The 107603-nt window shown below is 63.0% G+C and carries 119 protein-coding genes and 2 tRNA genes; 57 read left to right on the plus strand and 64 right to left on the minus strand.

The annotated features are described in order from the left end of the window. Positions 1–125: 125 nt before the first annotated feature. From AC0L2M_RS18080 to AC0L2M_RS18100, 5 genes are all read right to left on the minus strand, one after another. A complete protein-coding gene (locus AC0L2M_RS18080) occupies positions 126–509 on the minus strand; it encodes a YkgJ family cysteine cluster protein (RefSeq protein WP_473535503.1) in 384 nt (127 codons plus the stop codon). 5 nt (positions 510–514) lie between these two features. Next, complete coding sequence (locus AC0L2M_RS18085; protein WP_287120983.1) at positions 515–682, minus strand: hypothetical protein; 168 nt, start codon at positions 680–682, stop codon at positions 515–517. A gap of 1 nt (position 683) precedes the next feature. Next, positions 684–1091 (minus strand): hypothetical protein, encoded by a 408-nt coding sequence (locus AC0L2M_RS18090; RefSeq protein WP_027155370.1) that lies wholly within the window; start codon positions 1089–1091, stop codon positions 684–686. Then, positions 1091–1318 (minus strand): hypothetical protein, encoded by a 228-nt coding sequence (locus AC0L2M_RS18095; protein WP_287074331.1) that lies wholly within the window; start codon positions 1316–1318, stop codon positions 1091–1093. Before AC0L2M_RS18095 ends, AC0L2M_RS18090 begins: the two co-directional genes overlap by 1 nt. Before the next feature lie 342 nt (positions 1319–1660). Further along, on the minus strand, positions 1661–1870 hold the full coding sequence (locus AC0L2M_RS18100) for a cold-shock protein (RefSeq protein ID WP_010915421.1): 210 nt from the start codon (positions 1868–1870) through the stop codon (positions 1661–1663). Between the two features lie 570 nt (positions 1871–2440). Here AC0L2M_RS18100 and AC0L2M_RS18105 point away from each other — a divergent pair. Beyond that, positions 2441–2620, plus strand: a complete 180-nt coding sequence (locus tag AC0L2M_RS18105) for a CsbD family protein (protein ID WP_473535546.1) — start codon at positions 2441–2443, stop codon at positions 2618–2620. Positions 2621–2688: 68 nt separating this feature from the next. Here AC0L2M_RS18105 and AC0L2M_RS18110 read toward each other — a convergent pair whose 3' ends face one another. Beyond that, positions 2689–3819: a metallophosphoesterase gene (locus AC0L2M_RS18110; RefSeq protein ID WP_473535504.1), complete on the minus strand. Its 1131-nt coding sequence runs from the start codon at positions 3817–3819 to the stop codon at positions 2689–2691. A 120-nt stretch (positions 3820–3939) separates the two neighbouring features. Between AC0L2M_RS18110 and AC0L2M_RS18115 the strand changes: the two genes are divergently transcribed. Then, on the plus strand, positions 3940–4527 hold the full coding sequence (locus AC0L2M_RS18115; protein ID WP_473535505.1) for a hypothetical protein: 588 nt from the start codon (positions 3940–3942) through the stop codon (positions 4525–4527). A 37-nt stretch (positions 4528–4564) separates the two neighbouring features. Here the strand turns inward: AC0L2M_RS18115 and AC0L2M_RS18120 are convergent, their stop codons facing one another. Beyond that, positions 4565–5230: a TetR/AcrR family transcriptional regulator gene (locus AC0L2M_RS18120; protein ID WP_473535506.1), complete on the minus strand. Its 666-nt coding sequence runs from the start codon at positions 5228–5230 to the stop codon at positions 4565–4567. 95 nt (positions 5231–5325) lie between these two features. Here AC0L2M_RS18120 and AC0L2M_RS18125 point away from each other — a divergent pair, with 95 nt between their 5' ends. The 4 genes from AC0L2M_RS18125 (at position 5326) to AC0L2M_RS18140 (ending at position 8739) form a co-directional block, all read left to right on the plus strand. Next, positions 5326–6108 carry an NIPSNAP family protein gene (locus AC0L2M_RS18125; protein WP_473535507.1) on the plus strand — a complete coding sequence of 261 codons (783 nt, stop codon included), beginning with the start codon at positions 5326–5328 and terminating at the stop codon, positions 6106–6108. A gap of 107 nt (positions 6109–6215) precedes the next feature. Beyond that, the gene (fumC, locus tag AC0L2M_RS18130) at positions 6216–7613 is read left to right on the plus strand and encodes a class II fumarate hydratase (RefSeq protein ID WP_128169203.1); all 1398 of its coding nucleotides are present in this window, start codon (positions 6216–6218) and stop codon (positions 7611–7613) included. Positions 7614–7730: 117 nt separating this feature from the next. Then, the gene (locus AC0L2M_RS18135) at positions 7731–8165 is read left to right on the plus strand and encodes a DoxX family protein (RefSeq protein WP_287395108.1); all 435 of its coding nucleotides are present in this window, start codon (positions 7731–7733) and stop codon (positions 8163–8165) included. A 151-nt stretch (positions 8166–8316) separates the two neighbouring features. After that, a complete protein-coding gene (locus AC0L2M_RS18140) occupies positions 8317–8739 on the plus strand; it encodes a DoxX family protein (protein ID WP_128169204.1) in 423 nt (140 codons plus the stop codon). A gap of 45 nt (positions 8740–8784) precedes the next feature. Here AC0L2M_RS18140 and ppx read toward each other — a convergent pair whose 3' ends face one another. Beyond that, positions 8785–10320, minus strand: coding sequence for an exopolyphosphatase (gene ppx / locus AC0L2M_RS18145; protein WP_473535508.1), 1536 nt, complete (start codon positions 10318–10320; stop codon positions 8785–8787). After that, positions 10320–12521 (minus strand): RNA degradosome polyphosphate kinase, encoded by a 2202-nt coding sequence (locus AC0L2M_RS18150; RefSeq protein ID WP_287341764.1) that lies wholly within the window; start codon positions 12519–12521, stop codon positions 10320–10322. The genes ppx and AC0L2M_RS18150 overlap by 1 nt, the downstream gene beginning before the upstream one ends. 319 nt (positions 12522–12840) lie before the next feature. Here AC0L2M_RS18150 and AC0L2M_RS18155 point away from each other — a divergent pair, with 319 nt between their 5' ends. After that, positions 12841–13086 carry a zinc-finger domain-containing protein gene (locus AC0L2M_RS18155; RefSeq protein ID WP_091590655.1) on the plus strand — a complete coding sequence of 82 codons (246 nt, stop codon included), beginning with the start codon at positions 12841–12843 and terminating at the stop codon, positions 13084–13086. Between the two features lie 15 nt (positions 13087–13101). Then, positions 13102–14328, plus strand: coding sequence for an FAD-dependent monooxygenase (locus AC0L2M_RS18160; RefSeq protein WP_473535509.1), 1227 nt, complete (start codon positions 13102–13104; stop codon positions 14326–14328). A 222-nt stretch (positions 14329–14550) separates the two neighbouring features. Here AC0L2M_RS18160 and AC0L2M_RS18165 read toward each other — a convergent pair whose 3' ends face one another. The 5 genes from AC0L2M_RS18165 to AC0L2M_RS18185 form a co-directional block, all read right to left on the minus strand. Then, the gene (locus tag AC0L2M_RS18165; protein WP_473535510.1) at positions 14551–15237 is read right to left on the minus strand and encodes a TIGR02117 family protein; all 687 of its coding nucleotides are present in this window, start codon (positions 15235–15237) and stop codon (positions 14551–14553) included. A 102-nt stretch (positions 15238–15339) separates the two neighbouring features. Beyond that, a complete protein-coding gene (locus AC0L2M_RS18170) occupies positions 15340–16143 on the minus strand; it encodes an amino acid ABC transporter ATP-binding protein (protein ID WP_023800620.1) in 804 nt (267 codons plus the stop codon). Between the two features lie 21 nt (positions 16144–16164). Continuing rightward, positions 16165–17322 (minus strand): amino acid ABC transporter permease, encoded by a 1158-nt coding sequence (locus tag AC0L2M_RS18175; RefSeq protein WP_027155356.1) that lies wholly within the window; start codon positions 17320–17322, stop codon positions 16165–16167. A gap of 4 nt (positions 17323–17326) precedes the next feature. Then, positions 17327–18514: an amino acid ABC transporter permease gene (locus AC0L2M_RS18180; protein ID WP_473535511.1), complete on the minus strand. Its 1188-nt coding sequence runs from the start codon at positions 18512–18514 to the stop codon at positions 17327–17329. A gap of 63 nt (positions 18515–18577) precedes the next feature. Continuing rightward, positions 18578–19606: an amino acid ABC transporter substrate-binding protein gene (locus AC0L2M_RS18185; RefSeq protein ID WP_023800623.1), complete on the minus strand. Its 1029-nt coding sequence runs from the start codon at positions 19604–19606 to the stop codon at positions 18578–18580. Between the two features lie 429 nt (positions 19607–20035). Between AC0L2M_RS18185 and AC0L2M_RS18190 the strand changes: the two genes are divergently transcribed. After that, positions 20036–21202: a cystathionine beta-lyase gene (locus tag AC0L2M_RS18190; RefSeq protein ID WP_473535512.1), complete on the plus strand. Its 1167-nt coding sequence runs from the start codon at positions 20036–20038 to the stop codon at positions 21200–21202. A gap of 111 nt (positions 21203–21313) precedes the next feature. Further along, a complete protein-coding gene (locus AC0L2M_RS18195) occupies positions 21314–21703 on the plus strand; it encodes a YkvA family protein (protein ID WP_128247585.1) in 390 nt (129 codons plus the stop codon). A 38-nt stretch (positions 21704–21741) separates the two neighbouring features. Here AC0L2M_RS18195 and AC0L2M_RS18200 read toward each other — a convergent pair whose 3' ends face one another. Next, positions 21742–22962, minus strand: coding sequence for an anion transporter (locus tag AC0L2M_RS18200; protein WP_473535513.1), 1221 nt, complete (start codon positions 22960–22962; stop codon positions 21742–21744). Positions 22963–23425: 463 nt separating this feature from the next. Between AC0L2M_RS18200 and AC0L2M_RS18205 the strand changes: the two genes are divergently transcribed. Then, entirely contained in the window at positions 23426–24718 is a 1293-nt protein-coding gene (locus AC0L2M_RS18205; protein WP_473535514.1) for an Nramp family divalent metal transporter, read from the plus strand. Positions 24719–24812: 94 nt separating this feature from the next. Here AC0L2M_RS18205 and AC0L2M_RS18210 read toward each other — a convergent pair whose 3' ends face one another. The 4 genes from AC0L2M_RS18210 to AC0L2M_RS18225 all read right to left on the minus strand — a co-directional run bounded on the left by AC0L2M_RS18210 (position 24813) and on the right by AC0L2M_RS18225 (position 26385). Then, positions 24813–25022 carry a hypothetical protein gene (locus AC0L2M_RS18210; RefSeq protein ID WP_023800632.1) on the minus strand — a complete coding sequence of 70 codons (210 nt, stop codon included), beginning with the start codon at positions 25020–25022 and terminating at the stop codon, positions 24813–24815. Between the two features lie 14 nt (positions 25023–25036). Then, positions 25037–25237: a hypothetical protein gene (locus AC0L2M_RS18215; RefSeq protein WP_023800633.1), complete on the minus strand. Its 201-nt coding sequence runs from the start codon at positions 25235–25237 to the stop codon at positions 25037–25039. Between the two features lie 68 nt (positions 25238–25305). Next, complete coding sequence (locus AC0L2M_RS18220; protein ID WP_023800634.1) at positions 25306–25605, minus strand: DUF1236 domain-containing protein; 300 nt, start codon at positions 25603–25605, stop codon at positions 25306–25308. Between the two features lie 495 nt (positions 25606–26100). Beyond that, a complete protein-coding gene (locus AC0L2M_RS18225; RefSeq protein ID WP_036262054.1) occupies positions 26101–26385 on the minus strand; it encodes a DUF982 domain-containing protein in 285 nt (94 codons plus the stop codon). A 277-nt stretch (positions 26386–26662) separates the two neighbouring features. Here AC0L2M_RS18225 and AC0L2M_RS18230 point away from each other — a divergent pair, with 277 nt between their 5' ends. Then, positions 26663–27085, plus strand: a complete 423-nt coding sequence (locus tag AC0L2M_RS18230; protein ID WP_027152614.1) for a YidB family protein — start codon at positions 26663–26665, stop codon at positions 27083–27085. A 98-nt stretch (positions 27086–27183) separates the two neighbouring features. Here AC0L2M_RS18230 and AC0L2M_RS18235 read toward each other — a convergent pair. Both AC0L2M_RS18235 and AC0L2M_RS18240 read right to left on the minus strand, forming a co-directional pair. Beyond that, positions 27184–27260 (minus strand) — tRNA-Arg (locus AC0L2M_RS18235). Positions 27261–27321: 61 nt separating this feature from the next. Continuing rightward, positions 27322–27627 (minus strand): ETC complex I subunit, encoded by a 306-nt coding sequence (locus AC0L2M_RS18240; RefSeq protein WP_027152615.1) that lies wholly within the window; start codon positions 27625–27627, stop codon positions 27322–27324. 375 nt (positions 27628–28002) lie between these two features. Between AC0L2M_RS18240 and AC0L2M_RS18245 the strand changes: the two genes are divergently transcribed. Beyond that, positions 28003–28079 (plus strand) — tRNA-Pro (locus AC0L2M_RS18245). Between the two features lie 132 nt (positions 28080–28211). Here AC0L2M_RS18245 and AC0L2M_RS18250 read toward each other — a convergent pair. Further along, a complete protein-coding gene (locus AC0L2M_RS18250) occupies positions 28212–29039 on the minus strand; it encodes an alpha/beta fold hydrolase (protein ID WP_473535515.1) in 828 nt (275 codons plus the stop codon). 126 nt (positions 29040–29165) lie between these two features. Here AC0L2M_RS18250 and AC0L2M_RS18255 point away from each other — a divergent pair, with 126 nt between their 5' ends. Beyond that, positions 29166–30167 carry a GlxA family transcriptional regulator gene (locus AC0L2M_RS18255; protein ID WP_287260736.1) on the plus strand — a complete coding sequence of 334 codons (1002 nt, stop codon included), beginning with the start codon at positions 29166–29168 and terminating at the stop codon, positions 30165–30167. A 173-nt stretch (positions 30168–30340) separates the two neighbouring features. Here the strand turns inward: AC0L2M_RS18255 and AC0L2M_RS18260 are convergent, their stop codons facing one another. From AC0L2M_RS18260 to AC0L2M_RS18275, 4 genes are all read right to left on the minus strand, one after another. After that, positions 30341–30622, minus strand: coding sequence for a type II toxin-antitoxin system Phd/YefM family antitoxin (locus AC0L2M_RS18260; protein ID WP_128169216.1), 282 nt, complete (start codon positions 30620–30622; stop codon positions 30341–30343). Between the two features lie 505 nt (positions 30623–31127). Further along, on the minus strand, positions 31128–31832 hold the full coding sequence (gene hdaA, locus AC0L2M_RS18265) for a DnaA regulatory inactivator HdaA (protein ID WP_023800641.1): 705 nt from the start codon (positions 31830–31832) through the stop codon (positions 31128–31130). Positions 31833–31837: 5 nt separating this feature from the next. After that, positions 31838–33037: an AI-2E family transporter gene (locus tag AC0L2M_RS18270; RefSeq protein ID WP_128169217.1), complete on the minus strand. Its 1200-nt coding sequence runs from the start codon at positions 33035–33037 to the stop codon at positions 31838–31840. Beyond that, a complete protein-coding gene (locus AC0L2M_RS18275; protein ID WP_473535547.1) occupies positions 33009–33566 on the minus strand; it encodes a CDP-alcohol phosphatidyltransferase family protein in 558 nt (185 codons plus the stop codon). The genes AC0L2M_RS18270 and AC0L2M_RS18275 overlap by 29 nt, the downstream gene beginning before the upstream one ends. A gap of 258 nt (positions 33567–33824) precedes the next feature. On the opposite strand from AC0L2M_RS18275, the gene purM reads away from it, so the two are divergent. From purM to AC0L2M_RS18305, 6 genes are read left to right on the plus strand one after another with little or no spacing between them, the layout of a single operon-like run. Beyond that, entirely contained in the window at positions 33825–34889 is a 1065-nt protein-coding gene (purM, locus tag AC0L2M_RS18280) for a phosphoribosylformylglycinamidine cyclo-ligase (RefSeq protein ID WP_023800644.1), read from the plus strand. Next, a complete protein-coding gene (purN, locus tag AC0L2M_RS18285; RefSeq protein WP_128169218.1) occupies positions 34886–35596 on the plus strand; it encodes a phosphoribosylglycinamide formyltransferase in 711 nt (236 codons plus the stop codon). The genes purM and purN overlap by 4 nt, the downstream gene beginning before the upstream one ends. Positions 35597–35656: 60 nt before the next feature. Next, positions 35657–35944: a type II toxin-antitoxin system ParD family antitoxin gene (locus tag AC0L2M_RS18290; RefSeq protein ID WP_023800646.1), complete on the plus strand. Its 288-nt coding sequence runs from the start codon at positions 35657–35659 to the stop codon at positions 35942–35944. 8 nt (positions 35945–35952) lie between these two features. Further along, positions 35953–36117 (plus strand): type II toxin-antitoxin system RelE/ParE family toxin, encoded by a 165-nt coding sequence (locus AC0L2M_RS18295; protein WP_236371509.1) that lies wholly within the window; start codon positions 35953–35955, stop codon positions 36115–36117. 17 nt (positions 36118–36134) lie between these two features. Then, entirely contained in the window at positions 36135–36479 is a 345-nt protein-coding gene (locus AC0L2M_RS18300; RefSeq protein WP_287229917.1) for a hypothetical protein, read from the plus strand. Next, positions 36476–36991: a SixA phosphatase family protein gene (locus AC0L2M_RS18305; protein WP_128169219.1), complete on the plus strand. Its 516-nt coding sequence runs from the start codon at positions 36476–36478 to the stop codon at positions 36989–36991. The genes AC0L2M_RS18300 and AC0L2M_RS18305 overlap by 4 nt, the downstream gene beginning before the upstream one ends. 73 nt (positions 36992–37064) lie before the next feature. Here AC0L2M_RS18305 and AC0L2M_RS18310 read toward each other — a convergent pair whose 3' ends face one another. The 5 genes from AC0L2M_RS18310 to AC0L2M_RS18330 all read right to left on the minus strand — a co-directional run bounded on the left by AC0L2M_RS18310 (position 37065) and on the right by AC0L2M_RS18330 (position 43233). Further along, complete coding sequence (locus AC0L2M_RS18310) at positions 37065–37334, minus strand: DUF680 domain-containing protein (RefSeq protein ID WP_023800650.1); 270 nt, start codon at positions 37332–37334, stop codon at positions 37065–37067. Between the two features lie 358 nt (positions 37335–37692). Further along, positions 37693–38391 carry a DUF2270 domain-containing protein gene (locus AC0L2M_RS18315; RefSeq protein WP_023800651.1) on the minus strand — a complete coding sequence of 233 codons (699 nt, stop codon included), beginning with the start codon at positions 38389–38391 and terminating at the stop codon, positions 37693–37695. Between the two features lie 56 nt (positions 38392–38447). Beyond that, complete coding sequence (locus tag AC0L2M_RS18320) at positions 38448–40556, minus strand: molybdopterin-containing oxidoreductase family protein (RefSeq protein ID WP_473535516.1); 2109 nt, start codon at positions 40554–40556, stop codon at positions 38448–38450. 209 nt (positions 40557–40765) lie between these two features. Beyond that, the gene (locus AC0L2M_RS18325; protein WP_473535517.1) at positions 40766–42643 is read right to left on the minus strand and encodes an ABC-F family ATP-binding cassette domain-containing protein; all 1878 of its coding nucleotides are present in this window, start codon (positions 42641–42643) and stop codon (positions 40766–40768) included. 404 nt (positions 42644–43047) lie between these two features. Beyond that, on the minus strand, positions 43048–43233 hold the full coding sequence (locus AC0L2M_RS18330) for a hypothetical protein (protein WP_473535518.1): 186 nt from the start codon (positions 43231–43233) through the stop codon (positions 43048–43050). A gap of 150 nt (positions 43234–43383) precedes the next feature. On the opposite strand from AC0L2M_RS18330, the gene AC0L2M_RS18335 reads away from it, so the two are divergent. From AC0L2M_RS18335 to AC0L2M_RS18345, 3 genes are all read left to right on the plus strand, one after another. After that, a complete protein-coding gene (locus tag AC0L2M_RS18335; protein WP_473535519.1) occupies positions 43384–43554 on the plus strand; it encodes a hypothetical protein in 171 nt (56 codons plus the stop codon). 93 nt (positions 43555–43647) lie between these two features. Further along, on the plus strand, positions 43648–45729 hold the full coding sequence (locus tag AC0L2M_RS18340; protein ID WP_473535520.1) for an ATP-dependent helicase: 2082 nt from the start codon (positions 43648–43650) through the stop codon (positions 45727–45729). A 159-nt stretch (positions 45730–45888) separates the two neighbouring features. Continuing rightward, a complete protein-coding gene (locus AC0L2M_RS18345) occupies positions 45889–46191 on the plus strand; it encodes a DUF982 domain-containing protein (protein ID WP_023800658.1) in 303 nt (100 codons plus the stop codon). An 83-nt stretch (positions 46192–46274) separates the two neighbouring features. On the opposite strand, the gene AC0L2M_RS18350 is transcribed toward AC0L2M_RS18345, so the two are convergent. After that, positions 46275–46787, minus strand: coding sequence for a DinB family protein (locus AC0L2M_RS18350; RefSeq protein ID WP_473535521.1), 513 nt, complete (start codon positions 46785–46787; stop codon positions 46275–46277). A 91-nt stretch (positions 46788–46878) separates the two neighbouring features. Here AC0L2M_RS18350 and AC0L2M_RS18355 point away from each other — a divergent pair, with 91 nt between their 5' ends. From AC0L2M_RS18355 to ndk, 4 genes are all read left to right on the plus strand, one after another. Beyond that, entirely contained in the window at positions 46879–47580 is a 702-nt protein-coding gene (locus tag AC0L2M_RS18355) for a glutathione S-transferase family protein (protein WP_473524200.1), read from the plus strand. 149 nt (positions 47581–47729) lie between these two features. After that, positions 47730–48365, plus strand: coding sequence for a 5,6-dimethylbenzimidazole synthase (gene bluB / locus AC0L2M_RS18360; protein ID WP_023800661.1), 636 nt, complete (start codon positions 47730–47732; stop codon positions 48363–48365). A 133-nt stretch (positions 48366–48498) separates the two neighbouring features. Further along, positions 48499–48795 carry a DUF1905 domain-containing protein gene (locus tag AC0L2M_RS18365; protein ID WP_023800662.1) on the plus strand — a complete coding sequence of 99 codons (297 nt, stop codon included), beginning with the start codon at positions 48499–48501 and terminating at the stop codon, positions 48793–48795. 212 nt (positions 48796–49007) lie between these two features. Further along, entirely contained in the window at positions 49008–49430 is a 423-nt protein-coding gene (gene ndk / locus AC0L2M_RS18370) for a nucleoside-diphosphate kinase (RefSeq protein WP_023800663.1), read from the plus strand. Positions 49431–49563: 133 nt separating this feature from the next. Here ndk and AC0L2M_RS18375 read toward each other — a convergent pair whose 3' ends face one another. Next, positions 49564–50328, minus strand: coding sequence for a YbaY family lipoprotein (locus AC0L2M_RS18375; protein ID WP_473535522.1), 765 nt, complete (start codon positions 50326–50328; stop codon positions 49564–49566). Positions 50329–50610: 282 nt separating this feature from the next. Between AC0L2M_RS18375 and AC0L2M_RS18380 the strand changes: the two genes are divergently transcribed. From AC0L2M_RS18380 to AC0L2M_RS18395, 4 genes are read left to right on the plus strand one after another with little or no spacing between them, the layout of a single operon-like run. Beyond that, positions 50611–50934: a BufA1 family periplasmic bufferin-type metallophore gene (locus tag AC0L2M_RS18380; RefSeq protein WP_128172761.1), complete on the plus strand. Its 324-nt coding sequence runs from the start codon at positions 50611–50613 to the stop codon at positions 50932–50934. A gap of 27 nt (positions 50935–50961) precedes the next feature. Continuing rightward, the gene (bufB, locus tag AC0L2M_RS18385) at positions 50962–51891 is read left to right on the plus strand and encodes an MNIO family bufferin maturase (protein ID WP_023800666.1); all 930 of its coding nucleotides are present in this window, start codon (positions 50962–50964) and stop codon (positions 51889–51891) included. Then, entirely contained in the window at positions 51878–52678 is an 801-nt protein-coding gene (locus tag AC0L2M_RS18390) for an HvfC/BufC N-terminal domain-containing protein (protein ID WP_473535523.1), read from the plus strand. The genes bufB and AC0L2M_RS18390 overlap by 14 nt, the downstream gene beginning before the upstream one ends. A gap of 2 nt (positions 52679–52680) precedes the next feature. Next, positions 52681–53205 carry a DoxX family protein gene (locus tag AC0L2M_RS18395; RefSeq protein WP_128247623.1) on the plus strand — a complete coding sequence of 175 codons (525 nt, stop codon included), beginning with the start codon at positions 52681–52683 and terminating at the stop codon, positions 53203–53205. 34 nt (positions 53206–53239) lie between these two features. Here the strand turns inward: AC0L2M_RS18395 and AC0L2M_RS18400 are convergent, their stop codons facing one another. The 5 genes from AC0L2M_RS18400 to AC0L2M_RS18420 all read right to left on the minus strand — a co-directional run bounded on the left by AC0L2M_RS18400 (position 53240) and on the right by AC0L2M_RS18420 (position 57543). Continuing rightward, entirely contained in the window at positions 53240–53728 is a 489-nt protein-coding gene (locus AC0L2M_RS18400; protein ID WP_023800669.1) for a molybdenum cofactor biosynthesis protein MoaE, read from the minus strand. A 1-nt stretch (position 53729) separates the two neighbouring features. Further along, positions 53730–53987, minus strand: a complete 258-nt coding sequence (gene moaD, locus AC0L2M_RS18405; protein ID WP_023800670.1) for a molybdopterin converting factor subunit 1 — start codon at positions 53985–53987, stop codon at positions 53730–53732. A gap of 1 nt (position 53988) precedes the next feature. Continuing rightward, entirely contained in the window at positions 53989–54585 is a 597-nt protein-coding gene (gene pgsA, locus AC0L2M_RS18410; RefSeq protein WP_027152639.1) for a CDP-diacylglycerol--glycerol-3-phosphate 3-phosphatidyltransferase, read from the minus strand. Positions 54586–54682: 97 nt separating this feature from the next. After that, positions 54683–56770 carry an excinuclease ABC subunit UvrC gene (gene uvrC, locus AC0L2M_RS18415; protein WP_287229939.1) on the minus strand — a complete coding sequence of 696 codons (2088 nt, stop codon included), beginning with the start codon at positions 56768–56770 and terminating at the stop codon, positions 54683–54685. After that, a complete protein-coding gene (locus AC0L2M_RS18420) occupies positions 56767–57543 on the minus strand; it encodes an SDR family oxidoreductase (RefSeq protein WP_128169238.1) in 777 nt (258 codons plus the stop codon). The genes uvrC and AC0L2M_RS18420 overlap by 4 nt, the downstream gene beginning before the upstream one ends. A 408-nt stretch (positions 57544–57951) precedes the next feature. On the opposite strand from AC0L2M_RS18420, the gene AC0L2M_RS18425 reads away from it, so the two are divergent. Continuing rightward, entirely contained in the window at positions 57952–58602 is a 651-nt protein-coding gene (locus tag AC0L2M_RS18425) for an outer membrane protein (protein ID WP_027152642.1), read from the plus strand. A 74-nt stretch (positions 58603–58676) separates the two neighbouring features. On the opposite strand, the gene AC0L2M_RS18430 is transcribed toward AC0L2M_RS18425, so the two are convergent. The 3 genes from AC0L2M_RS18430 to AC0L2M_RS18440 form a co-directional block, all read right to left on the minus strand. Then, a complete protein-coding gene (locus AC0L2M_RS18430) occupies positions 58677–59273 on the minus strand; it encodes a glutathione S-transferase family protein (RefSeq protein ID WP_023800675.1) in 597 nt (198 codons plus the stop codon). Between the two features lie 452 nt (positions 59274–59725). Then, entirely contained in the window at positions 59726–60391 is a 666-nt protein-coding gene (locus tag AC0L2M_RS18435) for a hypothetical protein (RefSeq protein WP_473535524.1), read from the minus strand. Between the two features lie 45 nt (positions 60392–60436). Next, positions 60437–60568: a hypothetical protein gene (locus AC0L2M_RS18440; protein WP_287260721.1), complete on the minus strand. Its 132-nt coding sequence runs from the start codon at positions 60566–60568 to the stop codon at positions 60437–60439. Positions 60569–60709: 141 nt separating this feature from the next. On the opposite strand from AC0L2M_RS18440, the gene AC0L2M_RS18445 reads away from it, so the two are divergent. After that, positions 60710–61048 carry a transcriptional regulator gene (locus tag AC0L2M_RS18445; protein ID WP_128169240.1) on the plus strand — a complete coding sequence of 113 codons (339 nt, stop codon included), beginning with the start codon at positions 60710–60712 and terminating at the stop codon, positions 61046–61048. On the opposite strand, the gene AC0L2M_RS18450 is transcribed toward AC0L2M_RS18445, so the two are convergent. The 10 genes from AC0L2M_RS18450 to AC0L2M_RS18495 form a co-directional block, all read right to left on the minus strand. Further along, positions 61018–61473, minus strand: a complete 456-nt coding sequence (locus AC0L2M_RS18450; protein WP_023800678.1) for a hypothetical protein — start codon at positions 61471–61473, stop codon at positions 61018–61020. The genes AC0L2M_RS18445 and AC0L2M_RS18450 overlap by 31 nt on opposite strands. Before the next feature lie 130 nt (positions 61474–61603). Continuing rightward, complete coding sequence (locus tag AC0L2M_RS18455) at positions 61604–62449, minus strand: 23S rRNA (adenine(2030)-N(6))-methyltransferase RlmJ (RefSeq protein ID WP_473535525.1); 846 nt, start codon at positions 62447–62449, stop codon at positions 61604–61606. Between the two features lie 3 nt (positions 62450–62452). Continuing rightward, on the minus strand, positions 62453–63067 hold the full coding sequence (locus AC0L2M_RS18460; protein ID WP_128172798.1) for a hypothetical protein: 615 nt from the start codon (positions 63065–63067) through the stop codon (positions 62453–62455). 184 nt (positions 63068–63251) lie between these two features. Then, entirely contained in the window at positions 63252–64352 is a 1101-nt protein-coding gene (locus AC0L2M_RS18465; protein WP_128169242.1) for an ABC transporter ATP-binding protein, read from the minus strand. Positions 64353–64362: 10 nt separating this feature from the next. Next, positions 64363–65196: a carbohydrate ABC transporter permease gene (locus AC0L2M_RS18470; RefSeq protein WP_023800682.1), complete on the minus strand. Its 834-nt coding sequence runs from the start codon at positions 65194–65196 to the stop codon at positions 64363–64365. A gap of 14 nt (positions 65197–65210) precedes the next feature. Next, on the minus strand, positions 65211–66146 hold the full coding sequence (locus AC0L2M_RS18475; RefSeq protein ID WP_027152651.1) for a carbohydrate ABC transporter permease: 936 nt from the start codon (positions 66144–66146) through the stop codon (positions 65211–65213). 135 nt (positions 66147–66281) lie between these two features. Further along, positions 66282–67541 carry an ABC transporter substrate-binding protein gene (locus tag AC0L2M_RS18480; protein ID WP_023800684.1) on the minus strand — a complete coding sequence of 420 codons (1260 nt, stop codon included), beginning with the start codon at positions 67539–67541 and terminating at the stop codon, positions 66282–66284. Between the two features lie 27 nt (positions 67542–67568). Continuing rightward, positions 67569–68744 carry a PLP-dependent transferase gene (locus AC0L2M_RS18485; protein WP_287341789.1) on the minus strand — a complete coding sequence of 392 codons (1176 nt, stop codon included), beginning with the start codon at positions 68742–68744 and terminating at the stop codon, positions 67569–67571. Beyond that, positions 68741–69475, minus strand: coding sequence for a FadR/GntR family transcriptional regulator (locus AC0L2M_RS18490; RefSeq protein WP_091590567.1), 735 nt, complete (start codon positions 69473–69475; stop codon positions 68741–68743). Before AC0L2M_RS18490 ends, AC0L2M_RS18485 begins: the two co-directional genes overlap by 4 nt. A 230-nt stretch (positions 69476–69705) precedes the next feature. Then, positions 69706–70386, minus strand: coding sequence for a TetR/AcrR family transcriptional regulator (locus AC0L2M_RS18495; RefSeq protein ID WP_473535526.1), 681 nt, complete (start codon positions 70384–70386; stop codon positions 69706–69708). 188 nt (positions 70387–70574) lie between these two features. Between AC0L2M_RS18495 and AC0L2M_RS18500 the strand changes: the two genes are divergently transcribed. Together AC0L2M_RS18500 and AC0L2M_RS18505 are read left to right on the plus strand one after the other, a co-directional pair. Next, complete coding sequence (locus tag AC0L2M_RS18500; RefSeq protein ID WP_254023828.1) at positions 70575–71063, plus strand: RidA family protein; 489 nt, start codon at positions 70575–70577, stop codon at positions 71061–71063. An 874-nt stretch (positions 71064–71937) separates the two neighbouring features. Continuing rightward, positions 71938–72660, plus strand: a complete 723-nt coding sequence (locus AC0L2M_RS18505; protein WP_287341965.1) for a haloacid dehalogenase type II — start codon at positions 71938–71940, stop codon at positions 72658–72660. 38 nt (positions 72661–72698) lie between these two features. On the opposite strand, the gene AC0L2M_RS18510 is transcribed toward AC0L2M_RS18505, so the two are convergent. Together AC0L2M_RS18510 and AC0L2M_RS18515 are read right to left on the minus strand one after the other, a co-directional pair. Next, positions 72699–73148, minus strand: a complete 450-nt coding sequence (locus tag AC0L2M_RS18510) for a DNA polymerase III subunit chi (RefSeq protein ID WP_091590560.1) — start codon at positions 73146–73148, stop codon at positions 72699–72701. Between the two features lie 19 nt (positions 73149–73167). After that, positions 73168–74679 carry a leucyl aminopeptidase gene (locus AC0L2M_RS18515; protein ID WP_287260713.1) on the minus strand — a complete coding sequence of 504 codons (1512 nt, stop codon included), beginning with the start codon at positions 74677–74679 and terminating at the stop codon, positions 73168–73170. Between the two features lie 245 nt (positions 74680–74924). On the opposite strand from AC0L2M_RS18515, the gene AC0L2M_RS18520 reads away from it, so the two are divergent. The 7 genes from AC0L2M_RS18520 (at position 74925) to rsmA (ending at position 82979) form a co-directional block, all read left to right on the plus strand. Beyond that, positions 74925–75239 carry a hypothetical protein gene (locus AC0L2M_RS18520; protein WP_287073990.1) on the plus strand — a complete coding sequence of 105 codons (315 nt, stop codon included), beginning with the start codon at positions 74925–74927 and terminating at the stop codon, positions 75237–75239. Continuing rightward, positions 75236–76438 (plus strand): LPS export ABC transporter permease LptF, encoded by a 1203-nt coding sequence (gene lptF / locus AC0L2M_RS18525; protein ID WP_023800696.1) that lies wholly within the window; start codon positions 75236–75238, stop codon positions 76436–76438. Before AC0L2M_RS18520 ends, lptF begins: the two co-directional genes overlap by 4 nt. A gap of 16 nt (positions 76439–76454) precedes the next feature. Beyond that, positions 76455–77537: an LPS export ABC transporter permease LptG gene (gene lptG, locus AC0L2M_RS18530; protein ID WP_023800697.1), complete on the plus strand. Its 1083-nt coding sequence runs from the start codon at positions 76455–76457 to the stop codon at positions 77535–77537. Between the two features lie 128 nt (positions 77538–77665). Next, the gene (locus AC0L2M_RS18535; RefSeq protein ID WP_473535527.1) at positions 77666–79954 is read left to right on the plus strand and encodes an LPS-assembly protein LptD; all 2289 of its coding nucleotides are present in this window, start codon (positions 77666–77668) and stop codon (positions 79952–79954) included. A gap of 205 nt (positions 79955–80159) precedes the next feature. Continuing rightward, positions 80160–81092: a peptidylprolyl isomerase gene (locus AC0L2M_RS18540; RefSeq protein ID WP_023800699.1), complete on the plus strand. Its 933-nt coding sequence runs from the start codon at positions 80160–80162 to the stop codon at positions 81090–81092. Continuing rightward, complete coding sequence (gene pdxA / locus AC0L2M_RS18545; RefSeq protein WP_473535548.1) at positions 81089–82117, plus strand: 4-hydroxythreonine-4-phosphate dehydrogenase PdxA; 1029 nt, start codon at positions 81089–81091, stop codon at positions 82115–82117. The genes AC0L2M_RS18540 and pdxA overlap by 4 nt, the downstream gene beginning before the upstream one ends. A gap of 22 nt (positions 82118–82139) precedes the next feature. After that, positions 82140–82979, plus strand: a complete 840-nt coding sequence (gene rsmA, locus AC0L2M_RS18550; protein WP_128169254.1) for a 16S rRNA (adenine(1518)-N(6)/adenine(1519)-N(6))-dimethyltransferase RsmA — start codon at positions 82140–82142, stop codon at positions 82977–82979. A 12-nt stretch (positions 82980–82991) separates the two neighbouring features. Here the strand turns inward: rsmA and gmk are convergent, their stop codons facing one another. The 9 genes from gmk to fabD all read right to left on the minus strand — a co-directional run bounded on the left by gmk (position 82992) and on the right by fabD (position 90079). Further along, a complete protein-coding gene (gmk, locus tag AC0L2M_RS18555) occupies positions 82992–83666 on the minus strand; it encodes a guanylate kinase (RefSeq protein ID WP_027152668.1) in 675 nt (224 codons plus the stop codon). Positions 83667–83671: 5 nt separating this feature from the next. Further along, positions 83672–84562, minus strand: a complete 891-nt coding sequence (locus AC0L2M_RS18560) for a YicC/YloC family endoribonuclease (RefSeq protein ID WP_473535528.1) — start codon at positions 84560–84562, stop codon at positions 83672–83674. Positions 84563–84740: 178 nt separating this feature from the next. After that, positions 84741–85979, minus strand: coding sequence for an endolytic transglycosylase MltG (mltG, locus tag AC0L2M_RS18565; protein WP_473535529.1), 1239 nt, complete (start codon positions 85977–85979; stop codon positions 84741–84743). A 102-nt stretch (positions 85980–86081) separates the two neighbouring features. Beyond that, the gene (gene fabF / locus AC0L2M_RS18570) at positions 86082–87344 is read right to left on the minus strand and encodes a beta-ketoacyl-ACP synthase II (RefSeq protein WP_287216706.1); all 1263 of its coding nucleotides are present in this window, start codon (positions 87342–87344) and stop codon (positions 86082–86084) included. Between the two features lie 34 nt (positions 87345–87378). Further along, positions 87379–87615, minus strand: coding sequence for an acyl carrier protein (locus AC0L2M_RS18575; protein WP_006203723.1), 237 nt, complete (start codon positions 87613–87615; stop codon positions 87379–87381). Positions 87616–87802: 187 nt separating this feature from the next. Continuing rightward, entirely contained in the window at positions 87803–88540 is a 738-nt protein-coding gene (gene fabG / locus AC0L2M_RS18580; protein ID WP_023800706.1) for a 3-oxoacyl-[acyl-carrier-protein] reductase, read from the minus strand. A 42-nt stretch (positions 88541–88582) separates the two neighbouring features. Then, positions 88583–88849, minus strand: a complete 267-nt coding sequence (locus AC0L2M_RS18585; protein WP_128247644.1) for a type II toxin-antitoxin system RelE family toxin — start codon at positions 88847–88849, stop codon at positions 88583–88585. Further along, a complete protein-coding gene (relB, locus tag AC0L2M_RS18590) occupies positions 88833–89054 on the minus strand; it encodes a type II toxin-antitoxin system RelB family antitoxin (protein WP_473535530.1) in 222 nt (73 codons plus the stop codon). The genes AC0L2M_RS18585 and relB overlap by 17 nt, the downstream gene beginning before the upstream one ends. An 83-nt stretch (positions 89055–89137) precedes the next feature. Then, positions 89138–90079, minus strand: a complete 942-nt coding sequence (gene fabD, locus AC0L2M_RS18595) for an ACP S-malonyltransferase (RefSeq protein WP_128247646.1) — start codon at positions 90077–90079, stop codon at positions 89138–89140. Positions 90080–90346: 267 nt separating this feature from the next. Here fabD and AC0L2M_RS18600 point away from each other — a divergent pair, with 267 nt between their 5' ends. From AC0L2M_RS18600 to AC0L2M_RS18665, 14 genes are all read left to right on the plus strand, one after another. Further along, the gene (locus AC0L2M_RS18600; protein ID WP_473535531.1) at positions 90347–92272 is read left to right on the plus strand and encodes an LTA synthase family protein; all 1926 of its coding nucleotides are present in this window, start codon (positions 90347–90349) and stop codon (positions 92270–92272) included. Between the two features lie 299 nt (positions 92273–92571). Beyond that, complete coding sequence (gene rpsF, locus AC0L2M_RS18605) at positions 92572–93063, plus strand: 30S ribosomal protein S6 (protein WP_473535532.1); 492 nt, start codon at positions 92572–92574, stop codon at positions 93061–93063. Beyond that, entirely contained in the window at positions 93063–93311 is a 249-nt protein-coding gene (gene rpsR, locus AC0L2M_RS18610) for a 30S ribosomal protein S18 (RefSeq protein WP_006203718.1), read from the plus strand. The genes rpsF and rpsR overlap by 1 nt, the downstream gene beginning before the upstream one ends. A gap of 268 nt (positions 93312–93579) precedes the next feature. Then, positions 93580–94164 carry a 50S ribosomal protein L9 gene (gene rplI, locus AC0L2M_RS18615; RefSeq protein ID WP_027152677.1) on the plus strand — a complete coding sequence of 195 codons (585 nt, stop codon included), beginning with the start codon at positions 93580–93582 and terminating at the stop codon, positions 94162–94164. A gap of 277 nt (positions 94165–94441) precedes the next feature. Further along, positions 94442–95731 (plus strand): SAM-dependent methyltransferase, encoded by a 1290-nt coding sequence (locus tag AC0L2M_RS18620; RefSeq protein WP_023800711.1) that lies wholly within the window; start codon positions 94442–94444, stop codon positions 95729–95731. A gap of 84 nt (positions 95732–95815) precedes the next feature. After that, positions 95816–96139, plus strand: a complete 324-nt coding sequence (locus AC0L2M_RS18625) for a YnfA family protein (RefSeq protein ID WP_091590534.1) — start codon at positions 95816–95818, stop codon at positions 96137–96139. Positions 96140–96142: 3 nt separating this feature from the next. Beyond that, positions 96143–97111 (plus strand): small ribosomal subunit Rsm22 family protein, encoded by a 969-nt coding sequence (locus AC0L2M_RS18630; protein ID WP_473535533.1) that lies wholly within the window; start codon positions 96143–96145, stop codon positions 97109–97111. A gap of 206 nt (positions 97112–97317) precedes the next feature. Next, positions 97318–98808, plus strand: a complete 1491-nt coding sequence (locus AC0L2M_RS18635) for a replicative DNA helicase (protein ID WP_023800713.1) — start codon at positions 97318–97320, stop codon at positions 98806–98808. 265 nt (positions 98809–99073) lie between these two features. Then, positions 99074–100477 (plus strand): DNA repair protein RadA, encoded by a 1404-nt coding sequence (gene radA, locus AC0L2M_RS18640; protein ID WP_023800715.1) that lies wholly within the window; start codon positions 99074–99076, stop codon positions 100475–100477. Positions 100478–100504: 27 nt separating this feature from the next. Beyond that, complete coding sequence (locus AC0L2M_RS18645; RefSeq protein ID WP_473535534.1) at positions 100505–101173, plus strand: CvpA family protein; 669 nt, start codon at positions 100505–100507, stop codon at positions 101171–101173. 77 nt (positions 101174–101250) lie between these two features. Continuing rightward, a complete protein-coding gene (purF, locus tag AC0L2M_RS18650) occupies positions 101251–102720 on the plus strand; it encodes an amidophosphoribosyltransferase (protein ID WP_473535535.1) in 1470 nt (489 codons plus the stop codon). A gap of 108 nt (positions 102721–102828) precedes the next feature. Then, a complete protein-coding gene (locus AC0L2M_RS18655; protein ID WP_473535536.1) occupies positions 102829–103581 on the plus strand; it encodes an SDR family NAD(P)-dependent oxidoreductase in 753 nt (250 codons plus the stop codon). An 81-nt stretch (positions 103582–103662) separates the two neighbouring features. Further along, entirely contained in the window at positions 103663–104292 is a 630-nt protein-coding gene (locus AC0L2M_RS18660) for a hypothetical protein (protein ID WP_473535537.1), read from the plus strand. A 119-nt stretch (positions 104293–104411) separates the two neighbouring features. Beyond that, on the plus strand, positions 104412–104615 hold the full coding sequence (locus AC0L2M_RS18665; RefSeq protein WP_027152685.1) for a hypothetical protein: 204 nt from the start codon (positions 104412–104414) through the stop codon (positions 104613–104615). Between the two features lie 14 nt (positions 104616–104629). Here the strand turns inward: AC0L2M_RS18665 and AC0L2M_RS18670 are convergent, their stop codons facing one another. Together AC0L2M_RS18670 and AC0L2M_RS18675 are read right to left on the minus strand one after the other, a co-directional pair. Next, positions 104630–105136: an OsmC family protein gene (locus AC0L2M_RS18670; protein WP_473535538.1), complete on the minus strand. Its 507-nt coding sequence runs from the start codon at positions 105134–105136 to the stop codon at positions 104630–104632. Between the two features lie 142 nt (positions 105137–105278). After that, complete coding sequence (locus AC0L2M_RS18675; RefSeq protein WP_473535539.1) at positions 105279–106313, minus strand: MerR family transcriptional regulator; 1035 nt, start codon at positions 106311–106313, stop codon at positions 105279–105281. A gap of 255 nt (positions 106314–106568) precedes the next feature. On the opposite strand from AC0L2M_RS18675, the gene AC0L2M_RS18680 reads away from it, so the two are divergent. Beyond that, positions 106569–107444: a DMT family transporter gene (locus AC0L2M_RS18680; protein ID WP_167366307.1), complete on the plus strand. Its 876-nt coding sequence runs from the start codon at positions 106569–106571 to the stop codon at positions 107442–107444. Positions 107445–107603 lie beyond the last annotated feature (159 nt).

Raw genomic sequence — 107603 nt, forward strand, 5'->3', positions numbered from 1 at the left:
CTCTACTCGACGCATCCGATGGCCTGCTGGCCGCAGAGCGCTGGCATTCCACAGCCGAGCGACAAGGAATGGCCGCTTCCAACCCCGAGGTGGAAATTCAAACTGAGACCTATCGGGGCCCGTTATCACAGCGCCGGCAGGCCATGTGCCTTGCGCGCCATCAGGCAGTCATCGCCACCGGGCATGCAGGCGCGGCAGACGTCCGGTCTGACCTCGTAGATGCCGCAAATGGTCGACTTGCCGACCTCGCCGGAAAGTGCCGAGCAGCGCACGCCGTCACAGCGCATGCCGGCTTCGTCGGCAGCCACATATTTCTGCGGGATCCGGTCGAGCTGCGCGTCATCTTCGGTCGAGAAGCGCGGCCATTCGGGTGAATAGGAACAGCAGGCGCCACAGCTCTGGCAGTCGAAGAGAGGCGCGGCGCGCTCCTCCAGTGATGAAAAGTCCCCGGCGCTCGCCAGGGCGAGCAGCCCTGAGGCAACGGGATTCTGGTCGGCGCTTCGCGGCAAGGGCGCTATTTTTTCTTCCTGGTCTTGCGCGACGCCACGTCCGCCGGCGACTTGAACAGGTCGGTCGCTGCCTCGGCGGCAACATCGGCTTTCGGCGCGGCGGCCGGCTTGGCCAGCTTTGCGGTGGCAGCGGCTGCTGCCGGCTGATCCTTGGCGGAAAATTTTATGGCCATATCAATCCTCGTCGGAGAAACGCGATGATGGTGCATTCGGGTTGCGAAGCCGGCCGATCAGCGCCGAGACCGCCGTGATGTTCATTTCCTCGGGCGACCAGTTCCTGGCCTCCTCGATGTGCCGGGGCGCCAGTTCGCGATGCGTGCTGCCGCTGTAGGCGGCATCCTGATGGGTGACGCGCTCATGGGTCTTGGCATTTTCACGGACATACTCGATCAGATAGTTCGGGCATTCGGAGCGGCCACGCACGCCGAGCCTGACCTGGGCATCGCCATGGGCGCGCTTGCAGCGCTCGAGCTTTTCGAGCACGCGCCGGACATACTCGACCGGCTTGTCGAGGGCTCCCACGACATCGGCGATGGTCGAATCGGCGGCGATCGCCTCTTGCGGGACGCGTTTGGTGGCCATCAGCGTTTGCCTGCGCGCTTCGGCGAGGCAGCGAGCGAGGCGGCTGCAGCCAGCTCGTCAGCTTCCTTTTCCAGGCGCAGTTCGCGCAGCCGCGCGGTCTTGGCTTCCCGGGCCTGGCTGGCAGCATCCTGCTCGGAAATAATGCGGTTGAGCGACATGGACTGGGTCTGGGTCTTGCTGAAGATGGATTCGGCGTGGTCGCGGGATTTCTTTGAAGTGGCGGTCAAGGTCTTTCTCCCGGTTCGGAGCGTAATGCCGAGCGAGACCGGTCTTTCGACCAGGACCACGCACAAAGCAATACGGCAGTCGGATTCAAATTGCTGGAGCACCCTTAACACGTTCAAGCGAACGCGCGGTGCTCTTTTCGAACTTTTGAAGCGCTCCAAAAGCAAAAGGCCAGGCATTGCCTGACCTCCTGCTGAAGCGTCGCGCGTCCAGCTGAACGCACTGATACTTTCTCATCTGCGCATGATCCTTTTTGGAAACTGATGTTTCCGGGGTCATCCGCTGGAATTAGCCGTTCACCGGTGCCAGTACATCCGTGGTCACCGGCGAGGCTGAATTCCGTTTTAGGCCGCCTTCAACTGATCGGCGGACATCTTGCCCGACTTGTTGTCGCGGACCATCTCGTAGCCAAGCTTCTGGCCCTCGACGATGTCGCGCATTCCGGCGCGCTCTACGGCCGAGATGTGGACAAAAACGTCGGCCGAGCCGTCGTCAGGCTGAATAAAACCGAAACCCTTGGTGGCATTGAACCATTTAACTGTGCCTGTGCTCATAACGAACCCTTTCCGTGGCAAATATTCGTTCGCCGTCATGCGAATGCACAACAGCGTTTGTTTCGATTTTGATGGGGGAAGTTCGTCAAAGGCGCGCCTGGACACGCGGATAACAAAAGTCGGTCAAACAAATATCGACGAATTGCTTTTACACTTCTTTTGGCGCCGTGTCAATTTTTTGCTTTCGCCGTCTGCTTCGTCGTCGGCGGGACGATGGCGGCACGCTGGCTGCGCAGGCAATTCGATGGCGGATCTGACGCCGAAAACGGGCCCAGCGCCAGCTGTTAAAAATGTAAAAAAAATCGCGCCATGCCGGGAACCATCTTGGCATCCATGCATTTTAAATATCGCCAGCAGTTCATGAGAGCAATCTCAGGAAAGGCTGACACAAAGGACGCCTCCCGTGCAATAAAACGCGCGAGGGGCGTTCTTTTATGCCGAGTAGCGATCGCCATGGCGGTCAGGGCCAAAGGCCGCGGCCTGTTGATTGACCGGCGAGGCAGGGTTCCAGAACCGAAAACCCAGCCGCCCGTTTTCCCAAACGACAGATTGATTCCGGGAGATGCGGCCATGGTGAATAAGAATCAGATTGCGGGCCTAGCCAAGCAGCTCAAGGGCTCGCTGAAGAAAGCCGCCGGCAAGGCCACCGGCAACAGGCACGTCCAGGCTGAAGGCGTGGCCGACAAGATCGCCGGCAAAATGCAGAAGGCCTATGGCGACATCAAGCACAAGCTCAGGAAGGTGATCTGAACCCTGCGCTGCTGTTTCAATTGCGATGAGGAAGCGGTTACGCGATCTGCTGCCTGCTCCCGTTGGCGTTAGAAGTTCAGGCGCTTTGAGAAAGCGTTGGTGAAGGCGACCTCGCCATGGTCGCCAACGGCTTCACCAAGCGCCACGTCCATGCTGTCGCCGCTCACCCGCGCCAGCGCGAAGCCGCCCATATAAGCGGCCTTCGGCTTGAACAGGTCGAGCCCATCGCCGCGATAGATCATCGCTGTCTCGTGCTGGTGGCCATGAAAGATGCCAATGACGTTGTAGCCCCTCACCGCCGCCAGCAGCGCCTGCCGGTCCGCTTCGCTCCACCAGTGCGGCGCACCAGTGCCTTCATCGTCGAAGGTTCCTTTGGCGGCATCCCACCGTTCGATCGAGAAAACATCCCAACCATAGTGCTGGAACAGGATGACGGGGCGGCCGTCCGCTGCATAGGTCGCCAGATCCTGCTTCAGCCATGGCAGGCCGGAGACCGCGCCATGGCCGGTGTCGCCGGCGAAACGGTGCGTCTGGACGAGATGCAGGCCGCCCCAGTCCCACGAGTAGCAGTCGGTGTCGATATCGTAACTGGTCACCGGCACCGGCGGCTTGAAGAACACGCCGGCGCGATGGTTGACCTCGACATAGTCGCGCATTTCACGGCGGTACCAGTCGACGTGATTTGGCGGGCCGTTCTGGTCGAGATCGTGGTTGCCGAGGCCGACATGGACCGGCACATGCACGCGATCGGGGCCGACGCCCTGCTGGAAACGCTGGCTGAACTGGAGCAGCTGCGTGCCTTCGCTGGGCTGGATGACCTGGCCGCCGCCGTCATCGGTCATGTCGCCGCCGACGACGAGGCCGAGCGGTGTGCCGATGCGGCTGCCGGCTGAGCGCAGGCTGGTGGCGATGCCGTTGATTTCGGCCGGCCAGTGCTTCTCGCCAATGGCGTTCAACGCGGCGACGCTGCGCAGCAAGGCGGCATCGGTCTTGCCTTCCTGCTGGCAATTGGGGCTCAGCCCGCTGGCCATACGGCAGGCATGGACATCGGCGACGAACAGGAAGGTGGCGTCGACAGGCGCAATGCGCTGTCCGGTCTGTCCGAGCGCCGGTCGCGCAAGGACGCCGGCCGCGGCCAACCCTGCTCCCTGCGTCAGGAAGCGGCGCCGGGAGAGTGACCCTGCCGAGATGCGATTCATGGCGTGAAATTCAGCACAGCCGGCGCCTCTTCGTCCAGTTGCCGCGAACGGTATGTCGACACGCTGCCGCAGGTCTGGCATTGCTTTCAGGTCAGGACTCAACTTGCGCGGGCAAACGCTATGAAGACTATATCCATCGCGACGGCACTTACCATCCTGGCGAGCGGCGCTCATGGTGCCGAGTGCATCGACGCCAAAGCCGCCAAGGCCGGATTCATTCTCGAAAGGCCCGGTATCCACAGCGAGTTTCGACCGGCGGCGGGTGGAATGGTGTCGGTCACCAACGAATACCAATCCCAATCGCCGCAGACGCAGTTTCTGTTCGGCGGTCTGATCGAGGTGTTTCGCGACAGTGAGACCGGTCAGCTTGCGATGATCCCGTTTTCGGATGTCAGAAAGCTGTTTCCGCTCAAGGCCGGGGCGAAAAGCACGACCGTTTTCGTCCGCCTCGCTGCAAACAAACAGCCGAAGGACACCGAGACGCTCGAGATCAACGTAAAAGGCAAGGAGACGTTCAGCCTGGGCGACTGCAAATACAACGTGCTGGCGGTCAGGCAGACGATCAAGAACGAGGCCGGCAAGACCCAGGATGAATTCACCGCGCTCTACGCTCCCGACCTGCAGGCGGTTCTGGCTAGGCGCTATGACGAGGGCACCAACGCCGAAAGCGTGGTTGGCTATGAGACCATCAAACCGCTGCCGAATTAAGTCCCGGCAGGGCAGAGAGCCGACTGGCGCTCCGGCATCAAAAGGCTTTGTACTGCCGCAGCACCCTGCGACGTCGCTTCGCTCTTGCTGAGGAAACTCCCTGCTCCAGCGCGTTCAGGCAATCGCGCAGCACAGCAGAATCCTGCATTGTCTTGGCCATCGACATGGCGCCGGAATAGGAGGCGACCGCGAGTGCCGCGAAGCGCTGCGGATCGGTGTCCTGCTCCCTGCCCGCTTGCTGGTCGGCCCTGACCTTGTCGGCGATCGCCTGGCGCCACGCCGAAAAAATGCCGGCAAGGGCGGTGCGGAAATCCGGATCGGCAAGCGACAATTCATGCGCCAGGTTGTTGAGCGGGCAGCCGCGCACGAAACCCTGTTCCTCCAGTTCCGCGGCCACTGCCTCGAACACGTTGCGCACGCCCTCGCGCGTCGAGCCTGCCGCCTGCACCGGCGCGATCCATGTTGCTTCGACGGCCGCGGCGACCCGCTCCTCGATCACCGCCAGCGCCAGCGCCTTCTTGGTCGGAAAGTGATGATGCAGCGCGCCGCCGGTGACGCCTGCCGCGGCCATCAGGTCGCCGAGGCTGGAGGCATGGTAGCCACGCGCCTGAAACGAGGCTTCGGCGACATCGAGCACGCGTTTGCGCAGGCCTTCCGGGTCGTTGGTGCGTTTGCCGGGCTGCGCCTTTGGGCGAGCGGTCATCTCTGCTGACATTTTTCAACGATAGCAGATTGACAAAACAGGACAACCGGTCTGTTTATAAAACAGGATGAACGCCCTGTTTTGGAGATTGCGCGATGAGCCTGCCCCTGAATGCCCGGTCCAAATCCGGCCTCAACGCCTCGCCGGTCGTCGAGCTCAGGCAATACACGCTGAAACCTGGCCGGCGCGACACGCTGATCGGCATCTTCGACGGTCACCTCATCGAGGGTCAGGAAGCGGCTGACATGACCATCATCGGTCAGTTTCGCGATCTCGACCGGCCTGACATGTTCATCTGGCTGCGCGGCTTCGAGGGTATGGAAGCGCGGAAAAATGCACTGACCGCGTTCTATGAGGGCCCCGTCTGGGCCGCCTGGCGCGACGCCGCCAACGCCACGATGATCTCCTCCGACGACGTGCTGTTGCTGAAACCGGCATCGCCCGGCGCCGGCTTCGATCTGTCGGGATCGCAACGAGCAGCCTTGGCTGGTTACGAAAAACCAAGCGGAGACAATCGCTTGTCGGATATTGTTGTCATCAAGATTCATCATCTGCGGCACGGCGCCGAAGCCGACTTCGCCAGCCGCTTCAAAACCGACGCGATTGCCGTGTTGGCGGCACATGGCGCGCGGCCACTTCCTGCGTTTGTCTCCGAACATGCCGAAAACTGCTTTCCCCGCCTGCCGGTACGATCAGGCGAAAATGTCTTCATCAGCGTCGCCGCCTTCGACAGCGCGGACGCCCATGCCCGCCACGAGGCAGTCCTTGCCAGTTCCCCGGAGTGGCAGGCATTCGAGCGGGATGCCCAGTCATGTCTGGCTAGATCGACCGAGACCTTGCGCCTATCTCCAACCTCACAGTCGCTGCTTGGGCGGTGAGAGGCGCTCCTTCAACCGATTTGCATCCTTGTCGCCCGCAATCTCCGCTTGAAGCCATTTGTGCAACGCGATACGCCGGTGCCGGGTTCGACAGACCGGAGAGACATGTGAGCGCGCCAGAGACCAGAACCGAAACCGACACGTTCGGCCCCATCGAGGTCGCCGCCGATCGTTACTGGGGCGCGCAGGCGCAGCGTTCGCTGGGCAATTTCAAAATCGGCTGGGAAAAGCAGCCGGCGTCGATCGTTCGCGCGCTCGGCATCGTCAAGCAGGCGGCGGCCGAAACAAATATGGAGCTGAAGCGGCTCGACCCGGCCATCGGCAACGCGATCATCGAAGCCTCTCAGGAAGTCATCGACGGCAAGCTGAACGATCATTTCCCGCTGGTCGTCTGGCAGACCGGCTCGGGCACGCAATCCAACATGAACGCCAACGAGGTGATCTCCAACCGGGCGATCGAACTGCTGGGCGGTGTCATGGGGTCGAAGAAACCGGTGCATCCCAACGACCACGTCAATATGAGCCAGTCGTCGAACGATACCTATCCGACGGCCATGCACATCGCCTGCGCCGAGCGCATCGTGCACGATTTGTTGCCGGCGCTCGGGCATTTGCACGCCGCGCTGGAGGCCAAGACCAAAGCATTCGCCCACATCGTCAAGATCGGCCGCACCCACACGCAGGACGCGACGCCCCTCACCCTTGGCCAGGAATTCTCAGGCTATGCCGCGCAGGTCGCCTCCTCGATCAAACGCATCGAGATGACGCTGCCCGGCCTGCAGGAATTGGCGCAAGGCGGCACGGCCGTCGGCACCGGCCTCAACGCGCCGGTCGGCTTTGCCGAGAGAGTGGCGGATCGCATCGCCGCGATCACCGGCATCGCCTTCATCACCGCGCCAAACAAGTTCGAGGCGCTGGCGGCGCATGATTCCATGGTGTTCTCGCATGGCGCCATCAACGCCTGCGCCGGCGCCCTGTTCAAGATTGCCAACGACATTCGTCTGCTCGGCTCCGGCCCGCGCTCCGGCCTTGGTGAACTGTCGCTGCCGGAAAACGAGCCGGGTTCGTCGATCATGCCGGGCAAGGTCAATCCCACCCAGTGCGAGGCGATGACCCAGGTCTGCATCCAGGTGTTCGGCAACAATGCGGCCGTGACCTTCGCCGGCAGCCAGGGCCATTTCGAACTCAACGTCTACAACCCGCTGATGGCCTACAATTTCCTGCAGTCGGTGCAACTGCTCGCCGACGCCTCCATCTCGTTCACCGACAATTGCGTCGTCGGCATCGAGGCGCGGGAAGACAATATCAAGGCCGCCCTCGACCGTTCGCTGATGCTGGTGACAGCACTGGCGCCGACCATCGGCTACGACAACGCCGCCAAGATCGCCAAGACCGCTCACAAGAACGGCACAACCTTGCGTGAGGAAGCGCTTGCCACCGGGCTGGTCAGCGAAGCCGACTACGACCGCCTGGTTCGGCCGGAGGAGATGACGCATCCGGGATGATCTTGCGCTGATCGCTTTACTGCGGTGAACAATCTGTAACCAAATCTGCATCTTTGGTGAACAGTCGCCCTGCTCTATGTGGATGGGCACCACAACCCCTCCCGGAGAGAGCCCATCATGTCCACCAACACGTCCGTTGCCGGTTCCGGCACCGTTTCGAACGCCGCTTCCAACGCCTCAGGCACCATCCTGCTCGGCCGTATCCTGCTTTCGGTCATCTTCGTGCTTTCCGGTTTCGGCAAGCTCACTGCGATCGCCGGCACCGCCGGTTACTTCGACAGCATGGGTCTGCCGATGCCGACCGTGACGGCGATTGTCGTCGGTCTGCTCGAGCTGCTCGGCGGCCTCGCCATCCTCATTGGCTTTCAGACCCGGATCACCGCCTGGGTGCTGGCAATCTTCACCGTCGCCACGGGATTGGTCGCCCACACCGGCTGGGCCGATCAGATGCAGATGATCAGCTTCATGAAGAACCTGGCGATTGCCGGCGGCTTCCTCGTACTGGCTTCCTCGGGCGCCGGCGCCTATTCGGTCGACGCCAAGCGCGGCTGAAGCAGTCCAGGAACCACTTGCAGCAAGGGGCGCGGAATTTTCCGCGTCCCTTTTTCGTTGTCGGTTTATGCCCGTCGATCAGCCGGCCGGACTTTCTGCTAGGATGAGGTGTCGGGGTGAAGCCAACCGCCGCCGACGTCGGAGGTGACCAATGCCCCGCAATGCGCTGCTTCTGCTTTCGCGGCTGCTGCTCGCCGCTCTATTCGTTCCGTCCGGCTTTCACGCGCTTACCGACATTGCCGGCACATCGGGGTATTTTTCCGGCCTTGGCCTGCCGCTGCCGACACTCGCAGCCTGGGCGACGGGCCTGTTCGAAATGATCGCCGGACTGCTCATCCTCGTCGGCCTCAAGACGCCGATCGTGGCGCTCCTGCTTGCCGCTTTCTGCATCGCGGCAGGCTTCATCGGCCACTATGGCCAGGGCGGCGACGATCCGACGCTGACCTTCATGCATTCGCAGATGCTGATGAAGGACATCGCGCTATCGGGCGGTTTTCTGGCGCTGGCAATGGCAGGCGCCGGCGCCTACTCGATCGACGGACGGATGCTTCGGATCGGCGCTGAAACGACTTGACCGACACAAGCTGCCGGATTGAGCCGAATACTTGACTGACCCAGATTACTTGGCTGGCATAGTGGGGCCGCCCTCGACCGCCAGCACCAGCCGGCGATTGGTGACCCTCGCCAGTTGCGCCAGTCGTCCGGCCGGCCGCTCGCCGTAAAGATCGGCCAGCGACGCCGGCAGCACCAGCGCCAGCACGCCATTGCCGCGCCTCTCCCATTTCAGCCGCGGCATGACCCCAGGCATTGCCGCCGTCAGCAGGTAGACGACGCGCATCACCGCGGCCAGCACACGGGCGCGCTCGATATAGCGCGGCGTCGCCAGCGCCTTGATTTCCGGCGCAATCGATTCGTTGAAGATGCCCTCATGACGGTAGGCGTTGGCCAGCGCCAGGAAGGCGCGGCCGGGATGGTCGACACCGATGAAGGAGGCGTGGGCAATGATGTTGAGCGATTGCTTGCCCCGGTATTCGGGATGCGCGCGCCAGCCGATGTCGGCAAGCAGGCAGGCGGCCTGGCGGTAGCGCGCCTCGTCGACCGTCTCTTCGATGCCGAAGGCGGCGAAGGTCTTGCCCGTCCACTCGACAAGCTCATGCGCGTGGGTGACCGAGCGCGAACGCAGCCGGGCGAGTTCTTCCGAGGCCGAGATCAGCGGATCCGCCTTCTGCTCGGCTTTATCGAGCAGCGAATAGAGAAAGCCCTCGCGCACGCCAAGTGCCGAGACGATGATCCTGGACGGCTGCATCGCCGCCATGATCTCCTGCAGCACGATGGCGCCATAAGGCAGCAGCGAGCGGCGGTTCTTCGAGACGCCTTCGATACCCCTTATCTTCTCGATCTCGCCCTTGGCGACTTGCTTGAGGAAGTTCGCAGCGCTGTCGATGCCGATCTCGTAATGGTGCATGACGCTCAGCGGATAGCTGGTCATTTCCATGTACAGCCGAGCGAGGTTTCGCCAGGTGCCGCCGACGGCATAGAACGGCCTGCCCTGCCCGCCTTTCAGCAGCTTTGCCTTCGCGAGTTCGTCGCGCGCTATCTTTGCCGCTTGGGCCAGTGAGTTCTTGGCCATGTCCTGCAGGCGCAGGCCGCCCAGCGGCAGCGTGATGCCGTCGCCGATTGCCTCGCCATCGACGTCGACCAGTTCAAGGCTGCCGCCGCCGAGGTCGCCGGCGATGCCGTTGGCCGGGTGGAAGCCGGAAATGACGCCAAGCGCTGAATAGTGGGCTTCCTGGCGCCCGCTCAGCACCTGGACCTCGGTCTTGAGCACATCTTCGGCGCGGTGGATGAAATCGGGGCCGTTGACCGCCTCGCGGGCGGCGGCGGTCGCCAGCACGTACATATGCTCGGCGCCGGCCTGCTCGGACAGCGCGCGGAAACGCCGAAACTCCTCCATCGAACGGGTCACCGCCTCGGGATCGAGCTTTCCGGTCGAGACGATGCCGCGACCGAGGCCGGCCAGCATCTTTTCGTTGAACAGTGTGGTCGGCGAGCGCGCCAGCCCCTCATAGACGACAAGCCGGATCGAGTTCGACCCGATGTCGATGATGGACAGCGGTCGGCGGTCCTGAAGCCGGCCCTGGGACGTTGAAATCATCAGCCGGTCGCTGCGGCGTTTTTCTTGCGGCGCTTGAACTGCGCGATGCGCTTGGGCGCATGCGATTTCAGCGCATCGCCGCGTCCGGAGAGGCTCGGATTGGTCATGAAATATTCCTGCGCGTTGAACGGTTCCTCGCCCTCCTCGAGCGTGGCGCGCCGGGAGGTTCCGTCAGCCAATACGTCGAAACTTTGCTGGTTGTCCATGATGTTGCCCAGCATGATCTGGCCGAGGACTTGTTCATGCACCGTTGGATTGGTGATCGGAACCATGGTTTCGACGCGGCGGTCGAGATTGCGCGGCATCAAATCGGCCGATGAGATGTAGACGATCGCCCCGTCCGACGGCAGTCCATGGCCGTTGCCGAAACAATAGATTCGGCTGTGTTCGAGGAAGCGGCCGACGATCGACTTGACCCTTATGTTTTCCGACAGGCCCGGCACTTGGGGCCTCAGGCAGCAGATGCCGCGCACGACGAGATCGATCTCGACGCCGGCGCGGCTGGCGTCATAGAGCGCGTCGATGATGATCGGGTCGACCAGCGAATTCATCTTCATCCAGATGCGGGCCGGCCTGCCCTCCAGCGCATGGCCAATCTCGTCCGAAATGTGCTTGAGGATGCGCTTGCGCAGCGTGAACGGCGAGGTGGCCAGCCGCATCTCCTCGGTCGGCTCGGCGTAGCCGGTGATAAAATTGAACAGCTGGGCGACATCGCGGGCGATTGTCGGAGCGGTGGTGAAGAAGGACAAGTCGGTGTAGATGCGCGCGGTGACCGGATGGTAGTTGCCGGTGCCGAGATGCACATAATTGCGCAGCTTGCCGTCCTCGCGCCGCACCACCAGCGACATTTTCGCGTGGGTCTTCAGTTCGAGGAAGCCGAACACGACCTGAACGCCGGCGCGCTCGAGGTCGCGCGCCCAGCGGATGTTGGCTTCCTCGTCGAAACGTGCCTTGAGCTCGACCAGCGCGGTCACCGACTTGCCGGCCTCCGCCGCGTCGACCAAAGCGCGCACGATCGGGCTGTCGTTCGAGGTGCGATAGAGCGTCTGCTTGATCGCCACCACTTCCGGATCGGCCATCGCCTGGCGCAGGAACTGCACTACCACGTCGAAGGATTCGTAGGGGTGATGAACGATGATGTCCTTCTCGCGGATGGCGGCGAAACAGTCGCCGCCGTGCTCGCGGATGCGTTCGGGAAAGCGCGGATTGTAAGGCTTGAATTTGAGATCGTCGCGGGCGATGGCGACGATCTCGGAAATCTGGCTGAGCGCCAGCGGACCGGTGAGCACGCTGATCCGGCTCGACGAGACGCCAAGCTCGCCGGCGACGAACTCGCGCAGTTCGGCCGGCATCAGCTTGTCGAATTCGATGCGGATGACCGAGCCGCGACGACGCCGTTTCAGCGCCGTCTCGAACAGGCGCACGAGATCCTCGGACTCCTCCTCGACCTCGATGTCACTGTCGCGGATGATGCGGAACGTACCGGAGCCCTTGACCTCGTAGCCGGGGAACAGCTTGCCGATATAGAGGCCGACCGCTTCTTCCAGCGGAATGAAGCGGACATGATGCTTGCGGTCAGGCAAGCGGATGAAGCGCTTCAGCGCCACCGGCAGACGCAACAGCGCGCTCATCTCCTCGCCATTCCTGCGGTGGCGCAGTTGCAGCGCCATCGAGAAGCCGAGATTGGGAATGAACGGGAACGGATGCGCCGGGTCGATCGACAGCGGTGTGAGCACCGGAAACACCTGCTCCTGGAAATGATCCTCGAGCCAGGTCTTCTCGTCCTTGGTCAGCCCATCGCGGCTGATGCTCTCGATGCCTTCCTTGTCGAGCAGCAGCATCAGAGCGGATAGGCTGTTCTGCTGGTCCTCCTGCAGGCGCTCGACCTCGCGCAGCAATTGTTCCAGCTGTTGTTCAGGGGTGCGGCCGTCCGCGCTCTTCAGCGTGATGCCTTCGCGAACCTGGCCGGCGAGACCGGCGACACGGACCATGAAGAACTCGTCGAGATTGGCGGCCGAAATCGACAGGAAGCGCACCCGCTCGAGCAGCGGATGGTTGGCGTTCAGCGATTCTTCGAGGACGCGGCGGTTGAATTGCAGCCAGGAAAACTCGCGGTTGACGAAGCGGTCCGGATTGCCGCCCTCTGGGCTCGCCACCTCGACAGTGGTGAATTCGCTCTGCACCGGCTTTAGTTCGTTCATGGTTCCTGCTCGTTTCGCACCCGCTGGCCACAGCGTCGCGCGTCGTTGCGGACGCGCAAAAGGACGCTCCCGCCACTTAAGCTACGCATGATCCCCAGCAAAACCGAATTCGGTTTTCGGGGCCATGCCTTAACCGGCTTAGCTTATCCTGTGACAGGCTTTTACGACAGTTTGATTTCATCGATCTTGCAAAGAGACTGCTTATGATCCAGATGCAATCCAGGTACAGCGCGGCGCGTCCTTTGGACGCGCAAAGGACGCGGTGGAATTTTGATTTTGCACATGATCCGGGGTCATGCAGCAAATATAGGAGACGACGATGGCAGGCGGTTCCATTCCCCATTTCCAGAACGATGCGGGTTATGCGGCGATCGACATCGGCGTCAAGGAATTCATGTGCACCGGCGCCAACCCGCCTTTCGACCATCCGCATGTGTTTCTCGACATGGGCGACGACAATGAAAAGGTCTGCCCCTATTGCTCGACGCTTTATCGCTATTCGCCAAAGCTGAAGGCGACGGAAACGCAGCCTGCCGGATGCCTCTATATCCACCAGGCCGCCTGACGCGCACACCATCCGATGGACGACACCCGGTCCCGGCAGGTCGTTATCGCCGGAGCCGGCGTCGCCGGACTGACCGCGGCACTGGCGTTTTCCGAGCGCGGCTATCTGGTGCGGCTGTTCGAACAGGCGCCGGGCCTCGAAGCGGCCGGTGCCGGCATCCAGCTCTCACCCAACGCGACGCGCATCCTTCGCCAGCTCGGCGTGCTCGACCGGCTGTTGCCGGCGGCGGTGCGGCCGGAGGCGGTCGTGCTCAAGGACGCCGCCACGCTACGTGAGCTGGCGCGGGTGCCGCTTGGCGAAGCGGCCGAAAGGCGCTGGCAGGCGCCTTATCTCGTCGCTCATCGGGCTGACCTGCAAGATGCACTGATGGCGCGCCTTGCCGAACGGCCGGACATCAGTCTCGTCACCGGCGCGCGCGTCGGCGGCATCGCCACAGGACCGCGCCATGCCACGGCAACAGTCGAGATTGCCGGCAAGACAGTCGAAGCCGGCGGCTTTCTGCTGATCGGCGCCGACGGCGTCTGGTCGGCGATCCGGGCTTTTGGCGGGTTTGCGGCCAAAAGCCGGTTTTCGGGCGAGCTTGCCTGGCGCGCTACGATCAGTGCAGACAGTGTCGCAGGAGAAGCCCTTGCGGCGGTCGGCGCCGCCAATTGCGTGACCACCTTCCTGCATCCCGGCTTCCACCTCGTCGCCTATCCGGTCAGCAACGGCACGGCGTTCAACCTGGCTGCCTTCACCAGGGGCGAGATCATCGCCGAGCGCTGGTCGGGCCACGCCGACCCCAATATCCTCCTCGGCGCCATGCGTGGCACGGCGGCAGCACTGGCCCGGCTTGCCGAGGATGCCGGCCCGTGGGCTGCGTGGCCGATCCATACGGTAGACCAGGCACAGCCATGGACGACGCCCGCCGGCATCGCGCTGATCGGCGATGCGGCGCATGCGATGACGCCGTTCGCGGCGCAGGGGGCGGCGATGGCGATCGAGGATGCCGCAACCCTTGCCGGCTTTGTCGCCGCCTCACCCGCCGATCCCTGGGGCGCGCTTGCCGCCTGGGAGAAGATGCGGCGGCCGCGTGTCGCCAAGGTCGCCCGCCGCGGTGCCGTCAACCGGCTCGCCTGGCATGCAGCGGGGCCGGTGGCCGTCGCGCGCAACCTGTTCCTGAAGTGGCGCTCGCCGGAAAAGCTCGCGGCCGATCTCGACTGGCTCTATGGCTGGCGGCCGCCGGATGGCGATCGGCAATGAAAGCTCGACCGGTTGGCGGGACAGCGCCCCCTTCTGTCCTGCCGGACATCTCCCCCACTTGGGGGGAGATCGGCCGTCACCTCGGCTTTTGCCAATCTCCAACGTTGCAGGATGAAGCGCGGCGCCGAAACTGAATATCTCCCTCCTTGGGCCTCCTTGTGGGGGAGATGTCCGGCAGGACAGAGAGGGCGCGCCGGGATGAGGCGCTGATTACCCGGAGCATCAATTATAAATCCGCATCGACAGGTCGAGTGAGGCCGGCAGCGGATTCCACCAGCCTGTCCGCAGGCCGGCGATACGCAGAGCCGCCGCTGTCCAGGTGTTGCAGCCAACCAGCGCATTGAAATGGCCGTTGGCTTCGTAGAAGCGGTCGAACTTGGAATAAGCGGGATTCTCGATCAGGATCGGACCGTTCGGCCCTTGCTGGAAACTCGCCGCGATGAAGTCGAGCAGCGCTGCAAAACGCTGCTCGCTGATGTCGAAGCCGGCGACGTCGGGGTGCGGCTCGACAATGTTGCCGGCGACATCGACATGCATCACCGATGCGTCCAATGTCAGCGCCTTCATCACCGGCGCCGCCTTCAGTTCCGACCAGGTCGGCGTCTCCAGATAGAAGGCGCGGCCTCCCCAGCCGAAGACGATGTAGCGGACCCCAGCCATGTCGGCCGGAATGCCGCCACCGACCAGGAAATGGAAGCGCTTACGCACGTCGTCATCGACCGGGATGGCGATATCTGTGTGGATCGGATTTTTCAGCACCAGGACGTGCCTGGTGGCGGCGGGATCGGCGGCGGCCGCCGGCAAGAGCGGCCGTGAAATGAATGTGCCCAGAACCACGGCAAGCACGATTGCCACCACCAGAATGGCGAGAAAACGCCCAAGCTTTTTCACGAGGGACGGCTTTTTCATGAGGGACGGCTCGCAATCGGGGCGCAATCGCCTGCTGACGGCTCAGACGCAAAAGAGCCCGGCAGGGTTTCGGCCGGGCTCTTTTGATTCGCGTGAGAGCAATCAGTGCAGGATTTGCGACAGGAACAGTTTTGTGCGCTCGTGGCGCGGATTGTCGAAGAACTCGGCTGGCGTGTTCTGCTCGACGATCTGGCCCTGGTCCATGAAGATCACCCGGTTGGCGACCTTGCGTGCAAAGCCCATCTCGTGGGTGACGCAGAGCATGGTCATGCCCTCTTCGGCGAGGCCAACCATCGTCTCCAGCACTTCCTTGATCATTTCGGGATCGAGCGCCGAGGTCGGCTCGTCGAACAGCATGATTCGCGGATTCATGCACAACGAGCGGGCGATGGCGACGCGCTGCTGCTGGCCGCCGGAAAGCTGACCGGGATATTTGTTGGCCTGTTCCGGAATCTTGACACGCGTGAGGAAGTGCATGGCGATTTCCTCGGCCTGCTTCTTCGGCGTCTTGCGCACCCAGATCGGCGCCAGCGTGCAGTTTTCCAGGATGGTCAAATGCGGGAACAGGTTGAAGTGCTGGAACACCATGCCGACCTCGCGGCGCACCTCGTCGATCTTCTTGAGATCGTTGGTCAATTCCTTGCCGTCGACGATGATCTTGCCCTTCTGGTGCTCTTCCAGCCGGTTGATGCAGCGGATCATCGTCGATTTGCCCGAGCCCGAAGGGCCGCAAATGACAATGCGCTCGCCGCGCATCACCTTCAGGTTGATGTCCTTCAGCACATGGAATTCGCCGTACCATTTGTGCATGGCGATGATGTCAATGGCGACATCGGTGGTGGAAACCTGCATCTTGGCGGCATTGACCTTGATCTCTTCCGCGCTGACTGCATTTTCTATTGTCATGGAAGGTTCCCTTTTTTGTTCTTAGCGCTTGTGGCCGGTGTCGAGCCGGCGTTCCGTGAACATCGAATAGCGCGACATGCCGAAACAGAACAGCCAGAAGACAAAGGCAGCAAACACCAGGCCGGACCTGGCCGTTTGCGGCGTTGCCCAGTTGGGGTCGTTAAAATTCTGTTTGACGACGCCAAGCAGGTCGAACATCGAGATGATCGAAACCAGGCTGGTGTCCTTGAACATGCCAATGAAGGTATTGACGATGCCGGGAATGACCAGCTTCAGCGCCTGCGGCAGCACGATCAGGCCCATTTTCTGCCAGTAACCGAGGCCGAGCGAATCCGCACCCTCATACTGGCCCTTGGGGATCGCCTGCAGGCCGCCCCGCACCACTTCGGCCATATAGGCAGCGGCAAACAGCGAAACACCGATCAGCGCGCGCAGGAACTTGTCGAAGCTGACGCCGGCCGGCAGGAACAGCGGCAGCATGACGCTGGCCATGAACAGCACGGTGATCAGCGGGATGCCGCGCACCGTCTCGATGAAGATGACGCACAGCATCTTGACGATCGGCATCTTCGAGCGCCGGCCGAGCGCCAGCACGATGCCGAGCGGCAGCGACACGGCAATACCGACGAAGGACAAGGTGAGCGTCACCAGCAGCCCTCCCCATAGCGGGGTTTCGACATGCGGCAGGCCGAACACGCCACCAACCAGCAGGATGAAGGCAAAGATCGGCAGCGCCCCGAAGAACAAGATGGCGTTCAGCCCCTTGCGCGGCACCTTCGGGATGAGCAGCGGCACCAGAAGCGCCACGAACAGGATGGCGACCAGGATCGGCCGCCAGCGCTCATCGATCGGATAGCGGCCGAACATGAACTGGCCGAACTTGGCGTTGACGAAGGCCCAACAGGCGCCGGACCAGCCGTCCGGCTGGACGCCGCCCTGTGCCGCCGTGGCGCAAAAGGTACGGTCCGCGCCGGTCCATTGGGCGTTGATGAAGGCCCAGCTGATCAGTTGCGGCAGGATCATCGCGACCAGCACGATGCCGATGATGGTCAGGATCGTGTCACCGGTCGACGCAATCAGGTTCTTGCGTATCCAGGCGCCCAGGCCGCGCTCGCTTGCAGGCGCCGACTGTGCCAGCGCCATTTCGACGCGGACGAAGGAAAGATCGTGCTCCTGCATGTCGCTACCTCTCCACCAGCGCCATTCTGGCGTTGACCACGTTCATGACCGCCGACGTCAACAGGCTGAGTGCGAGATAGACCACCATCATGATCAGCACGCACTCGATAGCCTGACCGGTCTGGTTCAGCACCGTGCCGGTCGTCGCCGTCAGATCCGGGTAGCCGATGGCGATGGCCAGGGACGAGTTCTTGGTCAGGTTCAGATATTGGCTGGTCAGCGGCGGAATGACGATCCGCATGGCTTGCGGAATGACGACAAGCCGCAGGATCGATCCCGGCCGCAGCCCGAGCGCACCGGCTGCCTCGGTCTGACCCTTATTGACGCCCATGATGCCGGCCCGCACGATTTCGGCGATGAAGGCCGCCGTATAGAAGGACAGCGCCAGGTAGAGCGACAGGAACTCCGGCTTGATCTGAAAGCCACCAGTCAGGTTGAAGGTCGATTGCTTTGGATAATCGAAGCTCAGCGGGAAGCCGCTGAGCGCGTAGGCCAGCAACGGCAAGCCGATGATCAAAGCCGCCGATGTCCAGAACACAGGGAATTGCTGGCCGGTCGCCATCTGCCGCTGACGCGCCTTGCGGGCGACGAACCACGCCATGGCGATGCCGAGAAGCAAAGCAACCAGGATCAGCCAGGAGCCTTCGCCCCACACGGCGCGTGGAAAATAAAAGCCGCGTTGGTTGAGAAAGGAGCTGAACGGCAAATTGATGCTTTCACGCGGCGGCGGCAGCACCGAAAGCACGCCGGAATACCAGAAGAAGATGACCAGCAGCGGCGGGATGTTGCGAAAGACCTCGACATAGACCATACAGATCTTGCGGATCAGCCAGTTGTGCGAAAGCCGGCCGACGCCGAGGATAAAGCCGATGATGGTGGCGGTGACGATGCCGGCGGCGGCAACGATGAGGGTGTTGATAAAGCCGACCACGATGGCGCGGCCATAGGTCGAATCCGACGAATAGGCGATGGCGCTGTCACTGATGTCGAAGCCGGCGCGACCCCTGAGGAAGCCGAAGCCTGACGCAATGCGCAGGCGCGTCAGATTGTCGATGGTGTTTTGGACGATCCACCAGACCAACGCAACCAGCACGATGACGACCACCGCCTGGAAGACTATGCCGCGGACCTTTGGATCATTGATGAAGGAGCCGCGGCTTGGCTCCTCGCGAAGAATTTCCTGCGATGCCATTCGACCATCCCCTGGAAAGAGAAACCGGGAGGCAGACGATCTGCCTCCCGGATCACATTTCGATCAGCGGATCGGCGGAGAGTATTGCAGACCGCCCTTGGTCCACAGCGCGTTGATGCCGCGCGCGATCTTCAGCGGGCTGCCCGACCCGACATTGCGTTCGAACATTTCGCCGTAATTGCCGACGGTCTTGACGATGTTGACGACCCAGTCGTTGGAGACACCGAGATCGGTGCCGATCTTGGTATCGGCCTCCTGGCCGAGCACGCGCTTGATCTCGGGATTGTCCGAGGCCTTCATTTCCTCGACATTGGCCTTGGTGATGCCGAGTTCCTCTGCCTGCAGCAGCGCAAAATAGGTCCACTTGACGATGTGGTACCACTGGTCGTCGCCCTGGCGCACGGCCGGTCCGAGCGGCTCCTTGGAGATGATCTCAGGCAGCACGACGTGGTCGGCGGGCGCGCCCAGCGTCAGCCGGATGCCGTAGAGACCTGATTGGTCGGTGGTGTAGACATCGCAACGGCCGGCGTCATAGGCCGCGTCCACCTCTGACAGCTGTTCGAATACGACCGGGCTGTACTCCATCTTGTTCGTCTTGAAGTAGTCGGCGAGGTTGAGTTCGGTCGTGGTGCCGCTCTGCACGCAGACCGCCGCGCCCGAAAGCTGCAGCGCGGAATTCACCCCCGGCAGCTTCTTGGCGTTGATCATGAAGCCCTGTCCGTCATAATAGGTGACACCGACGAAGTTCAGACCAAGCGCCGTATCGCGGTTGATGGTCCAGGTGGTGTTGCGCGACAGAACGTCGATCTCGCCTGACTGCAGTGCGGTGAAGCGTTCCTTGGCACTGAGCGGCGTGAACTTGACCTTGGTGCCATCGCCGAACACGGCGGCCGCGACAGCGCGGCAGAAGTCCGCATCGATGCCTTGCCAGTCGCCCTTGTCGTCCGGCGCCGAGAAGCCGGCCAGACCGGTCGACACGCCGCATTGGATGAAGCCCTTGGCCTTGACGTCGTCGAGCGTGGCCGCCGACGCGGCCGAAGCCACCAATCCAAGCGCGGCGGCGCCCAGAATGCCGATTGCAATGTGTTTCATAACCCACAGACCCTTTTCTGTTTTTTTCAGGCGAACCTGACTTTTTTTTCCGTGTGAACGCAGCTTCCCGTTCCGGCCCATTACCGGAACCCGCATCGCAACCGACGCGCTGCCTCCCATTCACGAACTGCATCGAAGGCGATTATCACAGTGAGGTCAAGGAAAATGACCGAAACCCAAAGAGTTTCAAACCATTTGCCGCAAATGCCTGAATTGCAGACAAACGCGCCCGAAAATTAGCCAGCAACTGCGAGGTCCGGCCAACGCGAATCGGAGCTGGCTTCTAAAATCCGTCTTCGGGGAGGCAGCGCCGCGCCGGAAAGCCATCGGAGCGATTGGCACAACCAGTCCGCCGGCTGGCGGTTGGCGAACGGTTGCGCGGCCAATGCCGCCGCACTATGGCTAGCGCTTCATCAGAGGCGAAGCGCAATGGCAAAAGACGGCAACGAATTGGGCATCAACACGCGGCTTGCCCACTCGGGCAACAATCCGCATGACTATTTCGGCTTCATCAACCCGCCGGTCGTGCATGCCTCGACCGTGCTCTTTCCCAACGCGGCGACGATGGCGGCACGTGGCCAGAAATACACCTACGGCACGCGCGGCACGCCGACCACCGACGCGCTTGCCAGCGCCATCGACGGACTGGAAGGCTCGGCCGGCACGATTGTGGTGCCCTCCGGCCTGGTGGCGGTGACAGTGCCGCTGCTCGCCTTCCTGTCGGCGGGCGACCATGTCCTGATTGTCGATTCCGTCTATCACCCAACCCGCAATTTCGCCGACACGATGCTGAAACGGCTAGGCGTCGAGGTCGAATATTACGATCCGCATGTCGGCGCCGGTATAGCGGCGTTGATCAAATCCAACACCAAGGTCGTGTTCACCGAATCGCCGGCCTCCAACACTTTCGAGGTGCAGGACATACCGGCCATTTCCAGCGCGGCACACGCCGCAGGTGCGATCGTGATGATGGACAACACCTGGGCGACGCCGCTCTACTTCCGCCCGCTCGACCACGGCGTCGACATCTCGATCCATGCGGCGACGAAATATCCGGCCGGCCATTCCGACGTGCTGCTCGGCACGGCGTCGGCCAACAAGGCCTGCTGGAAACAGCTTTGCGAGACATTTTACACGATGGGCTGCTGCGCCGGGCCGGACGACGTCTATCAGGTGCTGCGCGGCCTGCGCACCATGGGTGTGCGCCTCGACCACCATCAGCGCAGCGCTCTGGCGATCGCCGGCTGGCTGGAGGGCCAGCCGGGCGTGGCGCGGGTGCTGCATCCAGCGCTTGCCAGCCATCCCGACCACGATCTCTGGAAGCGCGACTTCTGCGGCTCGAGCGGCATTTTTTCGATCGTACTCAAGGGCGGCGGCCAGAAACAGCAGCATGCCTTCCTCGACGCGCTCAGGATATTCGGCCTCGGCTATTCCTGGGGCGGCTATGAGAGCCTTGCGGTGCCGGTCTTCCTCGGCGACCGCGTCGTCGCCAAGGGGTCTTATGACGGCCCGCTCATCCGCCTGCAGATCGGGCTCGAGGATGTCGAGGACCTCACAGCCGATCTGGCGCGCGGCCTCGCCGCGGCGGCCGCTTAAGGCTTGCCAAGCTGATTCGAAAAAGTTGCTGACGGCTTCACCGTGATCGAACCCTGCCAGTCAGCAACCGTCGCTCGGGTGTCGGCGGACAATCTGTGCTAAAATAGCGCTATGAAAGCCTGGCTGGAAGCCGCAAAGCGCTGGGCGCGCGACATCAAGCTTGATGTCGTCGCCCTGTGGCTCGCCGCGCGCGACCCTCGGGTGCCCTGGTTTGCGAAGTTCGTTGCCGGGATCGTGGCCGCCTATGCGCTTTCCCCCATCGACCTCATCCCCGACTTCATTCCGGTGCTCGGCTATATCGACGATCTGATCATCGTTCCGCTCGGCGTAGTCCTGGCCATCAGGCTTGTTGCGCCGTCGCTGATGGCCGAATTTAGGGCGCGGGCTGCCGCGCTCGAAAAACAGCCGCAAAGCAGGATGGGGATGTTCATTGTCGTGGCGCTCTGGCTGGCTTTGGCAGCTTTGCTGATCTGGGCGTTCTGGCCCACGCACGCCAAATAGTCCGACCAGGCCTGCACCTGAAGCAGCCTTGCCTGCTGCTAAAACCCTAGCGCCAGCCACGCCGTCCCGGCAAGCAGCGTAACCAGCGTCAGCGGCAGCCCGACCTTGAAGAAGGCGGCGAACGACAGAGGTGTGCCGGAGACCCGTGCGTACTCGGCGACGATCAGATTGGCGACTGAACCGAGCAAATTGCCGGCCAGTGTCGAGCTCATCGCGACGACCAGCCAGGCGCGCTCAGGGTCGTCCAGGCCGGGTATGAACGGCCGCAGCGCCAGCACGGCCGGGACATTGCTCATGATGTTGGACAGCACCGCGGTGAAGCCGGACAGCCGCCAGACGTCGTCCAGCCCGAGGGTTTTTGCCGAGGCTATGATGTCGGGCGTGAGCAGCGTCTTCTCGGCGCCGGCGACGACGATGAACAGGCCGGCGAACATGAACAGCAACGGCCCGTCGATCTCGCGGTAGATGGGCGCCGGCTTTATGGCACGGGTCACGAGAAGAATGGCGCCGCCGATGAGCGCCGCCTTGGCGACCGGAACGCCGGCAAAGAAGGCGATCGCCAGTCCGATGCAGACGACCACCGCCTTGAGTACCTGGCCCGGCAACATGCGGCCGCGATAGACTTCGGGGCTGAGTTCGGCCTTGCGCGCGAACTCGGCGCGATAGACGATGCGCACGATGACGACGACGGCGACGAGGCCGAACAGCGCGACCGGCGCCAGGGCCGCCGAAAAGGCCGGATAGGAAATCCCCGACAGCGCGCCGATGACCATATTCTGCGGGTTGCCGGTGATGGTGGCGACACTGCCGCAATTCGACGCCGTAGCGGTGGCGATCAGATAGGGGACAGGGTTTCGGTTGATGACGCGGGTGACGTGGACGACGATCGGCGCCATGACCAGGCAGATCGCGTCGTTGACCAGAAACGCCGACAGCACCCCGGTCAGCAGCGTCACCATCGCCAGCAGCATGAACGGCGCATGCGCATGCTCGATGGCAATGGCGCCGAGCGCACGGAAGGCGCCCGAGACCTTCAGATGCGCCACGACGATCATCATGCCGAGCAACAGCGTGATGGTGTCGAAACTGATGGCGCGGTATGCGTCCTCCAGGCTGAGTGCGCCGATGGCGATCATCGCCGCACCGCCGAGCAGCGCGATGCCTGCCCGGTCGAGGCGCAGGCCGGGGAACCTGCCGACGGCGACGCCGGCATAGGTCAGGATCAGGATCAGCAGTGCCGCCGCGCCCATCAAAGTCATTCGTGGAAAAGCCCCGTTCAGATCCGCCCTGCCCCAGGCCCTAAGGGCAGCCGGCGCAAGCTGTGATTCCTGCCGCCATACTCACCCTAGCTCAATCCGATCGAGCAAGCCTTTTGGCAACATCAAACATTTATGTGACGCGCACGCCGTCGAACCATTGGACTGGCGCACCATCGGCCAACAGACAATCACACCGGCAGAATATCTCGTAAAACGTCGGGTGTAGGGTTCCGTCAAAAGATGAAAGGCTTGGAAGATGCCCAAGCTCATTGAAATCGTGGGCTCTATCATGCCCTGAACACTCGGCTGACGCGGGGAACAAGCAGCCGATTGCGGAGTTGGAACGGCGGTAGAGGTTTGCCGGTATGAGACCCACTCCCGTGCTGCAGTACATTTATAGGATAATTGCTCGCGACGTTTTTCTCGTGCTTGCGCGTGACCCTCTTTGCGCGGCGTGGCCGCAATGACGCAGCGCGATCGTAACGCCACTTCACCACGGGAAGACAAGAAGGACGGCATAGGGCGAGCACTTGGACTCGGCCTTATCACCGGCGCCGCCGACGACGATTGCTCGGCGATCGGCACCTATGCAAGTGCCGGCGCGCGCTTTGGCCCGGACCTGCTTTGGACCGCTCCTGTAACGCTGCCGATGATGTACACGGTCGTGTATCTCTCGTCGAAGCTTGGACAGGTTTCGGGCCGCGGCCTCTTTCATGCGATCAAGAACTTCTATCCCCGATGGCTGCTCTGGGCTGTCCTGGTGGGCGTGCTGATCGGCAACACGATCGAAGCAGCCGCCGATCTCGGCGGCATGGCTGCATCCATCAACATCTTCCTTCCTGTTCCGATTCCCCTCATTGTGGTTGTAGTCGCGGCCGCTATCTTTGCTCTCCAGCTTTGGGGCTCTTACACGCTCATACGCAACATCTTCCGCTGGCTCGCGCTGGCCCTGCTTGCCTATGTCGGCTCGGCCATCCTGGCGAAGCCGGATGCGGCAGCCGTGCTGTGGGGAACCCTTGTTCCAAAAATCCAGTTCAGCCGCGAGTTCCTGTCCATTCTGGTGGCCATCATCGGCACCACCCTTTCAGCCTATCTCTACACCTGGCAGTCGAATGAGGAGGTGGAGGAAGAGATTGCCGAGGGGAGAACGACGCTGAGGAAGCGCAAGGGTGCCACCGACGGTGAACTGCGCCGCTCCCGCCGCGATATCCTGATCGGCATGATTTTTTCCAACCTCATCATGTACTTTATCATCCTGTCGACAGGGTCTACGCTCTATGAAGCCGGCGAGCACGACGTCGAGACCGCCGCTCAAGCAGCCGAAGCTCTCAAGCCGCTCGCTGGTGCAGCCGCTGGCGTACTGTTCGCGGCCGGCGTGATCGGGGTCGGGTTCCTTGCCGTTCCGGTCATGACGACAGGTGCCGCATACGATCTGGCGCAGGCGGTTGGATGGGAGCACAGCCTTCATGCCAAGCCGCGTGAGGCGCCAAAGTTCTATATCGCGATCGGCGCCTTCACGCTGATTGCTGTTGGCCTGAATTTCCTGGGTTTCAACCCAATGAAGGCGCTCGTCTGGTCCGGTATCGTGCAGGGCTTTTCCACGCCGCCACTGCTTCTTCTTATCATGCTGATGACGAACAACCCGCGGATCATGGGAGACAAGGTCAACAGCCGGACAACCAACGCCCTGGGATGGGCTACTACGATCGCAATCTTTTCCGCCTCTTTGGGGCTGGTGGCGACCTGGTTTATCTAGGTCACCATGACGCTCGCGCTCGAGTCCGGCAATTCGAGCTCACTTTCAATGAAGGAGTTGGCAATGAAGGAGTTGGTCTGCACATCTGCCGCAGCTACCGCGCTCCCGGCGGCATGGCCAAGTGCGCGTGCTTCTGGAAGATCGCAATCTTGTCGGGATAGGTAATCCGGATCTCGCGTCCGCAGCCCTCGCACTTGTAATGGGAAACGACCTGAAACCAGCGGCCGTTCTTGATGACGGTGAAGTTGCACTGCGGGCATTGGAAAGTCAGGCCAACAGAGAATAGGCTGGGAGACAGGGACATTGCAGCACTTCTTGTCAGTCTGGCGGATCGACGACGAAGGATGCGGCAATCAAATCGTCGGCATCGATTCTGCCCTTGCCGTCCTCCAGGACTGCTGCGACCTTTCGAAAGGTCTTCAGTTCGTTTTCGGTAATCCGGGCGCCGCGCATCCTCTCAGCGAGGTCAGCCACGCGTATTCGCAGCGCCTGCGACGCTCCAATCTCACGGTTCGACATGGTGATCACATTCCTCGTCGCTCGACTTCCCGCCGCACCTTTCGGCACGGCGGGTCCAGTCGCTTAGCTCATTCGATAACTTTGATGATCTTGCGCGTGCCCGGGTCAACCACAACGGTCCGGTTGTCGACCACCACGTAACGGTATTTTGTGTCGGGGACTTCATGAAGTTCGACGGTTTCGGGCAAGGTTGAGCCGATATTGAGCTCCACTCCAGGGATTTTCACCGATGCCAGCGGCTGCTTTTTGACATACTCCCTGATGACGGTCTCCTGTTCAGGCTCGATGACTACGTCCTGAGCGGCAGCGGCGCCGATACCGGCCAGCAACAGAAACCCAGCGGCTGCAGTGGAAAGACGCATACTCATAAGTGCCTCCTTGATGTGAGCTCTATTGCGCTGAACGGCATCGTCTTCGCGCCAGGCTCACCAAACCTCAGGCAGCCGCAAACGTTCCTTGGTTGGGCTTCGGTCTGATTCGAGACGGGACCTAAGTCTCACCTGTTTTCGCGTAATAGCCCGGACACCGCGCCACCCGGCACTGCGGCTGCTCGTAGCAGTCGCTTGCTGTGAGCTCACGCAAGGAGCCGATGGAAAATGGCGTCCACCAAGCCCGCTGGTTACTCGCTGCGGTCTTCGCCGTCTCCATCTCGTTCCTTGGCGAACGGTCGGTGGCCAGGGAAGCCGGACTTTGACGATTGGACCAAGAATGAATTGAGATCTGCGCAGCTACGTCCCTTCCTGCGCTGATACGGACTACCCGCCATTCCTCAATTTTGTTGGCGGGTGGTCCACAATCACGACTGGCCAACTCCGCCCGGGCGAGGCCTGTCAGCGGTTCGAAGGTCGCGCGGCAGCATCACTTCACATCAGGTCTTCGGCAACCCCGTCGAATTTCCTGAGGCCCGCGCTTGGAGGCTTTTGCTCAAGAAGGCATTGTTCAGATGCGGCCGCCTCGAAAGCGGCGAACGCAGCTTGGTGACTGCAATGTCCGGCCAGGCATTCCTCGATCATTCGGATTGCTTCAAGTCGGGACGGCTTGTCCATGGATGGCCATGGTTGTTGCAGCGCTTTCGCAGCGTCGGCTATCGACGCGATCGCCATCGCTTTGCCATTCAAGGTGATTGAAATCGGGGTGAACGCCGTCATTTTTAAAGCTCGCCGGGATTGAAAGCGGCTAAACGCAAAGACAAGGCAGTGGTTGCATGGTTGTGAATTCAGAGCGCCGCTGTCCGAAACGATCGAGGCTGAACACGCACGTCCGATAGCCTTGATCGTTTCGGCGGCGCCCGCGCTGAAGTCCTGCCTGGATTCGACCGGGAAGCCCCATCGTCCTTAACCGAACTGAAAACCAGCCCAGCAGCAAATACCGTGGAACCTTTCAAAGCCGCATGCCTTGTCCGTTCTTCATGGAAGGAGGTGCGAAATGAGCCTTGACATAGGAAAAGTCGCCATAGCCTTGCTTGGCCTGCTTGCCTACAAGAATAGGGACAAGATCGGCGAGTTAATCGCCGGTAGGAACTCGACAGATGCCAAAAACGCTGGCTCCACCGGCGGGCTCGGCGACATCCTGGAGCGTCTCAAGAATGCGGGTGCGGGCGATCAAGTCGATTCTTGGGTTGGTACAGGATCGAATCGCCCCGTTCAGCGCGACCAAGTCGAGAAAGCGATCGACCCGCAAACGTTGAGCGATCTCGCCGAGCAAACCGGATTGTCCCGCGAGGAACTTCTCGACCGGCTCACAAGTGAACTGCCCGACGCAGTGGACAAGCTTACTCCCGACGGCCAGATGCCTGTGAGTAAAGGTCCAAATCTCCTCGACGAGGCACCTGGAGCTAGTCGCACTTAGCACCAAGCTGAAAAATCAAAGCCCGCGCCTCCGGGCGAGGACGCGGGCCGATCAGCGCATCGCCGATCCTATGTCTCCGGGCTGGACACAGAAAATGCTGGCGATCCCGACAGGATTCGAACCTGTGACCATCGGCTTAGAAGGCCGGTGCTCTATCCAGCTGAGCTACGGGACCGCTGGCCGACGCCAAGGGCCGGCTAATTTATGCGCTGGGACGGCTGCCCGGCATTTGCCGGTCAATGCGTCCAGGGCGTCCTGCGGTCATAGCGGAAATTCTCCGCATAGGAAATCTGGCGGCGCTTGGATTCCTTCGGCTCCTCGACGCGATAGGCCAGCCCCTCTTTCTCCGCATAGGCCACCGCCTCTTCCCTTGTGTCGAAGGTGAGCCTGATCTGGCTCCGCATGTCACCTGACGTGGTGTAGCCCATCAGCGGATCGATTTTCTTGCGCATCTCGGGATCGAATTCCAGCACCCAGTGGCCGGTCTTGGCCTTGCCGGACTGCATCGCGGTTTTGGCTGGGCTGAAAATGCGCGCGGACATGAACACCTCGTTGCTACGTGCAAGCGGCACCGCCGCTGTATTCCCGTCATTACTGCGCAATGCTGCCGGCGGCAAGGCCGAGCCTGCCGTACCCCTTCACGGCGGGCCACCGACGATGATCGCGCGAGGTGACGGCCGTGGACAGGACGACCGAGATCGCGCCGGGCGTTTTCTTCCCGGCGGAGACGTTTTATCCGGGTTAACGGCAGCGTGCCGCTGGACAGCAACCTGGGTGCCTGAGGTGGCGCTGCCGCGAAACCGTTGCGCCGGCCGGCATTTCCGACTCCGCTCTCGATCCGGGCCTGCCGTTTGTTGCGTTTTCGTCTTTTAGGGGTTGCGCAGCCAAGCCCGTAACCCTATACGCCGCCAAGGACTCGGAGTGTAGCGCAGCCTGGTAGCGCATCTGGTTTGGGACCAGAGGGTCGGGAGTTCGAATCTCTCCACTCCGACCATCCATTCACCGGAAATCACCGGCCGTGCTGCCGGCGCACCTGCGCCGGACAGCATCTGCGACTGACGAAGCACCCAAGCGACCAACGGGCAGCCCGGACTTCCCGGAGTGCCCGCCTGAAGCTTGCGAAGCGTCAGCCCTGGATGAACGCCAGGAGATCCGGATTGATGATCTCCGGGTGGGTGGTGCACATGCCGTGCGGCAGGCCCTTGTAGACCTTGAGCGTGCCGTGCCTCACCAACTCGGCGGCAAGCAGGGCTGAGTCGGCAATCGGCACGATCTGGTCGTCGTCGCCGTGCATGATCAGGACAGGCACGTCGATCTTCCCCAAGTCTTCCGTGAAGTCGGTCTCGGAAAAAGCTTTGATACAGTCGTAGTGAGCCTTGGCTCCGCCCATCATGCCCTGGCGCCACCAATTGTCGACGGCGCCTTGCGAGACCTTGGCGCCCTCGCGATTGAAGCCATAGAACGGGCCGGCCGGCACATCCCTGTAGAACTGGGCGCGGTTGGCGACCAGAGCGGCACGGAAGCCGTCGAAGACCTCGATCGGCAGGCCGCCGGGGTTGTTGTCGGTCTTGAGCATGATCGGCGGCACCGCGCCGATCAGCACCGCCTTGGCGACGCGTCCTTCGCCACCGTAGCGGGCCACGTAACGCGCCACCTCGCCGCCGCCGGTCGAATGGCCGATATGGACGGCGCCCTTGAGATCAAGATGGGCGACCAGGGCCGCGACATCGGCGGCATAGGTGTCCATCTCGTTGCCGGTCGCCGTCTGTGTCGAGCGACCGTGCCCGCGCCGGTCATGCGCGATGACGCGATAGCCCTTGTCGAGGAAGAACAGCATCTGGTTGTCCCAGTCGTCGGCGCTGAGCGGCCAGCCGTGATGGAACACGATTGGCTGGCCTGTGCCCCAATCCTTGTAAAAAATCTCGGTGCCGTCCTCGGTGGTGAATGTGCTCATCGTCTTACTCCTTGCTGCAATTGGCTGAATTGGTGGGGAAGGTTCGTTCCTTCTGTGGACAACCTATTGCAACCGAGTCATGGTGAGAATTGGCAAAACAGACAATGAACGTGGCAAAACTGACAGGTGATTGCGCTGTCTGACCGGGTTGAAATCGGGCTTGTTGTGTATCCCGGCGTTCAGCAAGCGGCAGTTCTCGGTCTGACCGACCTGTTTCAGCTGGCCAACCGGCTGGCTGCCGACCGGTCGCCGGACGGGCTGAGGCTTCGCGTCAGCCATTGGCAGTGGCAGGAGGCGAGCCAAACCGTCATCCGCAGCTTCGACAGCGAGCCCGGCCTCGGCCATGGACCTGCCATGGTCATCTTGCCTCCGACCCTGGGTGATCCGATCCCTCGCGAGACGGCCGCGCCCTACGCCGACTGGCTCAGGGCCCGCCACGCTGCCGGCGCGACGCTCGGCTCGGTCTGCGCCGGCGCCTTCGTGCTTGCCGAGGCTGGCCTGCTATCCGGTCGTGCGGCGACCACGCACTGGGCCTATCGCGACGCGCTGGCGATGCGCTTTCCCGACATCGTGCTGGATGCCGACAAGCTGGTCATCGACGACGGCGACATCATCACCGCCGGCGGCTATATGGCCTGGACCGACCTCGGCCTGAAACTCGTCGACAGGGTGCTTGGGCCAACCGTCATGATGGACACCGCCCGTTTCATGCTGGTCGATCCGCCGGGACGCGAGCAACGCTTCTACAGCCCCTTTGCTCCCAGGCTGAACCATGGCGACGAGGCCATCCTCAAGGTGCAGCACTGGCTCCAGGCGAGAGGCGCGCGCGCTGTGACGCTTGCCACCATGGCGGAGCATGCGGCCCTGGAGGAGCGGACTTTTTTGCGCCGCTTTCGCAACGCCACCGGCCTCAAGCCGACCGAGTATTGCCAGCACCTGCGCGTCGGCAAGGCGCGTGAGATGCTGCAAGCGACAACCCGATCCATCGACCAGATCGCCTGGGATGTCGGCTATGACGATCCCGGCTCCTTCCGCAAAGTGTTCGCCAGGATAACCGGCCTGGCGCCGGGCGACTACCGCAGGCGCTTCGGCGCGGAACGAGCGGCCCTTCCCGGCGGCGGGAGCTGAGTTGTGACAGTTGGGTTGTGACGAGTTTCGACCGGACCGACTCGACCGGGCAGCAAAACAGGATTGCACCCGAAGCGCCGCATTTGAATGGATTCATGCGACGCGCTTTAGGTCCTTGCGCCGCGCCGCGATGCAGGCATCAGCTTTTCCGGTTCGTCAAGAACGATTCGCCATCAGCGCCGAGGTATCGACCACGACCATTCGGGCTGGCCATCATCGCCGTAGAGGATATCCTGGCTTCGCGCGGCGGATGGCCCGGCCTTCGCCCTCGCGGCGCCGGATGCCCGCATCGCCTCCAGCAATGCCCGGCGGCTTTTCCTGTCCGGCACTGCCTTGACCGGAACCAAGCGCACGGCCGCATGACCATGACGGGTTAGGATGATTTCGTCACCTGCCTCGGCCCAACGCACCAATTCGGTCAGCTGTCCCTTGGCGTCTGTAACGGATACCTGCATCTGCCCTCCTCTATGGACCATCTCCTGGCCCATATTTGCAATGAGAATAGACCATTCAACGGTGATCATAACGGCCAAGACGGCGCGGGACTGCTATTATCCATGGCGCGGTTGCCAGTTCCGAATACGCCACTGGCGACCCCTCGTTGAAGGCAAACTCGCCGGGAAGAGAACCCCAACCGCCCATCTCCCGGCGAGCCTACAACCTGATTTGATACGCATCAGGACCGGGGTTAGCCGGCAAGCTGGAAGATGCAAAGCAGATGCCAGTCAACGTTTCCCGAAATGGGACACCGGCCGGAGCTTCTTTCCTTCTCCCCTTGTGGGAGAAGGTGGCCGAGCGAAGCTCGGTCTAATGAGGGGTGTTCCAGCTTGGCGGACACCCTCGCCCAAATCGGGCGCACTGCGACAGGATCGCCAGCGCCTCATTTCTTCCAGCACCCCTCATCCGGCCGCTTCGCGTCCACCTTCTCCCACAAGGGGAGAAGGGAAGTTCTCCCACCGCCTAAATCTCGAACTCGCCCTGCCCCTCATCCATGGCGCTGACGGTTTCGGCGGCGAGCGCCCTCGTGATCGGCGTCTTGCGTTCCAGTGCCGTGCGGTCGAGCCGTTCGACCACGCGCATCGCGGTGGCCAGCGAGCGCTCGATGCGGCGCACCAGATATTGCACGACATGCGGCTCGACCTCGACCTGGCGGTCGGCGAACAGTTTGGTGATGACACCGGCCAGCAAGAGATCGTCGGGCTCGTGGATCTCGACCATCGCCGCCGCCTTCAGCCGCGATGCGAGGTCGGGGAGCCTGACACCCCAGGCGGACGGAAAGCGCCGCGCGGTCAAGAGCAAGGTCGAGCCGGCCGCGCGCACCGCGTTGATCAGATGGAACAGCCCCTCTTCATCGACCGGACCGGCATCGACATCGTCGATCAGGGCCGGCCGCGCGCCGAGGCTTGCCATGCAGTCGCCGATCCGCCCGGCGTCGACCTTCACTGCGCCGGCGCGGGCGCGCCAGATCGACGCCAGATGGGTTTTTCCACAGCCTGCGGGGCCGGCGAGCACGACCACCGGCGACGGCCAGTCCGGCCAGCGATCGACAAGCGCCACCGCCTGGCTGTTGGTGCCTGAGACAACGAGTTCGTCGCGCGAATAGCCGGTGCCGTGGCCGAGATCGAGCGGTAACTGGCGCGGCGGGTCGATCTTGTTGTCCGGCATCTGGCTCAACTGCGCGGCCCACCGCTCCCGCGGCGACGCGCCGGCAGCGGCGGCACAGGTTCGGTGTTGTGGCCCTTGTAGAGCGGCGACTCGAGATAGCGGGCGATGGCAAAGCGCACCAGGACGGCAACGGCGGCCGAGGCCGGCACGGCGATCAGCAGGCCGACGAAGCCGAACAGCGCGCCGAAGGCAAACAGCGAAAACATCAGCCACACCGGATGCAGGCCGACGCTTTTTCCCACCAGCCTCGGCTGCAGGATGTTGCCCTCGATGAACTGGCCGACGAAGAACACGCCGGCCACCGCCGCGACCATGGTCCAGTCCGGCCAGAACTGGACGAAGGCGACGCCGACGGCCAGCACCAGCCCGGTCAGCGAGCCGACATAGGGGATGAAGGAGATCAGACCGGCGAACAGGCCGATGAGGATGCCGAAATTCAGACCGGTCAGCGTCAGCCCGGTGGCGTACATGGCACCCAGTACCAGGCACAGCGTGCCCTGACCGCGCACAAAGCCGGCGGTGGCGGTGTTGATGTCGTTGGCGATCGCCCTGACGGTCTGGACATAATCGCGCGGCACCCAGCTGTCGACAATCGTCACCATGCGATCCCAGTCGAGCAGCATGTAGAAGGCGACGACGGGCGTGACGACGAACAGGCTGACCACCGAGACCAGCGCCACGCCGGAACTCCAGATCGAGGTGAACACCGTGGTCAGCAGGCCGAAGCCGGAGGTCAGCAGCGAGTTCAACCCTTCGCGCAGGCCATTGGCGTCGACGCCGAATTGCTCTTCCAGCCATCTCGGATCGAAGCTGGTGATCAGGCTCTGCAGCCGGGTCAGGTATTCCGGCAGCTTGCTGGCAAAATCAGCCATCTGCGAAGCCAGCACCGGAATGAGGATGACGAAGGCCAGCACCAGAACGACGATGAAGGCAAACAGGATGACAATCGTCGCCATCAGCCTGGACAGGCCGAGCCGCTGCAGCCGGTCGGCGACCGGGTCGAGAAAGTAGGCGAGCACCATGCCGGCGACGAACGGCAGCAGGATGCCGCTGAAGACATAGAGGAAGACCGCGAGGATGATGGCGCTGATCAGCCAGAAGCGGATTTGGCGCCGAAACACGCCGGACGCGGCCGCATCGGCAGCGGCAGCTTCGGCTGCCGCGTCGATGTTCTGGTCAGGTATCCGGTTTGGAGCCTTCGCCATAGCCGCTCATATGCCTCAGCCAAGCCACGAGATAGGCCGCGGCCGAAGCCACGGTCAAGACCCCGGACAGCAATATGAGCGCCGGCCTGAGCGGATCGAGATCGATGGCGAGGGCCAGTTCGCCCAGCACCACCGCCGCCAGCCCGATCTGGACGGCGGTGTTGGCCTTCGACACGAACAGCGGCTTCATCTCGACCGGGTGGGCCATGACGGTGGACAAAACGACGGCGCAGACGATCAGCGCATCGCGCGACACCATGGTGACGACCAGCCACAGCGGCAATTCACCGATGAAACCCAGCACCACGAACACCGAGACCAGCAGCAATTTGTCGGCCATCGGATCGAGATAGGCGCCAAGCTGCGAAAACTGGTTGAAATGGCGGGCGATGAAGCCGTCGACGCCGTCGGAAATGCCGGCGATCAGGAAGCCGGCGAAAGCCCAGTCCCAGCGCCCCTGCAGCATGGCCAGCACCACGCCCGGCACCAGCACGAAACGCATGATCGTGATCATGTTGGGGATGGTCAAACGCATGTCCCGTCGCTTCTGTTTTGATGATACATGATAGAGATGAGAGGCTACGGCAAGTGAGAGCGACGCAGATGCTGCCAATCTCCGCTCGTGGGGAGAGATTGGCTATCTTCAAGGCCTTCGCCATCGCCAATGTTGGAGATTTGCCTGAGGCCTCTGTCCACGATTTTGTGATGCCGAAAATGCCTGAGCCAGCCGTTATCCTTGCGAGGCGCAGCCGTTCATGCGAAGAGCCCCGGAAAGCAGGAAAGAGTGATGAGCAAGCGCAAGAACGGGCTCACCTATGCCGAGGCGGGTGTCGACATCGATGCCGGCAACCTCATGGTCGAGAAGATCAAGCCGCTGGTGCGCGCGACGCGCCGGCCGGGCGCCGATGGCGAGATCGGCGGCTTCGGCGGCCTGTTCGACCTCAAGGCCGCCGGCTTCACCGACCCGGTGCTGGTCGCCGCCAATGACGGCGTCGGCACCAAGCTGAAGATCGCCATCGATGCCGGCAAACACGACACGATCGGCATCGACCTCGTCGCCATGTGCGTCAACGACATCGTCGTGCAGGGCGCCGAGCCATTGTTCTTCCTCGACTATTTCGCCACCGGCAAGCTCGACCCCGACCAGGGTGCGGCGATCGTCGGCGGCATCGCCGAGGGCTGCCGGCAGGCCCGATGCGCGCTGATCGGCGGCGAGACGGCGGAAATGCCCGGCATGTATCACGGCAACGACTACGACCTCGCCGGCTTTGCCGTGGGCGCGGCCGAACGCGGCCAGTTGCTGCCGACCGACGACATCGTCGAGGGCGACGTGCTGTTGGGGCTGGCCTCGTCGGGCGTGCATTCAAACGGCTTTTCGCTGGTCCGCCGCATCGTAGCCACCAGCGGCCTTGCGTGGACCGATCCAGCGCCCTTCAACGATGAAGCCACGCTGGCCGAGGCGCTGCTCGAGCCGACCCGTATCTACGTCAAGTCGATCCTCAAGGCGATCCGTAACACGCATGGCATCAAGGCGCTGGCCCATATCACCGGCGGCGGTTTCCCGGAAAACATCCCGCGCGTCCTGCCGAAGGATTTTTCGGCCGAACTCGACCTCGACGCCATCGAAGTGCCGGCGGTGTTCTCATGGCTGGCCAAGACCGGCGGCGTGGCGCCGGAAGAGATGATGCGCACCTTCAACTGCGGCGTCGGCATGATCCTCGCCGTCGCCTCCGGCCAGGCGGCACAGGTCGCGGCCGTGCTGCAGGAGGCCGGGGAGACGGTGACGCCGATTGGCCGCATCGTGCCGCGCCGCGACGCCGGCGTGATCTATCGGGGCGCGATCGGCCTATGAGTGCGCGCAAACGCACCGTGGTGCTGATTTCGGGACGCGGCTCCAACATGACGGCGCTGATCGCCGCGGCCAGCAACCCGGACTATCCGGCCGAGATCGTCGGCGTCATTTCCGACCGGGCCAATGCCGCCGGTCTCGGCATCGCGGCGGCGCGCGGCATCGCCACCAAGGTGATTTCGCGGGCCGACTATACCAGCAAGGAAGCGCATGACGGGGCGATCGACGCCGCACTTGTCTCGTTCGGCGCCGAGATCGTGGCGCTGGCCGGTTATATGCGCATTCTCGGCGTGCGCTTCGTCGAGAAATGGCTGGGCTGGATGATCAATATCCACCCTGCCCTGCTGCCCGCCTTCAAGGGGCTGGATACGCATGCGCGCGCCTTGCGCGCCGGCATACGCATCCATGGCTGCACGGTGCATTTCGTGACGCTGGACATGGATGACGGCCCGATCATCGCCCAGGCTGCCGTGCCGGTGATGGTCGGCGACAATGAGGACATGCTCGCCGCGCGCGTGCTGAAGGCCGAGCACCGGCTTTATCCGCTGGCGCTCGGGCTGGTCGCCGAAGGCAAGGCGCGGATGGAAGGCGGCCGCACCGTGCTTGCCCACTTCGCCGACGATGCCGACAACAGCACCTCCGTGATCATGGCGCCCGATCCGCTGCGCGAGGAAACCGACCTCGAGCATCTGGCGCGCATCACTCCCTGAGAACCATCCTTGCCAACATGGTAGCAAATGTTGCTACCATGTTGGCAAGGAGACAGGTTGATGGCGACAGTCGAAAAGGTCAGCGTGGCGCTTTCGCCGGAACTGCTGGACATGGTCAAGGGCGCGGTGGCCAGCGGGCAATACGGTTCGGCAAGCGAAGTGATCCGCGAGGCGCTCCGCGAATGGCGTCTTCGCCAGCCCTTGCGCGAGGCGGAAGCGGAACGGCTGCGGAAAGCCTGGACGGAAGGGCTGGGGAGCGGCCCGTTCGCGCCTTTCGACATCGAGGACATCAAACTGAAGGCGCACAGCCGGTTCAGCGACGCCAGCAAAAAACAGCGGAATGGCTGACGTCCTCATTGTCCGCAGCCCGGCCCGGAATCCGGCGCCAAAAACCCAACATCGGTGCCGAAGTGCGAGCATTGACGATCGGCAATTATCTCGTGCTTTATCGCCTGGCCGAACAGCGCGTCGAGATCGTGCGCGTGGTGCATGGCGCACGCGAAGTCTCAACGTTATTTTGACAGATGCAGACAGGCAAATGGATCTCTTCGACAGCGCTATGCGGGCAAAAGGTGATCTGGCCGGTGCCTTCGAGTATGATGAGGCGGACGATCCAACCAATGCCACGGCATACTTCTATCTGTATCGAATCGAGGACGGGCGAACAGGTTCTGTCATCGATGCAATTCACATTCGATCGGGCGATTGGGCCATTGCTGAAGCAGACATTTCGGTCAGGTGGGATAGGGATGAACGGCGCGTAGGTTTGTTCATCTTTGGTGCGCTTTGGGCGACCTTGATACCGCCATGGGCACAAAACATGGCGGCGGATATGGGAAAGACTTTCAGCCCGACATTCCTTGGTCTTAAATTGAACTCATGAAGCAACTCCTTGTTCTGCGTCACGCCAAGTCGAGCTGGGACGATCCAGACCTCATCGACTTCGACCGGCCGCTTTCAGGGCGCGGGCTGAAGGCCGCCCCGCTGGTCGGTCGCGAACTGGCCAGCCAGGGCTGGCTGCCCGATCTGGCGCTGGTATCGCCGGCGCTGCGCAGCCGCGACACATGGCGGCTGGTCTCGGCGGAACTGCCCGCGAAAACGCCGGCCAAATTCGTCCAGGCGCTCTACGAGGCCAGCGCGGCAGACGTTCTCGCCAAGGTCCGGCAGGCAAATGCGGCAACAATCAGCCTCTTGGTGCTGGGCCATAATCCCGGCCTGGAGGAATTCGCGCGCCGACTTGCCGGCGCCGGGTCGGATGCCGCGGCACTCAAAAAGCTTGAAGAAAAATTCCCGACAGCGGCTCTTGCCCGCTTCGTTTTCGACGGTGACTGGGCACGGCTGGCCCTCGGTGACGCGCGGCTGACGCACTGCGTTTGGCCGAAGGATCTGCGCTAAACGAGAGCTGTGACTTGATAAGCAAGAACGGCGGGCCAAGCCCGCCGCTCTTTGCGTTCCGCAGCTTGAGGATTTAGCGGCCCCAGTTGCCCCGGCCGGACTGAGGCACGACCGGTTCAGTCGTGCCGGGCTGGGTCGTCGCGTTGGTATTGACGGTATTGTGCTCCGCCGTAAACGGCTTGCGGATCGAGCCCGTGAACGTGTTGTCGATATTTCCAACAGCCGCATTGCCAACAGGCGCGGCCGGCTGATTGGCGCCGTCCGAACCATAGTGGTCGCTGCCGGCAAAGGCGCTGCCTGCGGCAATGAGGATGGCGGCAGCGGTGAGAGCAATCTTGGTCATTTCAGGTACTCCAGTACTTTCATACTTTCAGTGTTGTTGTCCGTCTGGTGGCGTGCCTTGGGAGGATTTCGCGTCGCTCGGACCACCCCGAGGTGGGCTGGCCCTGCAGCGGTTTCCAATCACAAAGATGTTCCGGCTACGCCCTGAACCGGGTGCTTGAAATCCGCCAAAAGGCTTCCTTCACCACAATCTTTGACTTGCTTCTCAATGCGTTAGGCGAATATTTCTGCCGCGTGGCCCGGCCATTCGCTGAGCCGACGTTCACTTGGTCTTGCACAATGCGTCAACAAAAACGAACCGATCGGTTCGATTTTCTGCACAGCTGAAATCGCAGATCTACCGGTTTTGCGCTGCCGCCCTAGACGTGCACGTCGCCAAAGGAGAGCTCGCCGTCGTCGCTGGCGGTCAGGAACGCCGTGACCAGCAGGCCGGCATAGAAGGCGGCGACCAGCACGACGATGACCAGGCCGGGAATGGGCCCCAGAGCAGCGCCGGCAACCGCCTCGCGCACCGAACTGACGAAGTCGATGCGGACACCTTCGGTTAGAAGACTGGGGGTCGACAGTTTCAGGATCCAGGCCAACAGCAGGATCAGCAGCATGTGGATGTAGTTTCGACGCAGACGGCGCGCCAACGCCGCTCGTTGCGAAATGAGGAATTTTGGAGTGCGCAGACTTTCGCCGACGACCAACAGCCAATCTGACGCGAAGTCCGGCTGCGGCGAGAATATCTGCGCGAAATAGTGCCGTTCGAACTGGCGCACTCGGGCCCGGTAAACGTCGAAGAAGCGATATCGCCGCGCTTCTATCCACAGCAGCAACAGGACAAGCAGCATGGCAAAAAGCAGTACGCCGTGATGCGCGCTGGCCGTCGAAAGCGAGATGGACAACATTGCCGCGACGACCGTTATCGCCCAATTGCTCGTCCGGTCGAGGCGGTCGCGCCACCCCGTCATGCGCAGAATCTCGGCGCGATGAAAATGCGCCATCGTGGTCACGAGTTCGCCGGGCGAAAGCGTCCTTCCAACGGGGGCCGGCGCTGCCAACGCTTCTGCCATCACCATGTCTCCACCGCCACGCAAAAACGGCTGGTTGGGCATATCGTTCCGACGCTTCACTTTGCCGGGCGCAGCCACACCTTGTTGTCGTGGAACGCCGCACCGCCATAGGGCGCCGGCGCGTCGGCGCCGGTCAGGACGTTGATGCCCTCGCCGCGCTCGTGGGCGCTGTTGGGCCAGATGCCTTCGGCCACCACGACACCGCGCTTGAGGCCGTCGAACAATCTTGCGTGCAGCACAACTTCGCCGCGCGCATTGCCGATCTCGACGCGGTCGCCATTGGCCAGCCCATAGGCTGCCGCATCGCCCGGATGCAAAAGCAGTTCCGGCCGGCCCTCCTTGGCCATCGACACCGGCGTCTCGGAAAAAGTCGAGTTGAGGAAATTGCGCGCCGGCGAGGTGGCCAGCCGGAACGGATGCGCAGCATCCGCCACCTCGATCAGATCGACGTGGTCGGGAAATTCCGGCAGGCTTGCCACCGGCCCGAACAGGCCCATGCATTTCGGCGGCCGGTTGGGCGCCGCCTGCCCGGTCCAGTCGGCGCGAAAGCGGAATTTTCCGTCCGCGTGGCCGAAGCCGTCGATAAAATGCGCCGCTTCGAAAGCCGGCTGCAAATCGAGCCACTTTTGTTCCTTGAGGCTCGAAAAACTGCCCAGCCCGCGCTTGCCCAAAATGATGTCGATATGCTGCTGCTCGGTCATGCCGAAGCCAGGCCTGTCGCCAACACCGAGCCTTTTGCCGAGTTCCTCGATGACGAAATGGTTGCTGCGCGGCCCTTCCGGCGGGTCGATCAACTTCGGCCCGAGCGTGATGTGCTGATTGCCGCCGCCCTTGTAGATATCGTCATGCTCTAGAAACATCGTCGCCGGCAGCACGACATCTCCGAGTTTTGCGGTGTCGGTCATGAACTGTTCGTGCACGCAGGAAAACAGGTCGTCGCGCAAAAAACCCTGCTTCACCAGCCGCTGCTCCGGCGCGACATTGACCGGATTGGTGTTTTGGATCAGCAGCGCCGTCACCGGCGGGCCGCCATAGAGCGCATCCTCAGCGCCGGTCAGCACCGGGCCGATGCGCGAATGGTCGAGATGGCGGATCGCCGGGTCGCGCATCCGCGTGCCTTCCAGCAGTTCCTGGTTCAGTTTGAAGATGCCCGAATTGGAATGGAAGGCGCCGCCGCCCTCATATTGCCAGCAGCCCGTGACCGCGGCGATCGAGGCGGCGGCATGCATGTTGACCGAGCCGTTGCGCTGCCGCGAAAAACCGTAGCCGAGGCGGAAATAGGTTTTCTTGGTCGTGCCGACGAGACGGGCGAAGGCCTCGATGTCATCGACGGAAAGCCCGGTGATATCAGCCGCCCATTGCGGCGTCCTCGTCTGAAGATGCGCTTCCAGACCGTGCGGATCGTCGGTGTATTTTTCCAGATAGGCGCGGTCGGCCATGCCGTCACGGAACAGTACATGCATCACCGCGCAGGCCAGCGCACCGTCGGTGCCGGGCTTCAGCACCAGGCCGAGATCGGCCTGCTTCATCGTCGCGTTCTCGTAGACGTCGATGACGACGATTTTGGCGCCGCGTTCCTTGCGCGCCTTGATCGCGTGGGTCATGACGTTGACTTGGGTGACCACGGCATTGGTGCCCCAGACCACCACGCAGTCGGACTTGGCCATCTCGCGCGGGTCGGGACCGCGCAGCGCGCCGGCCCCCATCATCCAGCCGGTCCAGGCCAGATTGGTGCAGATCGAACCGAAGAAGCCGGAATACTTTTTCGCGTGGCGCAGCCGCTCGATGCCGTCGCGCTGCACCAGTCCCATCGTGCCGGCATAGTAATAGGGCCAGACCGTCTCCGAGCCGTATCTTGCCTCGGCCGCGATGAGTTTTTCGGCGACCAGGTCGAGTGCGGCCTCCCAGCTCGCGTCCTTCCAAAGGCCCTCACCCTTGGCGCCCGCCCGGATCAGCGGCTTCAGCAAGCGGTCGGGATGATGGACGCGGTCGGCATAACGGGCGACCTTGGCGCAAATGACGCCAGCCGTGTAGCTGTTGGCCTTGGCGCCATGGACGCGGCCGATGCGCTTGCTGTCGAGCAGCTCGACCTCGAGCGCGCAGGTCGACGGGCAATCATGCGGACAGGCCGAATGGCCGATCCTGAGCTTGGCGTGCTGATTCATGGGGCGAGATTAGCGGGTTGTAAGGACCGCGTGTAGGGCCAGATCGCGTCTTCCCTTCTCCCCTTGTGGGAGAAGGTGGATCGGCGCGCAGCGCCGAGACGGATGAGGGGTGTTGGACGGAATACGGCGATGCCAAGCTGGAGCACCCCTCATCCGACCGCTTCGCGGCCACCTTCTCCCACAAGGGGAGAAGGCAGAGGGGCGTCGCGCTACTCAGCCGTGCCTTCCTCATACTCTGCCGACATCGACAGCCATTTTTCCTCATGGGCGGCCAGTGTCTGGGCCAGTTGCGAGCGCTCCTTGGCCAGCCGTGTCGCCGTCGACGGGTCCTTTTCGTAGACCGCCGGATTGGCGAGTTCGTCCTCGATCAAGTCGATGCGCTTGCGGATGCGGTCCATCAGCGCTTCGGTGGCGCGGATCTCCTTGGCCAGCGGCTCGAAGGCGGCGCGGCGCGCGGCCGCGTCACGACGGCGGTCGGCCTTCGAGGCTTTTTCGGCCTCGCGCTTGCCGCGGCGGTCGCCGGACACGCCGGTGACCAGCGTCTTGTAGTCATCGAGATCGCCGTCATAGGGGTTGACCGTCCCGTCCTTGACCAGCCACAGCCGGTCGGCCGTCGCCTCGAGCAGGTGGCGGTCGTGCGAGATCAGGATGACGGCGCCGGGAAACTCGTTCAGCGCATGGATCAACGATTCGCGGCTGTCGATATCGAGATGGTTGGTCGGTTCGTCGAGGATGAACAGGTTTGGCCCCTCGAACGCCGACAGGCCCATCAACAGCCGCGCCTTCTCGCCGCCCGACAGGTCCCTGGCGGCGGTGTTCATCTTCTCGGTGGTCAGTCCGAACTGGGCGACGCGGCCGCGCACTTTCGATTCCGGTGCTTCCGGCATCAGCCGGCGGACATGCTCATAGGCGTTTTCACTCGGTCGGAGATCGTCGAGCTGATGCTGGGCAAAGATCGCCACCTTCAGGCCGGGCGCCACCGTCATAGTGCCGGTCTCCTGCTTCAGGCGGCCGGACAGCAATTTGGCGAACGTCGACTTGCCGTTGCCGTTGGCGCCGAGCAGCGCGATACGGTCGTCGGCATCGATGCGCAGCGTCATCTTCTTCAGGATCGGCTCACCCTCGACATAGCCGACATTGACGTTGTTGAGCGCAATGATCGGCGAGGCCACCGTCTTCATCGGCTCGGGAAAGGAGAACGGCCGCACGTTGTCGTTCACAATCGCGGCGATCGGCTTCATCTTCTCCAGCGCCTTGATGCGCGACTGCGCCTGTCTCGCCTTGGAAGCCTTGGCGCGGAAGCGCTCGACGAAGGACTCCATGTGCTTGCGTGCGGCTTCCTGCTTGACCCTGCCCTTCTCCTGCAATTCGCGCTGCTCGGTGAATTGGCGCTCGAACTGGTCGTAGCCGCCGCGCCAAAAGGTCAGCTTCTTCTGGTCGAGATGGACGATCGAGTTGACGGCGCGGTTGAGCAGGTCGCGGTCATGCGAGATCAGCAGCACTGTGTGCGGATATTTCGACACGTAGTTTTCCAGCCACAGCGTGCCTTCGAGGTCGAGATAGTTGGTCGGCTCGTCGAGCAGCAGCAGATCGGGCTCGGCAAACAGCACCGCCGCGAGTGCGACGCGCATGCGCCAGCCGCCGGAGAACGACGAGGCCGGCCGCCGCTGGGCATCGTCGTCGAAGCCGAGGCCGGCGAGGATGGTGGCGGCACGCGACTCGGCCGAATGGGCGTCGATATCGGCCAGCCGCATGTGGATGTCGGCGATGCGGTGCGGATCGGTCGCCGTCGTTTCCTCATCGAGCAACGCGGAGCGTTCGAGGTCGGCCTTGAGCACGATCTCGATCAGCGGCTCCTCGGTGCCTGGAGCCTCCTGCGCCACCTGGCCGATGCGCGTGTTCTTCGGCAGGCTAATCGAGCCGGTCTCGGAGGCGAGGTCGCCGGTGATCGCCTTGAACAAAGTGGTCTTGCCGGTGCCGTTGCGGCCGACAAGCCCGGCCTTGCTGCCAGCCGGCAAAGTCAGCGAGGCATGGTCAAGAAGCAGGCGTCCGGCCATGCGGAGCGAAAGGTCGTTGATGATCAGCATGGCCGCGCTTTTGCACGGGACGTCAGCGCTTCGCAAGACCTCGAGCACCGGTTGGCCGCATAAGGCATGAAAATGGCCGCCAGCGGCAGGTTGCCCGGTGCCGCGGGAGGAGAAAGAAGACGATTGATCCGATCGCCGGCCTCGCCGGATCAAAGGACCAGCTCCGGGCTGGGCCGGGAACCGGCTGCGATAGAGTGGCGCCTGGCGAGCAACGGCTTCTCGCAGTCGAAAACTGCGCATTTGTCAGTTAATTGCCGGTGCAAATCCGTCGTCGTCGGCTATGGCGTCATGACGCTAAGGCAAGACTCAGCTATGTCTAGGTGTGCGGCGGACCTGATACCCGCCTGGCCGGCGTCATCGCTCCCCTCCCAAGCGGCGCCGGCCATCTTTCCTGCAGGCTTCCATCACTGCGCAGGCGGCGTGGCGGGTTGATCATCGCCTGGCGTCGAGTTGGGCGCAGGGTCGACCTGCGGGTTTTGATCGGCGCCGGGAGCCTTTGTCGGTGGAATGTTGTTGTCGCAGGCCGCGACAGCCAGCGCTGCGGCCAAAACGAACCAGGTCGGGGCCAGCAAAGTTGGGAGCTTGTTCATCGCAACCTCCTGTCACCGGGCAAACGAAACGGTGCCGATTTGGTTGCACGCTCGGGCAAGAGCTTGGGGCGTTTTGGAACCCGGGGAACAAAACGAGAGAGGGGAACAAAACGCGGGCTCCTCGGTTGGTCCACACCAATGGAGAAAATCATGATCCGTCTGCTCATAGCCGGGGCCGCCGTCTATGTGGCCTACCGCATCGTCAGGGAAATCATCGACGAGGTGCCCGACGACTTCGATCCGCTGTTGCTGCCGCCTCCCGATGACCACAAGTCGCTGCCGCGGCAGTCAGCGGCGATGGGCGTGGAGCCGCAGCGCTAGTTTCGGTTCGTCGGTCGGGCGCCAGAGCATCGAACCCATCGGTCGCACGTACGAAAGCGTTGCGAACAAAGCAGAAACGATGCTTGATGGGCAATGAACCTCGCTGCCCGTGATTCGACCTTCCGGCCTGCCTACCTCGCGAAGCTGAATGCCGAGCAGTGCGTTGCCGTCGAGCATGGCGACGGCAAGGTCGCCGGGCCGCTGCTGGTGATCGCCGGGGCCGGCTCCGGCAAGACCAGCACGCTGGCGCATCGCGTCGCGCATCTGATCGTCAGGGGCGCCGACCCGAGGCGCATCCTTTTGATGACGTTTTCGCGTCGCGCCGCATCGGAATTGACCAAGCGGGTCGAGCGCATCGCCGGCGAGGTGCTCGGCCGCGACGCTTCCGTCATCACCGATGCTCTCACCTGGGCCGGCACGTTTCACGGCATCGGCGCCAGGCTGCTGCGCGACTATGCGCTGGAGATCGGCCTCGATCCGGCCTTCACCATCCATGACCGCGAGGATTCGGCCGACCTGATGAACCTCGCCCGGCACGAACTCGGCTTCTCGAAAACCGAAGGCCGTTTTCCGACCAAGGGCACCTGCCTGGCGATCTATTCGCGTGCCGTCAACGCGCAGGCGCCGCTCGGCGAAGTTTTGGGTTCGGTGTTCCCCTGGTGCGCGGGGTGGGCAGAACAGCTTAAGGCGCTGTTCGCCCGATATGTCGAGGCCAAGCAGACGCAGAACGTGCTCGATTACGACGACCTGCTGCTCTACTGGGCGCAAATGGCCGGCGAGCCGGAAATATCGGCGCATCTGGGTGGGCGTTTCGACCATGTGCTGGTCGACGAATACCAGGACACCAACCGGCTGCAGGCCTCGATCCTCGCGGCGCTCAAGCCGGACGGATCCGGTCTGACGGTGGTCGGCGACGATGCGCAGTCGATCTATTCGTTTCGCGCCGCCGAAGTGCGCAACATCCTCGACTTTCCAAAACAGTTCGCCCGGCCGGCCGAGATCGTCATGCTGGAGCGCAACTACCGCTCGACCGAGACCATCCTGGCCGCCGCCAATGCGGTGATCGGCGAGGCCTCGGAGCGCTTTACCAAGAACCTCTGGTCGGAGCGCAAATCGACCGAAAAGCCGAAGCTGGTCAGCGTCCGCGACGAGGCCGAGCAGGCGGGTTACGTCTGTCAGGCGATCCTGACCGAGCGCGAGGCCGGCACGGCGCTGAAGGCGCAGGCCGTGCTGTTTCGCGCCTCGCACCACAGCGGGCCGCTGGAGATCGAGCTGACGCACCGCAACATCCCGTTCGTCAAGTTCGGCGGGCTGAAGTTCCTCGACGCCGCCCATGTCAAGGACGTGCTGGCCGTGCTGCGCTTCGCCGAGAACCCGCGCGACCGCGTCGCCGGTTTTCGCGTGCTGCAGCTTTTGCCCGGCATCGGCCCTTCGGCGGCTTCGCAGATCGTCGACACCATGGCGACGTCGCTCGACGAAGCGATGGGACTGGCGCGCTACCGGCCGCCGCAACGCGCCGCCGACGACTGGCCGGGTTTCGTCGCGCTGTTCTCGCAGCTTCGCGCGGGGTCGGGGAAATGGCCTGTTGACCTCGAACAGGTCAGGCTCTGGTATGAGCCGCATCTCGACCGCATCCACGAGGACGCAACGACACGCCGGGCCGATATTCTGCAGCTCGAACAGATCGCCTCGGGCTATGCCTCGCGCGAGCGTTTCCTCACCGAGCTGACCCTCGACCCGCCGGATGCAACCAGCGACGAGGCTGGGCCGCCGCATCGCGACGAGGACTATCTGATCCTGTCGACCATCCATTCGGCCAAGGGCCAGGAATGGAAGAACGTCTTCGTGCTCAACACCGTCGACGGCTGCATCCCGATCGATCTCGCCGTCGGCTCGAAGGAGGATATCGACGAGGAGCGCCGCCTGCTCTACGTGGCGATGACGCGGGCCAAGGACGGCCTGCACCTGGTCATGCCGCAGCGCTTTTTCGTCCACGGCCAGGCGGCGCGCGGCGATCGCCATGTTTACGCCTCGCGCACCCGCTTCATCCCGGCCTCGATCCTCGGCGCCTTCGAACAGACATCGTGGGCGAGCGTCCAGGCCAAGGATGATCCGCGCCGCCAGCCGCAAGTGCGCGTCGACCTTGGCGCCCGCATGCGCGACATGTGGAAATAGGCCGCTCTTCGGCACGACGCTCATGCCACGGAGCCTGGTGGCGAAAAATCAAATTTCGGCAACATGGAACCTGATGCCGCAATCCGCGTTTCTGGGCGTCCTACCCCCGGTCGGAGAGCGGCGTCCGCCCGTCACCTCCGCCCAATTCGAGAGGCCAGAATGCACGATAAGACATTTTTCACCCCGGTCGCCGTAACCGTCGGCGCCGGCCATAAGCGCATGATCGCTTCGCTGTTCGACATGCATGAGTTCCTGACCGAGTTCCCGCCATCGCGGCGACGCCTGAGCTATGGCGCGGCGGTGAAGGCCTGCGAGGCGGCACGCGCTGGCGAGATCTCGCCCGAGGCCGCGCGCGACGCCCTGACCACCTTCGCAGTTTCGGCAGGCATTCTCTGGCCCTCGGCGCAGCCGGCAGTCTCGGTCAAGCCGATTTCCCGCGGCCAGGGCGGATACGCCGCCTGACTGGCCAGGCCTGTTTATAGCCCGTCGAAGTTGCTGTTCGCCTTCGACGGGTTTCCTGTCAATTCGATCCGGATGATCCCAAATCATGCGTAGGCGCGGCCCTCTTCGCTGCGCTGGAACAGCGTCAGGTCGAGCGGCACCGAAGGCCGGCCGAGAATGGTCAGGATCGCGTGCGCCTGGCCGCGGTGATGGGTCTGGTGATTGAAGAAATGATCAAGCGCCGGCGCCAATCGCTGCGAGACGGTGCGCATGTCGGAGACGGTCATGTAGGAGAAGCGACCGGACAAAGCCTTGTCGTTTGACGCCCCAACCCAGTCGACGATCCTTTTGTCTTCGGCCTCGCGCGCCAGCCGCAAGCCCGGCAGGGCGCGGTGCAGGACCGTGTCGAGCCTGGCCGGCGCGTCGCCCTCGCCGGTAAAGCGCCTCATCCAGATGCGATCGGCAGTCAGAATATGGTTGAGCGTGCCCATCATCGAGCCGAAGAAGACCCCGACGTTGCGGTGAAAATCTTCCTCGTCGAGATCGGCGGCGGCATCGTAGATGCGGCTATTGGCCCATTGATTGTAGGCCGCAAACATCATGAAGTGCTGTTTCATCGTTTTTTCTCCGGCCCGCGAGACCCCGTTCCGGGTGCTTACCGCAAGGCCCGCAACCTCGCTCTAGTAGACCGCAGGGAAGCTGCCGCCAATGACCATTCTGCTCTATGATCTCGTCGGACGCGATGGCGCCCGTCCGTTCAGCCCGCATTGCTGGAAGGCGACGATGGCGCTTGCCCACAAGGGCCTCGATATCTCAACCGTGCCGACACGCTTTCTCGAAGTGCCCACAGTTGAAGGCGGCGTTTCAAAACTCGTTCCGGTGATCCGCGACGGCGAGAAGGTGGTCGCCGATTCTTTCGCCATCGCGCTCTATCTCGACGAGGCCTATCCAGAGCGACCGACATTGTTTTGCGGCGACGGCGGCAAGGCGATGGCGCGCTTCGTCGAACGCTGGTCGCAACTGACCATCCACCCCTATGTCACCACTGCAGCGATCATGGACCTGCACGCCATGCAGGACGAGGCCAACGCCGCCTATTTTCGCCAAAACCGCGAGCAGCGCTTCGGCCAGAGACTGGAAGAGGTGGTGGCGGCGCGGGACGCCGGCCTTGGTGCCTTCCATGCCTCGCTGGAGCCGTTGCGCTCGATGCTTGCCTATCAGCCGTTCATCGGCGGCCAATCACCGCTGTTTGCCGACTACATCGTCTTCGGCGCGCTGCAATGGGCGCGCATCGCCTCGCCCTACCGGTTGCTCGACGACAGCGATGTGGTGGCGCAGTGGTTCGAGCGCTGCCTCGGCCTGCATGATGGCCTCGGCCGCAAGGTGCCGGCGGCCGCCGCCGCGGCATAGGGCAGTAGGGCAGTAGGGCAGTAGGGCAGTAGGGACTAAGGAAGTAGCGGGGGCGCGCATTCCTACTCCCCTACTGCCCTACTGCCCTACTGCCCTACTGCCCTACTTCCTTACTGCCCTACTCCTTTGGCAAAGACAGTACGAACACCATGACGTCAGACCCGGAATTCCCGGACGATTTTCGCGCCGATCTGGCCAATCTCTTCCTGTGGCGGCGGGATGTCAGGCGATTCAGGCCGACGCCGCTCCCCGAAGGCGCGCTGGAGCGGCTGCTTGACGTCGCCAGCCTTGCGCCCTCGGTCGGGCTGAGCCAGCCTTGGCGTTTCGTCATGGTCGAGAGCGCGGAATGCCGCGCCGCCGTCAAGGCATGCTTCGAGCGCTGCAATGCGGAGGCGCTCGCGTCGTTCGGCGGCGAACGCGCCGCGCTCTATGCGCGCCTGAAGCTTGCCGGCCTGAACGAGGCGCCTTGTCAATTCGCTGTCTTCGCCGACCGCGGGACGCAACAGGGACATGGGCTCGGCCGCCTGACCATGCCCGCGACCATCGAATATTCGGCGGTGATGGCGATCCATACTTTTTGGCTGGCGGCGCGCGCCGAAGGAATAGGCATGGGCTGGGTCTCGATCCTCGACCCGGCCGAAATGGCGACGATCCTGGACGCGCCGCCGGAGTGGACGCTGATCGGTTACTTCTGCGTCGGCTACCCCTGCGAGAACCACAGCGTGCCGGAACTGGAGCGGGAAGGCTGGGAAGTCCGGCGCGCTTCGATGGTGATAAGGCGGTAGTGCAACGGCAACGCTGCCATCCTCCCTTGCAGGGGAGAATGGATATCAGGATGATTTCGCCGATCGCCGGCGTTGCCGACAAGACACCACGGGAAAGCCAGCCGTGACGGCCTTGATCTGAGGAAGGGCACAAATGTTTCGCTACGACGTGCAGGCCGAGATCTGGGTCTATCCAGGCAAGGGCGGCTGGCATTTCGTGACGCTGCCGCCGGAGCTTGGGGCACGGATCAAGACGGCAATGGCGGGGATGGCACGACCCTGGGGCTCGCTTGGCGTGGAAGCCGTTATCGGCCAGACCAGATGGCGAACATCGCTGTTTCCCGACAAGAAATCCGGCAGCCTGCTGTTGCCGATCAAGACGGCGGTGCGGGTCCGCGAAGGCCTTCGGGCTGGCGACACGGCCAAGCTGACGATCGAGATGAAGTTATGACAACATTGGTTTTGGCTGACGGCGACACGCTATGCGGCGGCTAAAGCACGTCGGAGACGCGCTTAAGTTCTTGTTTTTATGCATGTCGTGATCGCAAAACCGCTGCGCACTCTTGCGCGACATGCATTAGCGCCAGCCCCTTGGCAAGCCGGCGGGCGGCTTGTATAGAGCCCGCCACCGTGAATTCCACTCTCCATCACAAGGACGACCCCATGGCGCTCGAACGCACCTTTTCCATGATCAAGCCGGACGCAACCCGGCGCAATCTCACCGGCGCCATTACCCAGATGCTCGAAGAAGCCGGCCTGCGCGTCGTCGCCTCGCGCCGGGTGTGGATGAGCCGCCGCGAGGCGGAAGGTTTTTATGCTGTGCACAAGGATCGTCCGTTCTTCGGCGAACTGGTCGAGTCGATGTCGTCGGGCCCAACGGTCGTGCAGGTGCTGGAAGGCGAGAACGCCATTGCCAAAAACCGCGACGTGATGGGCGCCACCAACCCGGCCAACGCCGCCGAAGGCACCATCCGCAAAGTGCACGCGCTGTCGATCGGCGAGAATTCCGTGCACGGCTCCGACGCGCCGGAGACCGCCGCGCAGGAGATCAAATACTGGTTCTCGGACACCGAGATCGTCGGCTGAGCCGATAAGTCACCACGTCATATGCAAAAAGGCCGGCGCAATGCCGGCCTTTTTCGTTGCGGCGATCCGGCACCGGACGCCGGGCGCCGACACCCGCCAACTGCGCGTGATGCTCAAAAACCGAAACCGGTTATCAGCTCGCGGCGTTGAAGCGCAGGATGACGCGGTCGTCTTTGTCGACGATGATGAGCTTGCCGGCGTCGACGTGATACGATGCCGCCTTGGCCAGCGCCTCGAACAGCGCCTTTTCCTCGGCCATAGTCTCGGGCGCGCAGGCCTTGAACGTCGAACCGATGTCACTGATGGCAATCGTCGAACCATCGACTTTGGCGGTGGCGAAGTAGACGTTGCAAGGCCCGCTGCCTCCGGCCTTGCCGGCCTCGTCGATCCTGAACGTCGCCTGCGGCTCGGCGATCACACCAATGCCGTCGATATGCTCGATCAGCCAGCTCTGCCCGACCACCGGGGCCGACGCCGGCTGCTCGCTCGACGTCACCATCTTCAGCATGATGGTCTGCGGCGCGTCGCTCAGTGGATCGACCTGGTGGCGCATATCGGAGATGAACAACAGCCTGTCGTCGACGGTGATGCGCGCCTGCAGCGCATAGGTCATATGAGGCCGGATCACCTGGGGATCAAAGCTGATCTCGAACTTGATCGGCACCTGGCCGGCCGGCGCCACCTTGCGCTCGCCGATGACAGCGGCCGTCGCGTCGGCCAGCGAGACATCGGCAAGCTGCACGGAAAGCACGGCTTTCGGCGGCAGAGCGATGCGCTCGCGATACATCACCTCGCCCTTCAGGGTCTTCTCGGCAGCGACTGACAGCTCAGGCACCACCAGTATACCGACCAGCGGCACGACACCGAAGATGAAGAACTCGGTGATCCTGCCCAGCATGATCCTGCTCCCCATAATGCGCCAAACTGGTCGGAAGGTCTCGCAGGATTGCGGTGGTTCCGTGGCGCCCCACACGGGCTGTTCACACGGCGGTGCCTTCCGGCGGCTCGTTGCCCTGTGGTCGGCCTCCTTGGCGTGACAGGCGAAATATTGCTCACGCCAGGTCCCCATGCGATCACGAAGTCGTGTTCCAAAAAGATGTAACGCAGGGAACCTCCGAACCGAACTAACCATGCGCGCTTGAGGAACGGCGCGCGCAACAACCCAAGCGGAGGTGAAATCATGTCAACAAGATCAACCGTGAGCACGGCCTTTCTGGCCGGCGCCGTTGCCACGGCCCTTGCTTCTTTTGCGACGGCCGCGCCGCTGTCCGAGGCAGAGGCCAAGGCAGCGATGGATGCCGGCAAGGAGAAGTGCTTTGGCGTCGCCCTGAAGGGGCAGAACGACTGCGCGGCAGGACCAGGCACCACCTGCCAAGGCACCTCGACGGTCGATTACCAGGGCAACGCCTGGAAGTTCGTCGACGGCGGCACCTGTACGACGATGGACCTGCCCGGCGACCGCAAGGGCTCGCCCACGGCGCTGACCCGCGACGTCCCGTCCTAAGCAATGCAAGCTGCCCGGAAAGCGGAGATGAAGATGAACGGACTGGCCCCGGCATCCCGCATATCGAAAACCTCGCGCTTTCCGGCGCACCCGATCGCCGGCCTTGCCGGCACCAGTTTCAAGCACGGGCATCTGCACGCGATCCTTGGCGACGGCCCAAAGGACGGCTTCTTCGAGGTCCACGCCGAAAACTACATGGGCACCGGCGGTCCGCCGCACGATGCGCTGACCAGGATTCGCCGCGACTATCCCGTTTCGCTGCACGGGGTGTGCATGTCGATCGGCGGACCGCGGCCGCTCGACAAAGTGCATCTCGGCCGCTTCAAGGCGCTCGTCGACCGCTATGAGCCGGCGCTCGTTTCCGAGCATCTCGCCTGGTCGACCCACGACACCACCTATTACAACGACCTGCTTCCCCTGCCCTATACGCCGGCAACGGTTTCGCGCGTGGCGGATCACATCGATGAAATGCAGGAGACGATCGGCCGCCCGATCCTGCTCGAGAACCCCTCGACCTACGTCCTTTTCGCGGAATCGACGATGAGCGAGACGGATTTCATCGGCGCGCTGGTGCAGCGCACCGGTTGCGGCCTGCTGCTCGACGTCAACAATGTTTTCGTTTCGGCCACCAATCACGGCTATTCAGCCGTTTCCTACCTCGCGGATTTCCCGCTCGATCATGTCGGGGAAATCCATCTGGCCGGGCACGCCGAGCAGGAGGATGACGAAGGCGACCTGCTGCTCATCGACAGCCATGACGGTCCGGTCGCCGACGCGGTCTGGAAGCTCTTCGATATCGTCATCGGCCGATGCGGACCGCTGCCGACGCTGATCGAGTGGGACAGCAACATTCCCGACTGGCCGGTGCTCAAGGCGGAGGCCGCCGCCGCCCAAGCGATTCTCTACCATCACGGCGACAGCCACCATGTGTTCGGAAAAGCCCATGCCGCAGGATGAGCTCCAGTCGGGCGATCTTAGCCACCGGTTCGACTATGCCACGGCATTCACCGCCGGTTTGCTCGATCCTGACCGTGCCCCGCCTGACGCCGTCTCAGGGCCGAACGGGAAGGCGGCAGTCAAACGATACGCCGTCTACCGCAACAACGTCACGGTCAGCCTGATCGATGCGCTGGTCGCCAGCTTTCCAGCGACGCTGCGCATCACCGGCCCGGACTTCTTTCGGGCGATGGCGCGCTTCCATGTCCGCGAAACGCCACCCACTTCGCCGCTTCTGTTCGAATACGGCCGCGACTTTCCCGACTTCATCGAGCGCTACGACTATGCGCGGCCGATGCCATGGCTGGCTGACGTGGCGCGCCTGGAGCGGGCCTGGCTCGACGCCTATCATGCCGCCGACGCGGAACCGCTGGCTTGCGTAGCACTGGGCTCGATCCCGCCCGAACGGCTGGCCGATACCGTGTTCGTACGGCACTCGGCAACGCATGCGATTCGCTCGCGCTATCCGGTCGTGACGATCTTTGCGGCGAACCGGCGCGACGGCCCCGTCGGGCGGATCGAGGCGGACGGCCCTGAAGATGCGCTGGTCACGCGGCCCGGGCTCGAAGTGTTTGTTCGCCATCTGCCGCCCGGCGGCGCAGCTTTTCTGGATCGTCTAATGGCGGGCGAGCCGCTCGGAGCGGCGGCCGCGGCAGCATTTGCGGAAACTGCCGAATTCGACCTTGCCGCCAACATTGCCGGCCTGCTGCAAGCAGGCGCCTTCACAGCGGCAGACCAGGGAGGGTGAGCATGACGAACCATGGATGGAACGCCAGCACCGAGCCGCGAGGGGCTGCCACCCTCGTCGAGAGGGTGAATGCCGCGCTGCGCACGAGTGCCACACCTTCGCTGACGCAACTCGTCCTGCGCTGCGCCCTCGCTGTCCCGTTCTGGCGGTCCGGCGTCAACAAATGGGACGGTTTTTTGCAGCTGAACGATGTGGCCGTGCTGCTTTTCAGTTCGGAGCTCAAGCTGCATCTGCCCGGCGGCCCCTACGATTTTCCCGCGCCTGGGCTGGTGGCCTTCGTCTCAGGATCGGCGGAAATCTTGCTGCCAATTCTCCTCGTTCTCGGCCTGGCGACACGCCTGGCGGCATTCGGCCTGCTCGTGATGACGCTGGTCATACAACTCACCGTGCCGGACGGCTGGCCGCTGCACATCACCTGGGCGGCGATGGCGCTCGGTATCATGGCGTGGGGACCCGGCCGGGTTGCGCTCGATCACTGGATCGGCACTGACAAGGCTGATGGGAGGCCGAGGGGTGATCGGGGTTGATGTGAACCTCGCCCTCCAGCGGTGACGCGAAGCATCAATTTCGTTTCGGCACGGCCCGCTTCCAGCGGCTTGCGGCCTCGTCGTCGGCCTCCTTGGCATCGACCCAGCCGCCTTCCGAGCCGTCGGTGTGGTGTTCCTTCTTCCAGAACGGCGCGCGCGATTTGAGATAATCCATGAGGAAGTTCGCCGCCTCGAACGCCGCCTGCCGATGCGCGGAGGCAGCGACCACCAGCACGATGTTCTCACCGGGCGCGATCCTGCCGTGGCGATGGATGGCGGTGAGCCCCTGCAGCGGCCAGCGCTGAACCGCCTCGGCGGCGATGCGGCCGATCTCGGCCTCGGCCATGCCGGGATAATGTTCGAGTTCGAGTGCCGCCAGCCTGCCCGCTTCGTCGCGGCAGAGACCCGAGAAAGTCACCACGGCGCCGATGTCGGCGCGGCCTTGCGTCATCCTGGCGATCTCGGCGGCGACATCGAAATCCTCCGCCTGGATGCGCACCGTCGGCACCACCGCGCCGGGCATTTCAGCCACCCGTCATCGGCGGGAACAGCGCGATCTCGCGCGCGCCTGATATCTTCTCGCGGTGCTCGACATGTTCCTGGTTGATGGCGACGCGGATCACGTCAGGATATTGCAGCGCGTGCTCGTACTCCTCGCCGCGCGATTTCAGCCAGCGCAGCAGGTCGGCCACCGTCTCGATGCCGGCGGGCAATTCGACGTCCTCTTGCGGCTTGCCGATCCGCTCGCGCACCCAGGCGAAATAAATGAGCCTCGTCGACATGCTACTCGTCCATGATGTGCTTGAGGCCGGCGCGGAAATAGTCGTAGCCGGTGTAGAGCGTCACCAGCGCGGCGATCCACAACAGCACAAGCCCGACCTGCGTGGTCAGCGGGAAGATCTTGTCGCCGGCAGGTCCGGCGAGCAGGAAGGCGATGGCGATCATCTGGATGGTGGTCTTCCACTTCGCCAGCTGCGTCACCGGTACCGAGACCTTCAGCGCCGCCAGATACTCGCGCAGGCCCGAAACGAGGATTTCGCGGCACAGGATGATGATCGCTGCCCACAGCGACCAGCCGGCGATGCCGGCATGCCTATCGGTATCAGCCGCCAGCAGCAGCAGGCACGTGGCGACCAGCAACTTGTCGGCGATCGGATCGAGCATCTTGCCGATATTCGAGGTCTGCTGCCAGGCGCGCGCCAGATAGCCGTCGAAATAATCGGTGATCGAGGCGAGCAGGAAAATGACCAGCGCCGACCAGCGGGCGAAGTCGCTCGACTTCAGATGCCCTTCGAGAAAAAAACACAGCACAACCAGCGGCACCGCGAGGATGCGGACGTAAGTGAGCATGTTGGGCAGGTTGAATGCGCGCTGGGCCATTTCTTTGGAACTCTTTCTACCTGCCTACTCAAATCAGAAGCGAATGTGGGGGGTCAACAGATGATAGTCGATGGACCAGCCGAAAATAGCCGAATCATCAGCTCTCGTGAAAATGGTTGTAGACCAGCTTGGCGACCTGCTCGGATATGCCATCGACCTTGACCAGATCCTCGATCGCGGCTCGACTGACCGCCTTGGCGGTGCCGAAATGCATGAGCAGCGCGCGCTTGCGACCGGGACCAATGCCGCTGATCTCGTCAAGCGGGCTCTTGACCATCTCCTTCTTGCGGCGGGCGCGGTGCGAGCCGATGGCGAAGCGATGGACCTCGTCGCGCAGCCGCTGAACGAAATAGAGCACGGGGTCGCGCACGGGGAGCGAAAACGGTGGCTTGCCCCTGACGAAGAAGCGTTCGCGGCCGGCGTCACGGTCCTGGCCCTTGGCGATGCCGATGGCCTGGACACGGTCCTCGATGCCGAGGTCGGCGAGGATTTGTCGCACCGCCGTCATCTGGCCCTGGCCGCCATCGATGAGGATGACGTCTGGCCAGGCCGGGAAGCCGCCTGCATCCTCGATATCGTCGCCCTGTTCGGCTAGGATGTCGTCCGCCGCCAGTTCGCTCCGCGGCACATCGCCATGTTCCTTCAGCAGGCGGGAGAAACGCCGCTCCATCACCTCGCGCATCATGCCGAAATCGTCTCCCGGCGTGATCTCGGTCGAGCGGATGTTGAATTTCCGGTACTGGTTCTTCACGAAGCCTTCCGGCCCGGCGACCACCATGGCGCCGACGGCGTTGGTGCCCATGATGTGGGAGTTGTCGTAGACCTCGATGCGCACCGGCGGTTTCTTCAGGCCGAAAGTCTCGGCGAAACCGGTGAGCAACCGCCCTTGCGTCGAGGTCTCGGCCAGCCGGCGGCCGAGCGCCTCACGGGCATTCTGCAGGGCGTTGTCGGTCAAATCCTTCTTCTCGCCGCGCTGCGGCACCGAGATCGCCACCTTGCGACCCGCGCGGGTGGAGAGCGCCTCAGCCAGCAATTCCTGGTCCTCGACGCCATGCGACAACAGGATGGCGCGCGGCGTCGGCTTGTCGTCATAGAATTGCGCCAGGAACGAGCCCAGCACCTCGGCCGCCTCCATCGCCGGATCGGCCTTGGGGAAATAGGCGCGGTTGCCCCAGTTCTGGCCGGTGCGGAAGAAGAAGACCTGGATGCAGACCTGGCCGCCTTCCTGATGGATGGCGAAGACATCGGCCTCGTCGACGGTCTGCGGGTTGATGCCCTGATGGCTCTGCACATGCGACAACGCCGCCAGCCGGTCGCGATAGATTGCGGCGCGCTCGAAATCGAGATTCTCCGCGGCCTGCTGCATGGCGGCGGAGATGTCGGTCTTCACCTTCTGGCTGCGGCCGGACAGGAAGTCCTTCGCCTCGGCGACCAGCCTGGCATAGTCACTATGCGAGATTTCGCCGGTGCACGGGCCGGCGCATCGCTTGATCTGGAACAGCAGGCACGGCCGGGTGCGGTTCTCGTAGAAGGAGTTGGTGCAACTCCTGAGCAGGAAGGCGCGCTGCAGCGAGTTGATGGTGCGGCCGACGGCGCCGGCCGAGGCGAAGGGGCCGAAATAGTCGCCCTTGCGCGAGCGCGCGCCGCGATGCTTGTAGATGCCGGGCGAGACATGATCGCCGGTCAAAAGGATGTAGGGAAACGACTTGTCGTCCCGCATCAGCACATTGAAACGCGGCCGCAAGCGCTTGATAAGATTTGCTTCCAGCAGCAGCGCTTCGATCTCGGTGCGGGTGACGACGAACTCCATCGTCGCCGTCTCGCGCACCATGCGGCCGATGCGGCTGGTGTGGAAGCGGCCTTGTGCGTAATTGGTCACCCGCTTCTTCAGGCTGCGCGCCTTGCCGACATAGAGCACGTCGCCTGCGGCATTCATCATGCGGTAGACGCCGGGCGCGTTGGGCAGCCGTTTGACCAGCGTCTGGATGACTTCGGCGCCGACCATGCCGTCGGCATCGCCGGCATGCGGCGTCCAATCGATGGCGGTGAAGGCGACGTCAGGGCCACCGGGACCGGGCGTTGACGGTTCGACGATCTCCTCCGCCACCTCGTCCTCGAGGTCGACATCGGGCGGCAGGTCTACGGCAGCGCCGACACGTTTGGGTTTCTGGTCCATGGGACTCATTCGACAATGCCTGTCACATCGGGAGTCTGCCACGCAAGGTGCTGGCCGCCGTCGAGCGCAATCATCTGGCCGGTGACCGAGCTTGCGCCCCAGAGATAGCGGATGGTGGCGCCGAATTCAGGCAATTCCGGGCCGCGCTTCAGGATCAGGCCGTCGACCTGCGCGGCAAAGTCGCTGTCTTGCTGACGCGCGCTCTTCAGCGTCGGGCCGGGACCGATGGCATTGACGCGAATGCGGGGTGCTAGCGCCTGCGCCATCATCTGCGTTTGCGTCCACAATGTCGATTTCGACAGCGCATAGGAGAAATAGCGGGGCGTCGGGCGCCAGACGCGCTGGTCGATCATATTGACGATCAGCCCTTCCTCGCCTTCCGGCAGCGCGCGGGCGAATTGTTGCGCCAAAAATGCCGGCGCCTTCACGTGTATGGCGAAGTGACGGTCCCAGGCAAGCCAGTCGACGTCCTGAACCGTATCGTCCACGAACAGCGACGCATTGTTGACCAGCAGTGTAACAGGCCCGAGCGCGGCTTCGGCGCGGCCAACGAGGTCCTCGACCGCGGCAATGTCGGTCAGGTCAGCGGCGACCACAGCAGCCCGGCCACCCTGGCCAAAATGACCGCCGTTGATCCGCGCGGCCAATGCTTCCGCCTCGGCCCGCGAGCGGTTGCAATGGATGGCGACGGCAAAACCGTTCGCGGCGAGATCCTCGACGATCGCCTTGCCGATCCGCTGGCCCCCGCCCGTCACCAGCGCCGTTCCAGCGGCCTTGCTCATCCTGTCAATCCTCAATGGGGCTCGATTTTGAGCCAGCCGGCAAAATATGGCCGGCGAAGCGTTAAATGCCGTTCGGACCTTGGGCAGCATTGTGGCAAAGCGGCCGGATCGGTCTTTCGACTGTGGCCGGGACTCGGCCTGCCAGCCGCAATATAGGACTACGGACCCCTTGCTCCAAGCGTCGTTCAGCGCGGCACAGCTAAGCCTCCTGACACCATCTGTTGCGCAGATGCAACGTCAAAGTTCAGCCTTATTCGTGCCAGGTAATGACCCAAGTTCAGGTTCGCTTCAGCCGTATTTTGACACGACATTCGGAACCGTTGAGCGCCAGACCCGTTTTTCCCCCCGGCGGGTTGAGGGCGCTTGTGAAAAGCAAGCCTGTGCCTGTGGCTTAAGGAGTAAAGAACAATGCAAGCCAATCTTAAATTTGCGCGACCGCTGGCGGTGGCGTTCGGGCTCTTCGCCCTCGGCGGAACCGCCTATGCTGCTGACGTCATCGCGGAAGAGCCGCCGGCCCCCGCCCCGATCGCCGAACTTCCGGTCGCTTCCTGGGCCGGTCCCTATGCCGGTGTGAGCGTCGGCTACGGCTTCAGCGGTCACGCCGATGCCGAGGATATCGGCACTGACGTCGACACCGATGGTTTTGTCGGCGGCGTCTTCGGCGGCTATCAGTGGCAGCAAGAGAACTTCGTCTACGGTGCTGAAGCCGATATCGGCTATAGCGGCATCGAGGGCGACGATGGCGGCGTCGAGGCCAAGGGCGGCTTCGAAGGCTCGCTGCGCGCCCGCCTCGGCTACGCCGTCACCCCGGAAATCCTGCTCTACGGCACCGCCGGTGGCGCGCTCAAGAACCAGGAGATCGAAGCGGCCGGCGCCAGCGACGAAAACACCATGCTCGGCTGGACGGCCGGCGTCGGTACCGACATCAAGATCACCGACAATGTGTTCGGCCGTGTCGAGTATCGCTACACCGACTTCGGCGACAAGGACTTTGACGGTATCGGCAAGGTCAAGTCGACCGACAACCGCGTCACCTTCGGCGTCGGTATGAAGTTCTAAAATCGTCCAAGCCACGACACGAAAAAGCCGGGCCTCGTGCCCGGCTTTTTTATGCCCCCTTCTCTGGCAGCCGCTCACGCCGGGACGCTGGGTTTCAGATCGGGAAACTTCTCGTCAAATCGCGCCGCCCAGCGGACCAGCCTGCTGCGGCCCTTTTCCCATTTTCCGGCAAAGCGCAGTGAGAGATAGCCAAGGCAGGCGCGCAGCGCCAGCTGGCCGGCGGTGATCTTCTTCGGCAGCTTTGGCGGGTTGGCGTTGAGCAGGTCGAGCGCGCTGGTGATCTTCGCCCACTGGCGGTCGAGCCACGGTTGGTAGACCATGTCTTCGGGGCGCGTGCGCCGCTCATAGACCATCGACAGCGCGCAGTCGCAGATGCCGTCGGCCAGTGCCTCAAGCACTTCCGCCTCGAGGCGCTTGTCGGGATTGCGCGGAAACAGCGCGTTCTTCGACATGCGGTTGAGATGCTGGGTAATGGCGCGGCTATCGTGGATCGAGCGGCCGTCGTCGAGCACCAGCACCGGGATCTTGCCGAGTGGATTGGCGTCGATCAGATCAGCCGGTTTGTCTTCGGTTTTTATCGGCACGAGCTCGACGGCGATGCCGGCATAAAGCGCGGCCATGCGCACTTTGGAACTATAGGGTGACGTGGACGCGTAGAGCAGTCTGGGCATGATCGGGTTCCTGTTTGCCGAGTACAGAGCATGGACGCGCAAAGGACGCTGTAGCACTTTGAATTTGCGTGTGATCCATTTCCGCGACACTGTTGGCCGGACATCCCGACATGATCAACAGCCCACAGGCGGAAAAACCGGGCGCCACGGCGAACGACCGTCCTCTTCCATGATCCGCAGGCAGATGAGCGGTACAGTTCCAGCCTGAGAGCATCTGAACAGGTCAGACGGGTTCGAAACCGAGCCAACTCGTCTTGCACCAAGAATTTCTCTCCGGGCACAGAGAAATGCCCCACCGGACTTCGCCATATGGCGAAGTCCTGGGAGCTGCGAAAAGCTGTCTTCCCTCCGCCTCTGTTGCTGCCCGAGCACTGACCCTGCGAGCGAGGCGCCTATCCGGCACCCGCCCTCAACCGTCCTCAGCACTGTCCTCCGCGAGCGAAGAAGCGCGATTACTTCTTGGCCTTCGCGGTCGCGGCCTTCGCCTTTGGTTTGGCCGCAGGCGCTGCTTTCTTCACCGCTACCGAAGACTTCGCTGCAGCCGCTTTCTTTGCCGGCGCAGCCTTCTTGGCCGGTGCAGTCTTGGCAGGCGCAGTCTTGGCAGGCGCAGCTTTCTTCGCTGCCGGCTTGGCCGCGGCCTTTGCAGCCGGCTTCTTGGCCGGCGCTGCTTTTGCCTTGGCGGGCGCAGCCTTGGCCGGTGCTGCTTTCTTCACTGCCGGTTTTGCCGCAGCCTTCGCAGCCGGCTTCTTGGCGGGCGCTGCTTTTGCCTTGGCCGCGGCGGCCTTCGGCTTGGCAGCAGGTGCTGCTTTCTTCACAGCGGCTGCGGCCTTTGCCGCCACTGCCTTTACTGGTGCTTTCGTTGCCGGTGCCTGCTTTGCCGGTGACTTGGATGCCGGCGCTTTGGATGACTGTTTAGCCATATCATGCCCCTTAGTTGTGCCGACGGCCGTTAATGACCCGGCGCGTAATGCATATCTGACTCGCGCTTGTCTAGCCAGCGAAGCATCAGCATGATTTTCGAAGTTTAAGTTTCGGTTACACGCGACACTACGCTCGTGCTGATTTCGCAAAATGCCGGCGCTGCTCTTCGAGCTTTGCCGACCGTTTGCGACAGACATTCTGCGCGCATTGCCGGAACCAATCCCACTTCAAGGCGCTGAAGCTTAGCAAGCCTTTTTTGTTCGTTGATCGTCGACCGACACCACCATGACGGCTGCTTCATCGATCTCATCTTCTTGTTCTAGCAGGCGATCTACACAAGCTGCAAAAGCAAAGCGCGGGAATTCCGCTGCCATGATTTGTCCGCGGTTGACAGATTACTCTATTTGGCAGAGTATTCTGAATCATCTGGAAGAGCGCATGTCATTCGCGCAATATCGGGCGGCGCTGACCCAGATCAGTGAGACTGAACGCCGGACACCACAGCAGGCCCGATAATGGCTGCCGACGAAATCATCCACCAGAGCGTGCGGCTCAGGATCATGGCGGCGCTGAATTCTCTGGAACGGCGCGAAGCGCTGGAATTCACCCGATTGAAGCTCATCGTCAATGCGACCGACGGCAATCTCGGCGCGCATATCGATACGCTTGCCACGGCGGGCTATGTCGATGTCGAAAAGCTGTTTGTCGGACGTCGACCGCAGACGCGGGTCAAGGCGACGTCAGTCGGACGACGCGCCTTTCGCGGTCACGCCGCCTTCCTTCGCGCCATCCTCGATGAGGCGGAGCAGCCCAGCAAACGCAATCAGCGCAGGACGCGGCAGCGGCCGTTGTAGACCATCCAGCGGTCGAAGCCCGCGACGCAGAATTCGACATTGTCGCCGATCGAGGCAAAGCCCTGCCCTTCCTCGATCAGATACCAGATGGTGCGGGCGTGGCCGTCGGACAGGCTGACGGTGGCGCCGCAATAGCGGCGGCCGATCGGCCAGGTTTCGTTGGCTGGCAGATAGCGATGCTGGTGGATGCCCTGGAAATCGACAATCTCGACGTCGGGCAGATTCGGCACGTGGTGCACCTGGTAGGAGAAGCGGTTGGTGATCTTGTTCAGCACCCAGGCCTCACCGCAAACGCCGCTGTCTTCTTCGGTATAGACGACGGCAAGGTCGGCCGCCTTTGCTGGCTGGATGACAGCGAGGGACGTGCCGAGCGGCGTGCAAAGCGCTATCAGTGCGGCAAGGGCGGATTGGGCGAAGCGAGTCATGGCAGCCTCTTATGGTCGACTGCGCGCACTGTGCGGATTCGCTTGCGCGCGGTCAAGCGGTTGTAGCGACAATGGTTTCCTAGTTCGAAATCGCCTTCAACCAGGACAGGCGCGCGGATAGCTCTGCCGCCTACGCCGCCAGCCATTCCAGCGTCCAGTGCGCCGGTTTTTCAACGACAAGCAAATTGTGCAAAGCCGGCAGCAGCGTGCGCAATTCGCCTTCCAGCGTGAACGGCGGGTTGACCACCACCATGCCGCTGCCGTCAAGGCTGGGCTCGGCCGTTGGCGGCCTGATCTCGAAGCCGATGTCGAGCAGCTTCGGGACACCTGACTGCGCCAGCGCCTTGCGGAAGGCGGCGACCGCCGTGCGGTCCTTGACCGGATACCACAACGCATAGACGCCGCCGGGCCAGCGCTTGTGGGCTTTGCGCAGCCCGTCGACGAGGCGGTCGAACTCGCCCTCCTCCTCGAAGGGCGGATCGACGAGTACAAGGCCGCGCTTTTCCTTCGGCGGCAGATGCGCGCCGAGTGCCAGCCAGCCGTCGAGCTCGATCACCCGGGTCTGGAAATCGCCAGCGAATAGCGCCCTCAGCTTCGCGGCGTCCTGGCGATGCAATTCGACCGCCGACAGCCGATCCTGCTTGCGCATGAGATGACGCGCGATCAGCGGCGAGCCCGGATACTTTTTCACGCCGCCTTCAGGATTGAGCGAACGAACGGCTTCCAGATAAGGCGCCAGCAGTGCTGCCGCCGGCGCGTCAAGCGCGGCATCGACCAGTCGGCCAATGCCGCCTTGCCATTCGCCGGTCTTTTGCGCTTCAGTCGACGATAGGTCGTAGCGGCCGATGCCGGCATGGGTGTCAATGACGCGAAAGGCCTTGTCCTTCTGCTTCAGATATTCGACGAGCCGGCTCAGCACGACATGCTTGACGACATCGGCGAAGTTTCCGGCGTGATAGGCGTGGCGGTAATTCACGATCTAGTTCGAGCCCCTGCCCCAGCGTGGCGGTGGCGGCTGCGAGTTCGGATTTTGCGGCCGGCGGCCGCCGAAACACAACGCCAACAGCAGCCCGATCAGGCCGGCCGCTATCAGCGAGAAGCCGACCGGCCGCGCCCGGCGATCGATCTCGCCGACGCCGGAACGCAGCACGAGGTCCACCGCCCGCATCTCGATGCCTTCGGCGTCGCCCGGGCCGATGGTGAAGAGGTACGGGCCGGGGCTGACCTTCGCGATCAGGCCGGCTTCGTCGCGAAAGATCTTGTCCGGCAGTTGCGGGCTGACCTGGCGCGGATTTTCCGAATGGTTGAATTGCAGCGTCGAGGCGAGCACGGTCCTGCCGCCGGTGGCGGCGATCAGCGTCAGCACGGTGCGCTGTTGCGAGACGACGATGCGTTCGGTTCTCGCGGTGAGGTCGACCAGCACCAGCACCGGCGCGTCGCGAGCGGCCAGCGGCACCGTCACCGGCATGAACCGGCCCTGTTCGTAAACCCGCCAGGTGCCGATCTCACGGCCGGAGAAATTGGTCATCGCCCAGGGATAGACGACGCCGATGCTGATGCCGGCGAGCAGAATCAGAAGAAACAGAAAGCGCATGCGCTCGACTACCTTGCCGGATATTAGCATTAGCGCCGCGCGGGCGCGTTCCATCTCGTCCCAGGAGCCATGTCGAGGCCGAGATCAAATGTCGTATCGAATTCGGCGGTGCCAAGATAGACAATAGCATCGGACCCAAAGGTGGGAACAGAATCCGAATGATCTGAGCGCCCGATAAGGAGGATCAGCCCTTCCCCTTCTGGAGGCTCGATTCCAATGCGCGCATTCCAGTCTCGTCGAACAAATGCAGATGTTGCGGCGGGAAAGCCACCGTCACCGTCGGGCCAGCCGTCAGCGCCGCCCTGTCCAGCGTGAAGACGTTGAATGGCAGGCCATGCAGGCCGAGATGCAGGATGATGCCGAAGCCGGTCGGCTCGATCAAGTCGACCGTCGCCCTCAGGCTGCTCTCCGATGCCGGCGACATCTCGACATGCTCCGGCCGGATGCCGAGCGTCACCGCCGCGCCCTCCTCGAGTTGATAGGCTGACGAAAGCCCAATCAGCGTTCCGTCAGGCAATCGTGCGCCGGCCGTGCCTGCGCCGACCTCATAGCGCGCCGACAGAAAATTCATCGCCGGCGATCCGATGAAGCCGGCGACGAACAGGTTGGCAGGGCGGTCGTAAAGCTCCAGCGGACTACCGACCTGCTGCACCACGCCCTCATGCATGGCGACGATCCGGTCGGCCAGTGTCATCGCCTCGATCTGGTCGTGAGTGACATAGATCGAGGTCGCGCCGAGATCGCGGTGCAGCTTCTTGATCTCTGCCCGCATCTGCTCACGCAAGCGCGCATCGAGATTGGACAGCGGCTCGTCGAACAGGAATGCCTTGGGCTGTCGCACGATCGCGCGGCCCATCGCCACGCGCTGACGCTGACCGCCCGAGAGTGCCTTCGGCCGCCGCGCAAGCAGCGGCTGCAACTCAAGCTTCCTTGCTGCATTGCTGACGGCGGCCGTGATCTTCTCGCGGGCAGCCTTCCGGATGCGCAGGCCGTAGCTCATGTTCTCGGCGACATTCATGTGCGGATAGAGCGCGTAGGACTGGAACACCATGGCGATGTCGCGGTCCTTGGGCGCCCGCTCATTGACGCGCATGCCGTCGATCCGGATCTCACCTTCGGTCACCTCCTCGAGCCCGGCGATCATGCGCAGCAGCGTGCTCTTGCCGCAGCCCGACGGCCCCACCAGCACCACGAACTCGCCGTTCTCTATCGACAGGTCGACGCCATGCAGCACGGAGACGACGCCGAAATTCTTGCGGACGTTGCGGATGTCGATCGATGCCATTGAACCTCACTCAGCCCTTGACCGCGCCGGCCGTCAGGCCCTGGACCAGATAGCGCTGGATGAACAGGAAGAAGAGGCAGGCCGGGACCAGCGCCAGCACGCCGGCCGCCATCATCTGCCCGAAATCGACCGAAAACTTCGACACGAAGGTGAGCAGACCGACCGGAAACGTGGCGGCGCTGTTGCCCGAAATCAGCATCAGCGCGAACAGCAGTTCGCTCCATGCGGCGGTGAATACAAAACCCAGCGTCGCCGCAATGCCGGGCAGCGTCAGCGGCAGGACGATCTGGCGAAACGCCATGAACTGCGTGGCGCCATCGATCTTGGCCGCCTCCTCCAACTCCTTGGGAATGCCGTCGAAAAACGACTGCATCAGGAACGTCGCGAAGGGGATGTTGAAGGCGGTGTAGACGACCACCAGCCCGGTCAGGCTGTTGGTCAGCCCGAGTGGCGAGAGCATCTTGAAGATCGGCGCGACCAGCATCACTAACGGAAACATCTGGGTGAGCAGCATCAGCGCGACCAGCCAGTATTTGCCGCGGAAGGTGAAGCGCGACAGCGCATAGCCGGAGAGAGACGCAAGCAGCGTCACGATCACGGCCGTCGCGCCGGCAACGATCATGCTGTTCCTGAAGAAGACCGGGAATGCGCTGTGGGCCAGCACGAAGCGAAAATGTTCAAAGCTCATCCGCGACGGCCACATGCGGACGCCCTCGGAATAGAGCAGGTCGTTCGGCGTGACCGATACTTTCAACAGCCAGAACAGCGGGAACAGTGCAAAGAGGACGTAGCAGAGGATCGCCAGGCGGTGCAGCGCGGTGCCGAAGGTCGAATAGCTGTTCATCTGGTCATCCCGGATCAGGCCCGATCCATCAGGACTTGCCGCAGCATGACGATCAGCATCGAATAGGCGAGCAACAGGACGAGCAGCACCAGCGCAATGGCCGAGGCATAGCCGAAATCCAGGGCCCTGAAGGCTTGCGTGAAGATGTAGCTCGCGACGATCTGGGTGCGGTCGGCAGGCCCGCCGCTGGTCATGACGATGATCAGGTCGGCGAAGTTCGAGATCCAGACGGTGCGCAACAGCACGGTGATCGCAATGGTCGGCGCAAGGAACGGCAAAGTGATCGACGTGAACCGCCTGAATGCCCCGGCGCCGTCGATCGCCGCCGCCTCGTAGAGGTCGCGCGGGATGGCCTGGAGCGCGGCCAGCAGCGTGATGGCGAAGAAGGGAATGCCCCACCAGACGTTGGCGATGATCGGTCCCCACATGGCAAGCTGCGGGTTGGAAAGGATGTTGGCCGGTTCATTCATGAGGCCGAGCGCATAAAGCCAATGCGGCAGCGGTCCGATGACGGGGTTGAACAGCCACGCCCAGTTGAGCCCGGTGAGGAAAGTCGGTACCGCCCAGGGCAGGAACACCAGCGCCTGCGCTATGGCGCGGCCGGCGAACGGCCGGTCGAGCAACAGCGCCAGGATCAGGCCGAACACGAATTGCAGCAAGACGGACGCGCCGGTCCACCACAGCGTGTTGCGCAGCGCCCGATAGAAATTGTCGTCGTCATAAAGGGTGCGAAAATGATCGAGCCCGACATAGCCGCCGGAGAAGGGGTTGAGCAAGTGCACGTCGCGGAAGGCATAGGACAGGCCTAGCACCAGCGGCGCCAGCATGATGGTGACGATCAGAATCAGCGCCGGGGCGGTGTAAAGATATGGCTCGGCATGGCGCGTGATCCGGTCGACCAGCGACCGGCGGCGCGATTCCGGGAACCCGGCGGTGGCGTCAAAGACCATCAGCTAACGCTTTCGCTCCAATTGGCCATCCGTCCAATCGACCCTCCTTCCAATCGATCCTCCTTCCAATTGACCATGGACGAGACGTATCGGAGCCACCCGCGATGGGCGGCTCCGATGCCTGGCGTCCGCCGTTTATTTCTTGGCCAGGTATTTCTGCTGCGCCTTGGTCAGATAGTCGGCCCACTGGTTGGCCATTTCCTCTGGCGTGATATCGCCAAGCAGTGCCTGTTGACTGGTCTTGATGACCATCGAGTCCTTGAAGAAGGCGAACTCCTCGAGATAGGTCGGCATAACCGTTGGCACCGCATCCTTGTCCTCGAGTTCAGCGAACCAGCCCTTGAACTGCTCGCTTGCGTAGAAGGGATCCTTTTCGGCCGACTTGTGGACCGGCAGCGCTCCGGTGCGCTTGTTCCACTCGACATTGCCCTCGGGCCCTTCGAGCGTTTCGATCAGCTTCCAGGAGAGGTCCTTGTTCTGGCTGGCCGCCATCATCGACCAACCGGCATAGCCGATGGTCGGGAACGTCTTGCCGCTCGGCCCCTTCGGCATGGTCGTGACGCCGTAGTCTTCCGGCTTCATCCGCTCGGCTATCGCGATCAGCGCGTCTGGATCCTGATCAAGCATTGCGCAGGTGCCGGTGTAGAATCCGGCGACGATTTCGTTAAAACCCCAGTTGACGCTGTCCTTCGGCGCCAATCCCTTCTTGTACAGATCGACGACCCAGGTCAGTCCCTTGACCCAGCCCTCGCTGTTCATGGTCGAGGTGCCGTCCTCATTGAAGAACTCGTTGGAGCCGGCCATGGTTGCGCCGAACATGATCCAGCCGTTGAGGCCACCCGGCCCGCCGCGCAGGCAGTAGCCATATTTGCCTGGAAGCTTGGATACTTTCTCCGATGCCGCCACGAACTCGTCCATTGTCTTGGGCGGCTCGGTGACACCAGCCTCCTTGAACAGCTTCTTGTTGTAGAACATCGCCCGCAGATAGAAGCCGTAGGGCAGCATGTAGGCGGTGTTGTTCACGTCGCGGCCGAGCTCGAGCGCGCGATCGGTGAGGCCCGAGGTGTGCTCCCATTTGGCCAGATAGGGTTCGAGGCTTTCGAGAAGGCCGTTGTTGGCATAGAGCGACAGCCAGGTGTCCGGCATCTCCATGACGTCGGGGATTTCGCCGGCAGACACCATGGTCGCGAATTTCTGGAACGCCTCGCCCCAGGGCAGCGAGATCACCTCGACCTTGGTGCCCGGGTTGGCCGCCTCGAATTTGGCGACGATCGACTTCAGGGTTTCGGTACGCTCGGGGCTGGTGATCACCTCCACGAGCTTCAGCGTCGTGTCGGCGAGTGCAGCACCCGACATCAGTACGGTGGCGAATGCGGCGATAAGAAGCTTCTTCATTTTCCGTTCCCTTCTTGTCTGGTTGCTTCAGGTCTTTTCTTCGGAAGCGGCGTCGATCGCCGTTTCCAGGTCACTCCACAGCGCCTCGGTTCCCTCGAGGCCGACATGGAGACGCACGGACCGCGGATGGACGCCGAACGCCATCGCGGAATTGGGTTGGGCCTTCTGCTGCAGCACGACCTCGCCGGGCACGATGAGGCTTTCGTGGCCGCCCCACGACACGCCCAGCTTGAACAGCTTGAGGCGGTCGGCAAAGGTGCGGATGTCGATGCCGTCGCGGAAGACAAATGAGAACAGGCCCGACGTGCCGGTGAGCCCCGCGGGAAGCAGGTTGGCCAACCCTGGATGGCAGACCCTCTCAACGATTGGATGATCCCGCAGGCGCCGTGCGATTTCGAGGCCGGAGGCCTGATGAGCGCGCATCCGAATCGGCAGTGTGCGCAAGCCGCGAATCAAGAGCCAGGCATCGAATGGCGACAGCTTGCCGCCGAGATATGGATAGGCTTCGCCGCGGATGCGGCCGATCAATTCCTTCGAGCCCGCGACCACGCCGGCCACCACGTCGCTGTGGCCGCCCAGGTACTTGGATGCGGAGTGGACCACAACGTCGACGCCGAGCGACAGCGGCCGCTGAAAGACCGGGCTGGCCCAGCTGTTATCGATGATGGTCGGGATGCCGCGGGACTTTGCCAGCGCAGCGAGCGCGCCGATGTCATGGGTTTCCATGACCCAGCTGGTCGGGCTTTCCATATAGAACAGCCTGGCGCCAGGCAGGGCGCTCGCGACAGCCGCCTCGTCGCGCCCGTCGACATAGGTCACCTCGATGCGCATGCGCGCGAGCAACGTCCCGAACAGTCTGAACGCGTCCGGGTAGATATGCCTGACCGCGACAATGCGGTCGCCCGGTTCGACGAAGCTCAGCACTGCCGATGAGATGGCGGACATGCCGCTTGCAAAACCGATCGCGTCCTCGGCGCCCTCCAGCTTCGCCAGCATTTCCTCGAACATGCGCACGGTCGGGTTCAGCCCGCGCGTGTAGGTCGGCCGCACTTTTTCGCCGCGGTATGTTTCGAGCATCTCGTCATAATTCGAGAAGGTGAAGAGCGAGGTCTGCACGATCGGCGGGACGACGGCATCGAAGGCGTTGCCTTCGTCATGGGCGGCGATCAGCGAGGCCTGGTCGAAAAAATCCGGGCCATTCATTTCGACATTTCCTCGATATCCTCTTCCACGATCTCGAGGATCTTCAGCGTTTTTCCGCGCGCCAGCTCCGCGTCCCCGGCGACGATGGCATCGAACAGCTCACGGTGATACGGGAACGATCGCCGCGCGAAATCCTGCCGGTCGAAAGGATGGTCCCAGAAGCGCTCGAACGCTTCGCGCATCTGCCCCAGGAGCTGCCGGAAAAGCGGGTTGTGCGTGGCATCGTAGACCGCCAGGTGAAAGGCCAGGTCTTCCGGCCCCGACGTGCCGGTGGCGAGATGGACGCGCTCCATCTCGATGAGTTTTTCCTCGATCGTCCGCAGATCGTCGACTGTCCGCCGCCGCGCCGCAACCATGCTTGCCTCGGCCTCGATGCCGCGGCGCACCTCGAGGGTGTGCAAGAGACCGTCGCGCAGCTCAGCCGTATTGAGCGACAGCGGCAAATGGATCGTGCCGGCGGATATCGGCTTGAGCAGATAGGTGCCGCTGCCTTTGCGGGTCTCGGTGACGCCGAGCGCTTCGAAACGCCCCATCGCCTCGCGAATCGTCGAACGCCCCACGGAAAGCGCGGCCATCAGTTCGCGTTCGGTCGGAAGCCGGTCACCGCTCTTCAGCGCAGCGCGCTCGACATAGTCTGCCAGCGCTTCCATGACTTGTTTGCCGCGGTCCAACGGCGGGAGCGTGGCGATTGCCACACGCGTGGCAGGTGCCCCGGGCAGTTCGCCGCGCATACGCATGGGTACCTACGCCCAAAATTGGTCTGACATCTTAGCAGTTTTGCGCGCCACCGGCCTTTCGTCAAGTGGCCTCGGCAGTGCAGAGGTTGCATTTCGGCTCACACCCATTGCGGAACCCTGGACGTTGCCGCGTCATCTGCGACCTTGCAAAAATCAGCTGCAAAACTGTGACTTTAATCAGCGATTTTGCGACAGTCGCTTTCAGCCAAAGCTACCGTTCAGCCTCATTTTGGAGAGAGGCCATCGAGCAGGAAGCCGAGGCCATTCCTGAAAGCGCCGTCCCAATCATTGTCCAACAGCAGACGAGAGCGTTCGATTGTCGGATAACGTTCGCTGAGACGTGTAAGGCGCTGCTGCGCAGCGGCCCTGTCGTCGTCCGAGAGGTCGAAGCTCGCCCGGGTGATGGTGGCGCCCATCACATAGTTCCAGAGCGACCATATCGCAACGTTCACATCTGCGTCCGCAACACCGGCCCTGGACAAGGTCTTGCTCAGCAGTTCCAAGCGACCGAGGATGTTCGGGCCGAGCGCCCGGCGCGGCAACAGCGATGCCGACCAAGGGTGGCGCAGCATGCTGGCGCGCCAGTCTTCAAGCATATGAACGACTTCCCCGCGCCAGTCTTGAGCTATTTGCGGCGGTCCGCGATATTCGAGGACCGAGTCGAGCGCCAGATCAAAGACATCCTCTTTGTTGTCGACGTGCCAATATAGGCTCATCACGCCCGAGCCGAGGCGATCGGCCAGCCGACGCATCGTCAATCCGTCGACTCCCTGGGCGTCAAGCAGTTCCACCGCGGTCGCCACGATACGTTCCCGAGAGAGCGGCGGTTCACTGCGCGGCTCCTGCAAGGGCTGGAGCCGCTCATTTATCCCTCGTTTGCTCCGGCCGCTGCGTTTGCCAGCCATCCGTCTTCCTCGCTGTTCAGAACGTCGATTTTGACCGGCAAACGCGAACGAATGTCGATCTGAACGATTGACTCGTACGGCGTACCATACGATGACTCGTACGTCGCACGAGTCATCGTATGGGCGATACGGTTAAAGTTCAATAATGCCGGCCGCGAGGCACGTTGCTCGCATAGCTAAGAGAAATCATGTCACGCGCAATCAAGCATCTGCTTATCGAAGGGCTAATCATCATGACCATGGGAGTTCCCACTGCCACGACAGCCAATGAGAAGGATCTCAAGCTGACCATCGTCAATCCACAAAACCTCTACGACCCGTCGCCAAATGGCTACAGCACGGCGGTGATCACGCCGCGCGGAGCCCGGGTGGCCTACATCTCCGGACAGGGCGGCCAAGACAGCACGGGAGCCTTGTCGCCCGACTTCGCTGTCCAGGTTGAGCAGGCCTACACAAATTTGCGCACCGCCCTCGATGCGCTCGGTGCGAGGCCGGATCAGGTCGCCAAGCTCACCGTCTTCGTGGTCGATCACGATATGTCCAAGCTTGAGGTGTTGACCAAGAACGTCAAAAAAATGTTCGGTGAAGCGCTGCCGGCGCAGACCCTGATTCCCGTCCCCAAGCTTGCAATTGACCCCATGCTCTTCGAGGTGGAGGCCGTCGTCATTCTGGAATAGTGGTGCAGCTCGCCTTTCGCAATTGTCCAGAGCTTCGCGGAATTACGAATTACGGATCGCGGTAGGGACGCTCAGCAATGGGCGTCCTACCGCGATCAGTAATTAGACGCCATCAACAGCAAAACCGGACAGCCGGCATTTCCGAGATCAGGCCATAATTGGACATTTTGCTGATTTGCCTCCCTGACTGCACTACAACAAGGCACAGATGGTGCTTAACGGGATCTCCATGATGCGGGCAATCCGATCCGCCTTGGCAATCGTCCTACTATCCGTTTCCGCTTTCGGAGCCGATAATTCTCCTGGAGAGGATGCGATTAGGAGCCTCCTTATCAGACCGGAGACCTGGACGATGTACTTGGAGTTCACGGACGCGGCGATGCCCAGCGACCGAGCCCAGAAGATGATTTGGGAGTACTTTCAGCGTGATCAAAAGGTAATGGGACGCCGGGTCGGCCTCGCATTTGGAGGCTGCGATCTTGAACTCTCGTTGAGAAGCGACGGGTTCAGTTTTCGTTGGTGCCCGCCCCTCGACGCCGGCGGGCCCTCACTCGTTTACGATCCGAGTGATCCACAATACCCCTTCAAGGGTCACGGTCCGCAAAAGATCTGGCTCAAGGCAAACGAATGAAGGAGGGGGGCGCGATGGTGGCGCCCGCCACCCTTCCGCTCATGCCGGTACCGGGTTGTTGCCGGCGCCCAGGCCACTGGAATATCGGTGACAGTGCCCTTTGTCTATTTTGCAATCTAATTGGCACAGCCGTCATCGCGCGTAAGCCCGACCGCATCGCCGAGCAAATTGGCAAGGCCGTGAAAAGGGGAAAACGAGGCAGGCGACGAAGGAAAAATAGTGGGGATCGAGGAGCCGAATGTGATGGCATTGGATCGCGTACGTGCGTTGGTATTCGACGTGTTCGGCACTGTCGTCGATTGGCGCAGCGGCGTGGCGCGCGATGCTGAGCCGTTCCTGAAGCGGCATGGAGCAGGATCCGCTATCCCTACCGCTTTCGCGGATGCGTGGCGTCGCCGTTACTCTCCAGCGATGGAGGAGGTGCGCAGCGGCCGGCGGCCCTTTACACGGCTCGACGTGCTGCATCGGGAGAATCTGGAAGCCATTTTGCAAGAATTCGGGATCGACCCGGCTTCGGTGCCGGCGTCCGAGCTGGACGAACTGAACCTGGCATGGCACCGATTGGAGCCATGGCCGGACGTGGTGGCCGGCCTTACACGGCTCAGGGCCCGCTATATCATCGCGCCGCTCTCGAACGGCAACATCGTCCTCATGCTCAACATGGCGAAGCGGAGTCGCATCCCCTGGGATGCGATCCTCGGCGCCGAAGTCGTGCAAGCCTACAAGCCTGCGCCGGAAGCCTATCTTCGCACCGCTGACGTGCTGTCAATGAAGCCGGATGAGATCTGTCTTGTGGCCGCCCACAATGGCGACCTTGCAGCGGCTCGGGCATGCGGATTGCGAACAGCCTTTGTCCCGCGTCCGACCGAGCACGGGGTGGCGCAGACCACGGATCTGCACCCTGATCAAGCCTGGGACCTGGTGGCCAGCGACTTCATTGACTTGGCTGAACGACTTCAGTTGTAGCAACCCCAGGTTGCTGATCGCCCAGGCGGCAGGCTTTGCTACGCCTTGCGTTCCCAGCGCCGGTCTGAGGTCTGCTGCCAGTAGGTGACTGCGTGGCCGGCTTCCTTCATCGTCTTCCAGTGCGTGCGCGCCGCCTCGAGCTGGGCCGCATCGTGGCCGTCGAACAGGAACACGGCGCGCTCGTAACCGGCAAGCTTCGGCGGCACCGCGCCGTCAACCAGGAAGCGTATCTGCGCCTCGTTCGGATTGTCATGGCTGGTTGTCAAAAGGATCGGCTGCTCGGCCAGATAGGATTCGCGGTCCGTCGCATGCGCCAGGAAGGAATCGTCCCTGAAGGTCCAAAGATGCTGGTCCAGTGCGTCGCGCCGTTCTTCGGAGCCGGTCTGTACCACGGCGCGCCAACCGCGATCGACACTGCGCTCGAGCAGGCCGGGCAACGCATCCTCCAGAGTCGATTCGGTCAGGTGGTAGAACAGGACGTCGGCCATGATCGCGCCTTGAAAGGCCTCACTCCTCATAGTTGTCGCGAACCAGCCGGTCGAGCAGCCTGACGCCGAAGCCGGAGGCCCATGACTGGTTGATCTCGCTGGACGGCGCGCCCATCGCGGTGCCGGCGATGTCGAGATGCGCCCAGGGTGTATCCCTGACGAATCGCTGCAGGAACTGCGCCGCGATGATGGCACCGCCATAGCGGCCGCCGATGTTCTTCATGTCGGCATTTTTCGAATCGATCAGCTTGTCGTATTCGGTGCCGAGCGGCATCCGCCACACGCGTTCCTGCGTCGCCTGCCCGGCGCTCGTCAGCCTGTTCGCCAATTCGTCATTGTTGGAGAACAGCCCGGCATAGTGCTGGCCGAGCGCGACCATGGTGGCGCCGGTCAGCGTCGCCAGATTGACCATGAATTTCGGCTGGAAGCGATCGCTGCAGTACCACAGCGCATCGGCCAGGACGAGGCGGCCTTCGGCGTCGGTGTTGAGCACCTCGATGGTCTGGCCCGACATCGAAGTGACGATGTCGCCGGGGCGCTGCGCATGGCCGTCGACGGCATTTTCCACCAGCCCGATGATGCCGACGACATTGGCCTTGGCCTTGCGCGCGGCCAGCGCGTGCATCAGCCCGGTCACCGCGGCCGCGCCGCCCATGTCGCCCTTCATGTCCTCCATGCCGGAGGCCGTCTTTATCGAATTGCCGCCGGTGTCGAAAGTGACGCCTTTGCCGACGAAAGCAATCGGGCTGTCCTTGGCCTTGCCGCCGTTCCATCGCATGACGGCCAGGCGCGCGCCACGCGGCGAGCCTTGTGCGACGCCGAGCAGCGCGCCCATGCCGAGCTTCTTCATCTCCTTCTCGACCAGGATCTCGACCGCGACGCCGAGCGCCTCCAGTTCGTTGACGCGGGCGGCGAATTCCACCGGCCCCAGTATATTGGCCGGTTCGTTGACCAGATCGCGCGCCAGGAGCACGCCGTCGATCACCGCCACCTCGTCGGCGAAGGCCTTTTTCGCCGACGCCGGGTCGGCGGTGTGGATGGTCACCTTAACCGGCTTTTTGGGCTCGGCCTTGTTGCCGTCGCGCTGGCCGTCGCCATTGTCCTTTTTCGTCTTGTACTTGTCGAAAGCATAGCTGCGCAGAAGAATGCCCGCGGCAAGCTGTGCCGCTTGCCTGCCGCCGACGTCAGCACCCGGCAGATCGAGCATGACCGCCACCTCCGTCGCCTTGCGCAAGGATGCAGCGATGGTGCCGCCAAGCTTGAGCCAGGCATAGTCGTCGAGCGCCGAGACCTTGCCGGCGCCGACCGCCACCAGCCGGTCGAGCGATGTGCCCTCCGGCGCCAGCACTTCGACCAGGCCGGCGAACTTGCCGGAAAAGTCGGCCACCGGAAACGCCCGCTCCAGGGTCTTTGCCGGATCGCAAGCCTTTGCCGCGTCGCCGAGACCGCCATCGTTGGCCGCCAGCATGAAGACGCTGCCTTTTTTGGGCACTGCGAACCTGGCAAAGGCGATCGAAGGTCTCGAAGTCATCATGTCCTGCTTTCGGGAAAGGCGTTGGGTTTTCGGGGGAGTGCCTTGACGAACCAGATATTTGGCTGTTTCCGACCGGAAGCACCACCCCCATTTTCAATCATCGCCCCTGCCTGGCGATCTGCTGCGTGATTCTGTTGGCGCCGATCACGACCGCACCGTGAAAAATCGATTCCTGGCCGGTTTTGCTGCGCAATTCTGTTACTTCTGCTTTCATGCTTGTACCTGTCGCAGCCGCGGCGGCCATGTCGGTGACCGGCGCGACATTTGGTCGTTTTCCGGCATTTGGCAAGACTTTGCCGGAATCCGATCCCATATGGCAGATGGAATCGATGGCGATTCGTCGCGGCACGGCCCCGCTTTACTGCCGCAACCTGTTGTTAACCATTGATGTTCGCCCTTTCTTATCCAATGCCGCCGACACTCCGGCCACCGGAAACAACGATGTGGGACGGGAACCAGATCGAACCGCCAACGGACCGGTTGTGCAGGCGTCGCCGGGCGACTACCTTGTCTGGAGGCATGATGCCGTTCGGCAAAATCGAGAAAAGCCTTCATGAAGGTCGTTGAACGCTACATCATGCGTCGTGCGTTGGCGGTCTTCCTCGCAGCGCTCATCTGGACGCTGGCGATCGTGTGGACGACGCAGGTGCTCGCCCGCATCGATCTCGTGACCGACAGCGGGCAGTCGGCGCTGACCTTCTTCGAGGTCGCTGCGCTGATCATTCCGTCGATCGTCCCGATCGTCGTGCCCTTCGCCCTGGTGGTCGCGGTCGCGCAGACACTGAGCGCGATGAATTCCGATTCTGAGCTTGCCGTCTTGAACGCCGCAGGCGCTTCGCGCTGGACCATCGTCAGGCCGATCATGCTCCTGGCACTGGCGGCCAGTGTTTTTTCGTTCGCCGTCGACAACGGCGTCGACCCCTATGCACGACAGAAAAACCGCGAGCTGGTGGCGTCGTCGCGCGCCGATCTTCTGTCGCTCATCATCCAGGAAGGCACCTTCCACAAGATCGACGACGGCCTGTTCCTGCAGATCGGCCAGCGGCTTCCGGACAACCGCCTTGGCGGCATTTTTGTCGCCGATTCACGCGAAGAAGGCGTCAACCTCATCTACTACGCCAAGAGCGGCGCCATCATCGAAAGTGGCGACGAGCGGGTGCTGATGATGAACGACGGCGTCATCCATCGCAAAACGCTGGCCGGCGATCTTTCGGTCATCCGGTTCACCTCCTATGCCTTCGACCTGTCGGCCTTCATGTCGGCCTCATCGGAGGTATTGCTCTTGCCGAAGGACCGGACGACACAGTACCTGCTCAATCCCAGTCCGAACGACAAGATGTTCCAGAAAAGGCCGAACAAGTACCTGGCCGAGGTCCACCAGCGTTTCTCCGAATGGTCCTATTCACTCGTTTTCGCGCTGATCGCGCTTGCAGTCGCGGGAGACGCGCGCTCCCATCGCGAGGCGCGCATTCATCCGCTGATCACGTCTATCGCGATTGCCCTTTTCGTGCGCTGGCTCGGTTTCTTTGCCGCTGGGAAGGCCGACAACATTCCGCAATACGCCTATGTGGTCTACGGCGTTCCTATTGTGGCCTCCGCAGTCGCGACATGGTTCATCGTCTCCAACCGAACCATGGAACTGCCGGTCGCCTGGGCCGACTGGATGACGAATTTCGCCGGCCGCTTCGGTGACGGCTGGAGCGCCCTGAAGCTCCGCTTCGCCAGGCGCGGCGCTTCTGGCCAAGAGGCCAGCTGATGGGCTGGACACGCTAATGGGCTGGACTCTGGGCAGATACTTCTTCTTCCGCTACGTGACGATCACCATCTGGTTCTTCATCGGCCTCCTGGCGCTTGTGTTCCTGATCGACTTCACCGAGCTTTCCGGCCGCACGACCGGCTTGCCGGGTTTTACCTACGGCACGGCGTTTGCCATCTCAGGATTGCGAATGCCGATGATCATGCTGCAGACGGTGCCGTTCGTCGGCCTGTTCTCGGCGATGGCGACGCTGGTCTCGCTTAATCGCAGGTATGAACTGGTCATCGCGCGTTCCGCCGGCGTATCCGCATGGCAATTCCTGCTGCCGTGCTGCATCGGGGCGCTGCTGTTCGGGGTGTTGTCGGTCGGCGTCATCAATCCGATCGCCGCGTATGCGTTTTCCTGGTCCGAAAAAATCGAAACCCAGCTCCGCTCCGGCAAGTCGAACACCGTCTCGGCTGACGCCGAGCCCTGGATCCGGCAGAAAACCAGTTCCGGCGATACTATCATCGGCGCGCGCGCCATCCTCAATCAAGGCCTGGAGATGGCCGACGCCGCCTTCTTCGTCCTCAACCCGCAAGGCGACATCGTCGAACGCAAGGACGCAGCGCACGCCTATTTGCGGGATGGCTACTGGGAACTGCAGGACGTCAAGGTGTTCCGGGACGGCAACATCCAATCGGTGGCAACCGACCGCATACCGACCGATCTCAAGCCCGAGTTCGTGCAAGAGCGGCTGGCGCGCCCGGAAACCATCCCTTTCTACGATCTGCCCGGCAAGATCGAGGTTGCCCGCTCCTTCGGCCTCAAGGCAAATGCCTTTGCCATGCAATTTGATTCACTGGTAGCGCTGCCGTTCCTTCTCGTCGCCATGACTTTGATCGCCGCAACGGTGTCGATGCGATTTGCGAGGATGGGACAATCCGCGACGATGATTCTGGGTGGCGTCCTGGCCGGGTTTCTGCTTTATGTCGTGACAGTGCTGGTCAAGGCATTCGGCGTGGCGGGATTCGTACCCACAGTCGTCGCTGCATGGGTTCCGGTTGTCGTGGCTATGTTCTTCGGGGTGACTTTCTTGCTGTACAAGGAAGACGGCTAGTGAGGGGGGCGGTTTTGCGCATCCATAGGCATGCCGATTCGGCGCGCCTCTATGGCGCGAGCGCCTTGGCGTGCCTGCTCGCTTGCGTCGTTCCGAGTATCCCGGCTTTTGCCCAGGATATCAGCGGCATGGCAGCCGACGTTCCCACCGGTTCGCAAATGCTGCTGGCGGCAGATACGCTGGTCTATGACAATGACAACCAGACCGTAACGGCCGTCGGCGGCGTGCAGATCGATTATGGCGGCAACCGCCTCGTCGCCCAGCGGGTAGAATACAATCGCAACACCAAGCGGCTCGTCGCCAGCGGCAATGTCGAGGTCATCAACAGCGACGGCACCAAGATCTATTCGCAGCATGTCGACATCACCGACGATTTTGCCGACGGCTTCGTCAACGCGCTGCGTGTCGAAACCGTCGACAAGACCTATTTCGCCGCCGAAAGCGCGGAACGCATGGGCGGCGTGCTGACGACGTTCCACAACGGCGTCTACACGGCCTGCGAGCCGTGCGAGGACAAGCCGGACAAAGCGCCGACCTGGCGCATCAAGGCCAGAAAGATCATCTGGAACGGCGAAAAGAAGACGGTTCGCTTCGAGAATTCGAATTTCGAGTTCTTCGGCTTTCCGCTCGCCTATCTGCCGGCCTTCGAGATTGCCGACCCGACCGTCAAGCGCAAGAGCGGCTTCCTGATCCCCAGCATCGCTTACAAGAGCGACCTCGGCCTCGGCGTCAAAGTCCCCTATTATTTCGCGCTCTCACCAACCTACGACCTCACCGTCACCGGCAGCGGCTATACCAGGCAGGGCTTTCTCGGCGAAGCCGAGTGGCGCCAGCGCTTCAACAACGGCCAGTACAGTCTGAAGATCGCCGGCATCCGGCAAGAGGATCCCGACGAGTTTATCGACGACGACGGGCGCAATGTCGATTCGGGTGCGGCCGGCGACCCGAACGAGTTCCGCGGCATGATGGGCACCAAGGGCCAGTTCGCTATCAATCCGCGCTGGGACTTCGGCTGGGACGTCCTGCTGCAGACCGACAAGAACTTCTCACGCACCTACGCCATCGAAGACTTCGGCGACAGCGTGCATCGCTCCTCGATCTACCTGACCGGCCTCAACGGCCGCAACTATTTCGACGTGCGCGCCATGCGCTTTGTGGTCCAGGAAGAGGCACTCCCTGACGATCCGACCGCGCGCGCCGGCAAACAGCCCTGGGTGCTGCCCTCGCTCGACTACGCCTACATCCCCGACATGGCGGTGGGCGGCGGGCAGCTGTCGCTCAATGTCAACGCGCAGGCTATCAGCCGCGACAGGCTGGATAGGGCCCTTGCCGATCCGAACAACGCTGCGTCCGTCACCAGTGTACGCGGCATCGAGGGCCAATCGGGCCGTCTCACTGCCGAAGCGGAATGGAAGCGCACCTTCACCACCGATGGCGGGCTGCTGCTGACGCCCCTGCTGGCGCTGCGCGGCGATGCCGGCTATGTCAACGCCTCTTCGGGATCGCTCAATGCCATCAATCAGATGGCGTCTAACCTCGGCGTCGACGACGATACGCGATCGTCGCTCGCCCGCTTCATGGCAACCGCCGGACTGGAAATGCGCTGGCCGGTGCTGTTTTCGTCGACCAGTTCCAGTCACATCTTCGAGCCGATGGCGCAGGTGTTCGTGCGTCCGAACGAGCAATATGTCGGCGGCCTCGCTGTTCCCAACGAGGACGCACAGAGCTTCGTCTTTGATGCCACGACATTGTTCGAGCGCGACAAGTTCTCCGGCTACGACCGCTTGGAAGGCGGCACGCGCGCCAATGTTGGGCTGCGCTATTCCGGCGCCTATGACAATGGCTGGAGCACCAACGCGCTATTCGGCCAATCCTACCAGCTTGACGGCCAGAACTCCTTCGACGCGCCGGACCTGGTCAACGTCGGCGAAGATTCGGGCCTGGAGACCGCGAGCTCCGATTATGTCGGCCTTGTCGGATTCAACAGCCCCGGCGGGCTTTCCGGCTCGGTCAGCGGCCGCTTCGACGAGCAGAGCTTCGAGATTCGCCGCGCCGAGGTGAAGGCAGCCTATTCCGGCCTGCCGATTTCGTTCAGCGCCAAATACGCCTTCATCCAGGCTCAGCCGCTCTATGGTTTCACGACCGATCGTCACGAGGTCACGCTCGGCGCCTCGGCGCAACTTGCTGAGAACTGGCGTGTCTTCGGTACCGGCACCTACGATCTCGAGCAAAGCGTCCTGGTCAAGGACGGGGTCGGCTTTGCCTATAGTGATGATTGCTTCACCTACTTGATGACGTTCTCGGAATCCCGCGACCTGAGCACCAAGGAAGTGTCGCAGAATATCGGTTTCAACCTGTCGTTTCGCACGCTCGGCGATTTCGGCTCGACGCAAAGCTCCTTCAACACTGTCCAGTAGCAGACCACTGGCCAATAACGGACAGGCGGAACGGGCGGCCGGCCAACACACCAGCCCGAAAAATTCAAAGTGTCTTGAGCATACGTCGTGCGTAAAAGTGGACGCACTTCGCAGCTAACGACATCGTTTCGCCGCATAGCACAGGCACGGGTTCCAGTTCCCTCAAAATGCGATAAAATTGGGCCGCAACCGAGATAGGATTGGGATGCTTTCGATGAGGAAATACCTCTTTTCGGCAGGGTTCGCGCTGCTGGTGGCGGCGACCTCAGCCTCGATCACCATGATGACGCCGCCGGCTTTCGCCAGCCAGATCAAATACGTCGTCAACAACGTACCGATCACCACTGGCGACATCCAGCATCGGGCTGCCTTCCTGCGCCTGCAGCGCAAGAAGGGCAATGCCGCCGAGGAAATGATCGAGCAGACGCTGCGCGTCGCCGAAGCCAAGCGTCTCGGCATCCGCATCAGCGACGCCCAGGTCGAGGCTGCCTATCAGCGCTTTGCCACGACCAACAAGATGCAGCTCAAGCAACTCGACGGCGTCATGGCGCAGTCCGGCGTCGGCAAGGAGCATTTCAAGGAGTTCATCCGCTCCCAGATGGCCTGGAACCAGGCGCTGACCGCGCGCCATCGCTCAGAGAGCGGCGGCTCCGTGAGCGAGCAGGACGCAGTCAGGCGCATGCTCGACAAGGGCGGCAACAAGCCGACCGCCATGGAGTACATGCTGCAGCAGGTCATTTTCGTCGTGCCGGCGGCCGAGCGCAGCGCGACGCTGTCCAAGCGCAAGCGCGAGGCCGACGCCATGCGCGCCCGCTTCAACGGCTGCAACACCTCGCGCGAATTCGCCAAGGGCCTGATCGACGTCACTGTTCGCGATCTCGGCCGGATACTGGCGCCGCAATTGCCGCCGGACTGGGCCGACCAGATCAAGGCCACCAAGGTCGGCGGCGCCACCCCCACGCGCGAAACAGACCGCGGCGTCGAGTTCATCGGCATCTGCTCGTCGCGCGAAGTGTCCGACGACAAGGCCGCCCAGATGGTGTTCCAGAGCGAAGGCTCGAGTGGCAAGGACGCCGACGAGCTCTCCACGAAATATGTCGAGGAGTTGCGGAAGAAAGCCCGCATCGTCGAGCGCTGAAGTCGCCAGAGGCAGCGCTGGCGCTGAGCGCCGGCGATCCATCCGGCGTCGGGCCGGAAATCGCCATTGCCGCCTGGCAGGCGCGTGACAGCGCTGGTGTGCCGCCCTTCTACCTTGTAGCCGATCCGGCGCTGATTGCCGCACGGGCGCGCCTGCTCGGCGCCGATGTGCCAATCACGGAGACAGTGCCAGCCGAAGCGGAGCGCGTCTTTGAGCGCGCCCTGCCCGTCATGCCGCTTGCCGCCCGCTTCGTCGACGACCCCGGCCGGCCGGACCCGGCCAACGCCGCCGGCATCATCGAGGCCATCGACCGCGCTGTTGACGACTGCCTTGGCGGTCGCGCGGCGGCGGTCGTTACGTGCCCGATCGCCAAGAAGCCGCTCTACGATGCCGGCTTCCGTTTTCCCGGTCACACTGAGTATCTGGCGCATCTGGCGACGCTCCACACCGGCGCACAAGCGATGCCGGTGATGATGCTTGCCGGTCCCGAGTTGCGCACGGTTCCGGTCACCATCCACATTGCACTGCGCGAGGTGCCGGAAGCGCTGACGACGGAATTGATCGTCGCGACCGCCCGCATCACCGCCGCCGACCTCGAATATCGCTTCGGCATTGCCAAGCCGCGGCTTGCCGTTGCCGGCCTCAATCCGCATGCCGGTGAAGGCGGCGCGATGGGCGCCGAGGACGAGCGCATCATCCGCCCGGCGATCGAAAGGCTGAGGGCGGAGGGCATCGACGCTTTCGGGCCGCTGCCGGCCGACACGCTGTTCCACGCCCGCGCCCGAGCCGGCTACGATGTGGCGCTGTGCATGTATCACGATCAGGCGCTGATCCCGGCCAAGGCACTGGCGTTCGACGAGGCGGTCAACGTTACGCTCGGCCTACCCTTCATCCGCACTTCACCGGATCACGGCACAGCTTTCGATATCACCGGCAAGGGCATAGCCCGGACCGACAGCCTGATCGCGGCGCTCAGGCTCGCCCGCAGGCTTGCCGACATCGGGGCGAAGGCTGCCGCCGCATGAGGCTTTGCATGAGAGCGGTCGCATGAGCACCGACGGGCTGCCGCCGTTACGCGCGGTGATCGAACGCCATGGGTTGCAGGCAAAAAAGGCGCTCGGCCAGAATTTTCTGCTCGACCTCAACCTGACCGGCAAGATCGCGCGCGCCGCCGGCGACCTGACCGACGCCACGGTAATCGAGGTCGGTCCGGGTCCAGGTGGCCTGACCCGGGCGCTGCTGTCCCACGGCGCGGCTCGGGTCATCGCCATCGAGCGCGACGAGCGCTGCCTGGCAGCGCTTGCGGAGGTGTCAGATCACTATCCGGGCCGTTTGGAAATCATTGCCGGCGACGCGTTGAAGACGGATTTTGCAGCGCTTGCCGAAGGCGCACATGGAGGCAATGGATCTGTGAGGATCGTCGCCAACCTGCCCTACAATATCGGCACCGAACTTTTGATACGCTGGCTGACCGTCGCCGAATGGCCGCCCTTTTACGCATCGATGACGCTTATGTTCCAGCGCGAGGTGGCCGAGCGCATCGTCGCCCGCCCCGGCAGCGATGCCTATGGCCGGCTGGGCGTGCTGGCAGGCTGGCGGACGGAGGCAAAAATCGCTTTCGACGTGCCGCCGCAAGCCTTCACGCCGCCGCCCAAGGTGGTGTCGTCGGTGGTGCATCTGGTGCCGCGGGCAAATCCGCTGCCCGCCGAGGTCAAGAAGCTCGGCCGCGTTACCGAAGCGGCCTTCGGCCAGCGCCGCAAAATGCTGCGGCAGAGCGTCAGGAGCCTCGGCGGCGAAGCCCTGCTCACCCGCGCCGGCATCGATCCGACGCGGCGGGCGGAAACCTTGAGCGTCGAGGAATTCGTGCGACTGACCAACGCGGTGTGATTGCGGCGGCCCCTAGTCCGTCTTCTCATCGAGCAGCCCCGAGACGAAATCGAACAGCCCGGGCCGGCGGTCGCGTCTGAGCCGCTCGGCGATGACTATGCCGCGTACCTCGGCGAAGGCACGGTCGAGATCGTCGTTGATGATGACGAAATCATATTCCTTCCAGTGCTCGATCTCGTTGCGAGCGTTCTTCAGACGCGTCTCGATCACCGATTCCTGGTCCTCGGCGCGGCGCTTCAGCCGCGCCTTCAACTCTTTCATCGAGGGCGGCAAGATGAAGATCGAGACGATGTCGGCGCGCATCTTCTCCTTGAGTTGCTGGGCGCCCTGCCAGTCGATGTCGAACAACATGTCGCGGCCCTGTGCCAGCGCCAATTCGGCCGGCTCACGCGGCGTGGCATAGCAATTGCCATGCACTTCGGCCCATTCAAGCAGTTCGTCCGAATCGCGCAGCCGCTCGAACTCACGCATGGTGCGAAAATGATAGTGGACGCCTTCGATCTCGCTGCCGCGGCGCGGCCGCGTGGTGACGGAAACCGACAGTTCGAGACTAGAATCGCTTTCCAGAAGATTGCGCGCGATCGTCGACTTGCCGGCGCCGGACGGCGACGACAGCACGAGCATCAAACCCCGGCGGCGAATGCGGGAACCCAAATCCCTGGCAACCATAGGCTCCTTGGCGACCATCAGGGTTACTCCAGATTCTGGACCTGTTCGCGAAACTGGTCGACGACCGCCTTCAGCTCCAGCCCTATGGCGGTGATCGCAGCGGCGTTCGACTTCGAACACAGCGTATTCGATTCGCGGTTGAATTCCTGCGCCAGAAAATCGAGCTTGCGGCCGATGGCGCCGCCGCCTGCCAGCAGCACCCGGCCGGATGCCACATGTGTCTTCAGCCGGTCGATCTCCTCGCGGATATCGGCCTTGGTGGCCAGGAACGCCGCTTCCATATGCAACCGGCTGGCGTCGAGATTGGCGGAGGCATCCATCAGCAGCCGCACCTGCTCGGTAATCCGTTCGCGGATCACCGCCGGCTCGCGCGACGGATCGGCCTCGGCGCGCAGCGTCAGCGCTTCGATAGCGTCGATATGACCGGACAGCAGCGAGCGCAGGGCGGTGCCCTCGCCCTGGCGTGCCTGCTCCAGCCCGCCCAGCGCCACTTCGAGCGCCGAGAGTATCGCGCTGTCGAGCGCCGCCCGCGCCTCTTCGGTTTCGACGGTTTCGGGGATGTCGAGCACGCCGCGCAGCGAAAGCAGCCCGTCGGCTGTCGCAGGCGCTGCGCCGAACATCTCCTGCAGCCGCTTGGCCTGCCCCGCCAGATCTCTCAGGAAGGCCTCGTTGACCACGGGCTGCGCCTGCTGGCCGGCTGCGCGGCCGACGGTCAGCGTTGCCTGGAAATTGCCGCGCGCAAAGCGCTTCTGCACCGTCTGCCTGGCGGCCGGCTCAAGTCGCTCGAGGCCTTGCGGCAGCCGCAGCCTGACCTCGACGCTCTTGCCGTTGACCGACTTGACCTCCCAGGCGATCGACGTGCCGTCATGTTCGGCGACGGCCCGTGCAAAACCGGTCATGCTCTGCAAATTCATGATGCCCTTGCTTCCCCCTGGCGCATGATCCCGGAAGCGGTTCCGGGCCAGATCGTGCGCGGCTTCAAAATCCGGAGCGCCTGTTCGCGTCGAATCGGACGCAGGGCGCTCCTGATGACAAAATCAGCACGTCCCGGCCGTCAGACGAATCGGAGGGACGATTTCAAACCGTCCGGCGCTACTGCGCCGCCGCTCCAGCATCGCCATCGCCGCCGTCAACCGGCGCGTCGGTCTGACCTTCCACCTTGGCGGCGTCGGCCTTGGCAGCACCGGCCTTGGCGGCTTCATCGGCCAGTTCCTTCTGCAGCGCCCGGTAGCGGGCGACGTTCTCGTTGTGCTCGGCCAGCGTCGCGGCAAAGACGTGACCGCCGGTGCCGTCGGCAACGAAATACAGGTCGTCGGTCTTCGACGGATTGGCGACGGCTTCCAGTGCCGCACGGCCAGGATTGGCGATCGGCGTCGGCGGCAAGCCGTTGATCAGATAAGTGTTGTAGGGCGTCGGCTTCTTGATGTCAGACTGATAAATCGGGCGGTCGGCGGGTTTGCCCTTGCCGCCGAACAGGCCGTAGATAATGGTCGGATCGGACTGCAGCCGCATGCCCTTGGCCAACCGGTTGAGGAAGACGGCCGCGACCCGCGAGCGTTCGTCGCCCTTGCCCGTCTCTTTCTCGACGATCGAAGCCAGGGTGACGAAGTCTTCGACACTGGCCAGAGGCAGATCGGGGGCGCGCCGCTGCCAGACTTCCTCGACAAGGTTCTTCTGGTCCGCCAAAAGCTTTTCGACCATCTGCTGGCGTGTCGCGCCGCGGGTGAAACGCAGCGTGTCGGTAGCAAGGCTGCCCTCGGGTGGAATGGTCCGCGGCATATCGCCGTCGAGCGCTGCCTGATCGGCGATGCGCTGCAGCGCCTGCTCGACCGTCAGCCCCTCGGGGACGGTCAGCGAATACATCACCGACTTGCCGCTCTTCAGCAACTCCATGATGTCGCGCATCGAGGCCTGCGGCTTGATCTCGTATTCGCCGGCCTTCAGGGCGGAATCATTGCCAAAAGCGCGCACGCCAAGGCGGAAGATGCGCGCGTCGCTGATCAGTCCGCGCCGCTCGAGCTGCTCTGCAATCTCCTGGACGCCGGTGTTCGGCTTGACCAGGAAGGTGTCGGCATTGGCCGAAGGGCCGGGCTCGTTAAATTCCTGCTTGCCGAAATACAAGGCAAAGCCAGCCGCCAGAACCATCAGCATCACCAGGGAGATGACGAAGTTCATGAACACCACGAACTGGCTGCGCGAGGCGCGCGAGCGCTTGGGCGGCGGCGTGCCGGCTTCAGGCCGCAATGCCTCGCTGGCCGTTTTCGGCACGATCGGGCCCGACGGTGCGGACCGTTGCCCGAATTGCCCGTTGTCCGCCGAATTTGTGCTCATGGCGCCCTACCGTTTGATCTTGCAACGAATCCCTTTGGGCACAGTAGGGGCGAATATGGCAAAATTGACGACACGCATAGACCGTGTCGGTCGGCGGACCGGTCAGCCATTGTAGCGCTGGAAGACCAGCGAGGCGTTGGTGCCGCCGAAGCCGAAAGAATTGGACAGCGCCACATCGATTTGGCGGGCGCGCGGCTTGTGCGGCACCAGGTCGATCGCCGTTTCGCGCTCCGGGTTGTCGAGATTGATGGTGGCCGGCGCGATGTTGTCGCGAATGGCGAGGATCGAAAAAATCGCCTCGGCGGCGCCCGCCGCACCCAGAAGGTGGCCTATCGACGACTTGGTCGACGACATCGATATTTTCGAAGCGGCGTTGCCGACCAGCCGCTCGACGGCGCCCAGTTCGATCGTGTCAGCCATGGTCGAGGTGCCGTGCGCATTGATGTAGTCGACGTCTGCGGGCGTCAGCTTGGCCCGGTTCAGCGCCGCCACCATGCAACGGAAGGCGCCGTCACCATCTTCGGCCGGCGCGGTGATGTGATAGGCATCGCCGGTCAAGCCGTAACCGGTGACCTCGGCATAGATCTTGGCGCCGCGCGCCTTGGCGTGTTCCAGTTCCTCCAAAATGACGACGCCGGCGCCCTCGCCCATGACGAAGCCGTCGCGGTCGCGGTCATAGGGACGCGAGGCCGTTTCCGGAGCGTCGTTGCGGTCGGTCGACAGCGCCCGGCAAGCGGCGAAGCCGGCGATCGACAGCCGCGTCACCGGCGCTTCCGTGCCGCCTGCGACCATCACGTCGGCATCGCCCCACATGATCAGCCGGGCGGCATCGCCGATGGCATGCGCACCAGTGGAGCAAGCCGTGACGACGGCGTGGTTGGGGCCTTTCAGCCCATGCCGGATCGAAACCTGGCCGGATACAAGATTGATGATCTGGCCGGGGATGAAGAACGGGCTGATGCGGCGCGGACCGCGCTCCTTCAGGATCATCGCGTTCTCGGCGATGCCTTCGATGCCGCCGATGCCGGAGCCGATCAGCACGCCGGTGGCGCATTGCTCCTGATGCGTCTTCGGCGCCCACCCCGAATCCTTCAGCGCCTCGTCGGCGGCCGCGATCCCGTAGAGGATGAAGTCGCCGATCTTGCGCAGTTCCTTCGGCTCGAGAACGGTCTCGGGATTGAAGGTGGCATTCTCACCATTGCCGCGCGGGATGACGTGGGCGACCTTGCAGGCAAGATCCTCCACCTCGAACTCGGTGATCCGCTTGGCTGCGCTGCGGCCGGTCAGAAGTTCCTTCCAGCCGTGCTCAAAGCCTGCGCCGAACGGCGAAAGCAGCCCAAGGCCCGTGACGACGACACGCCTCATCGCAGGTCCTCCTCGGTGATGACTGCAAATAGCGTCAGGCCGAAGCCTTGTCGATGTACTTCACCGCATCGCCGACAGTCAGGATGGTTTCGGCCGCATCGTCCGGGATCTCGACGCCGAATTCTTCTTCGAACGCCATGACGAGTTCGACCGTGTCGAGACTGTCCGCGCCCAGATCATCGATGAAGCTCGCCTGCTCCGTCACCTTGTCGGCATCGACGCCAAGGTGCTCGATAACGATCTTCTTGACGCGCTCTGCGGTGTCACTCATTTGGGCATCCTCGTCTTTTGTTTGTCTGTCTTCGTTAGCGGGCAGAATGCCGCTAATCAAGCTGAAAGATGGTCCTGTCGGAAACGCAACGGCACCGGACCGGTTTTTGCCCGAACCGCCGGGTTGCGGGCCGCATTACACGAAAATCGGCCGGGCTCCAAGGCGAAAAGGGTGTTTCCCGCAACTGTCAAATCATCGCCATGCCGCCATTGACGTGAATGGTCTGGCCGGTGACATAGGCGGCTTCGTTGGAAGCGAGGTAAGCGACGGCGGAGGCGACTTCGGCGCTGGTGCCCATGCGCCGTGTCGGAATCGCCGCCATGATCGCCTCTTTCTGCTTGTCGTTGAGCTTGTCGGTCATCGCCGATTCGATGAAGCCGGGGGCGACGCAGTTGACGGTGATGTTGCGCGTGGCGATCTCCTGCGCCAGCGACTTGGAAAAGCCGATCATGCCGGCCTTGGAGGCGCAGTAGTTGGTTTGGCCGGGATTGCCGGTGACGCCAACCACAGAGGTGATGTTGATGATGCGGCCATGCCGGCGCCGCATCATCGGATGGGTGAGTTCGCGGGTCAGCCGGAACACGGCGGTCAGATTGACCTCAAGCACCGAATCCCAGTCGGCGTCCGCCATGCGCACGAAAAGCCCGTCCTTGGTGATGCCGGCATTGTTGACGAGAATGTCGACGCCTTCGAGATCGGCCTCGACCTTTTGGCCGAGCGCCTTAACCTCGTCGCGATTGGAAAGGTTCGCCGGGAACAGCTTGACCCGGTCGCCGAGCTCGGCCGCCAGCGTTTCCAGCTTCTCGACGCGCGTGCCGTGCAGGCCGACGACAGCGCCCTGCGCATGCAGCACCCTGGCGATAGCCTCGCCGATGCCTCCCGATGCGCCTGTGACGAGCGCCTTGCGGCCGGTCAATTCGAACATGTCTTTGATCCTCTTCCAAATCGGACAGGCCGGCGAATGTGGCTACCTGTAGACATCACTGCGGTGGCCTATTGTAACCACCAGAATGACGAGCCGCTTGTCCTGCACATCGCAGATAATTCGATAATCCCCAACCCGGTACCTCCAAAAAGTCGCTAACGGTCCCTTCAGCGGCTTGCCGGCTTCACGCGGATTGTCGAGGGCGGCAATACGGTTCTCGATGAAGTCGCGGAGCCGGTGACGTGTCTGCGGATCCAGTTTTTCAATAAATTTGCGCGCCGAGCGGGCATATTCAAGCGTCCAGGCCACGCCAGAAGTCCTCGGCTGTCATGACGTCCTCGTCGCCGCTTCTGATCCGCTCCAGCACTTCGGCCGCGAGGTAATAGTCTTCCACGTCCTCAAGACCGCGCTCGATGAGTTCGCGCAGATAAAACGCTTTACTGCGGCCAGTCCTGGCCGCGAGAAAATCCAGACGCTCTTCGATTTCGGGGGCAAGTCGGATTGATGTCGGCATTCCGATCTCCTGTGAATACATGTATTCACATATCCCGACGAGGCCAAGAATTCAAGCGCCCGCATCAGCCGGACGCGCATGGTTCAATCGAGCGCCACCAACGCCGCCTCGACATCGGCTGGCGTGCCGACGGCGCCGGTGGCGATGTCGCGGTTGATGCGCCGCGCCAGTCCCGACAGCACCTTGCCGGCGCCCACCTCGTACAGCGTCGCAATGCCGTTGGCGCCAAACCATTCCACCGTTTCGCGCCAGCGCACGCGCCCCGTCACCTGTTCGACCAGGCGGTGGGCGATTGCATCCGGATCGCTGGACGGCGTGACCGACACGTTGGAGACCACGGGTACGAACGGCGTGTTCTTCGTCACGCCGGCCAGCGCCTCGCGCATGGCCTCGGCCGCCGGTGCCATCAGCGCCGAATGGAAGGGCGCCGAGACCTGCAGCATCAGCACCCGCTTGGCGCCCTTTTCCGTGCACAGCTTCGCCGCCTGCTCGACGGCCGCCCTGGCGCCGGAGATCACCAGTTGGCCACCGCCATTGTCGTTGGCGATCTGGCAAATCGAATCTTTGGCCGCTTCAGCGCAGGCGGCTTCGACATCGGCCTGTTCCAGCCCGATGATGGCCGCCATGGCGCCCTCGCCGGCCGGCACAGCCGCCTGCATGGCATTGCCGCGGATACGCAAGAGCCGGGCGGCATCGGCGACCGAAACGAAACCGGCGGCGGCAAGTGCCGAATATTCGCCGAGCGAGTGGCCGGCGACATAGGCGACCTTGTGCTTCAGCGAGAGGCCGCGCGATTCCAGCGCCCGGATGGCGGCGAGCGACACAGCCATCAGCGCCGGCTGGGCATTGGTGGTCAGCGTCAGCCTCTCTTCCGGCCCTTCCCAGATCAGCTTCGACAGGTTTTCGCCGAGCGCGTCGTCAACCTCTTCGAAGATCTTCCGCGATTCCGGAAAGGCGTCGGCGAGGTCCTTGCCCATGCCGACAGCCTGGCTGCCCTGTCCCGGAAAGGTGAATGCGACTGCCATGCGTGCCTCCCAAGCGGCTGATTTTTCCTGCCTGTGACGCAAGGCGGGCGGACAAGTCAAGTCCGCTAGCAGCCCGACCCGGGCCGCTCCGGCTCGGTATCGCTCGCCGAGTACCTGTTCCAAAAGGCTTTTTTTCGATCACTCATGATGAAAATCGCTCACGATTCGTTTGCTGGCTCTTCTTATTTCAGCCACAGACGCTAGCTTTTCGTGACATATCGATGACAGCTCAATGACACTTTTGTGTATGGTCGGGGGAATTGTAAGGTGGCCAGGATTAAGAAAGGCGTTGGCAAATCCGCGCCACAGTTTCTAGAAGGCGATCCGGCCACCGGCTATCTGCCGGGCCGGAAATGGCCTGTTATCCGCTATGGCCTCGTCAGCCTTCTCGCCGCCACCATCCTGGTTTTTGCCATCGAACTGATCGTGCGCGGCGACTTTGCCGGTACCGTCGGCTTCTTCCTGCAGCCCTTCAAGCCGGGCTGGACCACCATCATCATCTTCGCGCTGATCCTCATCGGCCTCGATGCCGTGCTCGGCCGCAGCCACCAGAGCCTGATGATCGTCGCGCCGCTGACGCTGGCGCTGGCCTTTGTCGGCCACCAGAAATCGCTCTATCTCGGCGATCCGCTCTATCCGACCGATTTCCTCTATTCACGTCAGATCGTGGCGCTGATGCCGCTGCTGGTGCGCGAACGTCCGGGAACCGCCATCGCTCTGGCGGTCGGCATCGTCGGCAGCCTCTCGCTGCTCGTTTATGGCTGGCGGCTGTGGCGCCGCCGCGTACCGGCGCTCGGTCGCAAGGGGCGCCTGGCCCGGCTGACGCTGACCGTGCCGCTGCTCGCCTTCTTCGTGTCGATCATGGATTACGCGACGTTCTCGTGGACCCGCGACCGGCTGCAAATCATCCCGATCATGTGGGACCAGAAGGAAAATTACGCCTCCAACGGCTTCGCACTGGCCTTCGCCCTCAACGTGCCGATGGCCCATGTCGCCGCGCCTGCCGGCTACTCCGACAAGGCGATCGCGGCCATCGAAAGATCTGGCGTGAAGGCATCGGTGCCGACCGAGAAGCCAGACATCATCATCGTCATGAGCGAATCCTTCTGGGATCCGACCGAACTGCCCGGCGTCACCATCACGCCCGATCCGATTCCCAATGTGCGGGCGCTGCGCTCCGGCCACGTGTTCTCGCCGGAATTCGGCGGCATGACCGCCAATGTCGAGTTCGAGGCGCTGACCGGCTTTTCCAACGCCTTCCTGCCGGCCGGCAGCATCCCCTACCAGCAATATGTCCGCGCGCCGGTGCCGTCGATGGCGACGTTCCTGAAAAGCCAGGGCTATGAGACGCGCGCCATCCATCCGGGCACAAGCTGGTTCTGGAACCGAACGCCGGTCTATGCCGATTTCGGCTTCGATGACTTCAAGTCCGAAGAAAACATGCCATATCTCGAAAAGCGCGGGCCGCTGACGTCGGACGCGGCGATGACCGACGAGATCATCCGCGAAGCCGACGCCACGGACGATCCGTTCTTCTACTTCGCCGTCAGCCTGCAAAACCACGGACCCTACGAACCGAATCGCTATTACAATCCGACCCACAAGGTGCAGGCTCCGACCAGCCAGTGGGCAAAGGATTCGCTGCTGAGCTTCACGGAAGGCGCATCCGACGCCGACAAGAGCCTCGAGCGCCTCATCGAATGGGCGAAGAACCGGCGGCGACCGACCGTCATCGCCTTCTTCGGCGACCATCTGCCGCCGCTCGGTCCGGTCTATGTCGAGACCGGCTTCCTTAGGGATAACGTCGCGCCGCGCAAGGAGCCGCCCGACCAGATGCTGCTGCATCACAAGACGCCGCTGGTGGTATGGTCGAACCGCACCGGGCCGGCCGCGGACATGGGTGCGGTAAGCCCGGCTTTCCTGCCCTACCATATCCTGACCACGGCCGGGATCAGCCACCCCTATTACACCGGCTTCCTCGGCCAGATGCGCGAGCGCTACAGCGTCGTCGACCGCAATTTGTTATTGACGCCGACGGGCGAGGACACGCCCGACTGGGCGCGCAAGAAGCAAATCGACCCGGCGATCCGCGATTTCCGCCTGCTGCAATACGACATGATGTTCGGCAAGCGCCGTGCAGCGTCCGATTTCTTCCCGGAGACGGTGAACAAGCGGGTCCCGCATACAAGCTGAAGATGCCGCGACATGTCGTCCTGAGCGCGGCGGTTTTTCGGCTCGCCCTTGTCTTGCGGCCAAATTCCTGTATAGACGCCCGCAATCTGCCGGTCCTTGCTGGGGGCTGAACGGAGGGCCGGAGGTTTTTCGAAACCTTCGTGTGGAGCCAGAAGCGCTTCCGCCTCCCGTGTCTCCGCTCTCGACCGTCTCGTCATGCTCCTTTCTTCCCCGCCCGGCCAGGGATCGCCGGGTCAGAGAAGTTGCAGAGGCTTTTGCCGCCGGGACCGGGAGAGAAACGAAGAAAGGCAAAGAACAATATGGCTCTTTACGAACATGTGTTTCTTGCCCGGCAGGACCTCTCGCAGCAGCAGGTCGATGCGCTTGTCGAACAGTACAAGGGCGTCATCTCAGCGAATGGCGGGTCCGTCGGCCGGGTCGAGAACTGGGGACTGAAGTCCCTCACCTACCGGGTCAACAAGAACCGGAAGGCATACTATACGCTGATGGACATCACCTGCCCGCCGGCCGCGCTCGACGAGATGGAGCGCCAGATGGGCCTGTCCGAGGATGTGCTGCGTTTCCTCACCATCAAGGTCGATGCGCATGAGGAAGGCCCGTCGGCAATGATGCAGAAGCGCGAAGAGCGCTCGGAACGCGGCGGCTTCGGCGACCGTGACCGTGGCCCGCGCTCGTTCGGCGACCGCGATCGCGGCGACCGTGGCGATCGCCCGCCGCGCAGCTTCGGTGGCGATGGTGCAGACCGTGGCCCGCGCCGTCCGCGCGAAGCTGTTGAAGGGGGAGCAGAATAATGGTCGACATCAACCAGATCCCGACCCGGCGCCCGTTTCACCGCCGCCGCAAGACTTGCCCGTTCTCCGGCGCCAACGCGCCCAAGATCGACTACAAGGACGTGCGTCTTCTGCAGCGCTATATTTCCGAGCGCGGCAAGATCGTGCCGTCGCGCATCACCGCCGTCAGCCAGAAGAAGCAGCGCGAACTCGCCAAGGCGATCAAGCGCGCCCGCTTCCTCGGCCTGCTGCCCTACGTGGTTCGCTAACACTGATTAGGTGACCATGATCTTATCCGAAAACCGATTTCCAGTTTTCGGGATCATGGTCTAGCCAGCGGGCGGTTCGCCGCCCGCTTTTCCCACGGCGACGGGCGCCGCAGGGTTGCCATCAAATCCCGGGTTGAGGTGAAGACCTCTAACTGCCGCGACAGGCAGGACAGCGACATCGGCGGCGACGCCCTCAGCTTCCTGACCTGTTCCAGACAATTCGGCGTCGATGCCAGTGACTTGGCGCCCCAAACGAAGGAACAAAACCATGGAAGTCATTCTTCTCGAACGCGTTTCCCGCCTCGGCCAGATGGGCGATACCGTCAAGGTCAAGGATGGATTCGCCCGCAACTTCCTGCTGCCGCAGGGCAAGGCGCTGCGCGCCAACGAAGCCAACAAGAAGAAATTCGAAGGCCAGCGCGCCCAGCTCGAAGCCCGCAACCTCGAGCGCAAGTCCGAGGCGATGCAGATTTCGGAGAAGCTGGACGGCAAGAGCTTCATCGCCGTGCGTTCGGCCGGCGAAACCGGCCAGCTCTACGGCTCGGTGTCGACCCGCGACATCGCCGAGTTGCTGACGGCGGAAGGTTTCTCGGTCAACCGCAACCAGATCCTGCTCAACCAGCCGATCAAGACCATCGGCCTGACCAATGTGGCGATCGCCCTGCATCCGGAAGTCGAGGTCACCATCACGCTCAACATCGCCCGCACGGCCGACGAAGCCGAGCGCCAGGCCAAGGGCGAGACGCTGACCACAGCCGAAGCCATCTATGGCGACGACATCAACGACAATGCGCGCCCGGACAACTTCTTCGATCCCAATGCCGAGTTCGAAGGCGGCGAAGACAACGGCTGATTGCACGTCACAAGGCGTCAGAGCGGCGCTTTAAAACGTTCCGTCGGCTTCCAGTCATTTCTGGACCAACGCCCGGGCGCCTCGCCCGGGCTTTTTTGTGCCAAACGGAACTTTTCGACCCCCTATATCTTGATGCAGACTATAGCGCCGCGCGTCGTTTGGACGCGCAAAGGACGCTGCAGGACTTTGGTTCGGCGCATGATCCTTTCCGAAATCGATTTCGATTGTCGGGTCATGCGCCGAAACAGCGTGTCTGACCGAGAGGGGACATTTGTTCATGAATATTCTGCTGAAACGCATTCTCGACCGCCTGGTGCGCACCGGCAATCTCAAGGTCACCGGACCGAAAGGCCTCTCCGTGACTTTCGGTGACGGCAGCGGCGATCTGGTGCACATGCACATCAAGACCACGCATGCCGAGCGCGCCATCAGCTTCGATCCGATGCTGGCGGTGCCGGAAGCCTATATGGACGGTGAGCTCGATATACTCGAGGGCGGCGTGCTGGGGGTGATGCGCATCGCCTTCCAGAACATGGACAGCGGCGGCATCGATGCCACCTGGTCGAAGGCGATTGAAGGCCTGCGTCACGCCTTCCGCCGCCTGCAGCAGATCAACACGGCGGCGCGAGCGCGCCGCAACGTGCAGCGCCATTATGATCTGTCAGGCGACCTCTACAGACTCTTCCTCGACGAGGACATGCAGTATTCCTGCGCCTACTTCGAGCAGCCGGACATGACGCTCGACGAGGCGCAGGCAGCCAAGAAGCGCCACATTGCCGCCAAGCTCAGGCTGAAGGCCGGCCAGACGGTGCTCGACATCGGCTCCGGCTGGGGTGGGCTCGGTCTCTATCTCGCCAAGTCCTTCGACGTCGACGTGCAAGGCGTGACGTTGTCGACAGAGCAGCATGGCGTCGCCACCGACCGCGCCCATGCGCAAGGCCTGGAGAACCGCGTGCATTTCGAAGTGAGGGATTACCGCGAGCTCAACGAGCGCTTCGACCGCGTCGTCTCGGTCGGCATGTTCGAGCATGTCGGCGTCAACCACTACCGCACCTTCTTCGACAAATCGGCGACGCTATTGAAGCCGGACGGGGTCATGCTGCTGCACACGATCGGCCGCTCCGGCGCGCCGTGGGCAACCAGCGCCTTCATCCGCAAATACATTTTCCCGGGCGGCTACGTCCCCTCGCTCTCGGAAGTGATGCCGGCGATCGAAAAGTCGGGCCTCATCGTCACCGACATCGAAGTCCTGCGGCTACATTATGCCGAGACGCTGAGACATTGGAGCCAGCGCTTTGCCGCCAACCGCGACAAGGCCAAGGCGATCTATGACGAACGGTTTTGCCGCATGTGGGAGTTCTATCTGGCAGCCTCGGAAGCCGCTTTCCGCTGGCAGGATCTGGTGGTCTTCCAAATCCAGATCGCCAAGAAGAACGACACGCTGCCGATGTCTCGTGACTATATGGCCAAATGCGAGAAGGCGTTGCAGCTGCGCGACATGGGGCATCGTCCAAAAGCCCCTGCCGCCAAGCCCGCCCGGCGCCGCAAGGTGGCGGATATGGAATAGACCGCCGGCGATCACGCCATTGCCGCTTGCCATTGGCGGCCCACACGCTGAAAAAGGTCTCGCCGTCGCCGCGAGACTTTTTTCATGACCTATCTCATCTACATCGTTGCTGCCCTTGCCGAGATCGCCGGCTGCTTTTCGATCTGGGCGTGGTGGCGGCTGGAAAAGTCGCCGCTGTGGCTGGCGCCAGGCCTGGTCTCGCTCGCTTTGTTCGGCTTCCTGCTGGCGCTGGTAGACATCAGTGCTGCGGGCCGCGCCTATGCCGCCTATGGCGGCATCTACATCGCCGCCTCGCTCGGATGGCTGTGGCTGGTGGAAGGCGTTCGCCCCGACCGCTGGGACCTTGCCGGGTCCGCGCTCTGCATCGTTGGCGCCTCGGTGATCCTGCTCGCACCTCGGGGTGCCTGAGCTATGGAACTGCCTATCCCGCTTCGACAGGGCGTCGAGCGCCTCCTCGAAAAAGTGCCGCTGCCGACGCTGAAACAAGCGGCAAAAACGCTGTCGGACCGCTATCGCGCCGAACTGCGCGACGGCCGCCTGCATATGGCCGAGGAGATCGCGGTCAAGGCCTATCTGGCGACGCGGCTGCCGGCGACCTATGCCGCTGTCCGTGCCAGTCTCGATGCGGTCAGCGAGGCAAGGCCCGATCATGCACCCAAAACCCTGCTCGACGTCGGCGCCGGCCCCGGCACCGTGCTTTGGGCTGCGCTCGATCTCTGGCCCGACCTCGAGCAGGCGGTGCTGATCGAGGCGAGCGCGGCGGTGCGCCGGGTCGGCGCGGCGCTTGCCGCTGAGGCGATGACGGCCAGGGTCGCCTGGCTGGCCGGCGATGTCAGCCTCGATCTCGCCGATCTCAAGCCGGCCGAGCTGGTCACCTGCGCCTATGTGCTGGACGAGATCGGACCGGTGTCGCTGCCAAAACTGATCGACCGGCTCTGGCACCTGACCGACGACACGCTGCTGGTCGTCGAGCCGGGCACGCCGGCCGGATGGCAGCGCATCCTTGCCGTGCGCCGGCAGCTGATCGAGGCGGGTGCGCACGTGCTTGCGCCTTGCCCGCATAAGTCACCCTGCCCGCTCGCGCCGCCCGACTGGTGCCATTTTTCGCGCCGTGTCGCGCGTTCGCGCCTGCACCGGCTGGCCAAGGACGCCGACGTGCCATGGGAGGACGAGAAATTCATCTATGTCGCTGCCTCCCGCCACGCTGCTGCCCCGCCGCAGGCGCGTGTGATCGCACCGCCGAAATCGGGCTCGGGCAAGGTCCTGCTGAAACTTTGCGAGAAGGACGGCAGCGCCGACGGGAAACTGTTCACCAAACGTGACGGCGATGTGTTCAGGGCCGCGCGGCGACTCGACTGGGGCGACGCACTGCCGGAGTGATTGGCAGCTATTTTCCTGTTTTGTTCTCGCCCGAGAACGACTAGGCTCGCCGTCTTGATTCGAGTCAATCGAGATTCTTTCCACCGAAAAATCTTGGCTGTGAATCGCGGGCACCGAAGCTGATTGAATGAAGACTGATGCAGATAAGTCATCACCGACCTATCCCGTTCTGATATCGAGAGACCGGCATCGAAATCGGGGACGTTATGGCAGAGGCAGCACGAAAATTCGGCGTGGCGGAAACACCGCTCTATCGCGAGGCACCGAACAACATCGAAGCCGAGCAAGCGCTGCTCGGCGCCATCCTCGTCAACAACGACGCCTTCTACCGCGTGTCGGATTTCCTGAAATCCGGCCATTTTTACGAGCCGCTGCACAGAAAGATCTTTGAGGTCGCCGCCGAGCTCATTCGTATGGGCAAGATAGCGACGCCGATCACGCTGAAGACCTTTCTGCCGGCCGACGAGAGGGTCGGCGACATGACGGTTGCGCAATATGTGGTACGGCTGGCCGTCGAGGCGGTCACCGTCGTCAATGCCGCCGACTACGGCCGCGCCATCTATGATCTCGCCACGCGACGCGCCCTGATCACCGTCGGCGAAGACATGGTCAACATCGCCTACGACGCGCCGGTCGACATGTCGCCATCCGAGCAGATCGAGGACGCCGAGCGGCGCCTGTTCGAACTGGCCGAGACCGGCCGCTACGATGGCGGTTTCGAGAGCTTCACCGACGCGGTCAAGACCGCCGTCGACATGGCCAACGCCGCCTATATGCGCGACGGGCACCTGTCGGGCGTCGCCACGGGCCTGCGCGATCTCGACCGCCGCATGGGCGGCCTGCAGCCGTCCGATCTGATCATCATCGCCGGCCGCCCGGGCATGGGCAAGACCTCGCTTGCCACCAACATGGCCTTCAACATCGCCGAAGCCTATGTGCCGGCACAACAGGCCGACGGTTCCTTCAAGGCGGCAAATGGCGGCGTCGTCGGCTTCTTCTCGCTCGAAATGTCGTCGGAACAGCTCGCCACCCGCATCATTTCCGAACAGACCGAAATCCCGTCGTCGAAAATCCGCCGCGGCGAGATCAGCGAAATGGATTTCGAAAAGCTGGTCGCCTGTTCGCAGACGATGCAGAAGATCCCGCTGTTCATTGACCAGACCGGCGGCATCTCGATCGCCCAGCTGTCGGCGCGGGCGCGGCGGCTGAAGCGCCAGCGCGGCCTCGACGTCATCGTCATCGACTATATCCAGCTGATGCAAGGGTCGAGCGCCAAATCCTCGCAGAACCGCGTGCAGGAGATCACCGAGATCACCACCGGCCTGAAGGCGTTGGCCAAGGAGCTTGCCGTGCCGATCATCGCGCTGTCGCAGCTGTCGCGTCAGGTCGAAAGCCGCGACGACAAGCGCCCGCAGCTCTCGGACCTGCGCGAATCGGGTTCGATCGAGCAGGATGCCGACGTGGTGATGTTCGTCTACCGCGAGGAATACTACCTGAAGAACCGCGAGCCGAAGCCGGGCACCGACGAATACATCAAATGGGAACACGAGATGAACGAGATGCGCGGCAAGGCCGAGGTCATCGTCGCCAAGCAGCGCCATGGACCGACCGGCTCGGTCAGCCTCGCCTTCCAGGGCGAGTTCACCCGCTTCTCCGACCTCGCCGAGGAGCATCATATTGCGGAGAGGTTTGAGTAGCCGCTTGTCCGACGTCGCACCCAAGATGCGGGACAGCAGCGCTCTACGGCGCCCCCCTCTGTCCTGCCCTCTTTGCCACCACTTGGCATCTCCCCCACAAGGGGGGAGATTGGCCGTCACCCGCGGCGGGGATCTTTTCTGCAACGCTGAAAATTGGCGAAACCCGACGCGCAATCCGATCTCCCCCCAAGTGGGGGAGTTGTCCGGCAGGACAGAGGGGGGCGCGAAGGATCACAGCTCTCACCAGCAGGCGGGAGGGTAAAGCTTGGCCAAGTCCCGCGTCCAGTTCATCTGCCAGAATTGCGGTTCGGTGCATCAGCGCTGGGCTGGCAAATGTGATGCCTGCGGCGAGTGGAACACGCTGGTCGAGGAAGGCACGTCCGGCGGCATCGGGTCGGGGCCGGCCAATACCCGCAATGCGCGCAAGGGCCGCGCCGTGGTGCTCACGACTTTGTCCGGCGACATCGAGGACGCGCCGCGCATCGTTTCCGGCATCGGCGAGCTCGACCGCGCCACCGGCGGCGGTTTCGTGCGCGGCTCGGCCCTGTTGGTCGGCGGCGATCCCGGCATCGGCAAGTCGACGCTGTTGACCCAGGCCGCCGCAGCACTGGCGTCCAAGGGCCACCGCATCGTCTACGTCTCGGGCGAAGAGGCGGTCGCCCAGATCAGGCTGCGTGCGCAGCGGCTCGGCGTCGCCGATACTCCGGTGGAGCTTGCCGCCGAGACCAATGTCGAGGACATCCTCGCCACCATCGCCGACGGCAAGCGGCCGGACCTGGTGATCCTCGATTCGATCCAGACCTTGTGGACCGACATGGCCGATTCGGCGCCCGGCACCGTCACCCAGGTGCGTGCCGCCGCCCAGGCGATGATCCGCTATGCCAAATCCACAGGCGCGGCGATCGTGCTCGTCGGCCACGTTACCAAGGAAGGCCAGATCGCCGGGCCGCGCGTCGTCGAGCATATGGTCGACGCGGTGCTTTATTTCGAGGGCGAAGGCGGCCACCACTACCGCATCCTGCGCACGGTCAAGAACCGCTTCGGACCGACCGACGAGATCGGCGTGTTCGAAATGTCTGATATGGGCCTGCGCGAGGTCGCCAATCCATCCGAGCTTTTTCTCGGCGAACGCCATGCGAAAGCGCCGGGCGCCGCGGTTTTCGCCGGCATGGAAGGTACCAGGCCGGTGCTGGTCGAGATCCAGGCGCTGGTGGCGCCGTCGTCGCTGGGCACGCCGCGTCGAGCCGTCGTCGGCTGGGACGGCGCCCGGCTGTCGATGATCCTCGCCGTTCTCGAAGCCCATTGCGGGGTCCGCTTTGGCACGCATGACGTCTATCTCAACGTCGCCGGCGGCTACCGTATCTCGGAGCCGGCCGCCGATCTGGCGGTGGCGGCCGCACTGGTTTCCTCGCTCACCGGTCTTGCCCTTCCCGCCGATTGCGTCTATTTCGGCGAAATCAGCCTTTCGGGCGCCGTGAGGCCGGTTGCGCACGCGCAGCAGCGCCTGAAGGAAGCCGAAAAGCTGGGTTTTGGAAGCGCGGTTCTGCCCTTGGGCAGCGAGGAACTTGCCGGGGGGATAGGGGCCGGCGCTTTCCAGCCCACCGAGCTTGCCGATCTCGTGGCGCGCATAGCCGGCTCACGGCGCAGCCGCGCCGACGAGCAAGAATGACGCGGCTCATGAAGTGGGGCAAAAGACATGCCGATTACGCTGCTTGACGGAATTCTCGTCGGCTTCACCTTGGTCTCGGCGATGCTCGCCATGGTTCGCGGCTTTTCGCGCGAGGTCCTATCCGTCATCTCCTGGATAGCGGCGGCCGCGGCAGCGTTCTTTTTCTATCAACCGGTCCTGCCTTACGTTCAGCCCTATGTCGACAATGAGAAGATTGCCATGGTGGTGGCCGCCGGCATCGTCTTCATCGTCGCGCTGATCGTCGTCTCCATCATCACCATGAAGCTCGCCGACTGGATCATCGATTCCAGGGTCGGCGCGCTCGACCGCACGCTTGGTTTCCTCTATGGCGCGGCGCGCGGCATCCTGGTCGTCGCGGTGGCCCTGCTGTTCTTCAACTGGCTGGCCGGCCCCAAGGCTCCGGGCTGGGTCGCCGATGCCAAGTCGCGGCCGCTGCTCGAATCGATCGGCGCCAAGCTCGAAAGCCTGCTGCCCGAGGATCCGGAAAACGCGATCCTCAACAGGCTCAATCCGAATCAGTCGGCACCCGAGACCGGCGCCGACACACCTCCGGCAGCGGATGCACCCGCGGCGGACGCACCGGCAACTGGCGACGATGCTCCGGCGCCCGACGGCAGCGAAACCGACGCGCCACCGGCCGACAATGCACCGGCCAATCCGGCGCCGGCAAACTGACGATCATGTGAGGCCGCAAACTCTACGTTGCTCTCGAGCCGTCATCACACTATATAGCGACTTTAGCGGAGCTGAAGATGGCAGACGCAGACGACGTGCTTTCCGCCGAGGCTGACGATCATTTCAATGACGAATGCGGCGTGTTCGGTATTTTTGGCCGGCAGGACGCTGCGGCTATCGTCACGCTCGGCCTGCATGCGTTGCAGCACCGCGGCCAGGAAGCGGCCGGTATCGTTTCCTATGACGGCACCCAGTTCCATGTCGAACATCATGTCGGCCTGATCGGCGATACGTTCACCAAACAGCGCGTCATCGACAGCCTGCAAGGCAACCGCGCCATCGGCCACACGCGCTACGCCACCACCGGCGGCGCCGGCCAGCGCAACATCCAGCCGTTTTTCGCCGAGCTCGCCGATGGCGGCTTCGCCGTCGCCCACAACGGCAACCTCACCAACGCCATGACGGTGCAGCGCGCGCTTCAGAAACAGGGCGCGATCTTCTCGTCGACCTCCGACACCGAGACACTGCTGCATCTGGTCGCCACCAGCAGGGAACGCGATCTCAACTCGCGCTTCATCGATGCGGTGCGCCAGGTCGAAGGTGCCTTCTCGTTGGTGGCGATGACTTCAAAGAAGATGATCGGCTGCCGCGATCCGCTCGGCATCCGGCCGCTGGTGCTCGGCGATCTCGACGGCGCCTGGATCCTGGCTTCCGAAACCTGCGCGCTCGACATCATCGGCGCGCGTTTCGTGCGCGACCTGAAGCCCGGCGAGATGGTCGTCGTCACCGCCAAAGGCATAGAGAGCCTGTTTCCGTTCGAGCCGCAGAAGACCCGCTTCTGCATCTTCGAATATGTTTATTTCGCGCGTCCGGATTCGTCGGTCGAGGGCCGCAACGTCTACGAGGTGCGCAAGCGCATCGGCGCCGAGCTGGCGCTCGAAAGCCCGGTCGAGGCCGACATCGTCGTGCCGGTGCCGGACAGCGGCACTCCGGCGGCGATCGGCTTTTCGCAAGCCGCGGGCATCCCGTTCGAGCTCGGCATTATCCGCAATCACTATGTCGGCCGCACCTTCATCCAGCCCGGCGATTCGATCCGCCACATGGGCGTCAAGCTCAAGCATAACGCCAACCGCCGCATGATCGAAGGCAAGCGCGTGGTGCTGGTCGACGATTCGATCGTGCGCGGCACCACCAGCCAGAAGATCGTGCAGATGGTGCGCGATGCCGGCGCCAAGGAAGTGCACATGCGCATCGCCTCTCCGCCGACGCGCGCTTCCTGTTTCTACGGCGTCGATACGCCGGAGAAGTCGAAGCTGCTGGCGTCGCGCATGTCGGTGGAAGAGATGGCCGAGTTCATCCGTGTCGATTCGCTCGGTTTCCTGTCGATCGACGGGCTCTACCGCGCCGTCGGCGAGGCCGGCCGCGATAATGAGCAGCCGCAATTCTGCGACGCCTGCTTCACCGGGCAGTATCCGACCCGGCTTGCCGATTTCGAAGGTTCGGACAATGTGCGCACGCTGTCGCTGCTGGCGGCGGGCGGGGCGTAGGATTGCCGGAACACCAGTTGCCTTCCCGAGTTTACCCCCCTCTGTCCTGCCGCACATGTCCGGCAGGATAGAGGGGGTGTTTTCACGCCTGCTCACGGAGGCCCTCGCATGATCCCTGCCACTAGTCTCTACCTGTCCGGCCGCGTCGCGGTCGTCACCGGCGCCTCGCGCGGCATCGGCTACTTCATCGCCCTGGAACTTGCCGCAGCTGGAGCCCACGTCATCGCGGTTGCCCGCACCGTCGGCGGACTGGAGGATCTCGACGACCAGATCAAGGCAACGGGCGGACAGGCGACGCTGGTGCCGCTCGACCTCGCCGACATGGCCGGCATCGACCGGCTGGGCGGCGCCATCCATGAGCGATGGGGCAAGCTCGACATCCTGGTCGCCAATGCAGCGGTGCTCGGCGTCATCTCGCCGATCGGCCATGTCGAGGCCAAGACTTTCGAGAAAGTCATGACCATCAACGTTACCTCGACATGGCGGCTGATCCGCTCGGTCGACCCGTTGCTCAGGCTCTCCGACGCAGGCCGTGCCATCGTGCTTTCCTCCAATGCCGCCCATTCGGCGCGGGCCTTCTGGGCGCCCTACGCGGCGTCGAAGGCGGCAGTCGAGACGATGATGCGTTCCTGGGCGCATGAGACGGAAAACCTGGCCCTCAGGGTCAATGCCGCCGATCCCGGCGCCACCCGCACCGCCATGCGTGCGCAGGCGGTGCCCGGTGAGGATCCGGAGACGCTGCCGCATCCCTCAGAGATCGCCAAACGCATCGTGCCGCTGGCCAGCCCGGCACTTAAGGAAACCGGGCTGATCTTCCAGGCCAAGCACAACCGCTTTGTTGCCTACCGGCAGCCGGAGTAGACGCATCGCGCATTTCGACGGAAGAATTGCGCCGCCGCCGACGTTATTGGAATGCCAGATTTTCCGAAACGGAGGACCACCATGTGCAGACTGCTTCTCGTCACCGCCGCTGCATCGCTGGCAGCCATCGGCGTCGCATCCTCGCAGGACGCGACGATGAGCTTCTTCGTCACCAGCGTCGGCTCGGGCAAGGGCGCCGATCTCGGCGGCCTCGCGGGCGCCGATGCGCATTGCGCCTCGCTGGCTGAAGCCGCGGGCGTTGCGGGCAAGACATGGCGCGCCTATCTCTCGACCAGCGACACCGATGCGCGCGATCGCATTGGCACGGGACCGTGGTTCAACGCCAAGGGCGTCAAGATTGCCGACGATGTCGCTTCGCTGCATAGCGATGCCAACGCCATCACCAAGCAGACGGCGCTCAACGAAAAGGGCGAAGTGGTCAACGGCCGCGGCGACAAGCCCAACCGGCACGACGTGCTGACCGGCTCCAAGCCCGACGGCACGAAAATTGCCGACCAGACCTGCGGCGACTGGACGCTCAGCGGAGCGGAAGGTGCGGTAATGACGGGCCATCACGACCGCACCGGTCTCGACGATTCGGCCGCCGCCAAATCGTGGAATTCCTCGCACGCTTCACGCGGCGGCTGCAGTCAGGAGGCACTGAGGAGCACCGGCGGCGACGGCCTGTTCTACTGCTTTGCCGTGAACTGAGCCGGCCCAACAAATGCAGAACATGCTGGCGCGGCGACCCACCGCGCCAGGCCGCGCTTTCGCCGATCGCCCAGAATTGATAGGATCACCCGACTCCCACAACAAGCGAGGAAATTTCCATGGCTTCGAGCGTAGCGCTGGTCTGGTATCTGGTGATTGCCGGCCCGCAAGGCGGCATGGTGGTGCTGCCCAGCACGTTCGACACTCGCGAACAGTGCGCCTTCGCCGTCACCGAATATCAGAAGCAGCCAACGCCGGCCGGCTGGTCGGTGCAGTGCGTGCCGAGCGCCTCGCCGTTCGCCGACGAGGGCGAAAGCGAGTAGCCGGCGGCGCGCGTTCAGGGTTGAGCGCTGACCGTCAGTTCCGGCCTCGTATTGATGGTCTGAAACACCACGCAATAGCGTTCGGTCAGCTTGAGCAGTGTGTCGACGCGCTCTTGTGGCTCGTCGCTGTCGAGGTTGAAATTCAGCCGGATGGCGCGGAAGCCGACCGGCGCATCTTTTGCCACGCCTAAGGTGCCGCGAAAATCGAGATCGCCTTCGGCCTCCACGGTGGCGGCGCCGAGTTTGAACTCCAGCGCCGTCGCCACTGCCTTCAGCGTTACGCCAGCGCAAGCGACCAGCGCCTCCAGCAGCATGTCGCCCGAGCACAGTTCGAGCCCGGAACCGCCGGTAGCCGGATGCAGACCGGCAACGGCGAGCGCCCTGCCGGTCTCGACCTTGCAGGCGATCGACTGGTCGTCGACCGAGCCCTTGGCCCGAAGCGTGATCAGCGCGCGCGATGCGTCGTCGCGATACGCCTCCTTGAGCGGCGCCTGCATGGCCTTCAGTCCGGTGGTGTCCATGTCCAACCCTTTTCGGCAGTCATTTTCATCGCTCGTCACGATACTCGAATAGAACCGGTACGGCCTAAATCTTGATTTCACGACATTTGGATCGGAGTGACAAGCTGTCCAGACATTGCTGCGTCGTTAGACTTGATGCCTTTCATGCGGCCTGGGGCCGCCACGCGATGACGCCGTCCGTCCGCGCCCGCACCTCGGGTGTGGCCAGGCAGGTGGCGACGGCCTCGTAGCCGGGAGTGCCGGGGTACCGGGCGACGTACGTTGGCGGGCTGTGATTGGCGGGGCAGAGGATGATCGCTTCGTCGGTGCCGACAGCCGCCAGGTCGAGTATCGCGCAGGAGCGCGTGAGCAGAAAAAGCGGTCGACCGCCGGGGCCGCGGCGACGCAAATGGGCAATCAGGGCTTCTTGCGAGGCTTGATCCAGCCCCTGTTCGATCATGTCGACGACCAGGATGGCCGGACCTTCGGCTTCCAATCCGACGAGTAGAGCGATCATTGCGTCGGACACCGCGGCACCGACCTCGACGAGCCAGGCCAGCGTCTGATCGACCCGCGACCTGAGAGCGGGGTCGGCGTCCACACGAGCCAGAGCCGCCGCACAGCCATTTGCCAGTCGATCCAAGCCAAGAAAGGCGGCGTCAGGCAATGTCTCGGCCAGGCGCTGAGCCAGCCGGGTCTTGCCACTGCCCAGCGGGCCGATGATGTAGTTCAGCGGTCGGATCTGTCCCAATTCGAACCGCTCGCCTCCCCAAGGCCAGGGAAGGTCGAAAGCGACGCTGAGCGTAGCCTCTGGCGCCAGCAGGCGCGCCAGTTCCCCGGCGCTTGGCGCTTCGCCTCGAGCGAGGTCGTCCTGCAGGCTACCGATCTTCTCTATTACGCCGACAAGCTGGCGCAGCCGGCTCTCGAGTACTGCCTGGTGTGCGGCCAAGGCCGGCTCCATGCCCCGGGAGTCACCCTCCATCACCCGCGCCACCTGGGCTAGGCTGAAGCCAAGCGCGCGCAGGGCCGCGATCTCGGCGGCGCGGCTCATTTCGACAGGACCGTAGGCGCGCCATCCGGCCGCAGTGCGGATCGGAGCGATCAGGCCGCGCTGCTCATAAAGCCGCAGGGCCTTGGCCGACACCCCGAGCCGGCCGGCGGCTTCGGAAGCGTTCAGGAACTGGGCGGAAGAGTTCATGAATCACCTTGTTGCTGTTGACCGCCTTTCTATCGGGGCTGACCCTGGGGCTGAGTCAACAGGGATGTTCGCGGTCCGCAGGAGCCGTGGGAGAGGCAAGATCACTTCGTGTCGAACTGGCACATCGGCTTTGATGAGATGAATCGACTTGCAAAAGGGCATTTCCGCAGCGGCTGCAGGATACGGCAACCCCTGCTGACAGTACGGTGTCAGGACAGGGCAGCATAGTCTGGTGACATGACCGGATTCCCAACCATGCCTGACACCGCCGCCGAGCGCACCCTTGGCATCATCCTGGTTTCGGCGTCGGCAGCCGTCTTCGGCCTCACCGGCGTGCTAACCAAGTCGATCCATGCCGATCCGCTGACCATCACCTGCTGGCGGGGCTTCGTTGGGTCGATCCTGATCACCCTCTATGTGCTTTGGCGGCGCCGTCAATCCGGTGGGCGTGAAAGCCTGCGCCTCGGCTGGCGCGGCTGGCTGTTGGCGAGCGAGGGCGCGCTAGCCAGCATCGCCTTCATCTCGGCGTTCAAGTTCACCTTCGTCGCCAATGTTGCGATCATCTACGCCACTGCGCCCTTCGTCACCGCGCTGCTTGCCTTCATTCTGGTTCGTGAGCGCTTCCGGCTGCAGACGCTTGCCGCCGCCGCCGTGTCGCTCAGCGGCGTGGCGATCATGGTCTGGTCCGGCTTCGGCACCGGCCATCTGTTCGGCGACGGGCTGGCGCTGCTGATGACAATCGGCAGCGCGCTCTACATGATCATGGTGCGCGCTTTCCGCGACACGCCGGTGGTGTGGGCCGGGGCGGTGTCGGCATTCCTTTTGTTCGTGCTCGGTTGGTTCGTCACCGATCCATTGGCCGTCTCGGCCAGGGACGCAGTGTTGCTCGTCGCCTTCGGCACGTCGTTCGCGCTGGCCTCTATTCTGTGGACGGAGGGCGCGCGGCTCATTCCGGCTGCCGAATCCGGCCTGCTGGGCTCGGCTGAAGTACCGTTCGCGATCCTGTTCGCCTTCCTGTTCCTGGCCGAGGTCCCGCCAGCCGCCAGCATGATCGGCGGCGCCATCGTGCTCTGCGCGGTGTTCGCCCATGGCGGGCGCGACTGGCAAGCGGCCAGGCAGCGCTCTGCCTGAGAAAAATTTGCCCCCGAAAATAAAACTGCGGGTGCAAATAAATTAGCAAGGTCATGGAACCATCAACAGGTTCAGGCATTGTTGGCTTTGACGGGTCATCCAAGTCCCCCCCAAACCCCTCGGCCCGTCTAACCTATAGCCGATCGCAAGGTCGGCTTT

This window comes from Mesorhizobium sp. WSM4806, assembly GCF_055811635.1.

What these genes read in the sequence shown, in the direction of transcription:
- AC0L2M_RS18175 (WP_027155356.1), bottom strand. Translation starts at nt 17,322, where the DNA reads ATGCAGGAGCACGATCTTTCCTTCGTCCGCGTCGAAATGGCGCTGGCA.
- fabD (WP_128247646.1), bottom strand. Translation starts at nt 90,079, where the DNA reads ATGGCAGTCGCATTCACCTTTCCGGGACAGGGCAGCCAGGCTGTCGGC.
- AC0L2M_RS18475 (WP_027152651.1), bottom strand. Translation starts at nt 66,146, where the DNA reads ATGGTCTTTGACGCCACCGCCGGGTTCCCGGAATCGCGCCGCCGGTCG.
- AC0L2M_RS18375 (WP_473535522.1), bottom strand. Translation starts at nt 50,328, where the DNA reads ATGCTGGGCAGGATCACCGAGTTCTTCATCTTCGGTGTCGTGCCGCTG.
- AC0L2M_RS18230 (WP_027152614.1), top strand. Translation starts at nt 26,663, where the DNA reads ATGAGCCTTGACATAGGAAAAGTCGCCATAGCCTTGCTTGGCCTGCTT.
- AC0L2M_RS18155 (WP_091590655.1), top strand. Translation starts at nt 12,841, where the DNA reads ATGGCAGGCGGTTCCATTCCCCATTTCCAGAACGATGCGGGTTATGCG.
- AC0L2M_RS18090 (WP_027155370.1), bottom strand. Translation starts at nt 1,091, where the DNA reads ATGGCCACCAAACGCGTCCCGCAAGAGGCGATCGCCGCCGATTCGACC.
- AC0L2M_RS18300 (WP_287229917.1), top strand. Translation starts at nt 36,135, where the DNA reads ATGGATCTCTTCGACAGCGCTATGCGGGCAAAAGGTGATCTGGCCGGT.
- AC0L2M_RS18355 (WP_473524200.1), top strand. Translation starts at nt 46,879, where the DNA reads ATGACCATTCTGCTCTATGATCTCGTCGGACGCGATGGCGCCCGTCCG.
- AC0L2M_RS18325 (WP_473535517.1), bottom strand. Translation starts at nt 42,643, where the DNA reads ATGCTGATCATCAACGACCTTTCGCTCCGCATGGCCGGACGCCTGCTT.
- AC0L2M_RS18165 (WP_473535510.1), bottom strand. Translation starts at nt 15,237, where the DNA reads ATGAAAAAGCCGTCCCTCGTGAAAAAGCTTGGGCGTTTTCTCGCCATT.
- AC0L2M_RS18115 (WP_473535505.1), top strand. Translation starts at nt 3,940, where the DNA reads ATGAAGACTATATCCATCGCGACGGCACTTACCATCCTGGCGAGCGGC.
- AC0L2M_RS18215 (WP_023800633.1), bottom strand. Translation starts at nt 25,237, where the DNA reads ATGTCGAACCGTGAGATTGGAGCGTCGCAGGCGCTGCGAATACGCGTG.
- AC0L2M_RS18105 (WP_473535546.1), top strand. Translation starts at nt 2,441, where the DNA reads ATGGTGAATAAGAATCAGATTGCGGGCCTAGCCAAGCAGCTCAAGGGC.
- gmk (WP_027152668.1), bottom strand. Translation starts at nt 83,666, where the DNA reads ATGGTCGCCAAGGAGCCTATGGTTGCCAGGGATTTGGGTTCCCGCATT.
- AC0L2M_RS18425 (WP_027152642.1), top strand. Translation starts at nt 57,952, where the DNA reads ATGCAAGCCAATCTTAAATTTGCGCGACCGCTGGCGGTGGCGTTCGGG.
- AC0L2M_RS18520 (WP_287073990.1), top strand. Translation starts at nt 74,925, where the DNA reads ATGTCGGTGACCGGCGCGACATTTGGTCGTTTTCCGGCATTTGGCAAG.
- ppx (WP_473535508.1), bottom strand. Translation starts at nt 10,320, where the DNA reads ATGATTTCAACGTCCCAGGGCCGGCTTCAGGACCGCCGACCGCTGTCC.
- AC0L2M_RS18270 (WP_128169217.1), bottom strand. Translation starts at nt 33,037, where the DNA reads ATGGCGAAGGCTCCAAACCGGATACCTGACCAGAACATCGACGCGGCA.
- AC0L2M_RS18460 (WP_128172798.1), bottom strand. Translation starts at nt 63,067, where the DNA reads ATGCGCTTTCTGTTTCTTCTGATTCTGCTCGCCGGCATCAGCATCGGC.
- AC0L2M_RS18390 (WP_473535523.1), top strand. Translation starts at nt 51,878, where the DNA reads ATGCCGCAGGATGAGCTCCAGTCGGGCGATCTTAGCCACCGGTTCGAC.
- bufB (WP_023800666.1), top strand. Translation starts at nt 50,962, where the DNA reads ATGAAGATGAACGGACTGGCCCCGGCATCCCGCATATCGAAAACCTCG.
- AC0L2M_RS18465 (WP_128169242.1), bottom strand. Translation starts at nt 64,352, where the DNA reads ATGGCATCGATCGACATCCGCAACGTCCGCAAGAATTTCGGCGTCGTC.
- AC0L2M_RS18620 (WP_023800711.1), top strand. Translation starts at nt 94,442, where the DNA reads ATGAATATTCTGCTGAAACGCATTCTCGACCGCCTGGTGCGCACCGGC.
- AC0L2M_RS18125 (WP_473535507.1), top strand. Translation starts at nt 5,326, where the DNA reads ATGAGCCTGCCCCTGAATGCCCGGTCCAAATCCGGCCTCAACGCCTCG.
- mltG (WP_473535529.1), bottom strand. Translation starts at nt 85,979, where the DNA reads ATGAGCACAAATTCGGCGGACAACGGGCAATTCGGGCAACGGTCCGCA.
- lptF (WP_023800696.1), top strand. Translation starts at nt 75,236, where the DNA reads ATGAAGGTCGTTGAACGCTACATCATGCGTCGTGCGTTGGCGGTCTTC.
- AC0L2M_RS18495 (WP_473535526.1), bottom strand. Translation starts at nt 70,386, where the DNA reads ATGGCTGGCAAACGCAGCGGCCGGAGCAAACGAGGGATAAATGAGCGG.
- AC0L2M_RS18240 (WP_027152615.1), bottom strand. Translation starts at nt 27,627, where the DNA reads ATGTCCGCGCGCATTTTCAGCCCAGCCAAAACCGCGATGCAGTCCGGC.
- moaD (WP_023800670.1), bottom strand. Translation starts at nt 53,987, where the DNA reads ATGTCGACGAGGCTCATTTATTTCGCCTGGGTGCGCGAGCGGATCGGC.
- rpsF (WP_473535532.1), top strand. Translation starts at nt 92,572, where the DNA reads ATGGCTCTTTACGAACATGTGTTTCTTGCCCGGCAGGACCTCTCGCAG.
- AC0L2M_RS18180 (WP_473535511.1), bottom strand. Translation starts at nt 18,514, where the DNA reads ATGGCATCGCAGGAAATTCTTCGCGAGGAGCCAAGCCGCGGCTCCTTC.
- lptG (WP_023800697.1), top strand. Translation starts at nt 76,455, where the DNA reads ATGGGCTGGACTCTGGGCAGATACTTCTTCTTCCGCTACGTGACGATC.
- fabG (WP_023800706.1), bottom strand. Translation starts at nt 88,540, where the DNA reads ATGTTCGAATTGACCGGCCGCAAGGCGCTCGTCACAGGCGCATCGGGA.
- rsmA (WP_128169254.1), top strand. Translation starts at nt 82,140, where the DNA reads ATGAGCACCGACGGGCTGCCGCCGTTACGCGCGGTGATCGAACGCCAT.
- AC0L2M_RS18485 (WP_287341789.1), bottom strand. Translation starts at nt 68,744, where the DNA reads ATGAATGGCCCGGATTTTTTCGACCAGGCCTCGCTGATCGCCGCCCAT.
- ndk (WP_023800663.1), top strand. Translation starts at nt 49,008, where the DNA reads ATGGCGCTCGAACGCACCTTTTCCATGATCAAGCCGGACGCAACCCGG.
- AC0L2M_RS18290 (WP_023800646.1), top strand. Translation starts at nt 35,657, where the DNA reads ATGGCGACAGTCGAAAAGGTCAGCGTGGCGCTTTCGCCGGAACTGCTG.
- fabF (WP_287216706.1), bottom strand. Translation starts at nt 87,344, where the DNA reads ATGAGGCGTGTCGTCGTCACGGGCCTTGGGCTGCTTTCGCCGTTCGGC.
- AC0L2M_RS18680 (WP_167366307.1), top strand. Translation starts at nt 106,569, where the DNA reads ATGCCTGACACCGCCGCCGAGCGCACCCTTGGCATCATCCTGGTTTCG.
- purM (WP_023800644.1), top strand. Translation starts at nt 33,825, where the DNA reads ATGAGCAAGCGCAAGAACGGGCTCACCTATGCCGAGGCGGGTGTCGAC.
- AC0L2M_RS18210 (WP_023800632.1), bottom strand. Translation starts at nt 25,022, where the DNA reads ATGTCCCTGTCTCCCAGCCTATTCTCTGTTGGCCTGACTTTCCAATGC.
- AC0L2M_RS18515 (WP_287260713.1), bottom strand. Translation starts at nt 74,679, where the DNA reads ATGACTTCGAGACCTTCGATCGCCTTTGCCAGGTTCGCAGTGCCCAAA.
- bluB (WP_023800661.1), top strand. Translation starts at nt 47,730, where the DNA reads ATGACGTCAGACCCGGAATTCCCGGACGATTTTCGCGCCGATCTGGCC.
- AC0L2M_RS18470 (WP_023800682.1), bottom strand. Translation starts at nt 65,196, where the DNA reads ATGAACAGCTATTCGACCTTCGGCACCGCGCTGCACCGCCTGGCGATC.
- rplI (WP_027152677.1), top strand. Translation starts at nt 93,580, where the DNA reads ATGGAAGTCATTCTTCTCGAACGCGTTTCCCGCCTCGGCCAGATGGGC.
- AC0L2M_RS18085 (WP_287120983.1), bottom strand. Translation starts at nt 682, where the DNA reads ATGGCCATAAAATTTTCCGCCAAGGATCAGCCGGCAGCAGCCGCTGCC.
- AC0L2M_RS18200 (WP_473535513.1), bottom strand. Translation starts at nt 22,962, where the DNA reads ATGACTTTGATGGGCGCGGCGGCACTGCTGATCCTGATCCTGACCTAT.
- AC0L2M_RS18350 (WP_473535521.1), bottom strand. Translation starts at nt 46,787, where the DNA reads ATGAAACAGCACTTCATGATGTTTGCGGCCTACAATCAATGGGCCAAT.
- AC0L2M_RS18540 (WP_023800699.1), top strand. Translation starts at nt 80,160, where the DNA reads ATGCTTTCGATGAGGAAATACCTCTTTTCGGCAGGGTTCGCGCTGCTG.
- AC0L2M_RS18330 (WP_473535518.1), bottom strand. Translation starts at nt 43,233, where the DNA reads ATGAACAAGCTCCCAACTTTGCTGGCCCCGACCTGGTTCGTTTTGGCC.
- AC0L2M_RS18535 (WP_473535527.1), top strand. Translation starts at nt 77,666, where the DNA reads ATGGCAGCCGACGTTCCCACCGGTTCGCAAATGCTGCTGGCGGCAGAT.
- AC0L2M_RS18420 (WP_128169238.1), bottom strand. Translation starts at nt 57,543, where the DNA reads ATGAGCAAGGCCGCTGGAACGGCGCTGGTGACGGGCGGGGGCCAGCGG.
- AC0L2M_RS18560 (WP_473535528.1), bottom strand. Translation starts at nt 84,562, where the DNA reads ATGAATTTGCAGAGCATGACCGGTTTTGCACGGGCCGTCGCCGAACAT.
- AC0L2M_RS18450 (WP_023800678.1), bottom strand. Translation starts at nt 61,473, where the DNA reads ATGACTCGCTTCGCCCAATCCGCCCTTGCCGCACTGATAGCGCTTTGC.
- AC0L2M_RS18310 (WP_023800650.1), bottom strand. Translation starts at nt 37,334, where the DNA reads ATGACCAAGATTGCTCTCACCGCTGCCGCCATCCTCATTGCCGCAGGC.
- AC0L2M_RS18510 (WP_091590560.1), bottom strand. Translation starts at nt 73,148, where the DNA reads ATGGCCGACGTCCTGTTCTACCACCTGACCGAATCGACTCTGGAGGAT.
- AC0L2M_RS18340 (WP_473535520.1), top strand. Translation starts at nt 43,648, where the DNA reads ATGAACCTCGCTGCCCGTGATTCGACCTTCCGGCCTGCCTACCTCGCG.
- hdaA (WP_023800641.1), bottom strand. Translation starts at nt 31,832, where the DNA reads ATGCCGGACAACAAGATCGACCCGCCGCGCCAGTTACCGCTCGATCTC.
- AC0L2M_RS18250 (WP_473535515.1), bottom strand. Translation starts at nt 29,039, where the DNA reads ATGAGCACATTCACCACCGAGGACGGCACCGAGATTTTTTACAAGGAT.
- AC0L2M_RS18625 (WP_091590534.1), top strand. Translation starts at nt 95,816, where the DNA reads ATGACCTATCTCATCTACATCGTTGCTGCCCTTGCCGAGATCGCCGGC.
- AC0L2M_RS18655 (WP_473535536.1), top strand. Translation starts at nt 102,829, where the DNA reads ATGATCCCTGCCACTAGTCTCTACCTGTCCGGCCGCGTCGCGGTCGTC.
- AC0L2M_RS18320 (WP_473535516.1), bottom strand. Translation starts at nt 40,556, where the DNA reads ATGAATCAGCACGCCAAGCTCAGGATCGGCCATTCGGCCTGTCCGCAT.
- AC0L2M_RS18645 (WP_473535534.1), top strand. Translation starts at nt 100,505, where the DNA reads ATGCCGATTACGCTGCTTGACGGAATTCTCGTCGGCTTCACCTTGGTC.
- AC0L2M_RS18365 (WP_023800662.1), top strand. Translation starts at nt 48,499, where the DNA reads ATGTTTCGCTACGACGTGCAGGCCGAGATCTGGGTCTATCCAGGCAAG.
- AC0L2M_RS18660 (WP_473535537.1), top strand. Translation starts at nt 103,663, where the DNA reads ATGTGCAGACTGCTTCTCGTCACCGCCGCTGCATCGCTGGCAGCCATC.
- AC0L2M_RS18500 (WP_254023828.1), top strand. Translation starts at nt 70,575, where the DNA reads ATGTCACGCGCAATCAAGCATCTGCTTATCGAAGGGCTAATCATCATG.
- purF (WP_473535535.1), top strand. Translation starts at nt 101,251, where the DNA reads ATGGCAGACGCAGACGACGTGCTTTCCGCCGAGGCTGACGATCATTTC.
- uvrC (WP_287229939.1), bottom strand. Translation starts at nt 56,770, where the DNA reads ATGAGTCCCATGGACCAGAAACCCAAACGTGTCGGCGCTGCCGTAGAC.
- AC0L2M_RS18670 (WP_473535538.1), bottom strand. Translation starts at nt 105,136, where the DNA reads ATGGACACCACCGGACTGAAGGCCATGCAGGCGCCGCTCAAGGAGGCG.
- AC0L2M_RS18135 (WP_287395108.1), top strand. Translation starts at nt 7,731, where the DNA reads ATGTCCACCAACACGTCCGTTGCCGGTTCCGGCACCGTTTCGAACGCC.
- AC0L2M_RS18395 (WP_128247623.1), top strand. Translation starts at nt 52,681, where the DNA reads ATGACGAACCATGGATGGAACGCCAGCACCGAGCCGCGAGGGGCTGCC.
- AC0L2M_RS18195 (WP_128247585.1), top strand. Translation starts at nt 21,314, where the DNA reads ATGAAAGCCTGGCTGGAAGCCGCAAAGCGCTGGGCGCGCGACATCAAG.
- AC0L2M_RS18305 (WP_128169219.1), top strand. Translation starts at nt 36,476, where the DNA reads ATGAAGCAACTCCTTGTTCTGCGTCACGCCAAGTCGAGCTGGGACGAT.
- purN (WP_128169218.1), top strand. Translation starts at nt 34,886, where the DNA reads ATGAGTGCGCGCAAACGCACCGTGGTGCTGATTTCGGGACGCGGCTCC.
- AC0L2M_RS18380 (WP_128172761.1), top strand. Translation starts at nt 50,611, where the DNA reads ATGTCAACAAGATCAACCGTGAGCACGGCCTTTCTGGCCGGCGCCGTT.
- AC0L2M_RS18445 (WP_128169240.1), top strand. Translation starts at nt 60,710, where the DNA reads ATGGCTGCCGACGAAATCATCCACCAGAGCGTGCGGCTCAGGATCATG.
- AC0L2M_RS18505 (WP_287341965.1), top strand. Translation starts at nt 71,938, where the DNA reads ATGGCATTGGATCGCGTACGTGCGTTGGTATTCGACGTGTTCGGCACT.
- AC0L2M_RS18110 (WP_473535504.1), bottom strand. Translation starts at nt 3,819, where the DNA reads ATGAATCGCATCTCGGCAGGGTCACTCTCCCGGCGCCGCTTCCTGACG.
- pgsA (WP_027152639.1), bottom strand. Translation starts at nt 54,585, where the DNA reads ATGGCCCAGCGCGCATTCAACCTGCCCAACATGCTCACTTACGTCCGC.
- AC0L2M_RS18480 (WP_023800684.1), bottom strand. Translation starts at nt 67,541, where the DNA reads ATGAAGAAGCTTCTTATCGCCGCATTCGCCACCGTACTGATGTCGGGT.
- AC0L2M_RS18400 (WP_023800669.1), bottom strand. Translation starts at nt 53,728, where the DNA reads ATGCCCGGCGCGGTGGTGCCGACGGTGCGCATCCAGGCGGAGGATTTC.
- AC0L2M_RS18665 (WP_027152685.1), top strand. Translation starts at nt 104,412, where the DNA reads ATGGCTTCGAGCGTAGCGCTGGTCTGGTATCTGGTGATTGCCGGCCCG.
- AC0L2M_RS18205 (WP_473535514.1), top strand. Translation starts at nt 23,426, where the DNA reads ATGACGCAGCGCGATCGTAACGCCACTTCACCACGGGAAGACAAGAAG.
- AC0L2M_RS18185 (WP_023800623.1), bottom strand. Translation starts at nt 19,606, where the DNA reads ATGAAACACATTGCAATCGGCATTCTGGGCGCCGCCGCGCTTGGATTG.
- AC0L2M_RS18675 (WP_473535539.1), bottom strand. Translation starts at nt 106,313, where the DNA reads ATGAACTCTTCCGCCCAGTTCCTGAACGCTTCCGAAGCCGCCGGCCGG.
- AC0L2M_RS18435 (WP_473535524.1), bottom strand. Translation starts at nt 60,391, where the DNA reads ATGTCTGTCGCAAACGGTCGGCAAAGCTCGAAGAGCAGCGCCGGCATT.
- AC0L2M_RS18120 (WP_473535506.1), bottom strand. Translation starts at nt 5,230, where the DNA reads ATGACCGCTCGCCCAAAGGCGCAGCCCGGCAAACGCACCAACGACCCG.
- AC0L2M_RS18345 (WP_023800658.1), top strand. Translation starts at nt 45,889, where the DNA reads ATGCACGATAAGACATTTTTCACCCCGGTCGCCGTAACCGTCGGCGCC.
- rpsR (WP_006203718.1), top strand. Translation starts at nt 93,063, where the DNA reads ATGGTCGACATCAACCAGATCCCGACCCGGCGCCCGTTTCACCGCCGC.
- AC0L2M_RS18150 (WP_287341764.1), bottom strand. Translation starts at nt 12,521, where the DNA reads ATGAACGAACTAAAGCCGGTGCAGAGCGAATTCACCACTGTCGAGGTG.
- relB (WP_473535530.1), bottom strand. Translation starts at nt 89,054, where the DNA reads ATGCCGACATCAATCCGACTTGCCCCCGAAATCGAAGAGCGTCTGGAT.
- AC0L2M_RS18635 (WP_023800713.1), top strand. Translation starts at nt 97,318, where the DNA reads ATGGCAGAGGCAGCACGAAAATTCGGCGTGGCGGAAACACCGCTCTAT.
- AC0L2M_RS18170 (WP_023800620.1), bottom strand. Translation starts at nt 16,143, where the DNA reads ATGACAATAGAAAATGCAGTCAGCGCGGAAGAGATCAAGGTCAATGCC.
- AC0L2M_RS18225 (WP_036262054.1), bottom strand. Translation starts at nt 26,385, where the DNA reads ATGACGGCGTTCACCCCGATTTCAATCACCTTGAATGGCAAAGCGATG.
- AC0L2M_RS18160 (WP_473535509.1), top strand. Translation starts at nt 13,102, where the DNA reads ATGGACGACACCCGGTCCCGGCAGGTCGTTATCGCCGGAGCCGGCGTC.
- AC0L2M_RS18190 (WP_473535512.1), top strand. Translation starts at nt 20,036, where the DNA reads ATGGCAAAAGACGGCAACGAATTGGGCATCAACACGCGGCTTGCCCAC.
- AC0L2M_RS18490 (WP_091590567.1), bottom strand. Translation starts at nt 69,475, where the DNA reads ATGCGCGGCGAACTGCCCGGGGCACCTGCCACGCGTGTGGCAATCGCC.
- AC0L2M_RS18440 (WP_287260721.1), bottom strand. Translation starts at nt 60,568, where the DNA reads ATGGCAGCGGAATTCCCGCGCTTTGCTTTTGCAGCTTGTGTAGATCGC.
- AC0L2M_RS18315 (WP_023800651.1), bottom strand. Translation starts at nt 38,391, where the DNA reads ATGGCAGAAGCGTTGGCAGCGCCGGCCCCCGTTGGAAGGACGCTTTCG.
- AC0L2M_RS18100 (WP_010915421.1), bottom strand. Translation starts at nt 1,870, where the DNA reads ATGAGCACAGGCACAGTTAAATGGTTCAATGCCACCAAGGGTTTCGGT.
- AC0L2M_RS18140 (WP_128169204.1), top strand. Translation starts at nt 8,317, where the DNA reads ATGCCCCGCAATGCGCTGCTTCTGCTTTCGCGGCTGCTGCTCGCCGCT.
- AC0L2M_RS18575 (WP_006203723.1), bottom strand. Translation starts at nt 87,615, where the DNA reads ATGAGTGACACCGCAGAGCGCGTCAAGAAGATCGTTATCGAGCACCTT.
- AC0L2M_RS18335 (WP_473535519.1), top strand. Translation starts at nt 43,384, where the DNA reads ATGATCCGTCTGCTCATAGCCGGGGCCGCCGTCTATGTGGCCTACCGC.
- AC0L2M_RS18630 (WP_473535533.1), top strand. Translation starts at nt 96,143, where the DNA reads ATGGAACTGCCTATCCCGCTTCGACAGGGCGTCGAGCGCCTCCTCGAA.
- AC0L2M_RS18430 (WP_023800675.1), bottom strand. Translation starts at nt 59,273, where the DNA reads ATGCCCAGACTGCTCTACGCGTCCACGTCACCCTATAGTTCCAAAGTG.
- AC0L2M_RS18260 (WP_128169216.1), bottom strand. Translation starts at nt 30,622, where the DNA reads ATGCAGGTATCCGTTACAGACGCCAAGGGACAGCTGACCGAATTGGTG.
- AC0L2M_RS18220 (WP_023800634.1), bottom strand. Translation starts at nt 25,605, where the DNA reads ATGAGTATGCGTCTTTCCACTGCAGCCGCTGGGTTTCTGTTGCTGGCC.